A 115343-nucleotide genomic window follows, 5' to 3' on the forward strand; every position below is an offset into this window, starting at 1 on the left:
CCAAGCTTCAATTACTGCTCAACGTAAGCTAACCGTTCCCTTTGTTAAAGAGATCTTAGAACTTTAGTCTTTAGCTTTTGTCTTTTAGTTTCTTTAAGCCTATTCCCAGCTCTTTACCGCGAAACTTGGCGTATTGTAATCCAAACCAAAAAGCACTGAGTACTAATACTAACTCTACTGCTGCCAGCCAGCGCTCAGTGTCTGATACCACTAATAGCGTAGTGCTGTGCAGTACATATAGTAGCAGTACAAAGCAACTCCAAGCGTAGGTATAAGGTTTCCCCGCTAGTATTCCTTTTAGTGGGAACAGTAGGGGAACAACCCAAAAGACCAGCATAATACTAAGGCTAATATCCACAGGCGGTGATAGCCATAAATGCCATAACAATACCCAAGCTAGCAGCAGTAAGTAACTGCTTTTTGCTAGCAGTAATAGCTGGGAAGTAGTGAGTTTAGACAATCTCTAACACCTGCTCAGGTGGGCGACCAATGCGTGCTTGCCCTTGATTGATCACTATTGGCCGCTCAATCAATTTTGGATTAGCGTGCATAGCGGTAATTAACTGAGCCGGAGTGAGTGAAGCATCGGCCAAATTCAATTCTTTGTAGAGTGCTTCTTTGGTACGCATTAGCTGGCGAGGCTCAAGCTGCATCATGTCCAGCATATTAGCGATATCGGCTTCACTTGGAGGTGTTTCAAGATAAAGCACGATTTCTGGATCGATGCCTTTTTCTTGAAGAAGCTGCAGAGTTTGACGGCTTTTTGAGCAGCGAGGATTATGCAGGATTTGAATACTAGACATGTTGGTTCCTTGTATAAATCTTAGTTGAGCGACTCGAGTTCTTGTTCAGCAGCTTTAAATTGTTCAATTCTAGCTTGAATGCGAGCTTGCTCGAGATTGTTTTCTGTTAGGTTATAGGCGCTATGCAGTTCGTCAATGGCGCGGCGATAATCTGAGTGCAATGAAAGATATTCGGCACGTGCAGTATGGCTAGCGGCCATATTCTTGAGGCGTCGCTGGCTGCGGCTGAGCTCGCCCCAAGCCAGAGCGTCGTTAGGACGCTCGCGTAGGTAACGATCCAGCAGTTTTGCGCCTTCTTCAAATTGGCCATTCTCACTAAATGCATGGGCTAAGTTGAGCACAATAACTTGGTTATTGGGGTAGCGAGTCTGCGCTACTTGCAAACGTTTAATCGCTGGTTGGTAGCTTTTCATCGCCAAATCGATGTCTGTTTGGGTATCAATGACAAACAGGTTGTCGGAATGGCGTTTGGCTAGACCATCAACGATTGCTTTTGATTCTTTATATTTGCCCATGCCAAACAGTGCCAGGGCTTTGCCATAGAGAGCGGCATCTTCAATTCGATATTCTTTGCGCTTTATAACTCGGTTGTAGTGCTCTAAGGCTTCTGAAGGAGACAAGGTGCCATGACGGACAATAATCCGTGATTTGGCAAACTGGAACGAAAGGGAAGGCGCAACGTAACGATTAGGGTATTGATTTGCCCGAGCGCGCGCTTCACTAACCCGCGTTTCTGGCAATGGGTGAGTGATTAACATTTGTGGAGGTTTGCTCGCGTAACGGTATTTTTCGGACAGTTTACCAAAAAAGTTACCCATTCCTATTGGGTCATAACCGGCATTGGCCAAGGTGCGAAGGCCAATTCGGTCTGCTTCAAATTCGTTGGCACGGGTGTAGTTAATTGAGTTTTGCACACCTGCCGCCATGGTAGCTTGTAGTGCCGCGATACCTGCAACCGGGTTAGCAAGACCCAACAATAAAGAACCTAACATGCCAGCCATTGATAGATTTTGTGCGGCGGCTTGGTTTTCTATACTACGCGCAATATGGCGTTGAGTAACGTGGGCGATTTCGTGGGCAATGACCGAGGCAAATTCGCTTTCGGTATCGGCATACAAAAACAAACCGGTATGAATTTTTACGTAGCCACCTAAAAAGGCCGCTGCGTTAATCTCGTTATCGGTCACTAAAAAGAAGTTAAATGGGGTGCGTACTAAATCTGCTTTGGCAACCAGCTGGTTGCCTAACTCGGTAACATATTCAGACAACACTGGATCATTGGTCATGCGGCTGCTAGCGCGAATAATTCGCATGTAGGCATTGCCGTAGATAATTTCTTTGTCGATGGATAAAGCCGACGCACCGGCTGTCCCTATTTCAGGCAATTGATTATTAGCAGACATTAGAGGGGCGTAGCCAAAAAGCAGGCCTGCTAGAATAAAATGTGCGAAACGCGTCATTGAAATCCGATAACTTTCCATTTGTATCGCGAGAATACCCCGATTTTGTTTGTTATTCAAAAGCTATAAATTGAGTCCTGATCAATAGCCTGTAATAATGTCATGGTTATTTTATGGTAATTATTACAAATGCTTTGCCTCGATTTACAAAAACACAACTGTCCTTACCCATTATTAGAAAGTAAGCTTTGGCTGAAGCAAGCCAAAGTGGGTGATCAAATTCAGTTGCTGTTAGGGGACAGCGGATCACGTAGTGATATCCCCAAATACTTTCGTCGACTAGGGCATGGCGTAAGTATAGAGCAAAGTGCTCGTGGCTTTTGTGTCACCATAACTGTCCAACCGCTAAAGGATTAAAGCTGTAACTATGTTTAAAGTCTTATCAAATTGGTACCGCCGCATGTTTTCTGACCCAGAGGCGGTTGCCATGGCGCTGGTGTTGGTTATTGGTTTTGTGCTGCTGTATTTCTTTGGCAATTTACTCGCACCATTACTTATTGCTTTAGTACTTGCTTACTTGTTGGATTGGCCGGTGAGTTTTTTAGCCAATCACGGATTTCGCCGGGGCTTAGCTAGTGCCTTAGTACTACTCATATTTTTCCTGATTGCCACATTTACGGTATTACGCATTTTACCCACCGTGTGGGGGCAGGGGATGAACTTACTCAGTGAATACCCGGTGATGCTTAATAGCACTCAGCAATGGCTTGAGTCTTTGCCACAACAATATCCAGAGTTTATCGACGGCGCCTTAGTAGAAAGTGTGGTAGACAATGTTAGAACCCGCTTAATGGGCGTGGGAGAGCAATTGTTGCAGTCTTCACTTTCCTCAATCATTAACTTAGCCACGGTATTGGTATATAGCGTATTAGTGCCGTTAATGGTGTTTTTCATGTTAAGCGACAAGAAAGTATTACTTAGCAGCGTGTCGCGTTTCCTGCCTAATGACCGTCGTTTGCTGACCCAGGTTTGGTCGGAAATGAATGGCCAAGTGATTAACTATATTCGCGGTAAAGCCATTGAGATATTGGTGGTGGGTGGCGCTAGTTACATCGTGTTTGCGATTATGGATTTACGTTACTCGGCGTTACTTGGCGTGTTAGTGGGTTTGTCGGTACTTATTCCCTTTATCGGTGCCTTTGCAGTAACCTTACCGGTTGCTATGGTTGGTTTATTCCAGTGGGGCTTAAGCCCTCAATTTGGTTACCTTATGTTGGCTTACGGCATAATACAAGTGATTGATGGCAATGTATTAGTGCCTATTTTGTTCTCAGAAGCGGTTAACTTACACCCCTTGGCGATTATTGTCGCGGTGCTGGTATTTGGCGGTTTGTGGGGCTTTTGGGGCGTGTTCTTTGCGATTCCGCTCGCCACCTTAGTGAAAGCGGTAATGAATGCGTGGCCGCATCATATAGAAAAGGTTGAGGACAACGAGCCCTCAACCTCTGCGGAATAATTATTGGTTTAAGTAATCGAGCACTACTTGGTGGTGCTCTTTAGTTTTAAACTTATTAAACACATGCTCAATTTGGCCTTGCTCATCAATTAAAAAGCTAATGCGATGAATGCCGTCATATTCTTTGCCCATAAACTTTTTCAAGCCCCATACGCCAAACTGATCAGCGACCGCATGATCTTCATCTGACAGTAAGTCAAAGTTAAGCTGATGTTTTTCGATAAACTTAGGCAGACGTTTTACTGGATCGGGGCTTACACCAAATACTACCGTGTTTGCGTCTTTGAGTTGTTCAATGCTGTCACGTAAGCCGCAAGCTTGAGTAGTACAACCCGGCGTTAAAGCCTTAGGGTAAAAATACACCAATACTTTTTTACCTGCGTAGTCGCTAAGCTTGATACGTTTTTCATCTTGGTTTGGCAAGTCAAATTGCGGAGCAGCTGCTCCGGCCGTCAATGTGTTCATTAAGGGTGTCCTTTATAGTGGTACTTAATTTGACAAAATTTGAAGATCAAACTGTTCGCTGCCTAATTCTTGGCATAGGCGGGCAAACGCTTGCTCTATTTGTTCTGGTTGATGCGTTTGGTTGAGCTTTACGTCGAACTCCGCGTGCAACATCTCAATATTGTTTTTAGTAAATAGATTAGATTTTAAGCTCACCATATTCATTTGGTTGTCGCTAATAAACTGAGTGACTTTGCTAATCACCCCAGTGGCATCGGGCAAGGTCAGTTGCAAAACCGCTGCGTGTGAATAATCGATCAACTCGTGGCGCGAGGTTTTTTTCATTACAGTGAGTAGCTGTAGTTCTTGGGCGGTAGCGGGTAGGCGGGTTTCTATTTGAATCACCGCATTGTGCGAACCCGAAATCAGCATAATTAAGGTGAACTCTGAACCAAATAGCGCCATGCGACTATCTACAATGTTACAGCCACAACTAGATACCAGCTGAGTGAGTTGATTTACGATGCCTGGCCGATTACTGCCAACAGCGGTGACCACAAGATGTTGACTCATATTCCGTTTTACATATTTAGCAAGATTTAGTGTGTCAGGATACTTGCTTAAAGCAGGGAATTCTAGCGCATAGTAATTTAGCAGAAAGCAAAAGGTGAGTTTGTATCAAGCCCTGAATGTTTTCGCCTTGTGTTTATGAAAGTGGCTAAGTAGTATAGCGCCCTTACTCTGGATTGTTTTCGCTGGACGAAACCACTTACCAGTAAATGTTTTTGTTTGTAGATGTAGTGGGATATGCAACTAGTTTCTTTTCCAACGATGAAAATCGTGTTTTTTGGCAGCCTAGTAGCCACTCTAGCAGCGTGCTCTAATAGTGGCGATAAACACCGCCAAGCTGAGCGTGGTTTTGAGTATTTAGATGCTACCCAAGTAGAACCCTTAGTGATCCCAGATGGGATAACACCACCTGAGCAAAGTAGTGAATTTGTTATTCCAACACCGCAAGCTAAAGAAGAAATTTTAGTTGGCTCGGCGGTGGATGTTCGCGCACCTGTGCAAATTATTCCGCTGATTGCCGGTAGCCGTATTGAAGATACCGATGATGGTTTGATTTTTTGGTTTGATATTTTACAAGCACAAACGGCTACCGAAACCACTGCAACAATGATGCAAACCATTAGCGATTACATAAGCTATCGTAATTCGTCGGTTGCTCGCCGCGATGATCAGCAAGCTTTAATCGAATCTAATTGGTTGGTTGATGCTGAAACGGTAGAAGGTAGCTGGTGGATTTTCTCCAGTGATACCGTTATGGAGCAACGCCAAAAGTTTATCTATCAGCTAGAAGTTAAACCTCACGGTCGAACTGCTGGTCTAAAAGTAAGCTTTGTCGATGGTGAAATTTATCGCGATGGTGGAGACTTAGCGATTGATTTAGATGAGTTCGACAAGCAGCGCCTAGCAGTGGTAGAGCTTAATCGCTTAATTGGTTACGTAAGTGACCGACGTGAAGAGCTAGAAGAACAGCTGGCAGCTCAACGTGAAGAAGCGCGCTTAGCTGCCATGAGTGAAGCTGAGAAAGAACAGCTTTATGATGAAACAGTGAACCTAGTATTGGTGAACGACAGTGGCGCTGCTTACTATAAAGCGCGTGCCAACATGGAAAAAACCATGAAGCGTTTGCGTTTAGTATTACCTTTGGCGGGCTTCACCATTACAGACTACATTGCTAACTCTGGCAGTTTGTACCTAACCTACGAGCGCCCACCAGAGCAGGTACTTGAAAACTACGGTTTAAGTACCATGGAGTTCGAAGAGAAAGACTATATCTTTACTGTTGGCTCAAATGGCAATGTTACTCAAATCACCCTAAGTGATAACGAAGGTGTAGTGCTTAAGCCGAGTGAAGTGAAGAGCTTGTATCCTTACCTCGCTATCTTGATGAAGATGGGCTTAGATACTCGCGATAGCTTGTCTCGCTAACAAAAACTGCCGCTTGAGCTAAACTTAAAGGGCCTCTAAATAGAGGTCTTTTTTTTGCCTGTGATTAATAGTGCTAGATGATTCGGCTTGGATACATACCAAGATAAAAACCACCTGCTTAGTTGTTTATTAGCGTGTGTTAAGCGCTTTAGTCATCAACGAAATAGGCCTGTTATTGACGTATTGGCACTTAATTTTGGTTAATCAAAAAGCGTTTTTCACCAAATAAGGTATCTATTATGAAGGTATTGTTGGTAGTTAGTGTGGCCCTTACTCTTGGTGCATGCAGTAATAGCCCGAACAGTAATTCAAATGGCGTTGATACGGTGGCTGAGCCTAGCCATTCTAGCGTGGATAGCGTAGGTGCTAACTCTGCAGAAAGTACTACCACTATCGTTGCCGGAGAAGCGAGCAACTCTAGTGTAGATACTATTGGCGCAAATGAGGCGACTAGCAACACGACAAGGCCGATTATAGACCCAGAAGTAGACGCCATGTTTGGACAGCTCATTCGACAATCTATTGCCAACGGTAATGAAAAGCAGGCTTTAAAGCTTGTAAAAGATGCCGAGCAAGCGGGTTCACTTACAGCCAGAGATGTTTACTTACAGGCTTTAGAAAAACAAAAGGAGCAGCAATAAGGCTTAGGGAGAGTTAACTATTACTAGGTGGCTTAGCGTGGTTTTGAGTCCTGCGACTTTTTTGATTTGGGCAATTTTGTCTTGCTGTTAAATCGATCCATGTGCTTGAGCAACATCAAATTGCCGAGGATAAAACCCAAAACCAGAACAATGATCAGAATAACGTAGCCGATTGCCAAAGTAAGTCTCCAAATCGTGTTATCGCAGATTATTTAAACTAGCTCAGCGAGAGCTAGTTTGGCCAGTTAAACGCTGAGTGCTTGAAGGTTAAGGCTAGAAATAAAGCTTATAAGCGCCACAGCAAGTAACAAGGGGGCTGGCGGGGCGGTTTTCTTTAGTTGGGGGAATAACCACAACAAGGTCGCTAGCAATAACAAGCTGCTCATAACTACAAAATGCTTAACTGTATCGCCTTGTTCCAATAGTGTTTGGTTTAAAATCAGGTAAATACAAACTGCTACAAGGCTACACATTGCCGCCGCGAGCCCGGCAAAAGGCAGTAGCTTATCAAAGCTCGTTAAGCGGTGTTTAGCCTTAACCATTAGCCAATGAGCAATAGCCGACGCGCAAGCAATAAAGCTAAAAATCGCGATGCTATGTTGCAATAACACAACCACACCGGCTAATACCAGTGGCGTCCCCATTAACCACCAATAGTTAAGGTTTAAACTACGTTTGTGTTTAAGCTTGTTGATTTTGTAAGTTAATACCCAACCGATTAAGGCACTAGCGAAGACTAATCCTAGCAACCAAGTAGCTTGTTGGCTTTCAAATCCACTTAATCCCGCCAAGGTAATAAAGCTAACAAGCGTGCTTAATTGGCGTTGAATTCTGCCTGTTTGCCCGGGGCATAGTTCGCCTTTGTGCAGAACCAGCATCAATACCAAAAAGGCCAGTGCAGAGCAGCTAACAAGGCTAACAAACAAGGTGGTGTAAAAGCTGGGCATTAGGTCTCCGGTAAACAGATATTGGTAACGTATTGGCTAAAAATTTGTTCGATGTGTTGTTCAATACAAGCAAAGCCTTCCACTTGTGCGTTACTTAAGTGTTCCAGTACTTGGCTAGCATTGAGCTTACTCATCATGGTTTGGCTGGTGGCTAGGTGGCTTAAGTGCCACGGCTCAAATTCTACGCCGCCCTTAAAACGCAAGTAGGGGTAGAAAAAGCCGAAATCTTTAGCGTATTTACTTAACCATAACGATAAGTTGTGCTGGCAACCTTGCTCCGCATATTCTAGGGGAATAAGCTCTAAACAGCTGCCTTTAGGCAATAACTTGGGGTCGTAAAAGTCGAAATCGGTGCCCCAATGATGGCGACTAGTGCCTGGTAAAGCCGACCAACGCAAAATAGCATGCAGCTTTTGCTCATCACTCAGGGTAGAGATATCCAGCGGCTGGCTATTGGCATCTAGAATCGGTCGCAGGCCATTCCACTTGTTATTCCAGATCGCCAGCTGGCGGTGAAAATCTCGATAACCGCTAAAAATGCTTAAGTTAAATCCAGCCTGTGTAGCTGCTTTGATAAGCTTTTTGAGATCAGATAAAACTAAGCGATGAACCCAAGCAAGCTCGGGGTCATCAATTAGTTCGCTCTTGTCTAGCCCATAAAGGGCTAGAGGCTTGGCAAGTTTACTCATTGCCGCCAAGAACGTTTACTAACAGCTCGTAGTACATATCTGCTAACTGTTCTAAATCGGCCACTTTAACGCACTCATTTACCTTATGAATGGTGGCATTTACTGGACCAAGCTCAACAACTTGAGTTCCCATTTTGGCGATAAAGCGGCCATCAGAAGTTCCTCCAGTAGTAAGTAATTCAGGCGCTTTCTTGGTTACTTTGCTTACCGCATTGCTCACCGCCGATAAGAAGTCGCCTTCTTCGGTTAAGAATGGTTGGCCGTTGTAGGTCCAATCTAATTGGTAGTCTAAGCCGTGGCTATCAAAGATATTGTGCACTCGTTTTACAATGTCACTATCTGTTAGCTCGGTGGAGTAGCGGAAGTTAAATTGAACATCTAATTCACCAGGAATCACATTGGAGGCGCCTGTACCTGAGTGAATATTGGCAATTTGAAAGCTAGTAGGTGGGAAGAATTGATTTCCGTTGTCCCAGTGCATAGCGGCCAATTCGGCGAGCGCCGGTGCTGCATCATGAATTGGGTTTTTAGCTAGGTGAGGGTAGGCTACGTGGCCTTGTACACCTTTTACCCTTATATCTCCGGTTAGTGAGCCGCGGCGACCATTTTTAACCACATCTCCCACAAGGTGAGTAGACGATGGTTCACCCACCAAACACATATCAATTATTTCATTACGTTCCATTAAGGTATCTACCACGCGGGTAGTGCCGTTGATAAATGGGCCTTCTTCATCAGAGGTGATCAAGTAAGAAATAGAGCCAATGTGATTAGGGTAATCAGCCACAAATCGCTCGGTAGCAACGATCATAGCTGCTAATGATCCTTTCATGTCGGCCGCTCCGCGGCCATGTAAAACACCATCAATCACGGTTGGCTCAAAGGGAGGAGTATGCCATTTTTCGGCAGGCCCTGGAGGTACTACATCGGTATGGCCAGCAAAACAAAACAATGGGCCGGTATTACCTTTACGTGCCCACATATTGGTGGTGTCTTCAAATACCATTTCTTCAATATTAAAACCAACAGCGGCTAATCTATGGGCCATTAATTTTTGGCAATCGCAATCTTCCGGAGTAACCGAAGGTCGGCTAATAAGATCTTTTGCTAAGTGTAAAACGGGACTATCTGACATGAATTTATGCTTCCGGAGAAAAGAGTTGTTGATATTGGTCGGCTTTAAAGCCAAGCGTGAATGATTGCTCAACTTGAAGCAATGGGCGCTTAATCATTGCTGGATGCTCGGCTAGCAATTGAATGGCAGAGTCTTTATTCAGTTCAGCTTTTTGCTGGTCGCTTAGCTGGCGATAGGTAGTACCGCGCTTATTCAAAACCGCTTCCCAGCCTAGCTGTTCACACCAATGGCTAATTTGCTCAAGGCTTACCCCATCTTTACGATAGTCGTGGAAGCTAAACTCGATGTTGTGTTCGTTTAACCAACGGCGGGCTTTTTTAATAGTGTCGCAGTTGGGGATCCCGAACATTACTATGTTAGTTGCAGACATGTATGTTCCCTTTTTTATTTTGGCTAAGAATACCAGAGCTGAAGGCAAAGCTCATCGACCAATTAAGCTGGTAGGGGAATTAGTAAGACTTAGGTGTATTTAAGGCAAAAAAAACCACGCTAATTAGCGTGGTTTAATCACTTAGGCAAAGCCCAGTTTATTTAATAATGGTTAGCACCGGCGTTTCGCTAATGGTTACAGAACCTGATTTTTTCACTAACTCTTTAATCTCGTCCATATTAGAGATAACCACTGGCGTTAGTGTTGATTTTGCTTTTTCTTCTAGCACCGCTAGATCAAACTCAATAATCACATCACCTTGTTTCACTTCTTGGCCTTCAGCCGCGATACGAGTGAAACCTTCACCTTTTAGCTCAACGGTATCAATACCGAAGTGAACAAACAGTTCAACGCCGTCGGTTGATTCTAATGAAAACGCGTGGTTAGTTTCAAAAATCTTACCAATGGTACCGTCACATGGCGCTACCATTTTGTTACCGCTTGGCTTAATCGCGATACCATCACCCACGATTTTTTCAGCAAATACTACATCAGGCACTTCTTCAATAGGAACGATTTCACCAGATAGTGGGGCGATAATATCGATCCCGCCTTTGCTTGAACTATCATCTGAAACCATTTTCTTGAATTTGTCGAATAGACCCATTGTGGCGCTCCTAAATTCTTATGTATTGTGCAGTTGTAACTATCTTAACAGACGGAATTTTGTTTAACAAAAGTGTCAACTAACGTTTCAATTTCAGCGGCTGTTGGTAACGCTAAAGCTTGATCGGCTAATTTCTTCACATCAGCATAGTTTGAATTACGGATCAGTTTTTTGATCCTTGGTATAGAAATGGCACTCATTGAAAATTCATCTAAGCCCATTCCCATCAATAACAAGGTGGCAGTTTCATCACCAGCCAACTCACCACACATACCAGTCCACTTACCTTCAGCATGTGAAGCATCAATAACTTGCTTGATCAAAGTAAGAACTGCCGGTGACATTGGGTTATAGAGTGACGAAATAAGCTCATTACCACGATCTACTGCTAGAGTGTACTGAGTTAAGTCGTTGGTTCCAATACTAAAGAAGTCTACTTCTTTAATTAAATGGTGGGCAATAGCCGCTGCTGCCGGTGTTTCAACCATTACGCCAACTTCAACTTCTTCATCAAAGGCGATGTCTTCAGCGCGCAACTCCGCTTTTAGCGTATCTAATACACCGTTTAACTTGCGAATTTCTTCAACCGAAATAATCATCGGGAACATGATGCGCACTTTACCAAAAGCTGAAGCGCGTAATAGAGCGCGAAGTTGAGCATTCATGATTTCTTCACGGTCGAAGAAAATACGAATCGCACGCCAACCCAAGAATGGGTTCATCTCTTTTGGCAAATCTAAATAAGGTAAGTCTTTATCGCCACCAATATCCATAGTACGGATAATCACAGGGTGGCCTTGCATCGCTTCTACTACAGCTTTGTAAGCTTCGAACTGCTCGTCTTCGCTTGGCAGTGAATCGCGATCCATGAACAAAAACTCAGTGCGGTATAAACCCACACCTTCTGAGCCGTTGCGGTGAGCACCGTCGACATCTTTAATGGTGCCGATGTTGGCGCATACTTCAATTTGATGGCCATCTAAAGAAACCGCTGGCAAGTCTTTTAACTTAGCTAACTCAGCTTTTTCGTCTATGTAGCTTTGTTGACGCTGCTTGTAAGTAGCTAGTTGCTCGTCGCTAGGGTTAATAATCACTTCGTTGTTAAGGGCGTCTAGCGCAATGATGTCACCGTTCTTTACTTGTTGGGTAACATCGTTGGTGCCTACTACGGCGGGTAGCTCTAATGAGCGAGCCATAATAGAGGTATGTGAAGTGCGACCGCCGATATCGGTAACAAAACCTAGCACTTTGTCTAAGTTAATTTGCGCCGTTTCTGATGGTGTTAAATCGTTGGCTACTAAAATCACTTCTTCGGTAATGGTACTTAAAGAAACAATTTCTATACCTAGAATGTTTTTAACTAAACGAGAACCTATGTCGCGAAAGTCCGTAGCGCGTTCTTTTAGGTAAGGGTCGTCTAACTCGGCTAGCATCTGCGCGTTTTGCTCAATAATGGTATGAGCTGCGTTGTCTGCGCTAACTAAGTTATCTTTAATGCAGGCTAGAATTTCCTCTTCAAGCTCTTCATCTTCTAACAACATGATATGTCCTTCGAAGATAGCTTCTTTCTCTTCGCCGAAGGTTTTACCTGCCATTATTTTAATTTCTTCCAGCTGTGCAGACGTTTTATTTCGTCCTTCGAAAAAGCGTTGTACTTCGCTTTCTACCTGCGCTGCGTCGATATTAGTTTGGTTAATCACTACTTCTTGTTCTGCAAGTAGCAGTGCTTTACCAATTGAAATTCCTGGAGATGCCAGAATACCTGAAATCATAACCTACACCTATTTAGTTGAACTGATTAACGGACTTATAAAAATGCTGACTTATTCAAGTTCATCCATTAACGCAACTAGCTTTTCTACTGCGGCAGTTTCATCTTCGCCTTCGGCGCGAATTACCACACTAGTACCTTTAGTTAGGCCAAGAGTTTGTAGTTTAAAAAGGCTTTTTGCACTGGCAGATTTGCCATTGCTCTCAACAGTGATATCGCTAGAAAATGCTTTTGCTTCTTTTACAAATTGTGCCGCAGGGCGAGTATGAAGACCATTTTCAGCGGTGATAACAACACTTTTCTCAAACATACAATCATTCCTCAAGTTAAATTATGTCGCCTATAGCTTGATATAAGCTTAGACGCTTATTAGTAAAACGTTTTCGAGAAAAAAATAACGTAAAAACCTCGAGTAAAGTTTAATCTACGTCAAATTTTCCTATTTAGTTGTACAATGTTACTTAATATTACATAGGGGGTTTTAGTATAACTCTATGTAATTTAATAAATAATACTAATTTATCGAAGTGAACAATGTATCTATTTTGATACCTTTCGTTACAAACTGATACATTGTAAAGCGCATTGTTTAGCGATTTGGAGTATAGATTTTGCAGTTTTGTTGCACAAGTCTTAATGGTTAATTTTCTTTGGAAATAAAGTCTTGGTCGCAAAAAAAAGCAACCTATTGCAGGTTGCTTAGTTATTGCTTGGTTTTATTTGCTTATTGAACGTTTTCTTGTTCAGTAAAGATGTTGGCAAATAAAGCACTTGATAGGTAACGCTCACCTGAACTTGGCAATATTACAACAATCGTTTTATCAGCAAATTCTGGTTTTTCAGCGATGCGGTTAGCAGCTACAACAGCGGCACCTGAAGAGATACCCGCTAAAATGCCTTCTTCTTCCATTAAGCGTTGTGCCATAGCAATGGCGTCTTCGTTGCTTACTTGCTCTACAGCGTCAACCATTTCTAAGTCAAGGTTGCCAGGAATGAAACCTGCACCAATACCTTGGATTTTGTGTGGGCCAGGAGTAAGTTCTTCACCTGCTTTAGCTTGAGCAATAATTGGTGAATCTACCGGCTCTACAGCAACAGAAGTGATGTTTTTGCCCTGTTCCAGTTTAATGTAACGGCTAACACCTGTAATAGTACCACCGGTACCTACACCAGCCACAAACACATCAACTTCGCCATCGGTGTCTTCCCAGATCTCTGGGCCAGTGGTTTTTTCGTGGATCTCTGGGTTAGCTGGGTTATCAAATTGACCAAGCAATACGTATCTTTCAGCGTTGCTATCGCGAATTTCTTCCGCTTTAGCGATAGCGCCTTTCATGCCTTTAGCACCTTCAGTTAGTACTAAGTTTGCACCCAATGCTTTAAGCAGTTTACGGCGCTCTAAGCTCATGGTATTTGGCATTGTGAGCGTGATTGGGTAACCACGTGATGAAGCAACAAATGCTAGTGCAATACCGGTATTACCACTGGTAGGTTCAATGATTTCTTTACCTGGGCCAAGCAAACCTTTCTTTTCTGCGTCCCATACTAAGTTTGCGCCGATACGACATTTAACACTGAAGCTAGGGTTACGGCTTTCTACTTTAGCAAGTACGTTACCTTTGCTTACGCGGTTAAGGCGAACTAGTGGTGTACGACCAATAGTCAGGGAATTGTCTTCGTAAATCTTACTCATTGAAACGTCCTTTTTAAGGTTTATAGGCTTGCTACAATCAGTGATTATCAGCACTTAGCAGCATTACTGTGTTACTAGCATAACGCGCTATTTGGGAAGGGGAAGTAACGTTTATTTATAACGTTATGTAATTAAGAGATAAATTGATATGCCATAAAGCTAGGATTTGTAGAAGACTTGTGAATAAACGCAGTCATAGCTGGCTCTAGGTCTATTATTGAAGCTATAAGCATTGTTAGTTTTAAGCTGCAATTGGACTAGATGATGAGGCAACCACAAACTTGCAGTGCCAAAACTGCGAGCTGATTAACTATTATCTTTATCCCATTATTTTGTTTAATAGTTAACATACGGTTGTCTGGTATAACTTTACATTGAAGCACAATAGCGTTTAACAGCTAAAAGGATGAGAGATACAAATGGAAAAGGTTGCGCGTTTAGCAAGTAAGCACTGGCTAATTGCCATGGTGTTGTTTTCTATTTATGGCGTTCAAGTTTGCCCGTTTTTGGAAGCTCAAACGCCTCTTCAATTATTACTCCCTATCATTATTAGCTTTCTTGTCACCTTGTTGGCGAGGCGCTTTGCCTGTTTGGCAATAGAAAAGAAGTCAAAGGAACAGCAAGTAAGCGCCCAGTTCACTCTCGATTTTTCACTGTTTTTAATCATGGCCTTAAGCATCGTTAGTTATAACTTAATGATGTTTGAGCCGCCTTGGGAGTCAAACTTAAAGGTTATTTTAGGTTTGGCTGCTTTGGGCTTTTATGTAGCGGCAGATTTAGCCTTGTTTAAGAAATGGCAAATTGCTCAGGACTTAGAGAGTGCTGGCCAACACTTACAGATTAAGCCGCAGCCTTATTCTGTTAGTCAAAAGTTTTCAGCCTTCGCGGCGGCCAGTGCTTTCGTGTTAGCTGGTATTATCTTTCTGGTGATTAATAAGGATTTAGATTGGTTAGTAAATGTTGGTTCAGAACTCTACCCGATTGAAGTGGCTCAGCGTTATATTGTTATCGAGCTAAGCTTTGTATTGCTGGTGGTATTGGCTTACGTGCTACGGGTAATAAGCAGTTACTCACGCAACCTAAAGCGTTTGCTAGAAAACGAAAATCATAGCTTGGCTAAGGTACAAGCCGGCCAATTAGATACTCAGGTCACCATTAGTAGTAGTGATGAATTTGGCTTGATAGCACAGCGCACTAATTCAATGATAGCTAGTTTGCAACGCAGTACTTTGTCACTTCAGCAAACGCGGGATATCGCCATTCACAGTTTGGCGACACTAGCTGAAACCCGTGACAATGAAACCGGCGCGCATATTCTACGTACGCAGTACTACGTTAAAGCCTTGGCTGAGACACTGCAAAATGAGCAAGGTTTTAGCAATTTATTAAGCCCTCAGATTATTGATTTAATCTATAAGTCAGCCCCCTTACATGACATAGGGAAAGTGGGGATCCCTGACGCCATTTTACTTAAGCCCGGTCAACTTGATGATGAGCAGTGGCAGATCATGCGCCAGCATCCTGAAATAGGTGCCGATGCTTTAGCCGAAGCTGAACGCCAGTTTGGCAGTGAGGATGCGGCCTTCCTGCAATACGCTAAAGAAATCGCTTTATCTCATCACGAGAAATGGGATGGAAGTGGTTACCCCGAAGGGTTAGCTGGAAGTGACATTCCCTTAAGTGCGCGCTTAATGGCCTTGGCAGATGTTTATGATGCGCTCATTTCTAAGAGGGTATACAAACCTGCTTTTTCTCACGACAAAGCTAAGCAGATTATTTTAGAAGGGAAGGGCTCGCATTTTGACCCTGCCGTGGTTGAGGCATTTTGCCGATGTGAGCAGCAATTTGTCGAGATTGCTGCTCAATACAGTGATAAACCAGAGTGTGCAGTTTAGTTGCTGTAAACCACAATGGATACGCGGTAGCGATCTCTTTTCGGGCTGCGCTCTACGGTGTAAACCGAGTAGTGGCTGGCGTTTTGGGTACTGGCCCATTCCACGGCTTCTTTTTCGGCTATGTCTAAATCTAAGTTGCTCAAAAAGGTTTTTTGGGCCACTTTGGTTAAATTCATTTCCTGGGCTTCGCCGTAGTTTATCTTTTGTAGTGAACTGGCTGCTGCCATCACTGAACCCGCACTCAGTAAGCTGACGCTTAGTACTAAGCCCGATAATAGATGTTTGGTTTTCATTACTGCTTCTCCTCGACCAGCTTGTCTCGATAACTATCGACCCAAATTGCTGTGGCACCACATACCGCTACCGGCATGATAATTAAGTTTAATAGGGGTACGGTACTAAAAAATAAAACGATCGCTCCAAATCCACTGTTACGAATGCGATCTTGCTTAAGTTGATCGCGCATAGTAGCAAATGGAATGCGATGATTGTCAAAAGGGTAATCAATGTACTGAATGCACATCATCCAAGCACAGAATAAAAACCACAGTATAGGCGCAATAGTTTGGCCAATGGCAGGGATTAAAAACAGCAGTAATAAGCCCAGCGCTTTGGGTAACCAATACCACAGTTTTTGCAGCTCGCGAGAGAAAATACGTGGTAAATCTTTGATAAGTTCAACTATCGACATGTCGTCGACTTTTTTGCCACTAAGGTGCATTTCTACTTTTTCGGCTAATAAGCCATTAAATGGCGCTGCAATCCAGTTTCCAATAATGCTAAAGGTAAAACCAAACACCATCAAAATAGCGATTATCGCCGTTGGCCAAATTAACCAGCTTAGCCAATCTAGCCAGCTTGGTAAGTAATCAATAATTTGTTGAACCCAAGTGCCTAACTGTTGGTATAAAAAGAAGAATGCCGCACCAAATAACAAGATGTTAGCGATTAGAGGAATCATCACAAAAAGCCGAAGACCAGGTTGAGTAATTAAGCTGAAACCCTGGGCGATGTAAGAAATTCCGCTGCGAGAAGCAAGCGAATGCTGCGTCATTGTTGTGATCCCTCGTTTGTTTATGGACTCATATATTACAAAGCGTTGATAGCTCTGGTAAAGTCTTGCTTAACAATAGCAACAAATTAAGCAAAATCATTTATGCGCTTGAAACAAATCCGCCTCGCCGGGTTTAAATCTTTCGTTGACCGAACCACCATCCCTTTTCCCACCGATATGACAGCCATAGTAGGGCCAAACGGCTGTGGCAAGTCAAACGTGATCGACGCTGTTCGCTGGGTATTAGGCGAGAGCAATGCCCGCCATTTGCGCGGTGGCTCTATGACCGATGTTATTTTTAATGGTTCAACCAAGCGCGCCGCTGTATCTAAAGCTATGGTGGAATTGATTTTCGATAACCAGCAAGGGCGAATTGGCGGTGAGTTTGCTAGTTACGCTGAGATTGCCGTTCGCCGAGAAGTTAGTCGAGATGGTCAAAACAACTATCTGCTAAATGGCGCTAAATGCCGTAAACGCGATATTACCGATTTGTTTTTAGGAACTGGCCTTGGTCCGCGCAGTTACGCGATTATTGAACAAGGCATGATTAGCCGTTTAATCGAGTCGAAACCACAAGAGCTGCGGGTGTTTATCGAAGAAGCAGCTGGCGTGTCTAAGTATAAGGAACGTCGACGCGAGACTGAGCTGCGGATTAAACACACCGATGAAAATATTCTGCGTCTGCGAGATATCGAATCAGAGCTTGCGCAACAAGTCAGTAAGCTTAAAACCCAAGCGCAAGCGGCGAAACGTTATCGCCAGTATCGAGAACGTCATCGTGAACTAAAAGCGCTTATTTGCCTTCAAGAGTTGCGCCAGTTAGACGCGAGCATTGATAAAGGCAATCAGGGGAATGATCAGGCCGAACAGCAACAAAGGCACGAAGAACACCTGATAACTCAAACGGAAAACCAGCTTAGCTTGCTTAACCATCAAATTGCAGAGCAGCAAGAACAGATTCAAAATCTGCAGCAGCAAAGTTACCAACTTAAAACTGAGTTGGCGAAACTTGAGCAGCAACAATTACATACCAAGCAACAACAAAGTCAGTCGCAACAAAGTCGCGACCGCAACTTAACTCAGCAAGCTGAAATTAAGACAAGCTTAGAGGTGCTCAGTGAGCAGTTAGCGTTGGAACAAGAAGCCATCGCAGAACTAGAGTTGCAACAAGAAATGCAGCAGCAAGTGTTGTTAGAGTTAGAACCACAGCTGGAAGATGCCGAGCAACAGCATGCCGATGCTCTAGCTGAGAGTAATGCCTTTTTAGCTGCGAGCCAACAGGCGCGTCATGCTGTGCAGCAGTGCGAAGCCCAATTGCGCCATTGTGAGCAAATGCAGCAGCGCCATAAGCAGCAGATTGCTCAATTAGAGCAAAGCTTAAGTCACTCCGCCGATGGTGATGAATCGGCCTTGCAGCGTTTAACTCAGCAGCTCGACGAAAGCAAACCTAAACAACAAGAGCTTGAGGTGCAGTTGGCACAGGCTGAGTTCTCTAAGCAGCACTTAGCCAACAAACTAGCGGTCTGCCAACAACAATTGCAACAAACTCAACTGCAGCAAACAGCCGAAGAAACCCGCCTGCAAGGTGTAGACAAATTACTTGGGCAGGTTGAGCAAACCGCTCAGCAGCCACTGCTAGATGTTTTGGGCGTGAAGGCTGGATGGGAACAGGCAGCAGATGTGGTTTTAGGTACATGGCTACAAGCGGAGTGGTGTGAGCAACTAGACGCCCAGTTTCCCTTAGCATTAAGCGCCGTTGCGCCTGCGCTAAGTCATCAGCTCGCCCCTCAGTTAGCAACGTTGAGCAGCTTAGCCGAGCAATTAGAGAATGTTGAGCTTGGATACTTATGCGGCCAAGTGCTAGTGGTAGATAATCTTGAGCAAGCGCTGGGCTTGCGAGAGCATCTAAGTCATGAACAATCATTGATTACCGCCAAGGGCGAGTGGGTAGGAAAATACTGGCAGCAGTTGAGCCCACCGAATTACCAACATTCTTTGTTAAGTCTGCAACAAGAGCGCCAACAGCTACACGAGTTATTGGCTCAGTTGGAGGAAAGCTCAGCACAGCTAACGCTTCAACAGCAAGACCTGCAGCAGCAATTTCAGCAACAGGCTGAACAGATAAAAGGGCTAAGCCAAAATTTAGTGACAGTGAAGGCTGAGATTGCCGACTGGCGCAGCCGCTTAGCTTTATTAGAGCAACAGCAAGCCTTTGCCAAGCAACAAGCCGAGCAAATACAGCAGCAAATCGCCGAACTGCAGATTACGCTGGAGCAAGATCAAGAATCGCAGTTATTGCTTGAAGAGCAACTTGAACAGCATCAGGCTGAATTAAACCAGCAAAGCGAAAAGCAACAATATTTGCAACAACAAACTGCACTGGCGACAGATGCTCTAAAGCAGCAACGCTTGAGCTTGCAGCAACAGCAACAAGCTAGTCATCAGCAGCAATTACTATTGCAGCAACAGCAAGCAAAATATCAAGCCCAACTGCAGCAGCAAAGCTATCAGCAGCAAAAGTTGGTAGAGCTTGAACAGCAGTTACAGGCGCAGCCCGAAGAGCACGATGAGCAACTAGCCCTGCTTGGTGAGCAAATTGAACAGCTGCTCGAGCAACACTTAGAATTGGAAGAGCAGCAAGCTGGCGCTAGCGAAGCGCACCACCAAAGTGTTGAACAACAGCAAGCTTTGGCTCAGCAGTTAAAAGATGCGCAGCTACGTTTAAAAGAGTTGATTGAGCAAGGCACGCAACAACGAATTGAGCAGCAAAGTTTGTTAGCGCGTCGAACCGTATTGTTAGAGCAACTAGCGGAGCAAGGTGAAAACTTGAAACACCTTGAGTTATCTCTTCCTGAAGCCAGTTTGGAAGATGACTATGCCGCTGAGCTAAGCCAGGTAGATGCGCGCTTGAAGCGACTAGGCGCGGTGAACTTAGCTGCGGAAGAAGAATTTGAACAGCAGAATGCACGTTATCAAGAGTTAAGCACTCAGCTTGCTGATTTAGAAGCGGCTATTGAAGTGCTACAAACGGCAATCGCCAAAATCGACCGTCAAACCCGTTCTAAATTTAGTGAAACTTTTGCTAAAGTAGACGCAGACTTACAGCAGCTTTTCCCCAAAGTATTTGGTGGCGGAAAAGCATGGCTTGAATTGTCGTCTGATGATTTGCTAGAAACCGGCGTAACCATAATGGCGCGACCTCCGGGTAAAAAGAATGCTAGCATTAGTTTATTGTCGGGCGGAGAAAAAGCGCTTACAGCTTTGGCCTTGGTTTTTGCGATATTTCGCTTAAATCCTGCGCCATTTTGTATGCTTGATGAGGTAGATGCGCCGCTAGATGAAGTAAATGTGGGACGTTTTGCCGATTTAGTGCATAGTATGTCTGATACGGTTCAATTTATATTTATCAGTCACAATAAAGTGACAATGGAAAAGGCCTCGCAACTTGCCGGGGTAACAATGCAGGAGCCAGGTGTATCACGCTTGGTAGCAGTGGATATCGCAGAAGCGATAGCCATGGTGGAATAATAGCTTTAGAGAACAGTTAAATGCAGGAATTACGCATCGTACTTATCGTTGTTGGAATCATTTTAATTATTGCTTTGCTCGCACATGGTTTTTGGAGTAGTCGCAAACAACGACCTGAAAAACTGGTGAGTCCCAAACAATCTTTAGGGGCTCAAGAATCTTCTGCAACACGTGACGACCAAGGTTTTGATGACCTAGGAGTAGGGCAAGCACGAGTGATTGGTGACCCTATTGAAGATGCCATTGCTCAGCAAGGAGCGGCACCTGCTGCGGCTCCAACAGCTAAGCCGCTTGAGACAAAAAACAACCCCGAGTTTGCAGTAGAGCCTAGTGCACCAGCCCAACGAAAAGAGCCAGAATTTAGCTTTTCTGCGGTAGACGAAGCGCCAAGCATTAGCGATAGCCAAGGTTTAGAGGGTTTAGAACCCAAGTCTAACCCAGAGTCTGTGAGTGTTGAACCAGAGCCAAGAGCTTTGTCTAGCGAACCAGAGTTTGCCTTTGATATGGATGAAGCCAAAGAAGAGTTGATAGAGCCTGTGGTTGAGGAACCACAAGAGCCGGTTAAAGATCCTAGTGCACCTGATGACGTGTTTATCTTAAATGTAATGGCGCAAAGTGGCCGTTACTTAAAAGGTGCAGCCCTGTTAGCAAGCTTAAATAAAATTGGTTTGCGCCATGGTGACATGGATATTTTTCATCGCCACTTAGATAACAGCGGCACTGGTCCGGTGATTTTTAGTTTGGCTAACATGGTTAACCCTGGCACTTTTGATATTGATGCCATGGACCAGCTGGAAACCCGTGGCGTGAGCATATTTATGACTGTGCCATGTAAGGGCGAACCAACCAAAAACTTTGCCTTAATGTATAACGCAGCAATGACCTTGGCTAAAGACTTAGACGCGATTATGCTAGATGACCAGCGTAATCCTTTAACCAAGCAGACCGTTAATCACTATGAGCAACGGGTGCGTGAATACGAGCGTAAGCAACTGCTCGTAAACTAATAAATTGTGTGTACTTTTAAGCCTTTCCAATACATGTATTTGGGAAGGCTTTTTTATTTGAAAGGTCTCTCATGGACAAGCCAGAACAACAAATTGAGCAGCTAAGAACTCAACTCGAGCAATATAACTATCAATATTACGTATTGGATGAGCCTTCGGTTCCTGATGCTGAATATGACCGCTTATTTCGAGAATTGCAGAGCTTAGAAAAGCTACATCCAGAACTGCTACGTAGCGACTCGCCTACCCAGCGTGTTAGCGGAACGCCGCTCTCTGCCTTTGACCAAATTCAGCATGAAATGCCAATGTTGTCTTTGGACAATGTATTTAGTGAAGAAGAGCTCAGTGCTTTTAATAAACGCCTGCAAGAGCGCTTAGTAACAACGGATGAGATTAGCTATTGTGTTGAGCCTAAATTAGATGGTTTGGCAGTCAGCATTCTTTATGTGGACGGTGTATTGCAGCAAGCCGCCACACGAGGAGATGGCAGCACTGGTGAAAACGTCACCGAAAACGTGAAAACCATTCGCTCAATTCCACTGCGTTTACGAGGCGACAAGTGGCCAGAAAGGCTAGAAGTGCGCGGCGAAATTTTCATGCCTAAGGCGGGTTTTGAAAAACTTAACCAGCTGGCAATCGAAAAGGGTGAAAAAGGCTTTGCCAACCCACGCAATGCAGCAGCAGGAAGTTTGCGACAGTTAGACTCGCAAATCACTGCTACGCGTCCTTTGGCATTTTATGCCTACTCCTTGGGCGTGGTGAGCGAAAGCTTAAGTCAAAGTCATTATCAGAACTTACAAAGTTTAAAAGACTATGGTTTACCGGTGTGTCCTGAAGTACGCACTGTTAACGGCAGTGAGGCGTGTTTTGCCTATTACCAAGAAATTGGTGAGCGCCGCAATAGCCTCGCCTATGAAATTGACGGCGTTGTTTACAAAGTAGATAGTTTGGAACTGCAGCAACAATTGGGTTTTGTCGCGCGAGCACCTCGCTGGGCAACCGCCCATAAATATCCGGCCCAAGAAGAAATCACCATATTGCGAGATGTTGAATTTCAGGTTGGGCGAACCGGAGCGATAACTCCCGTAGCCCGTTTAGAGCCGGTTTTTGTTGGTGGTGTTACGGTGAGTAATGCCACCTTGCACAACGCTGATGAAATTGAGCGTTTAGCGGTGCGTATTGGCGATTGCGTGATTGTACGCAGAGCTGGTGATGTGATTCCGCAGGTAGCCGGAGTCATCCTTGAGCGTCGCCCAGAAGATGCTAAAAAGATAGTTTTTCCCGAAAGCTGCCCGGTGTGTGATAGCGCCATCGAGCGCATCGAAGGTGAGGCTGTTGCGCGTTGTGTAGCAGGCCTGCGTTGTGGTGCGCAGCGTAAAGAGGCACTAAAACATTTTGTTGCCCGTAAAGCTCTAGATATAGACGGTATTGGTGACAAGTTGGTAGAGCAGTTAGTCGAAGCGGAGTTACTGCAAACCCCCTTAGATTTGTTTCACCTTGCGCAGCAACGAGACGCCTTGTTGAGCTTAGAGCGCATGGGCGAGAAGTCTGTCGATAAGTTGCTTGCCGGTATCGAAGCAGCACGAGAAACCACTTTGGCGCGCTTCATTTATTCCTTAGGGATCCGTGAAGTTGGCGAGGCGACAGCTGGCAACCTTGCTCAACATTTTAAAAGCTTATCCGCAATAGCCGGTGCCAGCCTTGAACAACTGCAAGATGTGCCGGATGTAGGTGAAATTGTTGCTAAGCACCTGCGTTTCTTCTTCACACAAGAGCAAAATGCAGAACTAGCGAATGCGCTGGCCGAACAACTCTCTTGGCCTGCGATAGAAGATAAGGCGGAAGAAGACTTGGCCATGAACGGTAAGGTAATTGTACTTACCGGCACCTTAAGCCAACTTGGTAGAAGCGAAGCGAAACAAGCCCTACAAGCCTTAGGGGCTAAAGTAACCGGTAGCGTTTCTAAGAAAACTGACATTGTGATTGCCGGTGACGCAGCAGGTTCTAAACTGACTAAAGCCCAAGACTTAGGCATAGAAGTGTGGAACGAACAACAATTAGTTGATTTGCTGCAAAGCTAAGTCAATTTCTCCCACTACTATAGAGGCCCGCTAATTTGCTAGCGGGCCTTTTTTGTTGAATAACCACTAGCAAAGCCTTTGATTGTGTTAAATGACTTGCTATGCATGGATTCAGCTACGCTTAATCAACCACCACCTATAAAGTGATCCCTATGAGCCAATTTGATTCTTTGCTCCCACCTCAAATGGCAGAACGCGCCGCCGACGTTGGAGTAAGTAAAGCCACCAAAGATCCGCTTAAAGCCTTTATGCTAGCGCTTACCGCAGGCGCGCATATCGGCATAGCCTTTGTTTTTTATACCACCGTAACCACTGGTGCGGGAGATTTTCCTTGGGGTTTTACCCGTTTAATCGGCGGTATGGCATTTAGCTTAGGCCTGATTTTTGTGATTATTACCGGTGGTGAATTGTTTACCAGCTCTGTATTGACGCTGGTGGCAAGAGCCAGCGGTAAAATCTCATGGAAAAGCTTATGTGTTAACTGGTCATTGGTTTATTTAGGCAATATGGCTGGTGCTTTTGTCTTAGTCTCGCTAATGCTAATGACCAAGCAATATACCTTTGCCGAAGGAGAGGTAGGTATCAATACCATGCGTATTGCCCAGCACAAGCTGCACCATGACTTCTTCCAAGCAGTCGCCTTGGGCATTATGTGTAATGTGTTGGTATGTATCGCAGTGTGGATGACCTTTAGCGCCCGTAGTTTAACTGACAAGGTAATGGTAATGATTCTGCCGGTAGCAATGTTTGTCTCGGCGGGCTTTGAGCACTGTATTGCCAATATGTTCCAAGTACCTATGGCCATTGGCATTAAAAATCTCGCAGGCCCCGAGTTTTGGCAAGCTACTGGCTTAAGCCCAGCTGACTTTGCTGATCTCACTTTTGGTAACTTCTTCATCAACAATTTAATTCCGGTCACTCTCGGTAACATCATTGGCGGAGGGGTATTTGTGGGACTAGGCTATTGGCTTATTTATTTACGAAAGCCCGATTAACCGCGTTTGTTGCATCGTTTGGGTGCGATTGTTGAACACTTAACTAAGCCTGCGACTAGCCAGTATTTACTGCGCTTAACTTAGCCGTAGCTTAGTTTTACTGAGCATTGTGGTAAGGACATAGCGTAAATAGTGATTCCTCTGAATTATTACCTCTTTTGGTGTATATTTTGCTTCGTTAATTCTTGAGTTTAGTTGTTGTACTTGGTGATTTAGGTAGTTTATGTCGGTTCTTTCTCCAAATAGTGTTTTTACTTCGCTTCAGCAAGATGGCCCATTTGCGGTAAGCCGTGATGCCTTTGTGGCGCACCCATTTTCTACTGGCGTTCGCAGCTGGGTAAAACGCTTGCAGCAAGATAGTAATAATGTGTCTAAATACCGGGCACTGCGAAGCCAGATATTTGAGTTTTTGGGCATTGACAGCTTCTCTCAAATCCAGAACTTGATTGATGATGTAAGCTTGCGTAAACAGCGCAGCGAACGAGCATTATCTCTATTGGGCAATATGTTTGGTATTGATGGCAACTTAAACGAAATTGAGAGCCGAGTTGATGAATATGCGCGTACTGCAGATGCGGTCATTCACTCAATTAAGGGAAAAATTCTTTCTCCTTATGCTTCGCATATTGAAAATACCAACGAAATTGAAGTGACCAATAATCCGGTAGAGTTATTGCTGATTATGTTCAATGATGACTACCACAAAAAAGCGCGCTTTGAAGCGCGACGTAAACTGATTTTGATGACCCTGGCTGGCAGCATCGAGCAGCGTGAGCGAGAAACTGAAATCGAAAACAAGTTTTCAGCATTTCTTGAGTTTTTAAACGGCTACGTGTGGAGCAAAGAGCTCAAGATTGGGGAGCTAGACCCGGTTTATTTGCACTCGAAACACCTTAACGACGATTACGCCTGTAGCGAGGTGAAAGTATTAAACCCTCAGCAAGCCAAGCTTATTCAACGTGGCGAGCGTGAAAAACTCACCTTGTTAAAGCGCCGAAGTTTTACTGTGGGCGAGCGTAAAATTCCAATTTACGTTTCTATTCGCAAAAAGCCGCCAGAAGCAAAAGTATTAAAGTTATTACGCAAAAACCAGAAGAATCCCGCGGTGGCGGTAGATGACGAGCTTGGCTTAATGGCGGTTCTAGATTCGGTTAGCGATATTAAAGCCTTTCAAAAGCACCTCACGCGCAGTGCTTCTAGCGCAAATTCCTTAATGGTGCTAGAAGACATTTCCGATACCTTAACCGATAGATCTGAATATCGCGGCAGGGCAGTGGGCTCTAGTGAAAAAACGCCAATGATGAAGTTTTTTGCGCGTTTAGGCGGAATGCGGGTGGAGTTTATTATTCATACCAACCGTACTTGGCTCAATTATATGTATCAACAAGATGTTGCTCACAATGAGTATGAAGTAAAACGAATGTTCGATACCGGGGTCATTGAGCTACTATTCCCTATGGATATTTTCCATTTGAATCACCGAAAGACCCGCGATGAAATGATTCAATTTTTTAGGAAACAAATAGAAGCCTGACAATTTCTAAGTTTCTCTCTACAATAGTCCCTAACCTGAGTAATGAGCTTAACGTTTTAAGTTATATTTATCGATTGTTAGGGAGTTGGTTTGTTATTTAACTCGGAAGCCTTTTTATTTGCATTTTTACCCTTTACATTAGTCGCTTTTTTTTTAGTGTCTAAGTATTTAGGTTATTCTTTTGCTAAATGTTGGTTGATTGTCGCTTCTCTTTTTTTCTATGGTTTTTGGAATCCTAGCTACCTTGCTCTAATTGTTTCCTCTGTTGTGATTAATTTTTACTTATCTCGATGCATCTTGGTATCTAGCGGGTGGATTAGAAAGCTTTGGGCGAGTATAGGTGTTGTCTCCAATTTACTCGTTTTGTCCTATTTTAAATATATGGATTTCATCATTATAAATATTAATGATGTTTTTGGGCTGAATTTCAATCTTATGAATGTTGTCCTGCCATTGGCTATCAGTTTTTTTACTTTTCAGCAAATAAGTTTTTTATTGGATAGTTTTTCGGAAAAGGTTAGTGAGCAATCTTTTCTTAATTATGTGCTCTATGTTACGTTTTTCCCTCAGCTTATCGCTGGTCCAATTGTTCATCACAGTGAAATGATGCCGCAGTTTTCTCAGCATTTTCGAAGAAAAGTAAACTGGAAAAACATCAATATAGGATTGTTACTTTTTTCTATAGGGCTGTTTAAAAAAGTCGTCTTGGCTGATACATTTTCAGTGTGGGCTGATACTGGTTTTGCTCAACCAGAAGCACTGAAAATGATCAGTGCGTGGCAATCTAGCTTAAGCTATACACTGCAGCTCTATTTTGATTTTTCAGGTTATGCAGATATGGCTATAGGCATCGCCTTAATGTTTAATATACAACTACCATTAAACTTTAATTCTCCATATAAGTCATTGACCATAAAGGACTTTTGGAGGAGGTGGCATATGACACTGTCTCGCTGGTTAAGAGATTACCTCTATATTCCCCTTGGGGGGAACCGTAATGGAAGAGCGCTAGCGATTCGAAATGTTATTATTACATTTCTCTTGGGCGGGTTGTGGCATGGAGCTGCTTGGACGTTTGTGGTTTGGGGGGGGCTGCATGGTGTAGCTTTAGCCATTCATAGGATGTGGGAAAGTACAGCGATTAAGATGCCAAAGCTATTCGCCTGGGTATTAACATTTATTTTTATTAACGTTACTTGGGTTTTCTTTAGAGCCAGTGATTTAACAGATGCGTGGTTAGTATTAAAAGCAATGTTTAATATTAATCAACTAGGGAGTGATGTTGAGTTTATTCGATCTGGCCTTTCTCTATCAGGGTCTTTATTGATACTTCCAGCTGGTATTCAATCAATATGGGTTTCATTTTGTATTTTTTTGGGAATGCTTATTGTTGTCAAGTCACCAAATGCTATTGAGGTTTCCAAGAGTTATGAAATAAATGGTGAAAATAAAAAACGGTATTTGGGTTTTTTAACTACTTTTTTGTTAATTGTGTCTGTGTTGACTATATTTTCTGGCCAACAAAGTAGTTTCCTCTATTTTGATTTTTAATGATATGAATGAATTAAAAAGATTTAAATTGACTTTAAGTTTTTTTCTATTTTTGTTGTTAATTCCTCCTTTGATGGGTATAGTTTGGTTTTATTATGTGGAAGGGTTTACATCTTACGAATCACTTAAAAAAGCGACGCGAAATCGAGTTAATGCATTTGGGTTTGCTTGGCTAAAACCTAGTATAAACCGTTTTTTTTACAGGTATCATATTAGTGCTGATCCAGACTCTGTGATCATGGGAACAGAGTCCCCTTGGATGTATTTAGGCGATAATACCAATCAAGTTTATAGCGCAACAGTAAATGGATCTTTTCTTCCGGAGAATGATGTTGCAAGTTGGTCTGCAAGCGTAAAATCAATACAAACACTGGTAGAGAGCTACAACAGCCAGTTTCTCCTTATTCTAGTACCTAATAAACATACTATCTATTCTGAGTACCTAGGGAATTACGTTAAAGGTAATTATGCGACGCAACAGCTCATCGAAGCAGCGATAGATTCTGATGTCCATCTTTTAGATTTACGCCAGTTGATGAAGGATGAAAAAAGTACTGAGTATTGGCTTTATCAAAAAACTGATAGTCACTGGACAAATTATGGTGCTTGGATCGCTTTTAAACACTCCATGGATGAAATGAAGGAAAATGTAAGTAGCTCAGGCGATTGGGTAAACCAGTCAGTTAACGGAGGGGATCTTAGTAAACTATTAGGCCTTGAGCCTTCGTTAATTAAAGATGAAAACTATAACAACGTGGAGATGGACGACCTAGATGCCGTGTGCATAGAGTTGAACTGGGAGTCTTTATCAGAAAGCCGCTGTGAGGAGGGAGAAAAGGTTTTGAGCATTCATCACCATAATTATAAATACACTACCGAAATCGCTCATGCCAAAAGTGCAATCGTATTAGCTGATTCGTTCTTTGAAAGGCAGCAAAATTTATGGGCTCATCATTTTAGTCCATTATATGTTGGCCATTACCATAATAGTGACTTATCTAGATTAGAGAATGAGCTTGAGAGGCTGTCCCCAGACTGGGTGGTTCTTCAAGTTATTGAAAGACAGCTGTTCGATTTAACTAAGTTTTGAGTAGCTTATTTGACGTTGAATTATGTATATTTATAGTTTTTTTAGAAAGCATTTTACTGAAATTGATGTCTAAAAACTACCGTGAGTCTAATTGCACAAAGATAACAACATGCTGGCTTGCAATGGTGTAATGGTGACGCTAGAGTAGCTTTAGAATTTGTTGAGTGGTTAAGTACCATTGAGTTATGTTCGTTTTGGAGTAGTTGTTTGCGCGGTGTTCGCGTTTGTTCTTAGTAGCGTTAGTGCTAGCGCTAGCGCTAGCTTGCTTGTTAGCCCACAAGTAATCGACTCAACTGATCACCAAGTTATGCAAGACTGCCATGTTTATGCTGGCTATTCCCCTGCAAACAAGAGTACTGAGTACAAGCCTATTCAAGCCGCTTCTGGTGGAGCGAGTTGCTGTACAGCTAGTTGTATGGCGCCGCCATTGACGAATACTCTCAATTTGGAACTCGCAGAACTATCTGGCATTGTTTTACCTTTCTCTTCTATGCGCAGCAATGCGCCATATAACACTTCAGACCTTCTTTACCGCCCTCCTATTTTTTAGACCCTCATGTTTAACAACTGGTCAAGAATAATAGTATTGAATAAACCAGCTTGTATTTCAGGTGTGTTTTTACATGGCTACTATCTTGAACCCTAGTTATTAAGGCACTACCTCTTTTCTGTTTGGTAGCGAGAAAAATTAGGTCTTAGTGTGCTAAGGCAAAAGTGGAACAATAATGAACATGTCGTTTTATAAATTAGTGGCAGCGATGCTGCTTACTGCTTATGCAAATGTGGTTTATGCGGAGCCGAATGAAAATGCACTTGGTGAAAATCTGTATTTAACTATTGGCGGTTATGGATGCGCAGCTTGCCATGGAAAATACGCGAATGGGGCGGGGAATGTGGGAGGTGACATTCGTGGTGCCAGCTTAGAGCAGCTTAATCACGCCTTAGAAAATGAACCAACTATGCTGTTGCTAAGCGACGCATTAGCGCCAGAGCAACGAGGGTTGATTGTGCAATACCTAGCCAGCTTAGGTGAAATGCCGCTGGTGGAGTGGAGCATCGGTGAAGATACCGACATTGAAGCTCAGCAGCTTATACCCAACCAGTTGAGCCAGTTGGTTGTTAAAAATGACACCTTAGTTTCTATAGCGGTGGATCTTAGTCCCTTGGCAATAAATCAAACATTACATATAGAGCCTTTAGATACCCAAGCGGTGCAGTTTGTTGCGCCAGCTTTTTCGGTAAGCCTACAAGTTAATGGGCAGGCTCTACAATTACTAGTGAATGAATAAGAGAATAATGATGAAAATACTAAACAAAATACTACTAAGCCTGTTGGTTTGCTTCAGCAGTTCGGTATTGGCTAAAACTAGCATTGAGCTATATAAGTCACCCACTTGTGGTTGTTGTACCGAATGGGCCAAAATTATGGAGCAAAAAGGGTATCAGGTGAATGTGCATCACAAACAACAGTGGAATGTACTAAAACAAAGTTATGACATGCCCCCTCAGCTGCAGTCTTGCCATAGTGCAGTGATTGATGGCTACTTAATCGAAGGGCATGTACCGGAAAGTGACATTGCTCGCTTGTTAAAAGAACGCCCCAAAAACATTAAAGGCTTGGCTGCGCCTGGAATGCCACAGCACTCGCCGGGGATGGCTAAAGAAGGAGCTGCTTATAAAGACTTTAAAGTTATCGCTTTTTCAGAGGACGGCTTAAGTATTTATAAGCAATATTAAGGTTTTGTAGGTGATCTAAACTTAGGCCAGCTCTTTGCTGGCCTTTTCATTGTTAGTTGTCCCGTCCGGAAATAGGTTGACATAAAGAGGAGGGCGTTGCTCTCCTGTTCTTTGTGACTAAGCGATACGTTCGAATTTTTTATTTGGAAGAAAGCAAAAAAGCCTGCAAATAATGCAGGCCTTTCTAATATGGTGGTCGCTACTGGGCTTGAACCAGTGACCCTCGCCTAGCAAAGAGGAGGGCGTTGTTCTCCTGCTCTTTATGGCTAAGCGATAGGTTTGAGCTTTCTGATTGGCGGAAAGCAAAAAGGCCAGCAAATGATGCAGGCCTTTTAAATATGGTGGTCGCTACTGGGCTTGAACCAGTGACCCTCGCCTAGCAAAGAGGAGGGCGTTGTTCTCCCGCTCTTTATGGCTAAGCGATAGGTTTGAGCTTTCTGATTGGCGGAAAGCAAAAAGGCCTGCAAATGATGCAGGCCTTTTTAATATGGTGGTCGCTACTGGGCTTGAACCAGTGACCCTCGCCTTGTAAGGGCGATGCTCTCCCAACTGAGCTAAGCGACCGAATTTTGTCTTACTAGTAAACCGTTCAAAGAACCATTTACTTTAAATATGGTGGTCGCTACTGGCTTAAACCTGCGATTCTCACCATGTAGAGAGTAGGGCGATGCCCTTACCAACCGCTAACACTAATTGTTTAGTGTTTAAATATGGTGGTCGCTACTGGGCTTGAACCAGTGACCCTCGCCTTGTAAGGGCGATGCTCTCCCAACTGAGCTAAGCGACCGAATTTTGTCTTACCAGTAAACCGTTCAAAGAACCATTTACTTTAAATATGGTGGTCGCTACTGGGCTTGAACCAGTGACCCTCGCCTTGTAAGGGCGATGCTCTCCCAACTGAGCTAAGCGACCGAATTTTGTCTTACCAGTAAACCGTTCAAAGAACCATTTACTTTAAATATGGTGGTCGCTACTGGGCTTGAACCAGTGACCCTCGCCTTGTAAGGGCGATGCTCTCCCAACTGAGCTAAGCGACCGAATTTTGTGTTACTAGTAAACCGTTCAAAGAACCATTTACTCTAAATATGGTGGTCGCTACTGGGCTTGAACCAGTGACCCTCGCCTTGTAAGGGCGATGCTCTCCCAACTGAGCTAAGCGACCGTCTTGTGGGGGCGTATTATAGGGTGGTCTGCGTGTGTGTCAACGCAAATTTTAAGGAAACTGACTGCTTGCACAAATTCTCGTCAAAATGCTTATTTAGGCTGCTGTGTTGGCCAAAATGTTAGCGAATTAAGCGTGCTTTGAGTGTGGCTCTTAGCTAGCGAATTTTGTTGGGTGTGGTAAAATCCGCGCCATTCAACTCGGTCAACTATTTAACTAGAGAATAAACATGACAGTTCGTACTCGCGTAGCACCTTCACCAACGGGTGACCCACATGTAGGTACCGCCTATATCGCATTATTTAACTACTGTTTTGCCAAGCAACATGGTGGCGAATTTATTCTACGTATTGAAGATACCGACCAAGCACGTAGTTCGCGTGAATCTGAACAAGCCATCTACGACAGCCTAAGCTGGATAGGTTTGAACTGGGATGAAGGCCCAGATTGTGGCGGAGCCGCTGGCCCATACCGCCAGAGCGAGCGTAGTGACATATACAAGAAATACGCTCAACAGCTTATTGATGAAGGTAAAGCGTTCTACTGTTTTGCTACGTCAGAAGAGCTTGATGAAATGCGTAAGCAGCAAATGGCAGAAGGCCTACAGCCTAAGTACGATGGCCGAGGCTTAAAACTTAGCGCTGAAGAAATTGCTGCTAACCTAGCAGAAGGCAAACCTTACGTAGTGCGTATGAAAATACCTGAGTCTGGTAGCTTTAGCTTTAGCGACTATTTACGTGGTGAAGTTGAGATCCCTTGGGAACAGGTAGATATGCAAGTGCTACTTAAAGCCGATGGTTTACCAACTTACTTCTTGGCTAATGTTGTAGACGACCACCTAATGGGCATTACCCACGTATTCCGTGGAGAAGAATGGTTAAACTCTGCGCCAAAACTGCTGAAGTTATATCAAGATTTGGGTTGGGAAGCGCCAGTGCTTGGCCACATGCCATTGTTGCGTAACCCGGATAAGAGCAAGCTAAGTAAGCGTAAAAACCCAACCAGCGTAAATTACTATCGTAAGATGGGCTTCTTGCCGGAAGCAATGCTTAACTATTTAGGCCGCATGGGTTGGTCTATGCCTGATGAGCGTGAAAAATTCACCTTGGCAGAAATGATTGAGCACTTCGATATGAAGCGTGTATCGCTTGGCGGCCCAGTATTTGATGTAGATAAACTCAAGTGGTTAAACGGTTTGTGGATCCGTGAAGACCTAAGCGATGAGCAGTTAGCTCAACGTTTAGTTGAGTGGGCTTACAACCAAGAAACCTTGATGAGCATTATTCCGCAAGCAAAAGCGCGTTTAGATGTATTAAGTGACTTAGCACCGCTTGCTGGGCACTTTGTATCGGGCATTCCAGAATATGCGCCAGAGCTGCTTACTGCAGGTAAACTTGAAGAAGAGCAAGTTCGTAGTTTGTTGCAGATGTTTATTTGGCAACTAGAAGAGCAGCGCCAATGGGACAAAGACACGGTATTTGAGGTAGCTAAGCAACTATCTGCTCATCTAGATGTTAAAATCCGTGATTTCTTAGAGCCTATTTTTGTGGCTATTACTGGCAAAACCAGTTCTACCTCGGTAGTTGATGCTATGGCTATTCTTGGTTCAGACATGAGCCGAGCACGTTTACGCTTTGCACTAAGCCATATTGGCGTAAGTAAGAAGCAAGCTAAGTCGTTAGATAAAGCATATCGCGCATACAAAGCTAGCTGGTAAACCGCCGTTAATACTTAAAAAGCCAACGCTAAGCGTTGGCTTTTTTTATTTCTTAGCGTAAATAGTTTGTTTATACCAATAACATGCTGCCACAAGCTGCAAGCAGTAAACCTAGTGCCAGCAAGAACTGCAATTGAAGTCTAATACTCATCGTGTTCCTATATTATGCATCAGTAGATAACCCATCTTGCATCAAGCACTGTAGCGATTACCTTGAATTGCTTCACAGTTTGTTTTTTAACCAGGACTTATACATTAAAAACCTTCTTTAGATCTCATTTATATTGCGTTTTAATGCCAATCTTGTAACCAAATTGACACAATGGCATAACATGCTGAAAGCCTAGAATATGGTCAAACTTGCTAAGCCCATTAGTAACATGCTTATTCACAAGTGACTTATTTATAAATAAAGTCTTGAGCATCTAGTATTTGGCTTTTTTTTTGCTATTGTTGTGGTTGCACAAAGCTTGATTGTGGATATTAAGCAATAAGTTATGACCGGGTGAACATGAATAAGTTTGAAGCAAGGAAAGCTTTAGCACTTGGTTAAGTGAAATCAACTAAATTTGGTTTTTAGCATAAACCAATAGTGATCGTTACAAGGAGATTCGATGTCTATTAGTAGTCAGTTAGATCAAGATTCAGGTCAGCTTGTTATTAGTGTGGCCGGTAGGTTTGATTATTCTTTGCACCGTGACTTCAGAGCTTGTTACGAGCACGTATCGGTAGAGGGAATTCAGCTTATTCTTGACTTAAGCAGTGCTGATTATATGGATAGTTCTGCATTAGGTATGATGTTATTGCTCAAAGAACATGCTGAGAAAAGCCAAGCTGAAGCCCTTACTATTCGTAAACCCTCACCGGCAATTTTAAAGATTTTAGAAATAGCCAACTTCGATAAACTACTTAAAATCGAAAATTAGTGTTTGAAGTTGATACGCTAAGTTTTCTTAACAAGGCGGTTAAAGGCACAGCCCTAGTGGTTGACGATACCCGCATAAACCGTTTGTTGTTGGGAAAAATACTCAGTGATATTGGCTATCAGGTGGTATTTGCTGAACATGGCCGAGAAGCGGTAGAGCTGTTTCAGCAGCAAGATATCGATATTGTGTTCATGGATGTATTGATGCCAGTAATGGATGGTTATCAAGCAACCGCCGAAATTAAACGTTTAAGTACTCAAAAATTTACCCCAGTTTTATTTGTTACCGCACAAAATGAAGTGGATGCATTGGTTAAGTGCATTGCCTGCGGTGGTGATGACATTCTATTTAAGCCTGTTCATCAAGCGGTACTCAAAGCCAAAGCGCTTGGCTTTGAACGTACTAGAGCTATTTACAATGAAATAAGCCGACTGCATAACCAGCTTCGAGAGGAAGAAGAGCTAGCCGAGCGGGTATTTAGTAGCGCGGTGGCTAACTCACATTGTGCCGACCAAGAGCTGCTTGTATCGCTAGATAGCGCGTCTACCTTTTCCGGAGATGTTGTTTTTGCAGAGTATCGCCCAAATGGCGATATTCATGTTTTGCTGGGTGACTTTACCGGGCATGGTTTGCGAGCAGCAATAGGTGCAATGCCCGTTGCCGATATTTTTAGAGGCATGACTCGCAAAGGTTATACTGGTGAAGCCATTCTTCGGCAAATTAACCGTCGCCTGCATCGCTTATTACCCACTGGTATGTTTATGGCCGGTATATTTGTAGAGCTTTCGCTTCAGCAAAAATCTTTAACGGTTTGGAATGGCGGCATGCCTGAGCTACTTGTTTACAATACTCAACAACAAAGTATTCGTGAACGCCTAAGATCTGAATCAATTCCACTAGGTATTCAAAACGAAGTAGAACTCAACCTCAAAACGCTACCTTGGTTACCCTATGACCACGTGGTGTTATTAAGTGACGGCGTGACCGAAGCGCTTAGTGTTAGCGGCGAGATGTTTGGCGAACAGCGTTTAATAAATGCAATTGCTGATAAGGCGAGCCATCCCTCTTTTATTGCCAGCATTCAACATGCGCTAGAAGGGTTTTGTGAAGGTGCTGAGCAACTCGATGATATCAGCATGGTAGAAGTACCCGACTTATTAAATAGGCCTAACCAACAGGCAGACGATACTTATAACGCTGGTCCGCTGGCTGCAGGGCAATGGAGTTGGCAACTAGAGTTAGACGCTACCAGTCTTAAAAAATTTACGCCTATCCCCCTGTTAATGACCACCTTGCAAGAGCTGTCGGTACACCAAACCGACCGCAATATCTTATTTACTGTAGTCAGTGAATTGTTTAACAACGCCTTTGAACATGGCGTATTAGGGCTAGATTCGGCGATAAAAACTTCTGCTAGTGGTTTTGAGGAGTATTATCGCCAGCGTAAACGCAGAGCCAAAAAACTTACCGAAGGCTCGGTAAGCATTGCGATTGAGTTTGATGGAAAGCAGACTCGACAATTCACTATTCAAGTTGCTGACAGCGGCAATGGGTTTGAAGCCTCACAAGTTGCTGAAAAAAGTGCTGAACAGCAATACTCGGGTAGAGGCTTGCGTTTGGTAGAGTCTCTTTGTGAAAGCATGACGTTTAATCCGCAAGGCAACTGCGTTGCTGCGGTTTACCGCTGCCAACATTAAACAAAATTCTATAAATGGTCTTGAATTGTTGGCTAATTGAGCAAGTGGCTCGTTTCTTAGTAAAAACGGTTGACACTCTAGTTCCCGCTGCTTAGAATTCTGCTCGCTTTCGGCAGATATTTTATTGAAAGTAGTGTGACTTTGGGGCTATAGCTCAGCTGGGAGAGCGCTTGCATGGCATGCAAGAGGTCCGCGGTTCGATCCCGCGTAGCTCCACCAATTCACACCCTACCGTATATCGGGGCTATAGCTCAGCTGGGAGAGCGCTTGCATGGCATGCAAGAGGTCCGCGGTTCGATCCCGCGTAGCTCCACCAATTTTCTCCTCTACTTGTATTCTGTATTGAACAACTAACACTTAGTTGTGATTTTCTGTTTCTGTCTATTGTGGATTTAAGGCCGTACTTACTACACTCAAAGTCTGAAGTATAATAATGAGTACCGCTTATGTTTATCCGCAATCTTGGTTTAGAATGCTTATTGGCTGCTAGTTTAACTACTTTTACTTCTGCCTCTTTCGCCGAACCACTACCTACTCTAGACCAAGCTGCACAAGCTTTAGCAGCAAGTTATAACCAACAGCAACGCCAGTTCATGCTTGAGTCGGTTAATGCTACCGCCAGCGCTCAAGGAGACTTGGTTCACTACCACCTTACCTTAGCTGAGCAAGGCTCTAGTGCTAAAGACATCGAACTGCTCGCCCAACAAGTAAGGGCCGATATCTGCAAAGTCGACCAGCAGTCTTTGTATCGTGGGGTAAGAGTTAAACTGGTGATAAACAGCAGTAGTGGAGATTCGCTGTATCAAGCCATTCAAAGTGACAACGACTGCTCTCGTTTGCCCTATTAATACTGTCCCTTAGAGATTACTAAAGAACATCATCGCTAAAGCGCTTAATTCTTCTTAACTGAGGAATTGACCGCTTACTTGTTTACTTATCGTCTATCCTCTTGATAAGACGTGTGAATTGAGGAGTGTTAAGTATGTCTTTTACCAATACCATCGAGTCAATGTGTCCGATTGCTCGCGGGCCCGACCATCGAAACTCACCGATCCCAATGGAAGGAAAGTGGGTTAATGCCATTGAAGTTACCGATATCTCGGGTTTATCAAATGGGGTGGGCACTTGTGCACCTCATCAGGGGGCGACCAAGGTTTCGATAAATGTTAAAAACGGCATCATTGAAGAATGCTTAATCGAGACCGTGGGCTGCTCCGGCATGACCCATTCAGCGGCAATGGCATCAGAGATCTTGACCGGGAAAACCTTGTTGGAGGCCCTGAATACCGATTTGGTCTGTGATGCAATTAATGTTGCTATGCGCTCAATTTTTGAAAACCTTGCTTATGGACGCAGTCAAACCGCTTTTTCTGAAGGGGGCCTGCCTGTTGGAGCCGGCTTAGATGATTTAGGTAAGGGTTTACGTTCGCAAGTAGGCACTGCCTATGGCACCAAAGCTAAGGGGGCGCGTTACTTAGAGCTTGCCGAAGGCTACGTTACCCGTATGGCCTTAGACGAAGACAATGAAATTATTGGCTACGAGATAGTACAAATGGGCAAGATGATGAGTGCAATTGCCGATGGGGTAGACGCCAATCAAGCTTTAAATGACAGCAAATCTCATTATGGGCGCTTCGAAGATGGCGTTCAATATGTTGATCCGCGAAAGGTATAGGGAGCAGTATCATGGCAGAATTTGAAGGAAAAGAGCGCCGAATTGAGCGGATTGAGCAAACCTTAGCCCAGTATCAAATTGAATCGTTGGAAGCGGCTCGAGAGCTGTGTCAGTCTCGCGGGTTTGACCCACATGACATTACCTTAACCACTCAACCGATTGCTTTCGAAAATGCCGCTTGGGCTTATGTACTGGGCGGAGCCATTGCAATTAAAAAGCAAGATAAAACCGCTGAGCAAGCTGCTCTCTCGATAGGTGAGGCCTTACAAAGTTTTTGTGTACCTGGCTCGGTAGCCGACCAACGTAAGGTGGGCTTAGGGCATGGCCAACTTGCTTCTCGCTTGCTTTCTACTCAGTCAGACTGTTTTTGCTTTTTGGCAGGCCATGAGTCTTATGCCGCTGCAGAAGGGGCGATTAAAATCTCTGAATATGCCAACCAAGTAAGAAGTAAACCGCTGCGCCTTATTCTTAACGGCCTTGGTAAAGACGCCGCCTATATGATTGCGCGCATGAATGGTTTTACCTACGTGCAAACGCAGTTTGATTATCAAACCGGCGAGCTCAATATCACTCGTGAAAAAGTGTTTGGTAAAGGACACCGAGCCTCTATTCGCTGTTATGGAACCGACGACGTGGTTGAAGGTGTGGCAGTAATGCATCACGAAGGCGTGGATATATCTATTACTGGTAACTCTACCAACGCTGCGCGTTTTCAGCATCCGGTTGCGGGCACCTACAAAAAAGAGCGCTTGTTACTGGGCAAAGAATACTTCTCGGTAGCCTCTGGCGGTGGTACTGGGCGAACCATGCACCCAGATAATGTTGGTGCAGGGCCAGCTTCCTATGGTTTAACCGATACCATGGGTAGAATGCACTGCGATGCCCAATTTGCAGGATCTTCTTCAGTACCAGCGCATGTAGAGATGATGGGCTTAGTCGGCATGGGCAACAACCCTATGGTGGGTGCCAGTGTTGCGGTGAGTGTGGCGGTAGAGCAGTCGCAATAAAAGGCAGGTTCCGCAAAAATTATATTAAAGCCACCTATTTGGGCGGCTTTTTGTTGTTTAGCAACTCAGCTTACAGTTAAGGGTTTTAATTGAAGGCGAGGTGAAGGCTGGTGTTGTAACAAGCTTTGCGCCATTATGGGTTGACATGATTCAAATTGAAGTCAGTTGTCATTCAAGGTTCTGAGTCTTTATAGAATGGGTTTTACTCAAAAGATAAAGCGCATTACCGCTATAGTAAGTTTATGTACTGTAGCTATCGTTTTGCAGTTTAGCGCATTCTTTACTCCAGAGAGAATCATTGGTTTCCCGTTTAATTTTCTTTCTTATAGTGGAAAGTCAGACACTTATACCTTTTTGGGGTCAAGGTTTTCTTACTCGTTTATTTTTTGGGCTTTCATTATTTTTATCTTCATTACAGTTATTCAACAGTTGCTTTCTGACCACGATGCATAACCCTCTAATGATTAAGATCGTGTGAACTGATGACAACAGCGGAAATTATTCCAATTCTTTGATTAAGCTAGGGGGATAGCTCGGAATTGTCCAAAAATGCTTTAGTATCAACATTTACTTAGCTGAATTTGCTCGAACCCTGACAATCAGAGCCAGTGATTTAGCTGCAGCATTTAACCATTAGCAATTAGATTGCTAAAGTGCGCCAAACGTTTTGGTCTGACTTTAGTTCTGTTTCCATAAATTCGAAGAAGGCTTTTACTTTTGCGGAATTTTCCAAATCAATGTGGGTCATCATCCATAATTCTGTTTGATCGTGCTCCACTTTCAAGTCTACTCTTTGCAGTTTCTCTGAAGACTCACCAACAAAACAAGGCAGGTAGGCTAAGCCAATATGCTGCTCGGCGGCCATAAGAAGCGGCTCGAATGAATCTGCTTTAAGCACCACTTGCTCCTCAGGAATGAATGTTGAAATTAAGTGCGAGGCACTGCCTTGGCTCATCTCTAACCAATGCGCAGATCGTAAAGGGTGTTTCCCCTTCAAGCTGGATATGTATTTTGGCGTTCCATAAACGCCAAAAGCCATTTCACACAACTTAATGCCTTTAAGATTTTCTGGCAGAGATTGAGTTGGGCGAATCGCTACATCAGCCTCTAAGTTGGAAAGCTCCAAACGACGAGGTGTTACATTAAGTTCTAACTGGATCCGCGGGTAAAGCCGATGAAATACAGCCAAGTGCTTGGCCAGAACAAAGCGCAATAGCGAGTCGGTAGTTGTTAAGCGTAGCGTCCCTTCCAGCTTCATTTCTTGGCCGAACATTCTTCGCTCTAAGCTTTTAACGGTTGATTCGATAGATAATGCAGAGTCAAGTAACTGGCGACCTTCCACTGTTAATTTATAGCCTGTTGGCAGCTTATGAAAAACCTGCAGCTTATGACGATATTCAAAGGCATTTAGTCGGCGTAATACTGTGCTGTGATTTACACCTAGTGACCTTGCTGCGGCAGATAACGAGCCTTCATTGGCAACGGCTAATACATATTGTAAGTCGGCCCATCTAATGCTGTGCATTTTTGCATATCCAAAGTGCTTATTTGGCGAATTTACCTAAAAATTAGCACAGGTATAGTGATTGGACCAAGCAGCAAAAACTCATTCGGAGAAATACCATGATTAAGAAAAACTCAATACTAACGTTAATTGGCCTTATTGCTATGTTCCAGCTAAGCGCTGTACACGCCGATTCTGATGCGGCGAAGCTGGTTGACTCAGCCAAAACGCTAGAGACAGCTCAGGCATTTTTATGGGCGGCTGGCTCCGGTGATGCGGAGAAGCTTGATTCGCTAATGAGCGATGATTTTGTTTGGCATAACGAAGGTGATTCCAATATTCCTTGGATTGGAAACTGGCAGGGTAAAGAGACAGTGTTTAACAGCTTTCTTCCTAAATTTGGTGCGGGTTTAAAGGTAACTAGTTGGACAACCGACTATAGCTTTGCCAATGGTGAACAAGCGGTGTTTATGGGCACTATGAGTGCGATTGCCAATGAGTCGGGTATTGATACCGGTAAATTTAGTTGGGCAGTTCGTGTTCATGTGGTTAACGGCAAAGTAAAAAGTTGGAACTGGTTTGAAGATAGCTATGCCGTATCTAAGGCTTACCACGCTAAATAATCGATAGCTAGAATTAGCCCAAAAAAAAGGCTTAGCATCGCTGCTAAGCCTTTTGTGATAGTTATATTATGATATTACTTACTCGTAATCAGAGGCATACGTGTCTTCGTAAGAGTGCGAGTAGAACTCAAATAGGTTACCAAATGGGTCTTCTAGGTAAACCATTTGCGCTTGCTTAGAATCATCTTCTGGGTGATAACGGTGAATGTCCATGCGCACTTTACCGCCAAATTCTTCAACACGTTTGATTGCTGATTCAAACTGCTCTTTAGGTAGTTGTAAACAGAAATGGAAGATACCAAGGCGAGAGAAGTCTACCTCGTGACGCTCATCGCGCTCTTTCATTTCAAACAGTTCTACTCCAATACCGTCAGAAGTCACAAGGTGGGCAATATTAAAACCTTTGAAGCCTTCACCAAATACTGCGATACACATGCGACCGATTGCTGATTCGCGCTCTTCAATTACTTTAGTGTTGTCCATTACAATGCGAAGGCCTAGCGCTTTAGTGTAGAACTCTACCGCTTTGTCCATATCGCCTACCATGATACCTACGTGATTCATTTTCATAATTCTTCTCCAAACCTTAATTTGTAAACTGTTGCGTTGTTTTGTTTCGATGGAGAAAGTATATGCAGCTCGGTAAATTTTGTTAAATTATTAAAAGTTATTAATTTAATAACTATTTGTTATCACTCTTGAGGCGGAAGACAAGCTGCGTTGTAGAGTTATTGGGGGCGAATCTAGCCGTGTTTAGCTTAGTTGAATAGTAGCTTTATCGCGGCAAACAAAATTAGCACTCTAATTGCCCAGGCCATTTGTTTTAAGTTGATCTTTTTGAGTATAAGAAAACCCAAGGCGCAACCAACTAGCAGACTAGGCAGAGCACTTAAACTGGTTTTTGCTGTTTCTATGTTGAGCAAGCCAATACTGATTAGCATAGGAACCTTGGCTACGTTAACTAAGCCTGCTACCCAGGCACGGGTGCTTACATAACTGGTTTTACCTAGTTGTTGCTGCATCATGTATAAACTTATTATTGGGCCAGCAGAATTGGCGGTCATACTAATAAAGCCGGCAAATACGCCGCTGCCAGCAGCTACCGCGGGTGTTTTCATACATTGTGAGTTGCTGCGTTCCAAGTAGATACTTAAAACCAGCATACCAAGAATGATAGAGCCAATGGCTAGGGTAAATTCGCCAGGGTCCAAATAGGAGAGCAACAGTGCACCAATCCCACAGCCCAACACCATAAATACCAACAAACGCAGTAGAATTCGCCATGCTATTTTGTGGCGATATACCGCCATGGTGAGAATGTCGGTGAGTAAAAACATTGGGATGAGTATCGCCAGTGCTTGCCCATCGGGATAGGCGATGAGTAACAAGGGCAAGATAAGTGCGCCCATTCCTCCAATAGAGAATTTAGAAATTCCGGTTAATAAAGCAACCAGGTGCAAGATGATGATTGTGCTATCCACTTTACCTCTTTCAATGTAAGCCATTGAGCTTGTGAATGTGCTGCGCAGAATAGCAAATGTCATGAAAGATAAATAATCACTTATTTGGATAATCTTGATTGTATTTATCTATATAGATTAAGCTGTTTGTAAGGGTGTCAATATCGAGAGTGAACATGAATCATGAGCAGCTACGCGCCTTTGTGAGTGTTGCCAAGCTAGGGAGCTTTCGCGCAGCAGCGCAGCACTTAAACAAAACCCAACCTACCTTAAGTGCATCGGTTAAAAGCTTAGAGCAGTACTTTTCTATTACTCTGTTTAATCGCACTAGTTATCGCCCCACACTTACCGCAGAAGGAGAGCGATTTTTAGTTAAAGCCAAAAGTTTGCTTAAACAAGCGAATGAGTTGGAGCTATTAGGCCATGAGCTTGCGCAAGGCGCCGATCCGGAGCTTGCTCTCACCTTAAGCCCAATGTGCTATTTACCACCGCTAGTGAGCAAAATAGAGGCTTTTTCAAAACACTATAGTAAGTTGCAACTTAACTTAGACACTGGCCATTTATCTGGCATTCTAGAAGCTCTGTTAAAGCAACAATCCGATCTAGCCTTGGCACCCAACATAGGTTTAGATGGTCGCTTTGATTTTGTAGAAGTAGGTAAAGTTCACATGATAACTGCAGCTGCACCACACTTGTTTGAGCAGCACGAACAAGTGCTTAAACAAAGCATGTTGCGTAACAAACCACATATTTTATTGGCTGATTCTGGCTCCGAGGCACGTTCAGACAATATTAATGTGATTGCTGGTGGCCAACGCTGGTATGTAAATGACTATCATCTGAAAAAGGAATTGCTGTTAGCAGGCTTAGGTTGGGCAAGAATGCCCGAGCACATTGTGCAGCAAGAGCTAGAGCAGGGCTTATTGGTAAGCTTGAAAGTGGAGCAATTTGCTTATAGTAGCCAAGTACCCATTTATTTAATCAAGTTACGTGAGCGAGCAGATAAAGAGATTGTGCGGGCGTTTTGGCAGCAATTTAGTTGAAGGTGTTGGTGTAACGCCTGCAAACAAAAAGGGAGCTTAAGCTCCCTTTTTGTTGTGTAATTCAAAGTCTCGTTAAAGAACCATCGACAAAAACTGCTGCAGCCTTGGGTGGCTAGGATTGCCAAAGAAGGCTTCAGGAGAGGCTTCAACCAATAACTCGCCGTCTTCCATAAACAATACTCGGTCTGCCACTTCTCGGGCAAAGCCCATTTCGTGGGTCACTACCACCATGGTCATACCGTCGGCAGCTAGGCCTTTCATCACGTCTAATACTTCGCCTACCATTTCTGGATCTAGCGCTGAGGTGGGCTCATCAAACAACATGATGTTTGGCTGCATCGCTAGGGCGCGAGCAATCGCAACACGTTGCTGCTGTCCACCAGAGAGGTGAGAAGGGTAGTTGCCCATTCTATCTGCTAAACCTACTTTAAGTAGCAAGGCTTTGGCTTCATCTTCGGCTTGTTGGGCAGGGCGCTTAGCCACTTTTATTGGCGCTAGCATTACATTGCCTAAGGCTGTTTTGTGTGGGAACAAGTTGAAGTTTTGGAACACCATACCTACTTCTTCACGCAGGCTATTAATGTTGGTGCCTTTGGCGTACATATCGGTGCCATCAATATGAATGGTGCCGCTGCTTACGGTTTCTAGCTGGTTTAAGGTACGTAAAAACGTTGACTTACCCGAGCCAGATGGCCCTACAATCACCACTACTTCGCCACGGTTTACCGTTGCCGATACGTCTTTTAATGCATGACAGCCATTGGGGTAAATTTTGTTAATCTTTTTTGCAACGATCATGTCGTCGCCTTGATAATCTTTAGTCACTGGCAGCTAACCTCTTTTCTAAGCGTTGAATAGCCCAAGACAGGCTGCTGGTAAGTACTAAGTAAAGCAGGGCTACGGTAAACCACACTTCAAAGGGCGCAAAACTGCCACTTACTACTTCTCGTCCGGCTTTGGTTAAATCGGTAATCGAGATCACCGATACCAGTGAAGAATCTTTAATTAGGTTAATAAACTGGCCAGCCATTGGTGGCAAGGTACGTTTAAATGCCTGAGGCAAAATCACATTTATCATGGCTTGTGGGTAGTTCATACCCAGCGAGCGCGCGGCTTCCATTTGGCCTTTAGGAATAGATTGAATACCTGAGCGGATGATCTCCGCTACGTAGGCAGCAGTAAACACCGATAAAGCAATCACACCTGCAGTAAAGCGTTCTAAGTCGAATACGGTGCCAATGAAGAAGTACACAATAAAAATTTGTACCAGCAGTGGTGTGCCGCGAATAATCTCAATATAGGTGATCGACAGTTTACGCAGCGCTGGGTTGTCGGCGATACGCATTAAGCCAATCACTAAGCCAAGCAAAATGGCAAAAACCAATGACCATAATGAAATTTTAATCGTAACAATTAAGCCTTCGGTGAGCGGGCCAATTCGCCACTCTTCAGAGGAGGCCAGTTGGTCGCCTTCAAAAACCAAATCGCCTTCATATACCGAAATGTTTTCAAATTCAGCAAGGTTTACTAATACTTCACCTACATCGGATACCAGCTGCAGTTGCCCAGCGGCGTTACTTTCTATGCTGCCGTCTTGCGGCGCACTAACGCTGGCTGCTTCGTTATTTACGATGTAAGGAACAACACGTTGCCAGTTCCAGTTATAGTCAATTTTTTCGCCCGACAGATAAATGAGTCCGCATAGGCTAAGTAAAATGGCAACAAAAACACCATTCCACAGAATTTTGCTTGCTTGAGTTTGCATCTGAAGCTCTTTTATTAATATTTGGTTTTACTTTACTAAGCACGCTTAAGGCGCGCTTAGTAAAGAAAAGTGGCTGCTAAGGGCAGCCACTTAAGTCTTTCTATTGAACTTGTTTTAACCAAGCGTCGTCTTTAAACCACTTGTCGTAAATGCGGTCGTAGGTGCCGTCACCTTTAATTTGACGCAAGTAACCGTTCAAGAAGTTTAAGAAATCAGGATCGCCTTGGCGAACAGCCCAACCTAGTGGTTCAAAAGTGAACGGTTGATCTAGGTGAGTTAGTTGACCTTGGTTTTCTGCCGCATAAATCGCGTTAAACGGTAAGTCGTAAATGAAGGCATCGGCTTTGCCGTTAGTCACTTCTAGTACCGCTTCAGATTGGGTTTCAAATAGATTTACTTTAGCTTTAGGAATGTAGCGCTTAATTGCACCTTCACCAGTAGTACCTAATTTAGTTACCACAGTGTATTGGTCGCTGTTTAGGTCACGGTAGCTGGTTACTTTGTCTTCTAATTTAGGGCTAAGTAGGATTGATTGGCCAATGACTACGTATGGGTCTGCAAAGTTAACTTGCATATTACGTTGTGGCGTAATGGTCATGCCGCCCATAATTAGGTGACACTTACCAGTAAGTAGGGTAGGAATAATACCGTCCCAAGCGGTGTTTACTGGTACGTATTTAACGCCCATTGCACGCGCCATTTGCTTACCTAAATCAATATCAAAACCAATGAACTGGCCGTTTTTGGCCTTCATTTCAAATGGCATGTAGCCAGCATCAAAACAAGCGCGTAGCTCGCCAGATTCGGTGATTTCTTGTAGCAATGTTTGCTGAGCAAAAGCAGCACTTGATAACAGTGTTACTGCGGCAATCGCAGATTGAATGACACGTTTCATAATGGTCCTTGTTGTGTTTTTAATTCGTTATTTTTATTGAGTTCATATTCTGCACTATCCTTGCAAAACAGCGTGAACCCTTAGTGTTTCAGGGAAGTTATAGCAGAATACACTAGAAAAAAATAGCGGCGGTTTTTTGCATCTTGTTTACAAAATAAACGATGCTTTCAAGTTTAGTTAGCCGCATGGACGTCTAAATGCCCGCAAATTAAGGCTTTAGTCGTGATGCTTGTTTAACTGTTTTATTTGTTATTAATAATAAAAAAATTTTAGGCCACAAAGAAAATCTATGGTTATCAAGGCTAAATGTAGAATATTTAGGCAGTGCTAAATGAGCAGAGCGCTAAAAAATGGGTACTAACTGGTAGCGCTGTTACTTGCAGTTTTAAGCGACAGCCCCCATGCTGAGGTAAGATCTAAACTCTTGTATGGAAACAGGAATGGCCGATAGTTTTTTGTTATTTGAGCCCGACGCCAGCGACATGGTGAGTCAAAAACTCGTTCCACTGTTCGACGATGTAATATTGCCAAAAATGTGGGATGCGAACCAACCGCCCGAGTTTAAAGCCGAAAGCCTGGTTTATTGTTATCTCAGTGATGAAAGCTTAACTGCTGCCATTGCGCTTGCAGTGGAGCAGCAATGGGTTGTTGCGGTATTGCCTCACCCTAAAGCAAACCATGCCCGCCGGGCTTTTAGTTTGGCTAACTCTCCAGAGAAAGCATTGGCCGAGTTTCAGCAAGCCGAAGCCACAAAAATTGATGTACTGCGTTGTAACCAGCGAGTGGTGTTAAATCACTTAGTGGTAGGACATAGCTTTAACCTGCGACCTGGCGGGCACAATGCTTCGTGGCGACAGCGCATTGCCCAGACTTGGCAAAACATACGCAAAATTGGCGAAATTAAACCGCAAAAACTCAGCTTAACCACCAGCAGTGAAACCTGTTTAGAAACCTCTTTGGTGGGTTTAGTGATTATTGAGCATGCTCAAGGTTCTATGCTGTCGAAGCGCATTCTTGTCGATACTCACTGTAACGACGGCATGCTAGAAAGCATGTTGTTAGCGCCGCGCAGTATTATGGAAATGTTTCGCTTTTTGGTCTTGGCGATGTTTGGTCGGGTGGTGAAAAAGCCGCGTTTTCTTAGTTTAATCAAATCTAAATCGATAGAAGTTAAAGCTGAGAATGAGTTGGAGTATTGGCACGATGGGGTAATCGCTAAGGCTGACAGCTTAAGCATTGAATGCGAACACCGAGCACTGAGTATTTTGCCCTCTGCAGACATGCTCTGCCAAGACAGCGCCACTGCAGTAAAAGAGAGCCGCAAAATCGCCAACTTGCCAGAAGGTGAAGCGATAAATGCCATGGCCGCTAAGCCTTTACCGTGGATCGCCCACGCAGCCAAAGAAGAGTTTAAAGATCTGTATCAACTGCTGCGCGACAACGCCACTACCTCGCCAGCCTTTTTAACCCTAATGGTTTTGTCTACGTTATTAGCTACTATTGGCCTTTATGCCAGCTCGGCACCGGTGATAATTGGTGCGATGATCTTAGCGCCGTTAATGGCGCCGATTATTTCGCTTTCTATGGCGCTTACTCGCCAAGATCCCAGTTTAATGACCGCCAGTTTAGGTACTTTGTTTACTGGCTTGTGTGTGGCCTTGGGCTTTGCTGCAGGCGCCAGCTTTATTATTCCAATGGAAGTGATTACACCAGAAATCTCGGCGCGCCTAAGCCCCAATTTGCTTGATTTAGGGGTGGCTATTATCTCCGGCATTGCCGGTGCTTATGCCCATGCGCGAATTGATGCGGCCAAAAGCTTGGCAGGCGTTGCTATTGCTGTGGCCTTGGTGCCGCCTTTAGCGGTAACTGGCATAGGCTTAGGCTGGCTTAATGTTGGTGTAGCATCTGGCGCCTTTTTGCTGTTTTTAACTAACTTAGCCGGCATTGTATTTTCGGCCGCTTTAACGTTTTTAGCCTTAGGTTTTGCTCCGTTCACTCGCGCCAAAAAGGGACTCGGCATCGCATTAGTCGCAGTGACCCTTGTGAGCATTCCACTGGTATTTAGCTTTAACCGCCTATCAGAAGAAGCGCAAATAGTGCAGCGCCTGCAAGGTAAAACCTTTAACCAGGTATTACTGCGAACAGTTCGCGCCCAAAGCACCAAGCCGCTCACTTTACATTTGCAGTTGGTTAGTGAACATTCACTAAACGACCAACAATTAGATGGGCTTAAAGCGCGCATTGAACAAGAGCTTGGGCGTAGCTTCCAGTTAGAAGCTTCAATCATTATTCGGCGTTAATGTCTTTTGTTATTGTTCTGAACATATTCCTAAAGAGGCTATAAGCGATGCAACATATAGCCTCTTTATTACTCCTACTTATAAAGCGCCTAAAGGTTTGTTGGTCAATCTGGTTTTACTATTAATTAGGCCATTGCAATTTACCTCGAACATAAAATTAAAATAAGCCTTGAATTACGGTTATGATATAACGTAACATTTTGTCGGCGGGTTACTTTTAATCAAGTAAAACAAAATGTGAGCAAATTTATGATGCAAATTGATAGCGTTATTCAACATGCCGAGCAACACTGCAAGCAACGAGGTGTTCGCTTAACTACCAAACGCAAACAGGTGTTATCTGGCTTGGTGCAGTCAAACAAAGCGCTCTCTGCTTATGAACTCACCGATTATTGTAAGCAACTATTCGACCAAAGCATTCCTGCCATGTCGGTGTATCGCATCCTTGATTTTCTAGAAACCGAGCACCTTGTGCACAAACTTAGCTTGGCCAATAAATATGTCGCTTGTGCGCATATTTGCTGCAGCCATAGCCATGGGGTACCGCAATTTTTGATATGCGGCAAGTGCAGCAAAGTAAAAGAAATCAGCATCGCTGCTTCAACCATTAACGAGTTAAAACACAATGCCGAGCAGGCTGGTTTTACCTTAGTTAGTCAGCAATTGGAAATGAACTGCCTATGCGAAGACTGTATTCAGCAAGCGGCTTAATTTAATCAACATTTAAAACAAGGAAAGTTAATGAAAGTCACTCAAGCAATCGGCGATAAGTTCGCCATCGGTTTATCACTTGCGTGCGCCATTCATTGTTTGGCATTACCTCTGTTGTTTGTCTTAGTGCCCAGCATGGTTGCGCTACCTTTACACAACGAGGCTTTTCACCTTTGGATGGTAGTAGCGGTTATACCCATTAGTGCTTATGCACTCACCATGGGGTGTAAACAACACAAACGAACCAAAGTGCTGCTATGGGGTGTTGCAGGTTTGGCTCTATTGATTTTGGCAGTCGCCCTTGGTGAAGACCGTATTGGGGAAATTGGCGAAAAATCGCTTACCTTGTTAGGCGCAACGTTAGTAGCTGTTGGCCACTGGATGAATTATCGTTTGTGTCACCAGCATGATCACAACAATTGCGATTGCCCAGAGCATTAAGGCTTTCAGCTTTTTTAACCTGTATTACTTGTTTAGCCCCTTCATTAAACCAAGTCTTAAACTTAAAGGCTTGGTTGAGTTAGTCTAGTAATCAACGTTCTTTCCTCAGTCAAGTAATGCTATAACCAATACTTAGTTTTTGCAGCAATGCTTACCTTTTTTAATTAATTGGAACACAAACCATGAGCAGTAAGCGCCAGCCCATTAGCGCCGTACCAACTAATATCATCACCGGCTTTTTAGGTGTAGGTAAAACCTCCGCTATTTTGCAGCTAATGCGCAATAAACCAGAAAACGAACGCTGGGCGGTGCTCGTGAATGAGTTTGGCGAAATTGGTATAGATGGCGCTTTGTTAAAAGGCCAACATCAGCAGCAACAAGTGTATATTCGCGAAGTACCAGGAGGCTGCATGTGCTGCGCTGCGGGCTTGCCAATGCAAATCGCATTAAATCAGTTGTTAAGTGAATCAACCCCAGACAGGCTACTCATCGAACCTACCGGATTAGGTCATCCAAAAGAAGTGTTACAAGTGCTCTCATCCAAGTATTACCAACAAGTGTTAGCACTAAACAAAACCATAACCTTAGTGGATGCCAGAAACCTTAGTGATGCCCGTTACACTAGCCACGAAACCTTCAACCAACAAATCGCCATAGCCGATACGGTGATAGGCAATAAGTTAGACCTTTATCAAACAGATGAGCAGCAACAGCTACGTGAATATGTTGCTCAACACGGTCGCAAAGTTGCGCAAGTTCTGTTTAGCAAAAAAGGTCAGATGGACATTAGCTGCCTGCAAGGCGCTACGGCGGGTAGCTATGCACCCGATGAACATCATCATCATGGTCACGATAAACCACTTGCCTCCGAGCAAGTTATTCCAGAGAGGGGTTACTTAAAAGCCAGCAACCAAGGCGAAGGGTTTAGCAGTATAGGCTGGCGTTTTGCCCCCAATAAAGTATTCGACCGCAAGAAGCTGTGTTTGCTGCTATTAAGTTTAAAAGTAGAGCGTATAAAAGCCGTATTTATCACTAGCAGCGGCGTATTTGCTTACAACTACACCAGCGATGGCCTAAGCGAAGCTGAGCTAGATGACTGCCTAGAAAGCCGCATAGAAGTGATCGCCGATAAACTTGATGAAAATCTTGAGGCGCGCTTGTTAAAGTGTTTGGTGGAGTGAGGTCACGAAAAAATACGGATATTAGTCCAAATAACTAACCTGAGCTCGGGATAACAAACTAGTTTCTAGCGGCTACTTTTACTTATTTCGGTGTTGAAGCTACTTGCATTAGGCTAGCTATTGGCACGCAGCTTCGCCTTAAACTAAGCAAAACTATCTCGACAGAAACATGAAGCTAGATTAAGTACTGGGTTGCAGAGTTATTGTTACTTCCTTATCCCTAGCCCTAGCCCAGGTTAACTAACATGTGCTGTGGTTGAGGCTTCCTCTATTTGGACTAGTTAAAAAAATTAGGTGTCCTTTTAACTTTATTTTCTTTACTCATTAAGAACAACGCCTCTGGCTTCGAAATTCGCAATGGCTTGCTGTATGTTAACGCCTTTAGTTTCTAAATAAGTAAAAACGTCTTGTTTATAAGGCTTCATGTCATCGGATACCTTTGTAACATGAGCTGACACTGCAACTTCTTGTAAATTCCCCTTGAATCCTTTTTTAAGGAAAAATAAAGTCCAATCAAAACGACCGACATTTATAGTTGATTGAATTACATTTAGCGAACCTTTATTGCCCTCTATATTCCAATTTACATCTGCACCATGATCCAATAACAGATTAAAATACTCTTCTCTAAAATTAGAAATAGCTACCATTAACATCGTTCTTCTAAATGCTCCGCCCAATTTTTCTGGCGCTTCCAAATTAGGGTCTCCACCATATTTCAATAGCACTTCAAGGATCTCTTTCCGATCTCCGCCTGTAGCTAAATACAATGCAGAGAAACCTTGTTCATCTCGGTAACTTGGGTTTGCTCCATTGAGTAGCATATACTCTACAAGCTTATGCGTATCATTTGAATCAGTATAAACCCATAGCAACGGAGTGATTCCATTGAGCCCTATTTCGTTAATACTGGCTCCCTTATGCAACTGCTCATTGGCTTTGTCAAAATTCTTTTCTACAACCGCTTCGATAAACTTGGCGGTTTTCGTTGAAAATACTTCTGATAGTTTCATTTCGTTATTCTTCTCACTGCAACTGCTTATCAAAGCACAATAAAAAAATAAACATATAAAACGATATCTGTTTTTAAACATATTAAAGACCTACATATTTTAATTGAACCGCTACAAATACTGCGGCACCATTTCTCGCCAGTAACGCCCCCGGTGGGCGCGGCCCTGCCATTCAATCATCCGATGATTTAAGCCTTTGTGATTAAGAATATGGCTTAGGGTGTGGTTATTTTGCAGGAAGGGATCTTGATTACCAATAATGAACAGTAAATCGGTATTGGCTAGCTCGGCTAAACGTTGAGGGCAGTTTAGGTTTACTAGGTAATGGGTGGGTGTGTGAAAATAGACGTTGTCGTTGTAAAAGCCTTCAAATAAATCACTGAAAGATTCAACCTGCCAAGTAAGGTCGAAACGGCCCGAAAAAGCTGCCAATTTGTTAAACAAGTGAGGGTGGCGAAATACAATGTTAGCGGCGTGATAAGCACCTAAGGAGCAGCCGTGAGAGATGGTACAAGGGTGGTCATTTTTTTGCGCCATTAAGGGCAGTACTTCGCGCAGAATGTAGTCTTCGTATTGCTGGTGGCGCTGAATACGCCCAGCAGGGTGGGCCCAAAAACAATACATGCTTTCTATATCGATGCTGTCTACACAATATAATTGAAGCTGTCCGGCATTAATTTTGTGAGCGATTGAGTTAACTAGCCCTAGGTTCTCGTATTCATAAAAACGCCCGCCGCGAGTAGGAAATACCAGCACTTTAGCCCCTGCGTGACCGAATACCAACAGCTCCATATCGCGATGCAAATTGGGGCTCCACCAACGATGATATTCTCTATTCATGCTTAGTGAGCTCAGCAAAAAATGTAGCCAATTGTTGATTAACCTGTTGGCGCTGCTGCTGTTGCTCGGGGTAGTCGAAATGGCCTGCTTTTAGCACTGTAAGTTGTTTAGGCTGAGGAGCGTTGTTGTAAGCCGAAAACTGCCCAGGTGGTGCGACAAAAGGATCAAATAAGGCCAAGGCCCAATGGCTAGGGCACCTTAAGTAAGTGGCTGCGGTGGCTGAGTCAAAATAGCGTAATGTACTTAATGCGAGTTTGGGTTGCTGTTGGTAAAAGTCTTGTAATGCTTTGCCGCTGCCGTGGGTAGCCAGCTTTAAACGCAGCGCTACGTTACCAAAAGTGGGAACATGAAAATGAGCACGTTGAATGCGTGGGTCAAAAGCGCTAGCGAATATGCCTAGTCCGCCACCAAAGCTGCTGCCCATTAAACCTATTTTATTGGTAACTTGTGGGAATAGGCGTAACAGGGCGCTAACTCCACACCATAAATCTTGAACACAACCGCCAATAATGTAGCGCTCTTTATCTTGAATGTTGTGCAGTACGTGCCACATGGGGTTGTCTGAAATAGGCGCTTTGGCACTTAAGCCAATGCCCCGTGAGTAGGGCATTAACACTGCTGTATTTTTAAGTGATACTGGGTAGTCTACTTGTTCGATACCACCATAACCATGGGCACTAATGATTGCTTGTTTTACCACACCCGAGTGGGGAAGTAGCAGCCAGCCGCCGCAACGCATTTGCTTAGTAGAGTTGTAATAGCACTTAAAAATGCGCCAGTTGGGAGTGTCTTGGTGGCAATCTTGAATAGCGACGTCGGGCCTAATTTGCAGGGCATGCTGATATTTGTTTTGCCAAAAGCTTTTAAAGCCTCTGGGTCGATCATCTGGATGCAGCGCTTTAAGTTGGCTTAAGGTGTATCCGTAGTCTGGCTCAAACTCAAAATCATGTTTAAGTTTGCTAGGCATATTTCGCTATCTTCATTTAGGTTTATGAAAACTATAACGCTTTTATGTTACAGATTTCTAATGTTAAATATTTTTGTCAGTGTGGTCGAATCAGTTGCTATTAAAAAATGCTAAACAACAGGCTTTAGTCAATATTGCTAAGCGGTATAGAATAATTCTCACTTAGGCATCTCTGATTTAACAAATAAGGATTGATTGTGGTTGAAGACTTTTCTTCTATTTGGCAACGAGCCGCGGAGCGTAAAGGTGGCGATGCTGCGTTACAACATTTACTGACTACCCCTTTAAGCAGTGAGCATTTAGCTGGCATTAGTGATGACCGCTGGTTGTCGGCCATGACTAAAACCATATTCCAGTCTGGCTTTGTGTGGCGAGTGGTAGAAAACAAATGGCCAGATTTTGAGCGGGCCTTTTTCAACTTTGACCCAGAAAAAATGCTGATGCTGGACGACAGCCATATTGAACGTTTATGTAACGATGTCAGCATTATTCGCAATCGCCAAAAAATCATCACCGTGCCACATAACGCCCAGATGATCTTAGACCTTGCCAGCGAGCATGGCAGCTTTGGCAAATTTGTGGCTCAGTGGCCAAGCGACGACATTGTGGGTTTATGGTTATTGCTTAAAAAACAAGGTGCACGCCTAGGTGGTAACTCAGCGTCTTATGCCTTGCGCCGCATGGGCAAAGATACCTTTATCTTGTCTAACGATGTGGTGGCCTATTTAGTTAACCGTGGTGTGGTGAACAAAGCGCCTACCAGTATAAAAGGGCTAAAAGCCGTGCAAGAGGTGTTTAACAGCTGGCAGTTGCAAAGCAGCTTGCCCTTGGCTGCTATTAGCCAAACCGTGGCTTATTCAATTGGTGAAAACTACTTATAAAGCTGTGAGGTAAGCTTACAGACACTTGGTCACGGCCGCTTATATGCTGCAATGAGCATAAGCCTTTGGGGTGGACAGCTTTAACTACGCAACAGTATTTCTTTGAAGGCGTGGTCTAGCTCTTTGTAGCGAAAGTTAAAGCCCTCGTTGCTGAGTCGTTTAGGCAGCACCTTTTGCCCACCAGTGATTAAACTGGCCATTTCACCCATGGCAGTATTTAGCACCCAAGCAGGGGCACGAAACAGGCAAGGGCGTTTTAGTTGCTTGCTGAGTGCCTGACTAAACTGTTGATTAGTGACAGGGTTTGGCGAGGTTAAGTTGTAAGCGCCGTGGCACTGTTGGTTATTAAGTAAAAATATAATTGCATCAACCATGTCGCTAATGTGAATCCAAGACATTTGCTGCTGGCCATTCGCCACAGGGCCTCCCAAGCCTAAGCGAAAAGCTGGTAGCATTTTAGCTAAGGCGCCGCCTTCTATGCCAATAACAACTCCAGTACGTAATACACAAACGCGGGTATCTTCATTCGCCGCTTTTAAGGCGATTTGTTCCCAGGTTTTACAAACCTGATGGGGGAAGGAGTCGTCTTCGATAATACTGGCTTCATCCAAGGTCTGTTGGCCTTGTTCGCCATAATATCCAATGGCGCTGCCACTAATAAAGGTTTCTGGTGGCTGCTCACTTTTCGCAAACAGCTCAACTAGTTGTTCGGTTAAGGCCCAGCGGCTATCGCAGATGCGTTTTTTTTGTTGTTCGGTCCAACGTTTGTTGGCAATGGGCTCGCCAGCTAGGTTAATAACTGCATCATACTCGTTAAGGTTATTTAGATTTTTAAGCGAAGCAATGGCCAGCAAATTATGCCCCAGTTTTTGATAAGCCTTAATCGGGTTGCGTGACAATATCGTCAGTTCATGACTAAATTGTAAATGTTTTACTAAGCGGCTGCCGATGAAGCCAGTTCCACCGGTAAGTAGTATTTTCATAATGTTGAGCAGTCCTTGTCAGGGCTAGCCATGTTACTCTTTGATTTAGTTAACAATAGCAGAGTTTTTGGGGATGGGAAGCAAGATGAAGACGGTTTTGATTACGGGAGTAGGTCGGCGTTTAGGTTTTTTTCTTGCACATCAGTTTGTTGGCTTAGGTTATCGGGTTATCGGTCAATATCGAAGTGAGCGCGCAGAGCTAGACGAGCTAAGAGAGCTAGGTGTAATTCTATTGCAAGCCGATTTTAGCCAACGTGACCAGCTATTAAGCTTTGTTGAACGTTTACCCAGTGAGTGTGAAAGCTTGGATGTATTGATTCACAACGCTTCGCTATTTGTGAGTGATGACCCAAGCCACAGCCCTACGGAGCAAGCCTGTTTTTTTGATGCCATGTATGCGGTGCATATGTTGGCACCAAAGCTGATTAACGAATGCATGTACCCAGCCCTACACAAAGCCAAAGGTTGTGTGGTGGTTATGAGTGATATTTATGCTCAGCAGCCCCATGCTAAATTTCGTTCTTACTGCGCCTCAAAAGCGGGTTTAGCGAATATGCTTAAAGCCTATGCTAGCCACTGGGCACCCGAGGTAAGGGTGAATGGAATAGAGCCTGGGCCAATGTTGTTTTTAGAAGAACATGATCAGCAGCATCGTGAACGAGTTTTGGCGCAAACCCCCTTAGCCAAAGAGGGCGGCATAGAGCCCGTGTGGCAAACCATAGAATTGCTGATTAATAATGAATACTTAACGGGGTGTTCAATTAAAGTGGATGGTGGTAGGTCGCTCACCCAGTGGTAAGCAGCGCTGTGGGCTAAGTTGCAGGTTTATTGCTAGGGCATCAGCGAGTGCTTTAGTTGGCTTTGCAAACAGCTGTTGTTGTAACAAGAGCAAAAATGGGTCTATCTCCAAATAAGCGAGCGCAGCTTGCTGTTCAACCGGCCCAATTAAATCAATGTCTAGGCTTCTGTCTTTAGCGCTTGAGAGCGGATCGTTGCGGTTACGCCCATGCCTTGCTTCAAGCTGATTAAAAAATTGCTTAAGCTGGCTGGGGCTTTGCTTTGATTCAAACCAGCCAAGGGCATTGACAAATTTATGCTCAGTTTGCATGTCCCAAGGCGTGGTTTCGATAAACGAACTAATGGTGAGTGTATGCAAGCGTTCACCTAGTTGACACAGCGCTGCAGGCAGATGCTCAAGTGGCCGAATGTTGCTACCTAGGCTACATAAGTAAAACATCTGGTTACTCCTGTTTAGGTTTCAATTTTATTTAGCCTTTTCGCCAGCGCTTATGCAAGCTAAACTGCTGAGCATAATCAGTTATTTCTAGGAGTGAGTGGTGAATCAACCCACCTCAATGCGCCATGGCTTGGTAACGGCGGCTGCTTTAGTGGTTTTGTTGGCTGGGCTTAAAGCCGCAACACCGGTATTAATTCCGTTTTTAATGTCGATGTTTATTGCCATTATCGCTAGCCCCATCGTTAACTTTTTAACTCGCCTTCGGATCCCTCGGGTGCTGTCGGTGTTCTTGGTATTAATGCTGATAGTGTGTTTAATCATATTGTTAGCGGGCGTTGTAGGCAGTTCTATTAGCGATTTTCGGGCCTCAATTCCCATATACCGAGAACAACTATTGGTGCAACTGGCCGGTTTAACTGAGTTTGCCGCGCGATTTGATATTGAACTGTCGATGAGCGTCGTCACTGATTACTTCGACCCGGGTATCATTTTAGGTTTATTTGCTAATACCTTAACCGGCTTAAGTGGTGCTGCTGCTAATATCTTCATTATATTGTTGGTTACCATTTTTATGTTGCTTGAAGCCGATACTATGCCGCAACGGATGCACGACGCCATCCATAATCCCGGCGTGCGAATGTCTCAGGTGAATAAATTTCTTAAAGCAGTAAATAGCTACATTGCCGTTAAAACCTTAATTAGCTTGTTTACCGCCATTCCCATCACCATTGTGCTGACCTTACTGGATTTAGACTATGCGATCCTGTGGGGGATTTTAGCCTTTTTGCTTAATTACATTCCTAACGTGGGCTCACTAATTGCGGCTATTCCGCCAGTATTACTGGCTTTATTGCAGCTGGGGCCTAGTCAGGCCTTAGCGGTTGCTGGCCTTTATGTATCGGTAAACTTGGTGATGGGCAATGTTGTAGAACCGCGCATTATGGGCAAGGGTTTAGGCCTTTCTTCCTTGGTGGTGGTGCTATCGTTAATCTTTTGGGGGTGGTTGTTTGGCAGTGTAGGCATGTTGTTGTCGGTGCCTTTGACCATGATTATTAAAATTGGTCTGGAATCGAGTAACAGTGGACACTGGTTCTCGCGTATCCTTAGCCACCCTGACGAACTAAAGAAAAAGAGTGAACCTGTAGATGAAGCTTGAGCTGCCCGTCCTTAATCAACAAGCCTTACGCGCGGTGCATGGCCGTGGCCACTGCATAGCAGGGGCTGAGTCATTCAACATCGAATGGCTGCCACCGGTAATGTTGATTGTTGCTTATGCCCCGTTAAGTGATGAGCTAATTAACCAATTAGTGCAGCAGCTAAGTGCAGAGCCTTTGGTAGAAGGTGTATTTTTGCAACAGCGTGACCAAGCCATGGCTCCGGTGAATCACTTATGGGGTTGCGAGCAAACACCTGCTGAGGTATCAGAGCTTGGTTTACGTTATAAGGTTGAAGTAGGCACTCATCAAAACTTTGGCATTTTCTTAGATATGGCCAAAGGGCGTGAGTGGGTGACGCAGCATGCCGAGGCTAAGCAAGTACTTAATCTATTCTCTTATACTTGTGGCTTTGCCGTAGCGGCCATCGCTGGCGGTGCTAAGTCGGTGGTTAACATCGATATGAGTAAAGCCGCGCTAAGTGTTGGCCGCGACAATTTGCGCCTTAATAAGTTGGATGACAAGAAGGCGCGCTTTTTTGGTCATGATTTGTTTAAGTCTTGGGGTAAGCTGCGTAAACATGGTCCATATGAGTTGGTGATTGCTGATCCTCCGTCGATGCAAAAAGGCAGTTTTTTAGTAGAAAAAGACTACCCACGCATCATTCGCCAGCTACCTAGTTTGTTAAGCGAAAACGGCATAGCGATGTTGTGTTTAAATGCGCCTTGGTTAAGCCGAGACTTTTTGTTGGATGCAGTCGCGAGTGAAGCGCCCCAGCTAACGTGGCTTGAAACTCTAGAAAGGCCAGTCACAGTGCAAGAAAAAAGCCTCGATGATGGTTTAAAAGTACTGATATTCCAAAACCAAATCTAACTACAAATATCACAATTTAGCCCTTTATTAGCCTTTACAACCAAGCGTAAACTAACGCTCTGCTAAGCTTGTATTAAGCCTTTGATTCAAAGGTTTAATACAAGGAGCGTATATGGGGTTTCGTTTTTCTCACCTGTTTTCTTCGTTACTTAAAAGTCTTCGCGATATTTCGCCCATCGTTGTTGTTGTGCTGTTTTTTCAATGGGGAGTACTCGATAGTAGTTTGCCCAATGTCTTGAGTATTTTAGCTGGCGCAGTAATGGTAATCGTGGGCTTAAGCTTTTTTGTCATGGGCCTAGAGTTAGGCTTGTTTCCCATAGGTGAAAACCTCGCCCATGCCTTTGCCAATAAAGGCAGTTTACTGGCATTGCTAAGTTTTGCATTTTGTTTGGGCTTTGGCACTACCATTGCCGAACCTGCCTTAGTGGCTGTTGCTAAAGAGGCCGCAGAGGTAGCCGCACAAGCCAAGCATATTGAAAATACCGAAACCAGTATGCAGGAGTATGCCGCCGGTCTGCGTTTAAGTGTAGCCTTTGCCGTTGGCCTAGCGATTGTGATTGGCGTTATTCGCATCATAAAAGGTTGGCCGCTGTATCTAATCATTATTGGTGGCTACATGCTAATAGTGCTGCTAACCATGTTTGCCCCTCAAGAGATAATTGGCATTGCCTATGACTCCGGCGGGGTAACTACCTCAACCATTACCGTTCCGCTGGTGACAGCCTTAGGTGTAGGTTTAGCATCGGCCATTAAAGGCCGTAATCCCTTGCTCGACGGCTTTGGTTTAATTGCGTTGGCCTCGTTAACGCCGATGATGTTTGTCATGCTTTACGGGATTATCTATTGATTAGCGCAAGCCTAATTTTTCTAGAAACCCTATTTGCTACTTTGGGGGATATTTTCCCCATTGTGGTGACCATATTGGTCTTTCAATATTTTGTGATTAAGCGGCCAATTAATCAGCCTAAACAGTTGCTGCTGGGCACGGTATTTGTGGTGTTAGGCATGGTGCTGTTTTTACTGGGTTTGGAGCAAGCCTTGTTTCCGCTAGGGCAGTCTATGGCAGAGCAACTCACCAGCGCAGAGTTTTTGGGACTAGATGAATCTACGGTGTACGTGGTTTCTGAACACTGGACAGCTTATGCCTGGATATACTTGTTTTCAGCGGCAATAGGTTTTAGTACCACCATCGCCGAGCCCTCTCTTTTAGCGGTGGCGATAAAAGCTAATGGCGTGTCGGGTGGGGCGGTATCTATAGGCGGTTTGCGGATCTCTGTAGCGATTGGTGTTGCGCTAGGCTTGGCATTAGGCAGCTACCGGATCGTGGTAGGCGATCCTCTGCATTACTACATTATTGCTGGTTATATTCTAGTGGTTATTCAAACCTTATTTGCGCCTAAAGCAATCATTCCCTTGGCTTATGATAGTGGTGGGGTGACAACGTCTACGGTTACAGTGCCCTTAGTCACCGCGCTAGGTCTAGGCTTAGCTGAATCGGTACCTGGGCGCAGCCCCTTGCTTGACGGTTTTGGCTTAATTGCCTTTGCTAGTTTATTTCCAATCATTTCGGTGCTTGCCTATGCGCAAGTCACCAGTTTCTTAGCAAGTTCTAGTCTGTCAGGAGATGACGATGAAATTTAAATTGATTCTTGCCTTTGTTGATGACCAAAAAACCACCTTGGTGCTCGATTCTGCTCGTGCTGCGGGCGCGACCGGTGCAACGGTAATTAACAACGCGCGAGGTGAAGGAGTGCATCGTAAAAAAACCTTCTTTGGATTGAATTTAGAAGCGCAGCGGGATGTATTGCTATTTGTTGTGGAAAGCCACCTTGCCAAACCTATCTTAAATACCATTAGTGCGGTGGCTGAGTTTGACCAAGAAGAAGGGCAGGGAATTGCTGTATTGCTAGACGTTGAAGAAGCGGTTGGAGTGGCTCATCAAATTCAGGCCTTAATTCACAAAGTACCTACAGATGAAGAGTAAGCGGGTTAAATGTGAATAAATAGTTATGAAGAGCTCAATAATTGTCTGCCTCTGTGTATAACTATTACGTTTTCATTTTTTTATCCACACATTCTGTGGATTAAAGTGTGTATGAAACCACTGTTTCTAAATATCTTATTGTTTTATATGACTTTTTAATGTTGCCTAAAAAAGAAGCGATGCTTTCCGGTAACTTTTTTTTAGTTGCATTCCATAGAAAACTGTTAGCGACAAATTGTTTATAGGCTCTATAACTTTTTAATCTACCTACCTCTTTGACTCGGTACAATTTGCCGCTTGTTAGTGATAAACAAAAAATAGTTGAGAAAGCTGCAATCAAAGCTGTTGCTGATTCGTTACTGCTAAGTAAAGTCATTAATGGAATAGGCAATAAGATGGAACAAAAGCAATTAGACAACGCAGCTTTATGGTTGCGGGTAGGCCTTGGTTTGGTGTTTATTATCGGTGGGTGCTCAAAGCTAAGTTTGTTGTTAGACCCAAGCACAGAAGCGGCAATGGTAGCCAACTATATGGGGACCACTGGTTATATTAATGAGTTATTTCAAGATTATCTGTTTTCTGCTGGATTACTTAGCCCTTGGGCATTTCTAACGACTTTATCTGCTTTTGAGTTATTTTCTGGAGTGGCTTTGGCTGCAGGTTTTTTGGTTCGGCCTTTAGCCTTATTTTACGGGTTTTTGCTATGGACCTTTGTAGTTTCGCTGCCTGTTGATACCGTACCTGGAGCATCGGTTGGCGTAAGCACTTATACTTCACCGGCGATATTTGTGCAGATTAGAGATATTACTCTTTCGGGCATGATGTTTGTGTTGTTTAACCTAGGGGCTGGTGCGCTGAGCATTGATGAACGGCTGCGCTGTAAACGTGGGGCAACCAGCAAGAATTCTCAAGACTGGCAAACGCTAGGTCTGTTGTTACGCTTTTCTTTAGGTATGACTTTTATCGTCGCTGGCTTTTTCTCGGGCTATGCAAAAATCCCTAGTTTTGCTACTCATCAGCTAGTTTTAATGGTTTTGGGTCTAATTTTTATTTTTGCCCATGGTAAAACTCTAAAAATGGGAGCTGTAGCCTGCGTATTAGTGATGATTTGGTTTATGCTTCAGAAGTTCTCTATCGATAAGTCACTGATTAAGAACTTAAATGGAGTTAAACGAGAGTTCGCTTTAGCAGCGGCAGCCATAGTGTTGGTAAAACTGGGTGGAGGAAACCGCTTTAGTTTGCAAGACATGTTGCTAAGAGTGAAATCTTACTACTTGTTTAACCGCGCAGTGAGTAAGTGATAGCTTGTTCGGCGTGAAAGCGCCGTGTTACTTGAATAACAAAGGAATGTCTGCTGGATAGTTAGCAGTAAGATAGCATGCTGAAATTGTTTAAACGTAAAGCCCGACCGGTATTTTCGGACGCGCTGCTTAACCAGTTATATCGCTATAGTTTTTCACTATGTCACAATAGTGAGCAGGCTTATGACCTATTGCAAAGTTGCTGCGAAAAAGTGCTGCAGAAAGATCCTCCGCCTGAACCTCTTAAACCCTTTATGATGCGAGTTATTCGCAACGAGTTCATTGATAACTTTCGCCGTAAAAAGCTGGAGTTGGTGGTGGATGAGGACCAATACATTGATGCCAGTATTGTTGAAGAGAGTCTACAAGACATGGAGTTGCTGCTTATAGACCAGCAACATGTTGGCTTGGTGATGGAGCGTTTGTCTGAAGACGAACGCGAACTTTTATACTTATGGGCGGTAGAAGGTTTTAGTATTCAAGAAATTGCCACCACTAGCGGAGTTGCTCGAGGCACCTTGTTATCACGCGTTTCCCGCTTGAAAAAGCGTTTAAGTGATGAGTTTGGTCACTTGATTGAGGAGGTGTCTTAAGATGAGCTTTAGCGCGCAAGATGGCAGCTTTAAGCAACTTACTCGAGATTACTTTCAAGAGCTGCAGCTTTCTAAGAAGCAAGTTAACAAATTACAGGGTTTAGCCAAAAGCAAGCAAATGGATGCTAGCCAATGGGCTTGGGCCAGTGCGGTCTCTTGTGTGTTGGCGGTGACTATTTATTTGGCCTTCTTTGCCGGCATCAACTACTCCGCTATTTCTAAAGAGATTGCCTATAACCATAACAGCCAAATGCAAATGGAAGTTATGTCCTCATCGATTAATGATATTCAAAAGCATCTTAACCGTTTGGATTTTAAGCTGATTCAATCTCAATTATTAGATAAAGATAAATGGGAGCTAATGGGAGGGCGCTACTGCAGTATTGATGGTCGCATTGCCGCTCAGTTAAAAGTAAGAAACCGTCAAAGCTTGCAAGTACACACCTTTTATCAAGCCAAGTTGCCCGAAGAGTGGCTAAACATTACTAAGCAAAAAGAATTAGAAGTGGATGGTGTTAAGGTAAAAGTTTGGCAAGAAAAGGGCTTACTTATTGGCCTAGCTATTTAGAAAGCTAACAAACTGACCCGTCCTAAGATAGGTTGACGATTTTTAGGCCAGCTCCAGTAGCTGGCCTTTTCTATTGTGCACCTGATTGGGCGTTTCCATATTTAAACTCAGATGCGGCCTCATAGCGTTGTATATCGCTATCGATTCTTTTACAAGTATCTTCATTTCTTTAAGCGTTTTACATCGGTACAGTAAAAACTCCTGCTTCAGTATTCCGTTTATCCTTTCCGCCAACGCATTTTGGTAGCAATCATAACCGTCTGTCATCGATGGTCGAATTTGGTTTATCAACAGTTCATCCTGATAAACTGCCGAGCAGTATTGTGAGCCTCGGTCTGAGTGGTGTACCGCGTTAGCGATATAGCGCTTACCTTTAACCGCCATTTTCAGGGCCTTCACTACGCTGTCAGCTTTCATGTCATCACTCAAGTGATGACCGACTATTTTACGAGAAGCGGCATCGGTCACCAACGACAGATAGTGCACACCTTGGTCTGATTCAAGATAGGTCATGTCGCTAACCAGTACATGCTCTGCATCATGTAATCCTTCCTCTTTCAGCAGGTTAGGATGTTTCTTCATCCAGTGCTTGCTGAATGTCGTTTTGGTGAAGCTTCTCTTTGGTTTAACCAGCAAACCCTCACGTCTCAAATAGGCAAAGAGCCCATCTCGTCCAAGTTTAATGTCGTGCTCAAGGAGTTTAGGCTTTATCAACACGTAGAGCTTGCGTACACCCAATCGCGGCATATATTTACGCCAGTACTGTACCCAGTCTTTGATGACCGATAACGTCGCTCTACGGTTTTCTATTCGGGCGACCGCCTGATAAATAGATTGCCGTGAAATACCCGCCGCGCGACATGCAGCAGCTAGGTTTATTTCGCTGTCGGTTTTCGCTTGCCAGATGTGCCGGATAAGTACTTTTTTCTAAGGCCCGCTCCGTATTCATTGTCCATGATATCGACCATACCATTGAGGATTTGGTTACGTAGCTTCTCTTCGGCTAACTCACGCTCAAGGCGCTTGATTGTTTCGGCTGGCGTTTCTTTTGAATTAGGCATAAGGGGATGCTGAAATGGTTTTGACCAATCAAGCCTACCATGTTTTCTGAGCCAAACCAGTACTGTTGAACGACCCTGAATGCCAAATCGGGCTTGAGCTTGTTTGTAAGTCATTTCGCCTTTTTCGACGCGCTCTACGACACCTAATTTAAAGGCCAAGGTGTAATCTCGTTGTGTGCGCTTACGGCTTGAGTTAATGGGTGTTGTCATAAAGAAGTCCTCTTTATGTCAACCTATTTCCGGACGGGACAACGGACACAAAAAAGCCGATCTTACGATCGGCTTTTTTATTGCTAAGCAAGTAACTTACTTGCTTTGGCCTGCTTGAATTGCAGTTAGTGCGATGGTGTAAACAATGTCGTCTACCAATGCACCACGTGACAAATCGTTCACCGGTTTAGCCATACCTTGCAGCATAGGGCCAATACTGATTAGGTCGGCACTACGTTGTACGGCTTTGTAGGTGGTGTTACCGGTGTTCAAGTCTGGGAAGATAAACACGGTAGCTTTACCTGCTACAGGGCTGTTAGGCGCCTTGCTCTTAGCAACGTTTTCCATGATTGCGGCATCGTACTGAAGTGGACCATCAATGATTAGCTCAGGGCGACGCTCTTTAGCAATTTTGGTGGCTTCACGTACTTTTTCTACATCTGAACCAGAGCCTGAGCTACCGGTAGAGTAAGAAATCATTGCAACACGAGGCTCGATACCAAAGGCAACAGCAGACTCTGCAGATTGAATGGCAATGTCAGCTAGTTGCTCAGCAGTTGGGTCTGGGTTAATCGCACAGTCACCATAAACCAATACTTGGTCAGGTAGCAGCATGAAGAAAATAGAGCTAACCAAGTTGTAACCCGGTGCGGTTTTAATTAGCTGCAACGGTGGGCGAATGGTGTTGGCAGTGGTGTTAACCGCGCCAGATACCAGACCGTCTACTTCTTCGTTGGCTAACATCATAGTACCCAGTACTACGTTGTCTTCTAATTGCTCTTTGGCAACAACTTCGGTAAGGCCTTTGCCTTTGCGTAGCTCTACCATTGGCGCAACGTATTTGCCTTGGATCTCTAGCGGGTTGAAGATCTCTACATTCTCGCCAAGTACCACGCCTTGTTGACTCGCGATACGCTGAATAACCTCTGGGTTACCTAGCAATACTGGACGAGCAATACCGCGTTCAGCACAGATAGCTGCAGCAGCGATAGTGCGTGGTTCTTCGCCTTCTGGCAATACGATACGCTTGTTAGCGTTGCGTGCCATTTCAGTTAGCTGGTAACGGAAAGCCGGTGGAGATAAACGACGGGCGCGGGCTGAAATCGCAGTCAGCGATTCAATCCAATGTTTGTCGATATGACCAGCTACGTAATCTTGTACTAGTTCGATACGTTGAGAGTCATCTACTGGGATTTCAGCATTGAAGCTTTGTAGCGCTAATGAAGTTTGCCAAGTATTTGAATTGATAAGCATAACAGGCAAGCCTGTAGCGAATGCGCCTTCACATAACTTAAGCACTTGTGGCTCTGGTTGGTAACCGCCAGTAAGTAGCAGGGCACCAATCTTAACGCCGTTCATGGCTGCTAGACAGGCTGATACAATTACGTCTGAGCGATCGCCAGAAGTTACCAACAAGCTGCCTGCATTAAAGTGCTCAACCATGTTTGGAATACTGCGCGCACAGAAGGTTACGCGACCTAGTCGGGTATCCATGTCACCTTCATTGATGATGGTGGCATTCAAATGGTTAGCTAAGTCTCGGGCACGTGGTGCAACAAGCGGTGCATTCCAAGGCACACAACCTAAGATACGCAATGGGCTTTTGCCAAACATTTGCAGTACTTCAAGGTTGGTTGAATGATCTGATTTGTTATCGAACATTTCGGTCAGGTCTGGACGAGTAATTTCGTGCTCGTCGATCGGCGCGCCAACTTTGTTAATAATGCAGCCAATAATGCGTTTGTTCTTCAAGCCGCCAAAGTTGTTACAGGCAATTTCCATGCGCTCTTTTAGCTGCTGAGATGTATCGCCACCGGGGTTAGTCACAAACACCATGTCTGCGTCTAGTGCCTTGGCAATACCGTAGTTTACGTTGGTTGCGTAAGGTGACTCTGAGGTAGGCACTAAGCCTTCCACTACTACAATTTCAGCTCCAGAAGTTGCAGAGTTAAAACGCGCCACAATGCCTTCGAGTAAATCGTCGATTTGGTTGGCACTGATAAGGTTTTCTGCGTAAGCCTGAGTGAAAGGCTCTGGGGGAACAATGTTTGAAGCTTGACGGATAATAGCAGTAGAACGTTCGGCACCTTTCTCACGCGTTTTAGGTTGTGCAATAGGTTTAAAAAAGTTTACGTTTACGCCATTACGTTCCATAGCGCGAACCATACCAAGGCTGACGGATGTTACACCAACACCAACGCCAACTGGGATTAACATAATTGTACGAGCCACGGCTGTACCTCTTAAGTTAAGTGATAGAACAAGGCTGAGTATTACTCAGCCTTGATAAGAATCTGCATTAAGCTTGAGTTAATGCCACTGCATCTTGTGCGATTACCATTTCTTCGTTAGTTGGAATAACTAAGATTGGGCGACTTGAGCTAGTGCCAATATTACCTGAATTACCAAAACGTGCATCCAAGTTTGCTTGCTCGTCTAGGCTAAAGCCTAACAGGGCTAGTTTTTCGATGGTTAGTTTGCGCACTAGCGCTGAGTTCTCACCAATACCGCCGGTAAATACTAAGGCGTCTAATTTACCGTCCATTGAGGCAGCGTAAGACATAATGCTTTTCGCTAGGCGGTAGGTGAATACGTTCATGGCGCGAATCGCTGGTTCTTTACCTTCGCCGTAACCTTCTTCGGCGTAACGACAATCACTGCTTGCTTCGGTTAAGCCCATTAAACCAGACTGCTTGTGCAGCATGTTGTTTACTTCTTTTAGGGTGTAACCTTCGCGATCAACAAGGTGGAAGATAATGGCTGGGTCAATGTCGCCACTACGGGTACCCATTACCAAACCTTCTAACGGAGTTAAGCCCATGCTGGTATCAAAGCTCTTACCGTTTTTAACTGCACAAATTGATGCGCCATTACCTAGGTGAGCGGTAATAACGTTGGTTTGATCGATTGGCTGTTCTAGCATTGCGGCAGCTTCACGAGACACGAATAAGTGGCTGGTACCGTGCATGCCGTAACGACGGATGCCTTTCTCGCGGTATAACTTGTAAGGTAGCGCGTACAAGTATGAGCTTTCTGGCATAGTTTGGTGGAACGCTGTGTCAAATACCGCAACGTGCGGGCGTTTAGGGAAACAAGCTTGAGCTGCTCGAATACCAATTAAAGCCGCTGGGTTATGCAAAGGAGCAAGACCTGAACAGGCTTCGATGCCTTCTACAACCGCTTCATCAATGATTGCTGACTTGGTGAACTTCTCGCCACCGTGAACAACACGGTGACCAATAGCAACGATATCGTTTAGGATTTCTGGGTTAGCTTCTAGAATATTTTTTACGATGAATTCGATGGCTTCGCGGTGAGCCGCGTAAGCGCCTAGGCTTGATTCGTTTTTCTCGCCTTGCGCTTTCCATTTAAGGCGCGCATCTTCTAAATTAAAACATTCCGCTAAACCAGAAATAATCTCTTCGCCACTTAACGCATTAAGAACTGCAAATTTAAGTGAAGAGCTACCACAGTTAAGAACGAGTACCAGCTTGTTGCTCATTTATAGACACCTGTTGTTGAATTTGTTCAATTATAGACAGTGAAAGAAAAAACGTCGGGCATTGCGAGACACGTTTTTTGTTTCAGATTTTCAGTCTCAGACTAAGGCAAATTAGATTTGACCTAGTGCCTTGGTCTCAATCAAGCTACACTTAACAAATAAGCTGATTTATATGAAACCGTTTGCCGTGGCAATGATAACCGAAAGCAAATTTTATTCATATATGTCATACTAATAACTAGCTAAAAATGTAAAAAAATTACTAGTTTATTGGTTTAAGTCAATTTTGAGTGTTGAGGTGCCCATGGGCAAATTCTCTGAAATGTTAAATGATGGTCGTGAATACATGAAACGCTGGCCTAATCAGCGTGTACTGGCCCCTATCTTTCCTGAGAATCGCGTAATTTTTGCTACTTCACTGGCGATGAAAACCATGCCTGCGATTGCGGTGGTCACAGTAATGATGCCGTACATGGCTAATTTGACTGAAATATTACCACAATCTGTAATGATGGCGATGGTGATCTTTTTAATGCCTTTGCACGGATTATATTGGCTAGGTAGACGTGCTAACTCACAATTGCCGCCAAGCCTGGCGACTTGGTATCGTGATCTGCATCACAAGTTAGCCGAGGCTGGTGAGACTATTGCCCCCGCTGTTACTCAACCTCGTTACGCAGAATTAGCAGATTTGTTGCGAAAAGCCTTTAAACGTTTTGATAAGAGTTTTGTGTTGGCTGATGATTTTGACGATCAATCTCGCTGATACAATTGTAATACAAATTCAAAGTCCATTTCGAATTTATCACCTAGCTTAAGGTGTTGCTCTAACTCTTTGTTTTTCTTCCAAGCGAAGGGTGTCATCATACATAATGCGTTCATATCTGCTTGGTTCAAATTGCTTGTTTGGGCGATTTTTTGTTGTTCCAATAAATGCCAGCCATCCATTACCTCAGCTTGCTCTGAGTGAGCTTGAAGGTCTTTGTACAACAGAGTGCGTAGTTTAGATAAATGCATTGCCCCAGGAACTACCTTTAGTAAGTAAGCTTTAGCTTTACTGATGCGTAATAGTTCTTGGTTGTCGCTAGGAGCAAATACTCTCACCGTAAAGTCGATACTGTTATCGGCAATGGGCAGGCGATGATTGCTGGCGACAAAAAATTGCGCTTGCTTACAGCGCTTAGCGGCCATGCGAATACCGTCTTTCGCAATATCAATGCCTATCACAGAGTTTGCGCTACTCTGTTGAGTTTGAATTGCTTGGGTGTAGTAACCCTCTCCACAGCCCAGATCAACAACACTTTGGACAGAACACTGGCTGATGACTTGGTTGATAGCGTTTGCCAAAAACTCAAAATGTCCTTGATTGAGAAAGTTTTGCCTTGCTTGCAGCATCGCTTTGCTGTCGCCAGGTTGTTTTGAGTGCTTGTGTTGAACCGCCAGCAGGTTGGTATGACCTTCTTTTGCTTGATCAAAACAATGGCCATTGTCGCAGGACCATTGTTTATCTTGAAGGCTTAAAGAGTGCTGACAAATTGGGCAGATAATCATCTAAGGCTTAATCTCGCAGTGCCATTAATAAATAACTTTATCGTGGTAGAGCTTTAAAATACCGCTTATGGTTTCCATGGTGTCTTTACTAGGTGGTTTGACACCCGCAAGCGGGTAGTCTTCGCCCATGGCAGTCCATTTGTGCTTGCCTAACTCGTGGTAAGGCAGCAGCTCAATTTTTTCTACATTGTCGAAGGGGGCTAAAAACTCACCTAAGTCATGGGCAGACTTTTCATCATCGGTGAAGCCTGGCACAACTACATAGCGGATCCAGGTTTTTTGGCCAACTTTGTGTAAGTAGCGGGCAAAGTCTAGAGTACGTTTATTGCTAACACCTACGAGGTCTTGGTGCACTTCATCATGGATTTGTTTAATGTCGAGCATCACTAAATCAGAGACATCTAATAGCTCATCAATAACATCGGTATGTTTGCGTACATATCCGTTAGTGTCTAAGCAGGTATGAATACCTTGTGCTTGGCATTCTCGGAATAGGTCTCGCACAAATTCAGCTTGCAGTATCGCTTCACCACCGCTGGCGGTTACGCCGCCACCACTGGCATTCATAAAACGTCGATAAGGGGTAAGGTCACTCATTAATTCGGTAACGCTGACTTCTTTGCCACCGTGTAAATCCCATGTATCGCGGTTATGGCAATATTGGCAGCGCATTAAGCAACCCTGCATAAATACAATAAACCTGATCCCTGGTCCATCAACGGTTCCGCAAGACTCAGTAGAATGAATTCGCCCAATCTTTGACATTTGTTTCTCCAAAAAAAAACCTTGCCCAAAATATTGGGCAAGGTTAATTATAACCGTAGTCTCTGCTAAGCAGAACTACTTAACGTTCAATTACATACTTTGTGTGAAAGTACGAGTAATTACGTCTTGTTGTTGCTCTGGTGTTAGCGAGTTAAAGCGTACTGCATAACCCGATACACGGATGGTAAGCTGAGGGTATTTCTCAGGATTTTCCATCGCATCAACCAACATTTCACGGTTCATTACGTTTACGTTTAAGTGTTGACCACCTTCTACGTCAGCGTTGTGGTAGAAGTAACCGTCCATTAAGCCAGCTAAGTTAGACTTCTGGGTATCGTCATCTTTACCTAGTGCATTTGGCACGATAGAGAAGGTGTAAGATATACCGTCTTGTGCGTTAGCAAATGGTAGTTTAGCTACTGATGTTAATGATGCTACTGCACCTTTCTCATCACGACCGTGCATTGGGTTAGCACCAGGAGCGAATGGAGCACCTGCTTTACGACCATCTGGAGTAGTACCCGTTTTCTTACCGTAAACAACGTTAGAAGTAATAGTAAGAACTGACTGAGTAGGAATCGCATCACGGTAAGTTTTAAGCTTACGGATCTTAGTCATGAAGCGGTTTACTAGGTCAACAGCAATATCATCTACTTTGTCATCGTTGTTACCAAATTTAGGGTAATCACCTTCAATTTCAAAGTCGGTAGCAATACCGTCTTCGTCACGAATAGGCTTAACTTTAGCAAATTTGATAGCTGACAATGAGTCAGCAGCAACTGATAGACCAGCAATACCACAAGCCATTGTACGGCGAACGTCACGATCGTGAAGTGCCATTAACGAAGCTTCGTAGCTGTATTTGTCGTGCATGTAGTGAATACAGTTTAATGCGGTCACATATTGCTCAGCTAACCAATCCATAAAGGTGTCTAAGCGACCCATTACGTCGTCAAAGCTTAGAACTTCGTCAGTGATCTTGTCAGATTTAGGACCTACTTGGATCTTAAGCTTCTCATCCATACCACCGTTAATAGCGTAAAGCAGCGTTTTAGCTAAGTTAGCGCGAGCACCGAAGAACTGCATGTGCTTACCAACAACCATTGGTGATACACAACAAGCAATTGCGTAGTCATCGTTGTCGAAGTCAGTACGCATTAGGTCATCGTTTTCGTACTGGATAGATGAAGTATCGATAGACACTTTGGCACAGTATTTCTTGAAGTTAATAGGTAGTTGCTCAGACCATAGAACAGTAATGTTCGGCTCTGGAGAAGGACCCATTGTGTATAGCGTGTTCAAGAAACGGAAAGCTGTACGGCTTACTAGCGTACGGCCGTCAGTACCCATACCACCGATAGACTCAGTTGCCCAGATTGGGTCACCAGAGAACAAATCATCGTATTCAGGCGTACGTAGGAAACGAACCATACGTAGCTTCATTACTAAGTGGTCTACTAATTCTTGCGCTTCGCTTTCTGTTAGTGTGCCAGCAGCGATATCACGCTCAATGTACACGTCTAAGAAAGTAGTAGTACGACCAAACGACATTGCAGCGCCGTTTTGTGATTTAACAGCAGCTAGGTAGCCGAAGTAAGTCCACTGTACAGCTTCTTTTGCGTTTTCTGCTGGGCGAGAAATATCACAGCCGTATTTAGCTGCCATTTCTTTAATTTGAGCTAGTGCACGGTGCTGCTCGCTGATTTCTTCGCGAAGCTGCATAGTAGAAGCTAGGTCAGAACCGTTTACAAAGTCACCTTCTAAAGAACGGTGCTGCTTAACTTTGTCAGCCATCAAGAAGTCGATACCGTAAAGTGCTACGCGACGGTAATCACCAATAATACGACCACGGCCGTAAGCATCTGGCAAACCAGTTAGTACACCTGACTTACGACACTTCATGATAGCGCCAGTGTAAACGTCAAATACACCTTGGTTGTGGGTTTTACGGTAGTCAGTGTAAATCTTGCTTACCATTGGATCTAATTCGCGATCGTAAGCTTTACAAGAACCTTCAATCATACGAATACCGCCGTTAGGGATAATCGCACGCTTTAATGGAGCTTCAGTTTGTAGACCAACAATTTGCTCTAAATCTTGGTTAATGTAGCCAGCATCGTGAGCGGTGATGGTTGAGATTACTGAAGTATCGAAGTCTACCGGCGAGTGAGTGCGGTTTTCTTCTTTAATGCCTTCCATAACTTTGTCCCAAAGCTGATCCGTAGCTTCGGTTGCTCCAGCTAGAAAGCTCTCATCGCCTTCATATGGAGTGTAGTTAGTTTGAATAAAGTCACGAACGTTAACTTCATTTTGCCATTCGCCGGTTTTAAAACCAGTCCAAGCACTAGCAAAAACATCGTTCTTCTCTGCCATTTTTTGTCCCACCTATAAGTTGGTATACAAATGAATATTCTATGGTTTAACAGATAGCTAAAGAGCCGCTATCTAGCTCCCTTGGAACAAGTATAGCGCTTGTTCCAAGAGGTAAAAATTTAAAACTATAACAATGCTGGAATACCGTATTTACCTTCCAACATACCTACCGCCATCATAGCGATAAAACAAATCAACAATACGGTTGCAGGGATAACAATACGGTCTGCGAAAGATAGCTTCTTCGGACGTTCTTTATCGCCGATTAGACCATTGTTATCAAGCAACATAGTCAGTGCCCAAGCCAATACCGGGTTAGTTACTGCTGCAGCAAAGATACAGATACCAGCAGATTGTGAATCTTTGGTGTCTTTAATCATTTGCATGCCAGCTTCTAATAGCGGTAAGAACACGCCTACTAATAAAGCAATCTTCATTACTGGAGGCCATACTGCAACATCCATTGGGAAGCCCAGTATTGCAATGATGATACATAATGAACCAAGTAAAATTGCGCCGCCGGGAATAGGGCGTTTAGCAATAGCAGCAGGGATCATGTAAGTACCCCAGCTAGATGTGATGTTACCACCACCTACAGCAGTACCTACGATTTGACGAACTGAACAGGTTGTCATGGTGTCATCAACATCCATTAATACTTTGTCAGTACCACGTGGGTAGTTTAGCTCTTGGAAAATACGGTGACCTAGGAAGTCTGGTGACCACATGGCTACCGCTAAGATGGCGAACGGCAAAGAAGCAATAAAGTGTTCTGCGTTAGGCAAACCTAGTTGCCAACCTTGTTCAGTAGAACCCCACCAGTAAACTGGGTTTAAGTTAGGAAGGCCCATCTCTGTTTTAAAGGTAAGGTCAAAACCAGCGCCGAAGGCCAAAGCAATTGCAAGGCCCATAACAGCACAGGCTGGAATCGCTAACCAGCGTTTACCAATTTTTGCCAAGAATGCGTACAGTACGATGGTAGCAGCTAATACCACTAAGCCAACGTAACCCATCTCGCCTGCTGCAATACCTGCGTCAACTGATTCTAGCCCTTTAGACCAAGATTGGATGTCTCCAATCATTGACATAGTACCGCCAAAACCAAGGAACACCAGTAGGCCGCCAGCAACACCTTCACTGGTTAAGTTCACCAGCTTAGAGCCGCCTTTAAAGAAGCTAAGTAGTAAACCAAATACACCTAACAAAATTGCTAGGGCAAGTGGGTGAGCACCCGCTAAAGCGATTGCTCCAATCAATGGAATCATTGGGCCGTGGTTACCCGCAAGGTTAGCTCGCGGGTTAAATATTCCCGATGCCAAAACACAGAACAGTAACGCAGGGATTAGCATTTCTACACGCGCTACTTCAATGGCAAACTCAGTACCTAGGTTGATGTGATCCCAACGCTCGGTTAAGCCATCTGCCCAGGCCATCATTACCGCCGAGTACATCGCGATAATACCAATAGTACCGGCAATAGCTGGCACCAAATCTTCCCATTCGAAGCGGAAGTCACGACCTGGCAAATTTAAGCCCCAGCGACGAGGCTTCATGATTTTTAGTTCGTGGTCTAAGTAGTCGGAACGAGTTTCAAACTCAGAAGCCGGGCGGTGCGCTTCTGAATAACTCAGTTCTTCGTCTTGAGACTGGTGGTTGTTACTAGACATAGTTTCCTCAAAAAACAAATATAAAAACCGGTAAACCGCAGATGCTTAACTATGTGTTGTTAAGCCTGAGATCCTTCTCACTCGCGATAATCGTCTCAACGGGACGAACAACATATAAGGATAGTGAGTATAAAGCGTGAAATAACAGTATGCAGCTATAGTTAAAAAGTGTAGTGCTTAACTGCATTAAATAAATATGAAAGAAAAACAAAATTCGGCGATTTGGTAAATCATTGTTAGTAATACTTAGGCCGCTTATTTTGTAGTTCTTAACCACAACATCTACCTGCTACTTTAATTAGCAAAATTGTATCAAAGTAAGCAAGATCTGGAATTTGATCTGGGTCAAAAAAGCCCATAATTTGTGTAATTTTACTACTTATTTATGGCTTAAAGCCGCAGGTAAGCGCAGTTGTGGACTTTATTCTGTAATTTACTTACTAAAATTGTTGACTTAGTAATGAGAGCCGGCTCACTTTATTACCACTAACAATTACGCTGTATTTTACAATTGCGCAACAGTAAATACGGTTCTGGCCGCAAACTACACTAAAAGGCATATTATCGATAAAAACCGAGCTAAAATTCTAAAACTGAAATTAAATTCGTTGCGCAGGCGTTTAATAGCGTATCTATGCATACAGGTTGAATATAAAGATGCTAATAAAATCGCTTAATAGGGTGTTTTGTAATCATAAGAGCGCCAATTGCCCCATAAAATGTTGAGTTTTGTCTTTTGCGATGATACTTTTCGTTGGGTTGAACGTGTAACAAATTATTTAACAATAACTACGCGCCTTAGGAAACAAGGCTGGTTGCTTAGGCAGTCATTAACAAGGTAAACATAAAATATGAGTGATGTGGCTGCACTAGAAGCATCAAATATCCACAAGGTGTTTGGCGATAACGAAGTACTTAAGGGTATTGACCTTACCGCAAACAAAGGCGATGTGATTTCCATCATCGGTTCTTCTGGTTCTGGCAAAAGCACTTTTTTACGCTGCATGAATCTACTAGAGATCCCCACTCAAGGCGATATTGCGCTTCATAGCGAAAAGATTGGCTTCAAGCACTTACGCAATGGTGAGCGTTTACCTTCCGATAATAAGCAAGTAGAACGAATTCGCTCTAAACTCTCGATGGTGTTTCAAGGTTTTAACCTCTGGTCACATATGACTGTATTAGAAAACATCATTGAAGCACCGGTTCATGTATTAGGTATCCCAAAGAAAGAAGCTATTGAGCAAGCGGAGAGCCTGTTAGAGCGTGTTGGTTTGCACGACCGTAAAGATTATTACCCAGCCCACATGTCGGGTGGACAACAGCAACGTGCAGCAATAGCTCGCGCCTTGGCCATGAACCCCGAAGTGATGTTATTTGATGAGCCAACCTCGGCGCTTGACCCTGAATTGGTGGGTGAAGTGCTTAAAGTGATGCGTAGCTTGGCAGAAGAGGGGCGCACGATGTTGGTTGTGACCCACGAAATGGCCTTTGCACGCGACGTATCCAACCAGGTGTTATTCCTACATCAAGGCATAGTGGAAGAACGTGGTTCGCCACAAAAAGTATTCGAAAATCCAGATTCTGAGCGCATGAAGCAATTTCTAGCCCCAAAATACTAAAATTATAACTATGGAAGACAAGCGTTAATTCGCTTAAAGCAAACAACACGGAGTAAAAAATGAAAAAAACATTAATCGCGATGATAGGTGCAGTTGCACTAAGTACTACAGCTGTTGAAGCAAAAGACTGGGAAGTAGTTCGTCTAGCCGTAGACGTACCTTACGAACCATTTGAGTACAAAGCACCTGATGGCTCACTAACTGGTTTCGAAATTGACCTAGGTAACGCGGTTTGTGAAGAAATGAAGGTTAAATGTGAGTGGGTAATTCAAGCATGGGATGGCATCATTCCTGGCCTACTAGCACGTAAGTACGATGCAATTTTCTCTTCAATGTCTATTAACGAAGACCGTGCTAAAAAGGTATTGTTCTCAGAACCTTACTACAACACACCTACCGGTTTCTTTGGCCCTAAAGCCAGTGAGGTTGACCCAGCAAACCCAGATACATTAAAAGGTCTACGTGTTGGTGTTCAGCGCGGTACTATTCAAGATACCTACGCAACCGAAAACTATTCAAAAGTGGCTGATATTAAACGTTACACAACCGGTGATGACTTAGTTGTTGACCTACACGGTGGCCGTTTAGACGTTGTAGTTATCGATTTCCCAGTAGGTGTTAGCACTATCTTAGAAGTTGATAAAGGTTCAGACTTTAAAGCTCTAGGTGATAATGTACAGCTTGGTGAAGGTGTTGGTGTTGCTGCTCGTAAGCGTGATGGTGAACTGATTGAAATGTTCAACAAAGCTCTAGCAACTGTTAAATCTAACGGTACTTACGACAAAATTAACGACAAATACTTCGATTACAGTATTAAAAAGTAAGCCTTGCACTACCATTAACCCGAGCATTGCTCGGGTTAACTTTCTAAGAGACTCATTATGTTAGATCTTCATGGTTACGGCCCTTCAATATTTATGGGGGCGATAGTCACTATCGAAGTTGCCTTCTTATCATTGGCTGTAGCGCTAATTTTAGGCATGTTGGCAGCGGTGGCGCGTTTATCAAAAAATCGTATTGCTAATGGCGTTGCTGTGGTTTACACCACGGTAATTCGCGGTGTGCCCGACTTGGTGTTAATGCTGCTTATTTTCTTTGGCGCTCAAATCATGATGAATGTGTTTTCTGATTGGTTATACGACAACTACGATATCGATTACTACATCAATATTAATGAATTTGTTGCGGGTGTAACCACTATTGGATTTATTTTTGGTGCTTATATGGCGGAAACCTTCCGTGGTGCTTTTCTGGCAGTAGACAATGGCCAGATAGAAGCGGGCAAAGCCTATGGCATGAGCAGCTTACAGGTGTTTCGCCGTATCACTGTACCGCAAATGATGCGTCACGCAATTCCTGGTATTGGTAACAATTGGTTGGTTTTGGTTAAAACCACTGCCTTGGTCTCAGTAATTGGTTTAGCCGACATGGTGCGCCTGGCGAAAGAAGCTGCGGGTGCGGTGCATGAGCCGTTTTTATTCTTCATTCCGGTTGCCTTTGTCTATCTAGCACTTACTAGTGTTTCCGAAATTTTTCTGAAACGATTAGAGATTCGTTTTAGTGCTGGCACGGTGAGGTAAGCGCGTCTTATGTATGAAACTATCGAGAACTTACTCGCCAATAACGACATATTCACACTAACCACGGTGTTAGGGTATTGGGACGGTTTAGTCATGACCGTTCAATTAGTGTTCTTATCGCTAATTCTGGGGTTAATACTAGCTATTCCCTTGGCTATTATGCGGGCCTCAGACAACGTACTAATTAGTCGCAGTGTTTGGATATTTACCTATGTATTTCGTGGTACTCCCTTACTGATTCAGCTTTACATCATTTATTACGGTGTGACTTACATTGAGGGCATTCAAGATTCAATGTTCTGGCCGATAGTTCGCGAAGCATTCTATCCTTGTTTATTGGCCTTTGTATTGAACACTGCTGCATATACAACGGAGATTTTCCGTGGAGCCATCGTTGCTACACCGCGAGGTGAAATTGAAGCGGCTAAAGCTTACGGCATGTCTAACGGTAAAGCGATGCGCCGAATTATTTTGCCTAGCGCACTACGCCGCGCGTTACCTGCTTACAGCAACGAAGTGATCTTTATGTTGCATGCTAGCTCCATTGCTAGTGTGGTAACGATTATTGACCTTACCGGTGCAGCCCGTGACGTATATGCTAAATATTACGCTCCCTTTGAGGCCTTTACTTTCGCCGCACTTATATACTTATCGGTAACCTTTTTGCTGGTGTTTGGCTTCAAACATTGGGAAAAACGTTGGCATCGCCATTTACGGCCGCTAAGTTAAGTTTTATAAAAGGGGCCTTGGCCCCTTTTTTGTTTGGAGTTAAGAAGATAGCTATGCTCACTTTACTTAAAAATGCACAGGTGTACGCACCAGAAGCCTTAGGTTTAATGGATGTTTTAGTGGCTAATGGTCGCATTTTGCAAGTTGCCCCGAATATTGAGCTTAAGGCCAGTCATGGCTTGGTAGATAGCGTTGATTTATCAGGCAACATCTTAGCCCCTGGTTTTGTGGATGCCTTAGTTCACTTTACCGGCGGCGGTGGTGAAGGGGGCTTTGGCTATCGTACAGCTGAGCTTAGTTTTGAAGATGCGGCACCCACAGGGGTTACCACCTTAGTAGGCGCATTGGGTACCGACAGTGTTACTCGTACTCCAGCGCAAGTATTAGGTAAAGCACGAGAGTTAAGCGCCATGGGCTTAAGTTGCTATTGCTATACCGGATCCTATCATCTGCCGGTTAAAACCATCACCGGAAGCATCGAGCAAGACATTGTATTAATTCCTGAGATGATAGGTGTAGGTGAGCTAGCCATTGCTGATCATCGAGCCAGTCAGGCCTCAGTACAGGCTTTTATCGAAGTGGCCGCCGAGGCGCGCGTAGCGGGCTTGTTGGGGGGTAAAAAAGGTATTAGCTTTTTCCACGTTGGTGATGGAAAAGGAAAATTAAATCTACTGCGAGAGATTGTTAAGCAATCTGACTTATCAATCACTCAGCTCTATCCTACCCATTGTAATCGTAATCAGGCCTTGTTTAACGACGCTCTAGCGTTTTTGAGTGAGGGCGGTGCTATCGATTTCACCACTAGCACTATTCCGCAGTTTATCGAAGAAGGCGAGGTAAGCTGCCCTAAAGCGCTTAAAACCATTGTTGATAAGGGCTTAGATTGGCAACGAGTGAGCTTTAGCTCAGATGCTAACGCAAGTTTACCACTGTTTGATGATGCTGGTGAGTTAGTGGGTATGCAAGCGGGAAAACTAGAGAGTTTATATCTGGCTGCTAAAGAAGCTGTTCAGTCTTATCAAGTGCCCTTAGAGATCGCTTTATCGGTGATCACTAGTAATCCGGCGAAGATTTTGGGCTTAAAAAACAAAGGTCAATTAGCGATGGGCTTCGACGCTGATTTAGTGGTACTTGACCAGCAGTCCTTAGATATCAAACAAGTATTTGCTATGGGTAAGAGCATTTGGACTAAGTAGTGTTTTCCAAAGAGACTCTCACTAAGGGCTGCTCGTTTTTAAACCTTGGCTAAGGCATAATAGCGGCACTTAGTTTTTACTAGAAGTAGCCCTATGAGCTTTAAAGGATTCACAACTCAGCTGGTTCACAGTGACCGTTTAGCTGGCGTAGAGGATGGTGCTGTTCACGCACCAATTCATAACTCGGTACCTTATGGATACGCCGCCACCCAAGACTTGGTGGATGTATTTCAAGGCAAGCAAGTTGGCCATGCTTATGCTCGTCAATCAACGCCTACTCTTGATTACTTACAACGCAAAATTGCCATGCTTGATGAGAGTATTGCCAGCCTAGTATTTGGTACCGGTATGGCAGCCATTGGTACGGTGTTTTTAACCTTGCTAAAAGCCGGCGACCATATTGTTGCGAGTCGATTCTTGTTTGGTAACACCAGCAGCATATTTGGCACCTTAAAAGGATATGGCATTGAAGTGACCTTGGTGGATGCTACCAGTAGCGAGGCGGTGGAGCAGGCTTGCCAAGACAACACCAAAATGGTGTTTGTTGAGACCATTGCTAATCCTGCCACTCAGATTGTAGATTTAGCGGGAATTGGCGAACTATGTGAGCAACGAGGTTTGGTTTACGTCGTTGATAATACCTTAACTTCTTCTTACCTCTTTCAGCCTAAATCAGTGGGTGCCAGCTTAATCATTACCTCTTTATCAAAGTATGTTGGCGGCCATGGCAATGCGCTGGGCGGTTCGGTAAGTGATACAGGCTTATTTGATTGGAGCACCTTCCCCAATATCTTTGAAGGCTATCGCAGTGGCGATCCAAGTATGTGGGGAATCAACCAAATTAAGAAAAAAGGCCTAAGAGATTTTGGTGGTGCCTTGAGCTCACAAGCGGCGCATTTATTATCGGTTGGCGCAGAAACCATGGCACTTCGTATGGAGCGTCAATGCGCTAATGCTTTAGCCTTAGCCAAGATGTTAGATGAGCATCCTAAAGTCGCTAAGGTTTATTACCCGGGCTTGGTATCGCATCCTCAGCACCAACGAGCCAGTGAACTGTTTAAGCGCCATGGCGCTTTGGTGAGCTTTGATTTAGTGGATGGCATCAACTGCACAGAGTTCTTGGATAAAACCAATGTCGTGATTAACGCCACCCATTTAGGGGACAATCGCACCTTAGCTTTACCTGTAGCCCAAACTATTTACTTTGAAATGGGCATAGAGGCCCGTCAAGCCTCGGGAATTAGTGAAACAATGATCCGCTGCTCAATTGGTATTGAAGATACTGAAGACTTGCTCAGCGACTTTGAGCAAGCATTAGCTCGTTCCTAGTAAAGAAAATAGATATAAAAAAGCCTTGGTCATGCCAAGGCTTTATACACTTACCTAAAATATCCGATAGGCTTACTTACTATCTACCGACAGTAGTTCCACTTCAAAGATTAGGGCAGAGCCGGCAGGAATTGATGCCACACTCCGATCGCCGTAAGCTAATTGACTCGGGATAAAGAAACGGAATTTCTCGCCCACACTCATATATTGTAAGCCTTCGGTCCAGCCTGCGATAACTTGCCCTAGTGGGAATTGAGCTGGGCGTTGACGTTCTACCGAACTATCAAACACTAAGCCGCTTAACAAAGTTCCATGGTAATGAACGGTTACTGTGCTGTTTGCTGAAGGTTTCTCAGCGCCTTCTACAACATCTTCCAATATTAGGTACTGCAAACCAGATTCTGTGGTTATCACACCGTCTTTTTGAGCGTTTTCGGCGAGAAAGTCGTGGCCTAACTGACGGTTTTGCTTAACCGCTTTGGCGTTATTATTGGCGCGAAGAATAAATAAAATCACAAAAATAGCGAGTAGAGCGAGAACCACAAATTTCAAAGTCGATTCCTTACTAGGATGTTGAGTAAAAGATAAATGTTAATCTAACTTTACGAAAGTGCTAGTTAAAAAGCACTGCTTATCTAAGAAAACTAGCCTGAATAGCGCTAGCGGGTCATTTTCTTTACAAATACCACAACAAATAGCGCAATAATAAAACTACCGCTAAAGGCCTCAATGGCAGCAAACATGCGGGAAAGCCCAACAGGAGTGAAGTCGCCATAACCAAGCGTAGTAAATGTGACCACGCTGTAATATAGGCATTCAAAAAACGCCACCACATTCTGCCCAAGGCTTTGGTTAACACTAAGCGAAACAATATTGCCGTTGAAGTGAATACCGGTAAACGAGTAGATAATTGCGCAGCTTAAAATGATTAGCATTGAGGTGTATACCACGCGAATGGGCAGTTCTCCGTAGCCGCATACCAAATCAACCAACTTGGATATTCCGCGTCGATAAGAGAATTTGGGCATTTGATAACGTCGCATAGTGAGCTCTTTACGCAAAAACACGCCTGCTGTGGTAAACAAGCCTTCCGACTCCGCTGTTTTGCGTAAACAGCGATATACTTCTTCGGCTTGTTGGTAGTAATCGGCCATAGCTTCTTTATCTTGTTGCTGCTCGGCGGCACTACCTAATTGCTCTTGAAGCACTTTTTCGCCAACGCAAAGGCTATCACATTTACATTGGTCCATTTTGGCACCGAGCAGGTTGGTCTTTGTTAGGTCGGCGTGATTTAGGTTAGCCCCCCGTAAATCGGCTTTCATTAAGCTACCGTTTTGCAGGTTGATATTAAAAAGATGGGCCCCTCTTAGGTCACTTCGGTAGAGATCCGCACCAGAGAAATCGTAACCCTGTTTGCTGTTGTAACGCACTAAATCAATACCTTCAAGTTTGGCTTTTTTTAGGCTGATTCCTCGAAGCATACCGCCGTTTTTAGCATGGTTTTCTAGCTTCTCTTTGATCTCTTCGCCACACTTGTCCTCGTCTGGGTCATGCCAAAAACACAAACCGCTTTCTAAAGCTGGTTCCTTGCAGCTGGCGCCAGAACTATCTTGATACAGACATTGACCGCATTTCACCATATTTAACTAACACTCCAGCTATTAATCAAAAGTTTGATTATTAGCCAGTTTCATTCACTGGCTTTAAGCTAAGTGTATTTCAAATGGAAGATTTTGCGAGCGGCCTTAAAAGGTGGGCTTAACAGATCTTAGCCGCTACTTTTTTTTGCTGCTACCTAGTTGCTGAAACTCACTTTTTAAAGTGGAGTAACGTTCGGCGTGGTTGTCGTTTAATTTAAGACCATCGAGCAACTTAATGGTTATTTTACAGTCAGTTAAAAGTTGCCCGCTAAGCCCTTTTTCCGACTGATTAAGTTGTTTTAGAATCGCTTGGATTTTGTTTAGAATTGCGCCGGTGTTACCGGGGGCAACTTGTAAGGCTTTGTCGAAATAGTTAGTGGCTTCGTGAAAACGGTTTTCTTCGTAGGCTTCAATACCCATTTTGTTGTATTCACGAAATTGGCCGAGCTTTAGTTCAAAATCTTCGGCTTTTAATACCTTGTGCGCCGAGGATAGCGACATAGGGTCAATGTTATCGCGCTTTTCTAATTCTTCGGCAAAGGGCATTGCATATTCAAACTCACCTACAGAGTTTAGGGTTAAGAAGGTGTCAGGCAATAGTTCACCACTTACTTTGCTTGGCGCATCTAATAGACCGTCGTGGCTATCAAACAACAATCGCTTGGCTTTGTTTAATTCGCCTTTGGTGGCGTGCACTCGAGCCTGGCTTATCCCTTCAAAGGCATCAAAATTAAAGTCTTCGTCTTTGCCTTCTTCACGTCTAGCATGAAACAACACCGAGTTAACCTCTTGCAGTAGGCGATTTTTTCGATACAAATCATCTTCACTTTGTGCTTCGTCGATTAGGCTGCGCACATAATTGCATAGATGTTGGGGGCCGCGATGGATAGAGCGCCTAGCAAGCTGCAAGATGGTTGAAAAGGTTTCTTTGGCTAGAGTTAAATCACCAGCCTCCATGGCCAACTCGGCAAGTAACTGTTGTCGCTCGATACTGTTTACTGCCAGCTTAGAGGCTTTTAAGACGGTTTCTAAGGCTTTATCTAGGTCGCCTTCGGCTCGGTAAGCGCGTGCTAACCAGTCGTAGCCAGTGAGCAGCAATGGGCTCTCGGCGATAGAACGAGTAAGGGTTTCAATGGCGCTTTTATTGTCTTTAAGCAAAAGATGAACACGACCTAAGGTGGCTTTCGCCCAAGTTTGTTTTCGTTCTTCTAATATGGCTTCTAATGCTTCTTTGGCGGCTTGGTATTCACCTAAGGCTATTTGCGCTTCAACACGTAGATTTCGACAATAATTGCTGTAGCGGCTTTCAGCTTCAATTTGCTTATCACAGAGTTCAATAACTTGCTGATACTGTTTTTTGGCTAATGCTTGGTAAACGTCACGCAGGCTTTGTCGCTTAAGATTGGCACGGGCCAAGCGGTTGTGTAGTTGAAATTGGGAAAAGGGCTTGGTAATAAACTCATCGGGTTCCATTTCTAGAGCACTAAGCACCATGCTTTTGTTATTGTCACCACTAATGATAAAGAATAGGGCGTCTACTTCTAACAATTCGCTAACACGTAGCTCTTCTAATAGTTGGCCGCCATTTTTGCCAGTGCCTAAATTATAATCCACTAGAAGGATATCAAATTTACGCTTTCGGCACGCTCTTACAGCTGCTTCACCAGTATTTGCAAAATAAACGTCGGTCGCACCAAAGTTTTGCAACATCGCCTTAAGCATAACCTGAAAGGCTCGTTGGTCATCAACGATGAGTATTTGCTTGTCGCTGTAATTATATTGCGTTGCCATTACTGAGTGTTCTAATCCTTTTGGCTTATCCTAGCATAAGTTACTAAGCGATAAAGTAGTGTAAGTATAGACAGTTAGCACCTTAGTAGTATCTGCTATTAAACCTTGCAAAAACAGCCAAGCTTGATTTAATATTGAGGTGTTGGTGAGTCTTTTGGTCTCATCAGCGCTGAGTCAAAGCCAAACTTGGAGTGATCCAAGGTCGGAAAGTTACAGGTCTTTAGGGCAACCTTAAGATGGCTGGACCGCCTTAGTTGAGTGGTTAGATTTGCACAATGTATATCTTTCTACTTAGTAAGTTAGTCTATTTACCGTTTATTACTTTCCGTATTTGGTTGGAACGCCAAGCTAAAATTAGCTTGGCGTATTTGTTTCTGCCGCCTCGCCTTGTTATGCATTTGTTTCCAAACGCTGTCGCTTCTAAGATGTTTTGAGCTGTTCTGTTCTTTATTGCTTATCACTTAACTAAATACTTTGCTGTGCGTCGATTAATAGCATTAAGCCAAATTTTAGGTATAAAAAAAGACATCCGAAGATGTCTTTTTTTATCAATATGGTGGAGGGAGGTGGATTCGAACCACCGAAGCTTTCGCGACAGATTTACAATCTGTTCCCTTTGGCCACTCGGGAACCCCTCCTGCTTGTGGAGCGGCATATTACCAGAACTTGGTGAGCTGTAAAGCAAAAAAAACGACATTTTGATTGGCTGATTACTGTTTGCTTATTATCTGTGCATTTAGCCGATATTTGTTAAAGTTTTAGCCAGCTTTTCCGATAGCTATAAAGGTAATGGAGGAGCGATATGTTAGTTGAGCAAATTAGACAAAGTAGCTTATGTGATGAACTGCAGTTGGGCGATACGCTTAACCAAAGTGCCTTGCATGGTGATCAAGCTCGCTTTCATCTTTTACTCAGTATGCTTAGTCAAAACGTGTGTGACCAAGCTCAGTTTTCAATGCAAAAGCAAAACTATGAGCAAGTTCAGCAAGATTTACGTGATAAGTTTCAACTGGCTCAAGCTCGTGCTCTTAAAGCGCTAGATGATGAGTTTCCAGTGCAAGCCAATTGGAGCAAGCACCTGCAAGCTGGAGAGCCTTCGCGAATTCGCTTAGAGCAAGCGCTTGGCGGTTATGCAGCGTGTGCAGAAGACAGTGTTGACGGTTTACCTCACGAGGTAATGAACAACGTGGATTTGTTAAGCCGGATAAAGCACCAAGTGGCTAAGCCTGATCCGCAGCAAGAAATAGATAAAGAAGTGAAGGGGAGTGACATGTACAACTTACTAAGTGGCTTCGATTACTCAAAGCCACTTAGCGTTAAGTACTTTAATTAACGAAACACCACGGTACGGTTTCCGTATACAAACACCTTTTCATCCAGTACTTGTTGCAGTGCTTTACTCAACACCGCTTTTTCTACATCTCGGCCAGCTTTGGCCATTTCTTCGGCGCTGTAAGTATGATCAACATGAATAACGTGTTGTTCTACAATTGGCCCTTCGTCCAAATCATTGTTTACAAAGTGAGCTGTGGCACCAATGATTTTTACGCCTCGGTCGTAAGCTTGTTTATAAGGTTTAGCACCAATAAACGCAGGCAAAAATGAGTGGTGAATGTTTAAGATTTTGTTGTTGAAGGCTTCTACAAAAGCTGGCGTTAGAATACGCATGTACTTGGCGAGTACTACGTAGTCTGGTTGGTACTGTTGCACTACCTCAATAACTTGTTGCTCATGCTCTTCACGGCTTAAATCTACATGGCTAATATGATGGAAAGGAATATCAAACTTTTCCGTCAAGTTGCGCAGGCTATCGTAGTTACCCACTACAGCGGCAATTTCTACATCCATATCACCGTAAACGGCCTTCATTAGTAGATCGCCCAAACAGTGAGCTTCTTTAGTTACCATGATAACGATGCGTTTGCGCCCAGCACTTTCTAAACGGCGAGTACTGCCAGAGGGCAGAGCACCATCTAAATCGGCGAGTAAGGTTTGGTCGTTAAAGTAGCCTTCTAATACCGTACGCATAAAAAAGCGATTGGCATCGTTGTCCACAAACTCGTTGTTTTTGATAATGTTAAGCTGGTGCTTAGCACATATGTTGGTAATGCTTGAGATTAAACCTTTTGCGTCTGGGCATTCGGTTAATAGAATTTTTCTTTCCATTGTGTTTTCGATTTATTCAGTTTTAAAGTTAAGATTTATTACAGCACTGTTTAAACTTTTTGCCGCTTCCGCAGGGGCAAGCTGAATTACGCGCCAAGGCTTTTGGGGCGAATTCTCCATCAGTATAAAACCAACGCTCTTTAACCTTCTTAAAGTTAGAGCGCTCGTGCAAAATTTGTCGTTGACCCTGTTCGCGATAATGGGCTTTAAACTCCACTATGCCTGCCTGGCCATCTTTAAAGTCACAGCTAAAGGTAATTTGTAGCTTTTCCCATTGCCCTAAATCTTCTTTAGTTGAAGGTTGTGGGGCGTTGCCCTGTCGATAGTCTGGATGGTGCGTCTGCCATAAATAATTGGCATCTCCCAGCGTAAACGCGGTGTAGCGAGAACGCATTAACTGCTCACAACTTGTCGCTAAGCAATCACCGTTGATGATGGGCTGACAGCACTGAAGAAAATCGTTGCCGCTACCGCAGGGGCAAACTAACACAGGGAAACCTCAAATTTGACTAAGGGCGAAGTGTAACAAGAAGCTGCCGATAAGGCAGCTGAAACTTGGTGATAGTTTGGCCAAATTGGCCTTATTAATCAGGATTTAACATGTGTTTAACCATAAATGTGGTTAGTTGAGGATCAAACTGTGGGTTATTGGCTAAATCAAGCTTAGCCAAACTTCCTTGCTGGTCACTTTGTTCACTTAAATATACGGCTAAGGCCACAATACGCGCGTAGATATGAATGGCTTCACCACTTAGGCCTAAGGGGCGGCCACTGCCATCCCAGTTTTCCTGGCTTTGATTAGCTACGGTGAGTGCTGCGTCTATTTGCTGCTGCACTGCGGGATCTTTAAGTGCCTCTGGTAGCTCGCAATGTTCGGCAATGCGCTGCCAACTCCCTTGGCTTAACATATTGCAGCTAAGCAGTACGTCGGGTAAGCCGTGGTTAGCCAAGTCATAGAAGCTAGCGGCTTGGTTTAATACTTCACATTGCTGGTCGCTTAGCGAATAAGCCGCAGCAAGTTTAGAGCAATAGCGCTCAACAGTGCTAAGCTGCTCGGTATTATATTGTTTGGTTTGAATGGCTTGATGAATTAACTCCACTAGGCGCAGTTGACCGTGAGCCAGTTGTTTTTGTAGGTGTTGGTTTTCTAGACGCACAGCCGTACTTTGGATCAAATAGCTAAGTGGCTCCAGCTGCAATTGCTGAGTATCGCTCCATCCTTCTAAGTAGAACATCAAGGGTTCGCTATCGGTATTCTGCAAATAAAATACCGCGTTGTTCTCGCCAAAACTATGCTGTTGGTTTTGCTGAGCTTGGTTGAGTAATGACTGAACTCGGCTTGGTAACTCATGCAAGCTGCGAACTTCTTCCAAATAGGCCAGCTTTCCTTCGATGTGCAGAACTTTAAGCTTGGAGCGGTAAACACTCAAGGCCAAGCCACTAAGTGTAAGCTTGGCCTCTTGCTGGGTTAATAAGTCAAGCAGTTCATGAAACACTCCTGCGGCCAAGTTTTGTTCGTTTTTGCAGTTTTCAATATGGCTGGAGGAATTGATAACTGCACGCAGGTTATTACGTTGTGAATGCAGATCGGTAATTTCTTGGTAGGCACGAAGGGAGGCGCACATTAAGGTGTCTAGGTTTACATCGCTTAACTCGGTTTTGTTTTTATAGTCGCTTACATCATAGCGTCGAATCACTTCTCTAATGGGCGCTAAGCCTGGTTGGCCAGTGCGCAAAATTAGTCTTATTTTGTGGTTGTTAAGGCGTTGGCGGATATCATCGATAAGCAGTAAACCAGCGTCATCACTTTCCATAACAACATCTACTAAGGCAATCGCAACATCGCCGTGTTCACTGAGTAATTGATAAGCCTCGGCAGCGTTATAGGCGTCAATAAAGCTGAGTTTTCGATCTTGATAAGAAAAGTTGTTTAACACTAATTTTGTGACCGTATGCATTTCGCTGTCGTCATCAACAATTAGCACCTTCCAGGGAGCTGGCTCTAGGGTTTCGGTAGCGGTATCGTCTTCTTCATCAAACAGGAATAGTTCAGCACTATCATCCATTGCTACTGTCCTCACTCGTTATAAGGCCTTTATCATCAGTATAGGAAATTACTAGCGATTCTTAGGATATTTTTCTTAAAACTGGATATTAAACACGCTAAGCTTAAGCAATTGCACTTATGTTGCTAGGAAATTGATTTTGCATAATAAATTCGTCATTGAAGCGCTAGACCAAGGCTTAGCTGAAGCCTTAATCAATAAGATTGATTTAAAAACTAAGCCACAGGGTTCTCTTGGCCAACTGGAAAGTTTGGCCTGCCAAATAGGGCAAATTCAACAGACCTTAGAACCTGAAATTCGCCAGCCTAAAATGATTGTATTTGCCGCGGACCATGGTATTGCGCTTGAGGGTGTGAGCGCCTTCCCACAAGAAGTGACTGCTCAAATGGTACAAAACTTTGTTAATGGTGGAGCCGCCGTTAATGTATTTTGCCGTCAACATGGTTTGGAATTCGAGATCGTTGATGTTGGCGTAGGCCAGCTTTTGTCTGAGCAAGGGGTACAATTGTGCAAGGTAGCAAACGGCACCAAGAGTTTTTTGAATGCCGATGCAATGAGCAAAGAGCAATGCCTTCAAGCAATCGACGTTGGCGCTGAGCGGGTTGCCCAAGCTGCACGTGAAGGTTCGAATTTGTTGGCTTTTGGCGAGATGGGTATTGCTAACACCGCTAGTGCAGCTGCCATTATGGCGGGCTGCTTGAGTCTGGATGTTAGCGACTGTGTTGGCCGAGGAACAGGTCTAGACGACCAAGGCTTACAGCATAAAACGGCAGTATTACAACAAGCCATGCAATATCATCAAGGCGAATACAGCGCACAGCAATGGCTAGCCAAAGTAGGCGGATTTGAAATTGCAGCCATGGTGGGAGCGATGCTGGAAGCAGCACATCGGCGCATCGCTATTTTGGTAGATGGCTTTATCTGCTCGGCAGCTGCCCTGGTAGCGAGTCAAATAAATCCGCTGGTAAAGCAATACATGATTTTTTGTCATCAAGGCGCAGAGCATGCTCACCAACGTTTACTCGAAGCGTTAGAGGCCAAGCCTTTGTTGGATTTAGCACTGCGCTTGGGTGAGGGAAGTGGTGCTGTCCTGGCATACCCGCTGGTGGAGTCTGCTATGGTGTTCTTAAAAGAAATGGCCTCGTTCGACTCAGCTGGGGTGAGTCGTGAGCGTGATTAATCGCGCCAAACATGAGCTAAACCTAGTGTTTAATGCACTCAGTTTCTTTAGCCGGATCCCGGTTCCGAGAAACGTAAGTTACAGCGGCCAAAGCCTCAGCCAATGTGTGGCGTATTTCCCCTTGGTTGGCTGGATTGTTGGTTTAGTGAGTGCTGGGCTAATCTTGCTATTAATGCCTATATTGGGAGCGCCCTTAGCTATATTGCTCTCTATGGCAGCAAGCTGCTGGCTTACTGGCGCATTTCATGAAGACGGCTTTGCCGATTGTTGTGATGGCTTTGGCGGAGGTTATACGCCAGAGCAAATGCTCAGCATTATGAAAGACTCACGCTTGGGCACCTACGGTGTGCTTGGTTTGTGTAGCATATTGGCGATAAAATTTAGTGCCTTATTGAGTCTTAGTCAGGCGCTAAACCCTACTGATTTGTTGTTGCTGTTGTGGCTAACACATAGCTTAAGCCGCTTTAGCGCAGTAATTATTATCTGGCAACTTGATTACGTTCGTGAGCCTTCTGAGCCGAGCAAAGCCAAAGCAGTTGCTCAATCTATTGGTTCCAAAGAGCTTGTTTTGGCTCTGTGCTGGGTTGCGGTGCCAGCAGCCTTATTAGAGCTAAGAATGCTAGTTTTTTCGTTGTTAAGTTGCTTGCTAGTCACGCTGTTGTGGGCCCGCTACCTAAAGCTCAAACTGGCTGGTTATACGGGGGATACATTAGGAGCTCAGCAGCAGTTAAGTGAAGTAGCTATTTACATCAGTTTGCTGGCAGCCATTAATACAGGCCTGATTCTGTGAATAGAGTGTTATTGGTGCGCCATAGCCAGCCCGATATTGCCAACGATTGCTGTTATGGCCAGCTAGATATGCCAGCAAAACCAGAGCAATTGAAACAGGCCACAGCAAGAATGCAAAAATTATTGGCTGAATACTCTGTATCAGAAGTGTGTGCCAGCCCTTTGCTACGTTGTCGCCAATTGGCAGAAAGCCTTTACGAGCCAGATGATATTGAATATCACAATGCACTGAAAGAAATTAACTTTGGCCAATGGGAAGGTTGCAAGTGGAATGATATTCCTCGTAATCAACTGGATGCTTGGGCAGATAACCTAGAAGGCTATCGCCTTGGTCAATCTGGTGAAACCGTGGCAGAGTTTAGCCAACGTGTACTAGGCTTTTGGCAAAGGCGTTTATCTGCAATTGGCGAAACTAATTCTACCCATGTATGGTTCACTCATGCTGGTGTTATTCGTACCATTGTTGGTTATATTCGGGCCTTGCCAGTGGCAGAGTCGAGCCGAATCGCCCTAAGTTTTGGATCCTTAACTTGTATAACTTTCACCTCTAATGGAGCCGCCATTGAATACCTTAATCGCTAAGCTTTTCGTGTTATTTGTGCCCTTGGCATTTGCTATGGGCCAAGCGCAAGCCAGTGAAGAAAGCACGTCGGCGAATAAACCTAAAGTAAACATTATTGGTAAATGCTGGCAACGTGCTACCAAACCAGAAGTAAATACATGTTTGGAGAACAGCCTCGCTCAGCTTGACCATCAAGTAAGGCAACGCTTGGTAGTTCTGCATAAACAAGCAATGGACCTAGAGTCCATCAGTGAGGGTGCAAAAGGCGCTGTTCAGGCATTAGAAAAAGCCAAAGTGGAGTTTAGTGAGTTTCGTCAGTCTTTGTGCAGTTGGGAAAGCTTAATGATGGCCAGTGGCAGCGGTTCGGGTAGTCAATATTTAAGTTGTGAGATAGAACTAACTCAACATTGGTTGAGCCGTTTGCGCCAGTGGTAACCTTGAGTTTTAGATAGCAAACAGCCCGCTTTAAGCGGGCTGTTTGTTAGAGAACATTGCTTAGTAAATACTATGCATTTATTCTTCAGCGGCGCGTGCTTCTTGGCAGCCTTTAATGGCGGGGGCCAAAATTTCTAAAGCTGTTTGCTCACAAGGGCTTAAGCTAGCGTCTGATTCCGCTATTGGCGTGACTCGCTGTCCCCAACGAATCGCTGCTGCACCCCAAGTTAGGCCAGCACCAAAAGCGGCCAGCAATACGTTATCGCCAGGCTTTATTCGACCTTGTTCTAAGGCTTCGCAAAGAGCTACAGGAACGGTAGCAGCAGACGTATTGCCGTACTTTTCAATATTCACCATGATGTTGTCATAGGGAGCATCAATACGTTTGGCGAGGGCATCGATAATTCGCAAGTTAGCTTGGTGCGGTACAATAAAGTCGACTTCATTGTTGGCGATGTTAGCCTGCTCTAATACGTTACTTGCTGCTTCACCCATGCCTTTTACCGCACGTTTAAAAATTTCAGGCCCTTCGAACTGAAAATTGTAAAGCGTATCTACGCCAGAGAAACGCTTGCGGTTGGTGCCAAAATCTGAAATAAACAGTATTTCACGCTTCTCGCTGTCACAGCCTAGTTTTGCTGCTAAAAAACCTACTTTTTCTGCTTGGTCGTTTGCTTCCAAAATCACTGCGCCAGCACCGTCACCAAATAACACTGCAGTGTCACGCTTAGTCCAATCGAGAAGCTGAGTTAAGCGCTCTGCACCGATTAACAGAATGCGTTTCATCGCTCCGGTTTGAATTAAGGCAGAGGCTGTTTGCATACCGTAAACAAAACCTGAGCAAGCGGCATTCATATCAAATACGGCTGCTTGTTCTGCTTTAAGTAGTTGTTGTACACGGCTGGCACTGCTAGGTACCGATGTGCCAGGGGTGCAGGTACACAAAATAATGGCATCGAGTTGTTCTGCTTTTAGCCCTGCAGCAGCTAAAGCTTGTAAGCCAGCGGTAGCGGCGAGTTCAGCAATATCTACATGAGAAACACAGCGCTCTTTTATGCCTGTTCGGCTACTAATCCACTCATCCGATGTGTCGAGAAAAGTACTTAAATCGTGGTTAGTGAGACGTGCTGGTGGCATACATTTGCCCCAACCGGTAATTTCAGCGTTGTGCATAGCGTGCTTAATACCCTGGCTAATTGAAGTTGCCAAGGATTATGCCTGATGCATGGCAAATTACCAAACGTGAACAAGAATTGGCCTTAAACAGTGAGTTTTTATGGTTAAAGGTCACAATTTAGTTTTAGCTGGTGTTTTATTGAGCTACTTATGCCATAATCAGCCCATATTGATGGACTAGACCTAATAATATGTAGGTCAATTTATGTAACAGGGACGCTCAATTACTCTCTGAATTACGTAAATGGGGTCTGTTATGACTGCGCAACAACACAATTCTGTATTGTCTCCACCTGGTGATGATAATACTCAAATATCTAGTTTTACTGATAATACGCGTTTTTTTGAATTAACCGTTGATTTCTACGCGGATTCACTAAGCCTTTTAGCTTTTGGTGGTGATGTTATTGGTAACCTTCCACCTAAAAAACTGGTAGCTGTAAATGGTCAAATAGATAATGAAGAAGCCTTTTTCAAATCTATGTTTATTTGGACATTTTCTGATATTAGTGAAGTAAAAGCACCTGCCAAACTTAACCCGCAAGATTGGTTATTGCTTGATGCTCAAGAGCAATAATAGTCGACTATTTAAAGGCTAGGCCAACACACATTGAGCCAGCCTTTAACACGCTAAACCTTACACCAGCATTCCACCTGAAGCTTCTATTCGCTGGCCATTTACCCAAGATGCTTGATCGCTGAGTAACATGGAGAGGGCGTCACCAATGTCTTCTGCAATACCCACTCGGCCTAATGCGGTTTGTTCTGCTAGTTGCTGATTAAGTGCAGCGTTATCACGTACAGCTCCGCCGCCAAAGTCGGTTTCTATCGCTCCTGGCGCGAGAGTATTTGCCCTAATTTGCTTGTAGCCTAGTTCTGCTGCCAAATAGCGAGTCATTATCTCTAACCCTCCCTTCATCATGGCATAGGCGCAAAAGCCTGGCATGCTAAAGCGGGTTAATCCGCTAGATATGTTGACTATTCGGCCAGCAGTGTCAATCATCGGCAATAAGGCTTGAGTGAGAAAAAAAGTGCCTTTTAAGTGCACATTCATCAATAGGTCAAACTGCTGCTCGGTGGTATCGGCAAAGCTGCTATGAATGCCAATGCCTGCGTTGTTAATGAGGTAGTTGATTGAATCCCGTTCAAACTGTTGCTGTAAGGTTGACCTAAGTGTACTAATAAAAGTTGGAAAGCTGCTGTTGTCTGCAAGATCTAGTTGAATGGCTGCAGCTTTTACCCCAAATTGGCGAATTTCGTTCAATAGCTGTTCAGCTTTTTCTTGTTGATTATGGTAAGTGAAAACAATATCCACTCCGCTTTTGGCTAAGGCTAAAGCTGCACTGCGCCCTAAGCCTCGGCTCCCGCCAGTCACCAATAGTAGGTTATTCATAAAGTCTCTCCTGTCTGCGTCGAAATCCAAGATAGAGAAAATACTGTTAGTGAAAAACACGCTAAAATAGATATCATTGTTTCTTTTAGGCAAACAATGATCGGTTATGGATAAATTTGAGGCGATGCAACGCTTTGTTGCGGTGGCACAAAGTGGCAGTTTTACTCGAGCAGCTGATTTACTGGATTTACCTAAGTCGAGCATATCCAATGCGGTGCAATCCTTAGAAAAGGCGCTGGTTACTCGCTTACTTCATCGTAGCACTCGCAGCGTTACGCTTACCCAAGACGGAGAGGTTTACCTTCAGCAGTGTAGGTCTATTTTACGGGAGCTGGATGCAGTTGAAAGTCAGTTTCGTCAAGCGGATGAAATACGCGGGGTGCTTCGGGTGGACATGCCCAGCCGATTTGCCAGCACCATCGTGCTGCCTCACTTAGCCGAATGGTTAGAGCGTTACCCACAGGTTAAAATCAAAATAAGCAGTGCCGACTATCAAATAGACCCTGTGAAAGAAGGGGTAGACTGTTTAGTGAGAGTTGGCGAACTAGGCGACAGCCAGTTAATTGCTCGCCCCTTAAGCCAATACAAAATCTACACCTGCGCCAGCCCAGGCTATTTACAGCGTTATGGCGAACCAAAGCAGCTTAGCGAACTGGCCAAGCATTATTTAATCGATTATGCGCCTAAAATGGGCAATAGCGCTGCCGAGTTTGAATACCTTGATCAAGGACATCGCCAAGTATTAGAAATGCCCAGTAGGCTGGCAGTAAATGGCACCGATGCTTATATGGCAGCATGTGAGGCTGGCTTAGGCATTATTCAAGTGCCTGCCTTGGGAGCGGCTTTACAGCTTAAAAGTGGAGCCATACAACGTATTTTGCCTGCCATTGAAGTTCCGCCGATGCCAGTCTCGATACTCTATTCGTCACGTCGACAGTTGCCGCAACGTTTAAGTTTGTTTATGGAATGGCTACAAGATTTGATGAAACGTTTAGAGGCGACCAGTTCGATATAAAAAAGTGAACTGCCTGAAGTTTGTCAGGCAGTCATATAGAGCTTATAGGTAACGATTTCGCAAGTGTTGCTCGAAGTAGCGGGTGTTTAACGTTTCCCCGGTAGCCCGGCTAACCAGCTCATCGGTGTCGTAAATACTGGCTTGTGACCAAATATTTTGTTGTAGCCACGCAAATACTTCATCGTAGTTACCCTTTGCCACCGCTTGCGGTGTATCGGGGTTGGCTTTAACTAATGCGGCGTGAAATTGTGCCGCGTACATTGCGCCTAGTGAGTAAGAAGGGAAGTATCCAATTAACCCTGCTGGCCAATGCACATCTTGCATGCAGCCATCACGATAATTTCCTTTGGTAGACAAACCTAAATACTGTTGCATTTTTTTATCCCACAACTCAGGGATATCTGCCACTTTAATATTTTGGTTGATTAGGTCGCGCTCTAGCTCGTAACGCAACATAACATGGGCAGGATAAGTCAGCTCATCGGCGTCTACTCGAATATAACCCGGCTTAACACTTAAATAGTGCTGCTTTAGTTCTTCAAGTTGCATTGGCTTCTGCTGGCATAAGTGCTGATTAACTAAGGGTAATAGTTGCTCAACAAAGGCTTGGCTGCGGCCTAATTGCATTTCAAAGAATAAACTTTGGCTCTCGTGTATACCCATAGAACGTGCTTGTCCCACCGGTAAATCAAGATAATCTAGCGGAAGGTTTTGTTCATACCTTGCGTGACCTGTTTCGTGCACAATGCCCATTAATGAACGGGTGAAATCTTCATCTTCGTAACGCGTGGTTATACGTACATCACTGGGCACTCCGCCACAGAACGGGTGAGCGCTTACATCCAATCTACCGTGTTTAAAGTTAAACTGTAGTTTTTCCATCACCGCTAAACCTAGCTCTTTCTGCTGCTCGCTAGGGAAGGGGCCGTTAAGGCTTAGCGCTGGCCAGTTGGCTTGTTTTTCGACTACTTGAGTAATCAGCTCCGGTAGCCAAGATTGCAGCTCACCAAATACTTTATCTAAGCGCTGCATTTGCATGCCAGGCTCGTATAAATCAAGCATCGCATCATAAGGGTTTAAGCCGGTTTTATCGGCGCGAATCTGCGCTTCCTCAATGGCCAGTTGCATTACCGCTTGTAAGTTAACTTGGAAGGCTTTCCAATCGTTGGCACCGCGCTGGTCACGCCAGGCATGCTCACAATGCGCAGTGGCCAGTGATTTAGCCTTAACTAAATCAGCAGGAAGGGCGGTTTGGTTGCGCCAGCTGCGGGTCATTTCACGTAGCGCCGCTTGCTGAATGGGGTTCAGGTTTTGCTGCGCGGCTTGTTGCAGCCATTCTTCCATTTCTGGGCGAGTGGATTTTTCATGAATGATAACTGCCAGCTCTGCTAAAGCTTCGGCCCGTGCTTGATTACCGCCATCTGGCATCATAGTGGCTTGATCCCAGCCACAAATTGAATTTAGGTGAGAGAGCTTAGACAAATGTTTAAAGTGCTCACAGAGCTGTTGATAAGCAGTTTGCTTAGTCATAGTGATTCCTAGCTTAGGCTAAACGGCGAGCGTGACGCTCACGGTTATCGAGTTTTTGTAACTCACTTTTTTTAAGTAGTACGTATATGGCGCCAGTGCCGCCGTGCATTGTTTGGGCGCTATGAATGGCCAGCACTGCATCTATTTGTGGTAACCATTGGCTCACGTAGCTTTTTAGTAAGGCGGGTGGATCACTGTTGTGGCCTTTGCCCGGAATGATTAAGGCGCTGCGGATATTGAGTTGTTGGCACTGTTTAATAAAACTAATGATCTCGCTACGGGCTTTTTCTAGGCGAAATTTATGCAAATCCAACTTGGCTTGAATTTCATATTTACCTAAACGTAGTTTTTTAAACACTCCCTGCTGTAAGCCGGACTTTTTGAAAGACACCACATCGTCGGGGTGCAGTAAGGTCACATTCTCTAAAGAAAGGTAATCTTGAGATGTTGCCATGTGTTCAGCAGCGGCCTGTTGCCTTGCTTGTTTTGCGGCTTCGTTAAGGCTATCGCCAGCCGATACCACGGCATCTTGCTTTAAGGGTTTTATTCCAGCCACTTCCTGCTGGAATAGATCAAATTCATCAGACATAAAAGAACTCCTGAACAACGAAGTTCCTTCTTTATAGATGAGAGCAGGCAGCGGTGCAACCGCTGCGTAGGCTTATTTTTGCTGAGGGTCGCTTTGGCGGATTTTTTTCAAGAAATAAAACGTATAAAAGCCCATCAAAGCAATGGTGGTGGCTATCACCGTAATCGACATTAATCCAATGCTATTGCCAAAGAGTAAATCTAACCAAAGTTCCATTGCTAAACCTCCTTTTAAGTAGGAGCATTTAGCATAATTTGCTCAAGTAAAAGTCAAATTGATGTTGGTCAATTTGTCGCCGGATCAACTTCACGGATTGAGTAACCGAGTTTTTTAAGCTCATCGAGCAAACCCTGTTCTCCATATAAGTGCATAGCTCCTACTACCACAAAACTGGTATTGCTTAGGCCGGTAAGTTGTTGCATCCATTTACGGTTGCGTTCAAATAGCAGCTTATCTAATACATATTCGGCGTCGTGTTGAAACATAGGGTCATCGTTAAGTAACGCCAATAGCTTTTGATTTTCGCCGTTATTCCAGTGGCTAACTAGTTGGTTGAACAAACTAGGGACTTGCTCAAAGTCATCTAAGGTTTGCTCTAATAACGGAACTTGAATGCTAGCTAAGCTACTTAAGGCTTCTATTTGATCGGCAAAGCTCTCTAATTGATGTATGGCTAGCTGACTTTGTTGCGCTCGTTGAATAAAGTGCAAATCAAGTCCCAACTCAGGCTCAAAGCCTAGCGCCTGCATTTGTAATTGGCTCAGTACCACCGCTACATACCAGGGCTGCATGGTGTTAAAAATAGAAGGTGAGATCCCAAGCTGTTGGCTACGCAGTTCAAGTTGCTCTAAATAGTCTGGGCTTATTTTATCTGCAAGGTTTTCACCATTAGGCAGCTGGCTAGCGTGCTGTAATAACAGTTGGTCGCTACTTGAAATAGACGATACGTCCATTTCTATCACTAAACGCTCACTGTGTTCATAGGCATCAATAAAGGGTTTAGGCAAGGGATAAAATGCTTCGCTGCCTAGATGAATAGAGCCAAACAAGTAGAGCTGCTGCTGGTCTTTACTGGCTAACCAAAGAGAGGGTTCTGCAGCTATTTGGCTGCTAGAAAACAGCAGCAATAAAGTGCTTAAGCGATTAAGCCAAGGTTTCATAGTTTATCCATGCTTAGGAACAGAAAACTACTTTAGCATGAGTCGCTTAAGTGGTGACAAGAGACTGTTGACCTTTCGAGCTGACTTTTGCAGCAATTTGTGGCTTATTTATACAAGACAGAGGCTTCAAAGTGTAGCTAGCCTACATGAGAGGCTGATAACGTAGTAGAAATAAGCCACAAACCCTGCCCGAAGGGGGCGGCTAAAATTGTTTTATGCTTTGTTAAGGCGCATTTACCTAGAATGCTAGGCTACACAAGCCTTACCGCGCCTAAAACGATTTTTCCTCGAACAAAATTTAACCGCGAAAGTTCAATAGCCCCTAGCTTTAGCCTTTTTTAAGGACGTTATCGAGTAGCGATACTGGCAGTATTCGGCGTAGCCAAGCAAACAAGTGAGTCGGAAAGGTAACATAGTAGCGTGCTTTAGCTTGAGGCTTTTCGAGGGCATGAACTAGCGCCTTATATACAGCGCTGGCGGGCAGGGTAAATTTGCTGCTTGGTCCTTCTTGCTCTAGGCGCTGCAGAGTTTGTTGGTAAGCATGTTGGTGCCGAGTGTTGTTGGCATCAATGTGTTGTTCAAAAGCAGCTTTGGCATTTTTTCGAAACAAGCTGGTTATTGGGCCAGGCTCGATCAATGAGACTTGAATGGGGGTGTCGGCTAATTCTAAACGCAGGGTATCGGTGTAGCCTTCTAGAGCGAACTTACTGGCGTTGTAGGCTCCGCGATATTTCATGGCAACTAAGCCAAGTACCGAACTGTTTTGAATAATCCGCCCGTGTTGCTGCTGGAGCATATGAGCGACTGCTAAACGGCTTAAGTGATGCCAGCCAAATAGATTGGTTTCAAACTGTTGGCGTAGTGCTTGAGTGGGCAGATCTTCCAGTGCGCCGGGTTGGCCATAGGCACCATTGTTAAACAAAGCATCTATTTTACCATTAGCCAAGGTAAGCGCTTGTTGCCAGCCTTGTTCAATAGAACTTTGGTTATCTAAATCCAATACAACACATTGCAAGCCACTTTCTTGTAGTGTTTTCACATCCTCAGCTTTACGGCAAGAGGCGATAACAGTGTAGCCGCGCTGTTGTAACTCTTGAGCGCAATAAAGGCCAATGCCGCTACTACACCCAGTGATTAAAATGCTATTGATTGGTTTGCTCAAGCAATGCTCTGTATTTTCTTTTCGTAGGCTTTATCAACAAGTTGATATTCAATTTGCTGATTAACAAGCTCGTAATCTTGAACAAATTGACAGCCCAGTGCAAATTCATTTCGCTCATTAGGGGTATTTTTTACTTGGCAGGTAAGAATCACTGGCTCATCGCGCTTAGGAAAGCGGGTTTGTAGTTGTAAGTTCTTGTCTTTTAATACACTAATGTTGAACTTGTTGGCGGCGCTTGGCACAAACTTGCAACCACGCTCCGAGATGTCTTTTAATACACCGCGCAATACATGCTTGGAATCAAGGTGTAAAGTTGCTGGCTGATAACACTCATAACGGTCATATTTACGCAGTGGCATAGACATAACGTTTTGTGGGTATTGTAAAATCATCCAGCGTGCCGGTTCATTAATTAGAGCCACAATTTCAGAGCGGAAGGCGATGAGCTTACCGTCCCAGTGAAAGCGAGCATTTACTTCGCAGCCTTCACTAATAAGGTTGATGCCAGTACTTGAGTCGGCACTATTAAGGCGGCAAATAATGTAGCTCTTTTTGTCTACGCCTATCCAGTAGCCCTTATAGTCAGCGGCTTTTTTAAAGCGTGTGGTAATACTTAGACTAATTCCGCAGTTTGGCGGCACTTTGTGAAACTGTACTTGATCCATAAAGGTAAAACTTCAAATCCGTTTGTGCGGTGACTCAGGTTTGACCACTTAAGAATGTGATCAGTTGCGCAGATTCTAGCGGATTAATTATCAAAAAACATCTTGAAAATTCATTGGAGCAAACAAGTTCTATTAGTTTAAAACTCAATAGTAGAAAGGGCTAAATAAAGCTATGTTACATCAACACCTTATATTAGTAGCGGCGCAAAAGGCCTGTTAGCTTACTTGATAAGCAAAGCAGCCTTCGTTGAAAAGAATACTTAGGGAGAAGCTAAAATAGGGGCTATTACTTGATTCAAGCCGCGCTAATGATTTTAAGCTGTGACTAGCGAAGCCTTTGGCAATAGACCCCTATTGCTCGATTTTAAGTACCTCTAAGACTGCCAAAATGACTTATCCGCCTCTCGTAGCGCGTCTGCTCGATTTACACCAATGTCTTTCAATAAGTAATCTGGAAGTTTGGCTAACTCGCGACGGGTTTTGCGGCGTAACAGTAGAGCATCTATTTTTCCAATGATAAGCCTTAGGTTTAGTTTAATTGAAGTTAAACCTTGGCGTTGCGGGTCTGCTTTTGTATGGCTGATAATGTTCATCTCTAAACTCCTTTGCTGCTGACGGTTAAAAAGTACGCTATATTGGGATTCACTGACAAACGACTTAAATTGACTCTTAGTTAAGGAAAACTTAAGTGAGTGAGCGAATGCCGCCCTTGCAAGGGCTTTATTACTTCTACTTGGCTGCAGAAATGGGCAGCTTTAAAGCTGCTGCAGAAAAGCTATTTGTAAGTGCAGCAGCAATGAGCCAGCAAATTCGCCAGTTGGAAGAAAGGATTGATGTGCAGCTGTTTGAGCGCCAGCACCGTAGGGTGGTGCTAACGCCAGAGGGTGAAACTTTGCATCACTATGCTAAGCAAGCATTTAGAAGCCTGCAGGATGGGGTGCGCCAAGTAAGCTTAGACCCTGATCCCAGCAGCATGTCTTTATCGGTGCTGCCGTCTTTTGCTCAGCATTGGTTAGTACCGCGCTTAGGGGAGTTTAGTCAGCTACACCCAAATTTATCGGTAATGCTTATGCCAAAAAACAGCTTGATAGATTTTCGCCAAGACCGGGTGGATTTATGTGTTCGTTATGGATTAGGTGATTACCCTGGTTTGCAGGCCGATAAACTGATGGACGACCACCTATATCCGGTTTGTCATCCTTTGTACTTAAAGCAGCACCCAGAGGTATGTTTAAATGATTTAAGTAAGCACACTCTCATTGACGACGCGAGGCCCGATATGAACTGGCAATATTGGCTAGAGTTGGCTGGTTTTAATTCAAGTGTGCCTAAAGCTAACTTATTGTATCAAGGGGCTCATGTAGTGATTGAAGGGGCCTTAGCGGTGCAGGGGATAGCATTGGTGAGGCACAGCTTAGCCTGGAAGTACATTCAGCAAGGCTTGTTGGTTAAGTTAGGCAATGTAGAAGTGAAACCGCGTTATCGCTATTACTTAGTTGCGCCAAAGCCTTATTTTAAACGAGAGAAAATCACCCAGTTTAGTGATTGGATAAACCAACAAGCACAGCAGTTTTGGCAAGAGAGTGAGTCACAGCGCAGCGTTAGTACAATCGTTGAAGCACCACTAACAAAGGCTGAACTTAAGTGCTGAAAGCAAAAAGCCCTGTGTGTAAACAAGGGCTTTAGTGGACTGAGTTGCTTAGTTGCTCAGTTTTATTTGGTTCTTAGCCGGTTGCTTAGCTAGCATTGGCTTATCTGGCTCAACAATGTCTATTCGGGTGGCTTCTAAGGTGGCCCAGCTTTTACCATTGCGGATAATTTCTGCTTTTACTAAGTGATAATCTAATTCTGGCGCTAACCACAACCAAGTGCTGCGACCTTCGCGTTTTTTCTGCTCCACTTTTAGCGCTTCAAAGGTGCCGAGTATGGTTTCTACGGTTTCTTCGGCGACTACAGTGAAGCGATAGTTATCCACTTCATCAATCACATTGTAGTGATAGTCTAAATCCGTTAGGCCTTTCTTTAAGTCGTTTTGTAACTGCACCGAGAACCCCGCCGCATCCATTAACTGGTGCACGTTGTCTGGCGCTTCAAAATGGTGTCTTTCACCATCTACGTCAACGATTAGGCCGCCTTTACGATCAGGGTGTCCGGTCACGTTAGTGGTGGAGAAAAGGCTACTTTGTTTGAGCACAAAACCTAAGGTTTTTACGTCTTGCTGGTGATAGGTGAAGCGGGAAGTATCATCGTACTTTAAGCCGCCAGCCAAGGCAGTGCCGATGCTTTTTATCTGAAAGGTATCATTACCCAAGTCAATCAGTTGGCGGTAGCCCTTGGCAATTGGGATGCCTTTGAAGTCTGCCCGATATTCAGCCTCAAAGGGTAGAACCTCTGCAAGGCCAGTGCTACTAAATAGCAAAGCTGAAAATGCAATAGCTTTTGAATACGACATAACATTAACCTCAAACATCTTCGACTAATTATAGCTGCCATAGTATGACAAAGCTTAGCGCGAAAATGAAAATAAAAAAAAGGCCCCGTAAACGGAGCCTTAGTATTCAGCGCTTTTTAACGATTAAGCTTTAGCTTTAGTCGCTTTTTTTGCTGGTGCTTTTTTAGCAGCAGCAGCTTCGCGTTCTTCTGCTTCTACGTACGGGCGGCCGTAGTAAGAATCAAGTAGAACTTGCTTAAGCTCAGCGATTAATGGGTAACGTGGGTTAGCACCAGTACACTGGTCATCAAACGCGTCAACCGCTAGCTCGTCAACTTTAGCCAAGAAGTCTGCTTCGTTTACACCAGCAGCTTGAATTGATAATGGAATATCAATTTCAACTTTAAGCTCGTCTAACCAAGTTAACAATGCGTTTAGCTTGTCTTCAGTGTTACCTTCACGGAAACCTAAGTGCTCAGCAACTTCAGCGTAACGAGCACGTGCTTTAGGACGGTCGTACTGAGAGAACGCAGTTTGTTTAGTTGGCGTGTTAGTTGCGTTGTAACGAATAACGTTAGTTAGCAATAATGCGTTAGCTAAACCGTGTGGTACGTGGAACTCAGCACCTAGTTTGTGAGCCATTGAGTGACAAACACCTAGGAAAGAGTTAGCAAACGCGATACCAGCGATAGTAGCAGCATTGTGTACTTTCTCACGAGCTACAGGGTCAGCTTTACCGTTTTTGTAAGAGCTTGGTAAGTATTCTTTAAGCATCTTAAGCGCTTGTAGAGCTTGACCGTCTGAGTATTCGTTCGCTAGAACAGAAACGTAAGCTTCCATAGCGTGAGTAACCGCATCGTAACCACCGAAGGCACATAGTGACTTAGGCATATCCATTACTAGGTTAGCATCAACAACAGCCATGTTAGGCGTTAGTTCGTAATCAGCTAATGGGTACTTCTGGCCAGTCTTATCGTCAGTTACAACAGCAAAAGGTGTTACTTCTGAACCCGTACCTGAAGTAGTAGTAATACATACTAGCTCAGCTTTTGAACCCATTTTAGGGAACTTGTAAATACGTTTACGGATGTCCATAAAGCGCATTGATAGGTCTTCGAAATCAGTTTCTGGGTGCTCGTACATTACCCACATGATTTTCGCAGCGTCCATCGGAGAACCACCACCAACAGCAAGAATTACGTCTGGCTGGTAGTTGTGACAAGCTTGTGCGCCTTTCTCAACAATAGACAGAGTAGGATCGGCTTCTACGTCGTGGAATACTTCCACTTCCATACCTTTGTCTTTAAGGATGGCACGTAGGTCGTCTATGTAACCGTTGTTGAATAGGAAGTTATCAGTAACAACCATTGCACGTTTCTTGCCGTCTAGGTCGTCCATTGCGATTGGTAATGAACCACGACGGAAGTAGATTGACTTAGGTAGTTTATGCCACAACATGTTCTCAGCTCGCTTCGCAACAATTTTCTTATTGATTAGGTGTTTTGGACCCACGTTTTCAGAAATCGCGTTACCACCCCATGAACCACAACCTAGAGTTAGAGAAGGTGCTAGTTCGAAGTTGTAAAGGTCACCAATACCACCGTGTGAAGAAGGGGTATTCACAAGAATACGAGCAGTCTTCATTTTGTCGCCAAAGTAAGCGATACGGTCAGCGTTAGCATCTTGGTCAGTGTAAAGTACAGACGTGTGACCAACACCACCGATGTCTAACACGATGCCAGCTTGGCGAACCGCGTCTTCAAAGTCTTTCGCTTTGAACACACCTAGAGTAGGAGATAGTTTCTCGTGAGCAAACTCGTCATCGTAAGACGCTTCTAAGCCTTCACCGATAAGGATTTTAGTTGCTTTTGGTACTGTTACACCAGCTAGCTCAGCAATTTTGTATGCTGGTTGGCCAACGATTTTCGCGTTAAGCGCACCGTTGATTAGCAATACTTTACGTACTTTATCTGCGTCAGACTTGCTTAGTACTGCTGCACCGTATTTCGCAAAACGTGCCATTACTTCGTCGTACTTAGATTCAACGATGATAGCCGCTTGCTCAGAAGCACAGATAACGCCGTTATCAAAAGTCTTAGACATTAAGATAGAAGATACAGCACGTTTAACATCTGCAGTTTCATCAATAACTACCGGCGTGTTACCAGCACCAACGCCAATTGCAGGCTTACCAGAAGAGTAAGCTGCTTTAACCATGCCTGGACCACCAGTTGCAAGGATAAGAGAAATGTCGTCGTGCTTCATTAATGCGTTAGACAATTCAACAGAAGGAGTATCAATCCAGCCAATGATGTCTTTAGGCGCACCAGCTTTAATTGCAGCGTCTAATACTAATTGAGCCGCAAAGTTGGTTGAGTTCTTGGCACGTGGGTGCGGAGAGAAGATACAACCGTTACGCGTTTTAAGGCTGATTAGCGCTTTAAAGATAGCGGTAGAAGTTGGGTTAGTGGTTGGAACGATTGCACAAACAATGCCTACTGGCTCAGCGATAGTAATAGTACCGCCTTCGTCGTTACGTTCGATAACGCCACAAGTTAAAGTATCTTTGTATTTGTTATAAATGAACTCAGAAGCAAAGTGGTTTTTGATCACTTTATCTTCCATTATGCCCATGCCAGACTCTTCAGCCGCCATACGAGCTAGTTCAATACGTGCTGTAGAAGCAGCGAGTGACGCGGCGCGGAAAATTTTGTCCACTTGTTCTTGGTCGTAAGATGCAAATTCAGCTTGCGCTGCCTTTACTCGAGCAACCATTGCGTTTAACTCATCAATATTACCTACAGGCATCCTGTTCTCCTCATTTAAACTAAAACTAATTAGTAAACCGATACTGTTTTATTTATCCGTAAATCGAGGGCCGTTACAGCCGCTTTAGTGGTTTAGTAATTAACTTTCACCAGCGATTATAATAGCCCTTTAGTGGTACCACTTGATCCAGATCATGTGTTGCTAAGTTACAAATGTAAAAAAATCACTAAATAATTACAGCTTTATTTAGTAATTGGTGTAATTTTTGAACAGTTGTTGTAATTTTTACCATATTCTTTTGTAATACAAAAGGCTTAAAGCTAAAGGTAAGCTGACGATTACTGATCATTATTAACAATTTATTAGAGGTTAGCTTAACCTAGTGGTTTAACAATAAAAATCTATTTGTTTTCGAGAATAATCGCGCTGATCGAGCTGTGAAAGGTAACTTATTATTTGTTGTTTTTTAAATTCGGGTGTAGCATCTGGCGTTGATATGCGTTTTATTAGAATATTGTACTGATTTAATATTCATGTAAAGTGAATGGAAATTTCACAAACGGCCTATTTATAGCCAAATGTGTCAATATGGAGATGAAAATGAAAACTGCTAAAACTTTAGCTGCCAGCCTAGTTAGTGCTGCTATCCTGAGTTCTTTCACCACTGCCTCTTTTGCTGCTGATGTTCCAGCTGGCGTTAAACTTGCCCCTGTACAGGAATTAGTACGTGGTAACGGCACCGAGCCTGCTTCTTTAGACCCTCACAAAACCGAAGGTGTGCCAGAATCCAACGTGATTCGTGAACTACTTGAAGGTTTAGTAAACCAAGACGGCGATGGCAACTTAGTACCTGGCGTAGCAGAATCTTGGGAAACTGAAGATAACCTTACCTTCGTATTTCACCTTCGCAAAGATGCAAAATGGTCTAATGGCGATGCATTAACCGCCCACGATTTTGAATATAGTTTCAAACGCGCGGTTGATCCAAAAACCGCAGCGCCTTATTCGTGGTATCTAGAAATGACCACCATGGTAAATGCTGCAGACATTATCAATGGTAAGAAAGACGCCTCTGAATTAGCAGTTAAAGCTCTTGATGACTACACCTTAGAAATTAAACTAGAGCAAGCCCTGCCATACTTTGTTGCGATGACGTCGCACACAACGCTGAAGCCAGTGCACAAAGCTACTGTTGAAAAGTTTGGCGATAAGTGGACTTTACCAGCGAATTTTGTGGGTAACGGTGCTTACAAAGTAGCTGAATGGGTAGTGAATGAAAAAATCGTTATGGAGCGTAACGAAAACTACTGGGATAACGACAAAACCGTTATCAACAAAGTGACTTACCTACCAATTGAAAACCAAGTTACTGACATGAACCGCTTCCTAGCGGGCGAAATTGACATGACTTACGAAATGGCTAACGAGCACTTTAAGCGCATGCAAAAAGAGCAGCCAGATTCGTTAAAAGTAACGCCTTACTTATGTTCTTACTACTACGGCTTTAACAACAAAAAAGCACCATTTGATGATGTTCGCGTACGTAAAGCGTTGTCTTACGCCATTGACCGTGACGCAGTAGCTAAGTTTATCGTGGGTAAAGGTGAGCTACCTGCTTACAACTTTGCACACCAAAAAGTGGCTGGCCTACAAGTAGATACCCCAGATTACGCTACTTGGTCGCAAAAAGAGCGTAATGCAAAAGCTGCTGAGCTACTAGCCGAAGTAGGTTACGGTAAAGACAAACCGTTAGAGTTTACCTTGTTGTACAACACCAGTGAAAACCACAAGAAGATCGCTATTGCAGTAGCTTCTATGTGGAAGAAAACCCTTGGTGTCAAAGTAAACCTAGAAAACCAAGAATGGAAAACCTTCCTAGATAACCGCCGTAACGGTAACTACGATGTAACCCGTGCCGGCTGGTGTGGTGATTACAACGAAGCCTCAACCTTCCTATCGTTAATGCAGAGCAACAACGGTAATAACGATCAGTTCTACAACAGCCCAGCTTATGATGGCTTTATGAATGCAGCTATGACAGCGGTTGATGATGCTGTTCGTGGCGATAACTACCGCCAAGCAGAGGCACAACTTGCTCAAGACATGCCGCTTGCTCCAATCTACCACTACGTAAATGCGCGTTTGGTTAAGCCAACAGTTGGTGGCTACCCAATGAACAACGCCGAAGACAAAATTTACACTAAAGATCTATACATTATTGCCAAATAGTTGATGGTCTTTTGTAAGGCACCTTATGCTTAAGGTGCCTTATTTTGTTGTTAGCTACGCTAATTCAATTACAGCAATAAACATAAGCTGGAAAATCGAATGATTAAGTTCATCTTAAAACGAATGCTAGAAGCAATACCTACGCTATTGGTATTGATTACTATCACCTTCTTTATGATGCGTTTTGCCCCGGGAAGTCCATTCTCTGGTGAGCGCTCACTTCCGCCTGAAGTCTTAGCCAATATCGAGGCTAAGTACGGTTTGGATAAACCAGTACTGGAGCAATACTTCTCCTACTTAGGCAACTTGGCACAAGGCGATCTTGGGCCATCATTTAAATACAAAGACTACACCGTGAATGAACTTGTGGCGCAAGCCCTGCCGGTGTCAGCAAAAATTGGCTCTATTGCCTTTATCTTTACAGTGTTGATGGGGGTGTCTGTAGGCACGCTAGCAGCACTAAAACAAAACACCTGGATGGACTTTAGCATTATGTCCACGGCAATGGCCGGGGTGGTGATGCCCTCCTTTGTGTTAGCGCCCACCTTGGTTTATATCTTTGCAATTAAGTTGCAATGGTTACCCGCAGGTGGCTGGAATGGGGGGCAGTGGCAATACATCATTCTACCCATGTTAGGTATGTCGTTGCTTTACGTGGCCTCGTTTGCGCGGATTATGCGCGGTAGCATGATTGAAGTATTAAGCTCCAATTTTATCCGCACCGCCAAAGCCAAAGGTTTGCCATATCGCTACATTATTGTCCGCCATGCGCTGCGCCCAGCTTTACTGCCCGTAGTATCTTACATGGGCCCAGCCTTTGTGGGCATTATTACCGGCTCGGTGGTGATTGAGACCATTTTTGGCTTACCAGGTTTTGGTAAGTTGTTTGTGAATGGCGCACTTAACCGCGACTACTCTTTAGTATTGGGTTTAACCATTCTAATCGGTAGTTTTACTATTATTTTCAATGCGATTGTAGACATCTTGTATGCCTTCATCGACCCGAAAATTCGCTACTAAGGAGGCTGCCATGTTAGATAATAAACAGAACAGCGACGCTATTAGCGAATTCGCAGATAAGTTAGAAATTGAAGGTCGCAGCTTGTGGCAAGATGCGCGAATGCGCTTCATGCGTAACCGCGCAGCGATGGTAAGTTTAGGCATATTGGTATTCATCACTTTGCTAGTGATGTTTGGCTCTCATCTTAGTGAGTTTGCCTTTGACGACACTGACTGGGGTGCCATGCACCATGGACCATCTATTGAAAGTGGCCACTATTTTGGCACCGACTCTTTAGGTCGAGATATGTTTGTTCGTACCTTGTTGGGCGGACAAATCTCGTTGCTGGTAGGTGTGATGGGCGCTTTTGTCGCGGTACTTATTGGTACGCTGTATGGCGCTACTTCGGGCTTTTTAGGCGGCACAGTAGACAGAGTAATGATGCGTTTGCTAGAGATCCTCTACGGCATTCCATTCATGTTTTTTGTAATTTTGCTGGTGACCTTTTTTGGCCGCAATATTTTCTTGGTGTTTGTTGCCATTGGCGCAGTGTCTTGGTTAGACATGGCGCGTATTGTTCGTGGTCAAACCTTAAGTCTTAAAAACAAAGAGTTTATTGAAGCGGCCGAAGTGTGTGGGGTATCCAAATGGAAAATTATTACTCGCCATATTGTGCCTAATGTATTAGGTATTGTTGCGGTATATGCCACGCTGCTAGTACCACAAATGATTCTTACAGAATCGTTTCTAAGCTTCTTAGGTTTAGGTGTACAAGAGCCAATGACCTCGTGGGGAGCCTTGTTGCAAGACGGCTCACAAACCATGGAAATTGCCATTTGGCAGCTATTATATCCAGCTGCATTTATGGTGGTCACACTGTTTAGTTTTAACTATGTAGGCGACGGTTTACGTGATGCCTTAGATCCAAAAGATCGCTAAGGCTGGGGCAGAGTAATGAGTTTATTAAATGTGAAAGACCTTCGTGTAGAGTTTTCTACCCCCGAAGGCAGCGTAACCGCAGTGAACGATTTAACTTTTTCACTGGAAGCAGGGCAAACCTTGGGTATTGTTGGTGAATCAGGTTCAGGTAAAAGCCAAACCGCTTTTGCCTTAATGGGCTTACTGGCAAAAAACGGTACTATTAGCGGCGAAGCTTTGTTTAACGGCCAGCAGGTACTTAACTTACCAGAGCAACAGCTAAACGCCATACGCGCCGAGAAAATCTCGATGATTTTCCAAGATCCAATGACTTCGCTAAACCCCTACATGAAAGTCGGTGAGCAGTTAAAAGAGGTATTGCGTTTACACAAGGGCATGAGCAATCGTGAAGCCCATGTTGAAGCCGTGCGTATGCTGGACGCAGTTAAAATGCCAGAAGCTGAAAAGCGCATGGCCATGTATCCGCACGAGTTTTCTGGTGGTATGCGCCAGCGAGTAATGATTGCCATGGCCTTGTTGTGTAAGCCGCAGCTATTAATTGCCGACGAGCCAACCACTGCTTTAGATGTAACCGTGCAAGCGCAAATCATGACTTTGCTTAACGAGCTTAAAAGTGAGTTTAATACCGCTATTATTATGATTACCCACGATCTGGGTGTAGTAGCAGGTATTTGTGACAAAGTATTGGTGATGTACGCAGGCCGCACCATGGAATACGGCACTGCTAAAGATGTATTTTACCAACCAAGTCACCCTTATACCGAAGGCTTGCTCAAAGCTATTCCGCGTTTAGATACCGAAGGCGAAATATTACCTACTATTCCGGGTAATCCTCCTAACTTGCTTAAGCTTCCACAGGGCTGTCCGTTCCAAGAACGTTGCCATAGAGTAAGCGATCACTGTCGCCAGCAAACACCTGAATTAAGCACTTTTGCTAACGAGCGTCAGCGTGCTTGCCACAATGATTTCCACTTAAGCGGAGGCCAGTAAGATGAGTGATAAAGCCTTATTGCTTGATGTGGTGGATTTAAAAGTCTATTTCAAAATTAAGAACAACAAAGGTTTACCTTGGGCGCCTGCAGCTACTTTAAAAGCGGTAGACGGCGTATCACTAAAACTATATCAAGGTGAAACCTTGGGCGTTGTTGGTGAGTCTGGTTGTGGTAAATCTACTTTTGCTCGTGCGGTGATTGGCTTAGTGCCAGCCGAGGCCGGTAAAGTGGTGTGGTTAGGTCAAGACTTAACTAGTTTGCCACACAAAAAACTGCGTGAAAAACGTAAAGAAATTCAGATGATCTTCCAAGATCCGCTGGCGTCTTTGAACCCGCGCATGACAGTAGGCGACATTATCGCCGAGCCCTTACAAACCTTTTACCCCAAACTGAGCAAAGCAGAAGTAAAGCAGCAAGTAAAAGAGATGATGACCAAAGTCGGATTATTGCCTAACGTTATTAACCGTTATCCGCATGAGTTCTCTGGTGGTCAGTGTCAGCGTATTGGTATTGCGCGCGCCTTAATTCTAAAGCCTAAGATGATTATCTGTGATGAGCCAGTATCTGCACTGGATGTATCGATCCAGGCGCAGGTGGTTAACCTACTTAAAGAGCTACAGGCGGAAATGGGCTTAAGCCTTATTTTCATCGCTCACGACCTTTCGGTAGTTAAACACATCTCAGACAGAGTATTGGTAATGTACTTGGGTAACTCGGTTGAATTAGGCACGGCTAAGGCCTTGTTTGATAAACCTACTCACCCATATACCAAAGCCTTAATGTCGGCGGTGCCTATTCCAGATCCAGATTTGGAGCGCAACAAAACCATCGAGTTGTTGGAAGGGGATTTACCTTCTCCCATCAATCCGCCATCGGGCTGTGTATTCCGCACCCGTTGCCCCATTGCCACAGAGCAATGTGCTAACACTAAACCGGGTTTAGTGGGGAGTGATGAGCACTCGGTAAGCTGTTTACATACCTCTGTGTAGTTGCTTTAACTCGTTGATAAAAAGCCAGGCTAGCCCTGGCTTTTTTGTGAGTGGATTTTGTCCCTTAGTCTAGAGCAAGGCGAATCGCCAAAGCCTATTGAGCAGAACTGCTTGATTCGTATAGCCAAACCATCCGATCTAAAAACCACATTTTAGTTAAATAGATGTAGATGACGCCTTGCAATGTGAAGTTTAGGTTTAAGCTCCACAAGCCATAAATCAACACTAATCCACTTAAACACTGTAAGGTATTTAGGATAATTACGGCCTTGGCGTGAGAGCGGGGAATAGGGTGCTGTTTGCGTTTCATTAATATCCGCTCGCCTAAAACCGCTTTGGCTGCCCAGTTGTCGTAATTCTTGGGTTTGGCAAATAAGGTTGGATTGAGCCATAGCCAAACCATAAGCATGGATATTGGAATTAGACAGTACCAGCCTATCCAAACTCGTGACCAAATGCTTAATATAATAAATGGCAGGGTTGCAAACCTGCTCCACACCGACCAAGGGTTGGCATGTTTCAGCCAGCTGTCATCGTTGGCTAAAAATAACTTCGATATGGTTTTATCTAGTTCCAAGAAAACCCCCTCTAATATTCAGCTTGATTAAAACCAGACACCAAAAGCTAAGTCGGCTTTTCGTTACGAGCGAGTAAATCTAAGTATTTAGCAAAGCGCTTTTGTCTGGTTTCGGGCCTTTTAGCACTCAGCAAGCCGTGGGCAATAACATAGCGATTTGACTTAGTTAAGCTGGCAAAAAACTGTTGCGCATTAGGCTCGAGCTCTAGCGCGGCGAGGAAGTCTTTGGGGACTTCCATTTCACTCACCGAATAGGCATTTTTCCACCTTCCATCAGCTTTAGCTGCATCAACATGTAACAAACCGAAGGGAGTCATTCGGCCTTCTTGAATTAAACGCTCGACATGCTGGCGGTTTCTTTTTGACCAGTTGCTACGAGGTTTTCTAGGTGTGATTCTTTGTAAATAACTCTGTTCATCAACAGACTTTTTAATCCCGTCAATCCAGCCCCAACACAAAGACTCAACCACTACATCATCCCAAGTAACACTTGGCGTGCCGGTGTGTTTTTTGAATATGTTTATCCATAGTTCACTTTCTGTGGCGTGATGTTCTTGAAGCCACTTACAGAGTTCCTGTGGCCTTGCAAAGCTGACTACTTTTTTCAAGTTTGGGTCTGGCATCTTATTTGACTCTATGCTGTTAGTGCTGGCGTGTAGAAAGCGTATTTAATCTTAATGATATTTAGCCTGCTGGGTTTCTTAGGGTAACTAAACATCACTAAACCGTTGGTTTAACTCTAAGGCCAGTACTTGTTTCGCTAAGCTTGAATTACTGGCAAAGAGTACGCCTTTTAGGTTCATAAAGCAGCTGGTTGGCTTGTTAAGTTCTAAGGCGTGGCCGTAGCTATCACTTACCCAAACGTCGCAACCTTGGGCTATGCTCGAGCTAGCGGCAAAGTCCCAAATACTACCGCCACCCTGGGCGCGTTTCGCCAGTTTTAAATACAGGGCGTTAGGCTCGTTGATTACAGAGCAAGCGTTTACTACCGCTCCTGCGTCACTTTTTACTTGCAGTTTAGAATAGCCAAGCTGCTTGGCAAGCTGTTCTAACTGCTGTTCAAGTTGCTCAAAATAAGGGAGTTTAAGGCTGCTTCTATCGCAATAAAAGTTTAGCGAGGTGGAGCTTAAGTCACTCATATTGCTGGGTGTTTTTTGCTCAAACGCTAGCTGTTGTTTAAAGCTGTAGTGTTGCTGGGAGTTAGGGTTAAAGTAGCTGTGGTAGAGTGTGTCTTTATAGGGGAGGTAGCATACGCCCAGAAGTGCTTGGCCAGCTTTATTCACTAAGGCTATTGATACCGCACAACCATCGCCGCCTTCGATGAAGGGCAGGGTGCCATCTAAGGGGTCGATTGCCCAAAAAGCTTCACTGCTAAACCGCGGGTGCCGTGTTAAATCGAAGCCTTCGGTGTTTTCTTCGGCGAGAGTCGCTAGTTGATGCAACTGAGTGATTGGCTTAAGCGTGTTTAAAATTATCCTTTCACAGTGTCGGTCTACCTCAGTAACCACCTGTGCACTTAAACTTAAATCTTGAGATTTGTGTTCTACTTTTAGCTGCCCTCTTGGGTAGCTGGCAATGTATTTGCCAGCTTGTTTGGCCGCAGTTATGGCTAAGTCTACAAACTGCTGCATTTGAGTTGTGCTAAAAGGGCAGTTTATCTTGGGCTCAGTCATTATCATTTCCTGCCAATATCTTGAGCGCTAATTGGGTTTGCTGGTGGCTGTAACTATTTAGTTTCCAGTGACCGGGGCTCCAGCCTTGGAGAAAACGTTCAAAGTCAGCCCAAGCAAACGGATATAAGTCACGCCATTGTTGCTCTAGCTTTGCGAAGTTAATATCAGGAATCGCATAGTGTTCAAGGGCTTGTTGTAGCATTTTGAAATAGTCGTTAAGAATGTTTTGTTGCTGCTCAAAGCACTGCTGCTCACTAAGGCAACTACCTATGAATAAGGCCAAGTCTTGGATGCCACAACCCCTACCTACGTATTGAAAATCCACTGCAGCTACCTGGCTTAGTGTTCGATTAAAGCAAAAGTTAGCCAGCTTGGCATCTCCATGAATAAGGCAAAAATAGTCACTTGATTGTAAGTGTTGATCTATCGCCGACGCTGCTTGTTTAAGAGGTGACTCGGCCATAGCGGCGAGCTCGTCGGGGCGAGTGGCTAAATGCCAGTAGCTCCCTTGTGACCAAAGTGAAGAGGCTGAACGTTGCATAAAACGGGCATGAAAATAGGCTAACCATCGGATACAAACTAAAGCTTGCTTGAAGTCTACTTGTTGCCTTACTTCGCTGTAACCTAAGGTATGTAAGTCTTCCAATACAATGCTTTGCTGGTCATCATGCTGGCTTGAATCGATAAGTTGGGGCATATAACAGTGCTGGTCACAATCTCGGGCGAACTGTTGGTACCATGCCAACTCAACTTGGTACGAGTGAACTTTACGTTGGTGTGAGAGAGCGGTATTCCATCCTCGCGGATGTTTCGTTTGCTCTGGAAAAGTTATGTTTTTCACTACCAAGCTTGGGCGAATAGCTTGTTCGAATTTTACTCTAAGTAGTTCGCCATAGCCTCCCCAGAGGGATTGAATAGTCATTACCTCAGAAATGCTGCCAGCTTGATTTAGTTGCTTAAGTTTTGCTTGTTGTCGTTCAGATAAAGACATTAAAATAGTGCTGTTTGGTATGAATGCTCATGGTACGACAAGCGAGTTGACGTATCGAGTTTTTCACTAAGGTTTTTGAGCGAGATAATCTTGCCTAACTGCGTTTTGTTGGTATTTATAGTATAAGAATATTGACCAACTTATCAGATTTTGCCTTATCCCTGTTTATTAACGATTTTTCAGCCATATTATGTGACCATCTTGGCATCGAAATCTAGGCAAATAAATTAGTATACGAGCGGTAAATTTAGCCTAGGAGGGCGATTTCAACCATGCCCCAAATGGACAGTTTTGCTAAGCGTTTGTCGATTGATTGGCAGCGTACCTTAGGGGGAGCAACCAGCTTTAGTTTCTTTCAAAGCTCGGATCCCGACAATTTGGCCCGTTGCACCTCTGATTTTGCAGAACAACAGGGCGCTCCTCTATACATGATAAGCCTTAATAATTTGAGTGCTTACTCCCCCTATAGCTCGCTATTTGCCTTACTTATCCGCCGTTTTGAACAATCCCATTTAAGTGCAGAAGAGCTTGCGGCCAGCGTGACCGACTTTGTTCCGCTGCAGCAAAACTTATGCGCAATGCTTAAAGGCGAACGCTTTGAACGCAGTGAGCTGGTGTTGGTAGATGATCTTTATTTCGAGCAGCAGTCTATTGAAAAAGCGATTATTGCTTTAGTTGCTAAGTTATTTGTAGAGCCCGCTATTGTGGTGGTAAGTGGTTGGCACTTTGCCTCTGCTTCGGCGATTAAAATGTTGCAAGCCTTGGTTTCTAGTGAACTTAGTATTCCAGTTTTAGTGCTGACTTC

Annotated in this window: 113 protein-coding genes, 8 tRNA genes and 1 riboswitch (2 of these 122 running past the window's edge); of the genes, 60 read left to right on the forward strand and 61 right to left on the reverse strand. The window is 44.1% G+C overall.

Annotation, left to right across the window (positions count from 1 at the left end; all coding sequences use genetic code 11):
• Positions 1-67: the 3' portion of a DnaA inactivator Hda gene (gene hda, locus K5609_RS06330; RefSeq protein WP_016403654.1), read on the forward strand. 638 nt of this gene lie to the left of the window's left edge; only the last 67 of its 705 coding nucleotides appear in the window; its start codon lies off the left edge, out of view; the stop codon is at positions 65-67.
• Between the two features lie 3 nt (positions 68-70).
• Here hda and K5609_RS06335 read toward each other — a convergent pair whose 3' ends face one another.
• From K5609_RS06335 to bepA, 3 genes are read right to left on the reverse strand one after another with little or no spacing between them, the layout of a single operon-like run.
• Complete coding sequence (locus K5609_RS06335; RefSeq protein ID WP_221076442.1) at positions 71-460, reverse strand: DUF2069 domain-containing protein; 390 nt, start codon at positions 458-460, stop codon at positions 71-73.
• Entirely contained in the window at positions 453-803 is a 351-nt protein-coding gene (gene arsC / locus K5609_RS06340) for an arsenate reductase (glutaredoxin) (RefSeq protein ID WP_221076443.1), read from the reverse strand. The genes K5609_RS06335 and arsC overlap by 8 nt, the downstream gene beginning before the upstream one ends.
• Positions 804-823: 20 nt before the next feature.
• Entirely contained in the window at positions 824-2263 is a 1440-nt protein-coding gene (gene bepA / locus K5609_RS06345; RefSeq protein ID WP_221076444.1) for a beta-barrel assembly-enhancing protease, read from the reverse strand.
• Between the two features lie 129 nt (positions 2264-2392).
• On the opposite strand from bepA, the gene K5609_RS06350 reads away from it, so the two are divergent.
• The gene (locus K5609_RS06350; protein ID WP_221076445.1) at positions 2393-2620 is read left to right on the forward strand and encodes a sulfurtransferase TusA family protein; all 228 of its coding nucleotides are present in this window, start codon (positions 2393-2395) and stop codon (positions 2618-2620) included.
• A gap of 10 nt (positions 2621-2630) precedes the next feature.
• Positions 2631-3719 carry an AI-2E family transporter gene (locus tag K5609_RS06355; RefSeq protein ID WP_221076446.1) on the forward strand — a complete coding sequence of 363 codons (1089 nt, stop codon included), beginning with the start codon at positions 2631-2633 and terminating at the stop codon, positions 3717-3719.
• Here the strand turns inward: K5609_RS06355 and bcp are convergent, their stop codons facing one another.
• The gene (gene bcp / locus K5609_RS06360) at positions 3720-4184 is read right to left on the reverse strand and encodes a thioredoxin-dependent thiol peroxidase (RefSeq protein WP_016403648.1); all 465 of its coding nucleotides are present in this window, start codon (positions 4182-4184) and stop codon (positions 3720-3722) included.
• A 24-nt stretch (positions 4185-4208) separates the two neighbouring features.
• Entirely contained in the window at positions 4209-4736 is a 528-nt protein-coding gene (locus K5609_RS06365; protein ID WP_221076447.1) for a glycine cleavage system transcriptional repressor, read from the reverse strand.
• Between the two features lie 234 nt (positions 4737-4970).
• Between K5609_RS06365 and bamC the strand changes: the two genes are divergently transcribed.
• Entirely contained in the window at positions 4971-6158 is a 1188-nt protein-coding gene (bamC, locus tag K5609_RS06370; RefSeq protein WP_221076448.1) for an outer membrane protein assembly factor BamC, read from the forward strand.
• Positions 6159-6397: 239 nt separating this feature from the next.
• Positions 6398-6799 carry a hypothetical protein gene (locus K5609_RS06375; protein ID WP_221076449.1) on the forward strand — a complete coding sequence of 134 codons (402 nt, stop codon included), beginning with the start codon at positions 6398-6400 and terminating at the stop codon, positions 6797-6799.
• Between the two features lie 32 nt (positions 6800-6831).
• Here the strand turns inward: K5609_RS06375 and K5609_RS21820 are convergent, their stop codons facing one another.
• The 9 genes from K5609_RS21820 to cysK form a co-directional block, all read right to left on the reverse strand.
• A complete protein-coding gene (locus tag K5609_RS21820; RefSeq protein ID WP_221076450.1) occupies positions 6832-6978 on the reverse strand; it encodes a DUF2897 family protein in 147 nt (48 codons plus the stop codon).
• A gap of 66 nt (positions 6979-7044) precedes the next feature.
• Entirely contained in the window at positions 7045-7746 is a 702-nt protein-coding gene (locus K5609_RS06385) for a hypothetical protein (protein WP_221076451.1), read from the reverse strand.
• Entirely contained in the window at positions 7746-8435 is a 690-nt protein-coding gene (locus tag K5609_RS06390; protein WP_221076452.1) for a M15 family metallopeptidase, read from the reverse strand. The genes K5609_RS06385 and K5609_RS06390 overlap by 1 nt, the downstream gene beginning before the upstream one ends.
• Positions 8428-9570, reverse strand: coding sequence for a succinyl-diaminopimelate desuccinylase (gene dapE / locus K5609_RS06395; protein ID WP_221076453.1), 1143 nt, complete (start codon positions 9568-9570; stop codon positions 8428-8430). The genes K5609_RS06390 and dapE overlap by 8 nt, the downstream gene beginning before the upstream one ends.
• 4 nt (positions 9571-9574) lie before the next feature.
• Positions 9575-9940: an ArsC family reductase gene (locus K5609_RS06400; protein WP_163132348.1), complete on the reverse strand. Its 366-nt coding sequence runs from the start codon at positions 9938-9940 to the stop codon at positions 9575-9577.
• 157 nt (positions 9941-10097) lie between these two features.
• The gene (gene crr, locus K5609_RS06405) at positions 10098-10607 is read right to left on the reverse strand and encodes a PTS glucose transporter subunit IIA (protein ID WP_016403639.1); all 510 of its coding nucleotides are present in this window, start codon (positions 10605-10607) and stop codon (positions 10098-10100) included.
• A gap of 44 nt (positions 10608-10651) precedes the next feature.
• Positions 10652-12379, reverse strand: a complete 1728-nt coding sequence (gene ptsI / locus K5609_RS06410) for a phosphoenolpyruvate-protein phosphotransferase PtsI (RefSeq protein ID WP_221076454.1) — start codon at positions 12377-12379, stop codon at positions 10652-10654.
• Between the two features lie 51 nt (positions 12380-12430).
• The gene (locus K5609_RS06415) at positions 12431-12688 is read right to left on the reverse strand and encodes an HPr family phosphocarrier protein (protein ID WP_016403637.1); all 258 of its coding nucleotides are present in this window, start codon (positions 12686-12688) and stop codon (positions 12431-12433) included.
• Between the two features lie 414 nt (positions 12689-13102).
• Positions 13103-14071: a cysteine synthase A gene (cysK, locus tag K5609_RS06420; protein ID WP_163132352.1), complete on the reverse strand. Its 969-nt coding sequence runs from the start codon at positions 14069-14071 to the stop codon at positions 13103-13105.
• A 419-nt stretch (positions 14072-14490) separates the two neighbouring features.
• On the opposite strand from cysK, the gene K5609_RS06425 reads away from it, so the two are divergent.
• Entirely contained in the window at positions 14491-15966 is a 1476-nt protein-coding gene (locus K5609_RS06425; RefSeq protein ID WP_221076455.1) for an HD-GYP domain-containing protein, read from the forward strand.
• Here the strand turns inward: K5609_RS06425 and K5609_RS06430 are convergent.
• Both K5609_RS06430 and cysZ read right to left on the reverse strand, forming a co-directional pair.
• Positions 15963-16259 carry a hypothetical protein gene (locus K5609_RS06430; RefSeq protein WP_221076456.1) on the reverse strand — a complete coding sequence of 99 codons (297 nt, stop codon included), beginning with the start codon at positions 16257-16259 and terminating at the stop codon, positions 15963-15965. The genes K5609_RS06425 and K5609_RS06430 overlap by 4 nt on opposite strands.
• A complete protein-coding gene (gene cysZ, locus K5609_RS06435) occupies positions 16259-17020 on the reverse strand; it encodes a sulfate transporter CysZ (RefSeq protein ID WP_221076457.1) in 762 nt (253 codons plus the stop codon). The genes K5609_RS06430 and cysZ overlap by 1 nt, the downstream gene beginning before the upstream one ends.
• A 102-nt stretch (positions 17021-17122) precedes the next feature.
• Between cysZ and smc the strand changes: the two genes are divergently transcribed.
• The 9 genes from smc to K5609_RS06480 all read left to right on the forward strand — a co-directional run bounded on the left by smc (position 17123) and on the right by K5609_RS06480 (position 30543).
• Positions 17123-20548, forward strand: a complete 3426-nt coding sequence (gene smc / locus K5609_RS06440; RefSeq protein ID WP_221076458.1) for a chromosome segregation protein SMC — start codon at positions 17123-17125, stop codon at positions 20546-20548.
• Positions 20549-20568: 20 nt separating this feature from the next.
• Positions 20569-21555 carry a cell division protein ZipA gene (gene zipA / locus K5609_RS06445; RefSeq protein ID WP_221076459.1) on the forward strand — a complete coding sequence of 329 codons (987 nt, stop codon included), beginning with the start codon at positions 20569-20571 and terminating at the stop codon, positions 21553-21555.
• A gap of 71 nt (positions 21556-21626) precedes the next feature.
• Positions 21627-23636, forward strand: coding sequence for an NAD-dependent DNA ligase LigA (gene ligA / locus K5609_RS06450; RefSeq protein ID WP_221076460.1), 2010 nt, complete (start codon positions 21627-21629; stop codon positions 23634-23636).
• A gap of 152 nt (positions 23637-23788) precedes the next feature.
• On the forward strand, positions 23789-24631 hold the full coding sequence (gene focA / locus K5609_RS06455; protein ID WP_221076461.1) for a formate transporter FocA: 843 nt from the start codon (positions 23789-23791) through the stop codon (positions 24629-24631).
• 223 nt (positions 24632-24854) lie between these two features.
• Complete coding sequence (locus K5609_RS06460; RefSeq protein WP_016403628.1) at positions 24855-26165, forward strand: hypothetical protein; 1311 nt, start codon at positions 24855-24857, stop codon at positions 26163-26165.
• Positions 26166-26255: 90 nt separating this feature from the next.
• Positions 26256-27716, forward strand: coding sequence for an MBOAT family O-acyltransferase (locus tag K5609_RS06465; protein ID WP_221076462.1), 1461 nt, complete (start codon positions 26256-26258; stop codon positions 27714-27716).
• Positions 27717-27720: 4 nt separating this feature from the next.
• Entirely contained in the window at positions 27721-28806 is a 1086-nt protein-coding gene (locus K5609_RS06470; protein ID WP_221076463.1) for an alginate O-acetyltransferase AlgX-related protein, read from the forward strand.
• Between the two features lie 725 nt (positions 28807-29531).
• Positions 29532-30095: a c-type cytochrome gene (locus K5609_RS06475; RefSeq protein ID WP_221076464.1), complete on the forward strand. Its 564-nt coding sequence runs from the start codon at positions 29532-29534 to the stop codon at positions 30093-30095.
• A gap of 7 nt (positions 30096-30102) precedes the next feature.
• Positions 30103-30543, forward strand: a complete 441-nt coding sequence (locus K5609_RS06480; protein ID WP_246611950.1) for a DUF411 domain-containing protein — start codon at positions 30103-30105, stop codon at positions 30541-30543.
• Positions 30544-31031: 488 nt separating this feature from the next.
• On the opposite strand, the gene K5609_RS06485 is transcribed toward K5609_RS06480, so the two are convergent.
• The 5 genes from K5609_RS06485 to K5609_RS06505 form a co-directional block, all read right to left on the reverse strand.
• Positions 31032-31107: transfer RNA gene (locus K5609_RS06485), tRNA-Val, on the reverse strand.
• A gap of 147 nt (positions 31108-31254) precedes the next feature.
• Positions 31255-31330, reverse strand: a tRNA-Val gene (locus K5609_RS06490).
• Between the two features lie 49 nt (positions 31331-31379).
• Positions 31380-31455, reverse strand: a tRNA-Val gene (locus K5609_RS06495).
• Positions 31456-31504: 49 nt separating this feature from the next.
• A tRNA-Val gene (locus K5609_RS06500) sits at positions 31505-31580 on the reverse strand.
• Between the two features lie 49 nt (positions 31581-31629).
• Positions 31630-31705, reverse strand: a tRNA-Val gene (locus K5609_RS06505).
• A gap of 229 nt (positions 31706-31934) precedes the next feature.
• Between K5609_RS06505 and gltX the strand changes: the two genes are divergently transcribed.
• The 8 genes from gltX to K5609_RS06545 all read left to right on the forward strand — a co-directional run bounded on the left by gltX (position 31935) and on the right by K5609_RS06545 (position 38727).
• A complete protein-coding gene (gltX, locus tag K5609_RS06510; protein WP_221076465.1) occupies positions 31935-33422 on the forward strand; it encodes a glutamate--tRNA ligase in 1488 nt (495 codons plus the stop codon).
• A 614-nt stretch (positions 33423-34036) separates the two neighbouring features.
• Positions 34037-34348, forward strand: a complete 312-nt coding sequence (locus K5609_RS06515; protein ID WP_221076466.1) for an STAS domain-containing protein — start codon at positions 34037-34039, stop codon at positions 34346-34348.
• Complete coding sequence (locus tag K5609_RS06520) at positions 34348-36045, forward strand: fused response regulator/phosphatase (protein ID WP_221076467.1); 1698 nt, start codon at positions 34348-34350, stop codon at positions 36043-36045. The genes K5609_RS06515 and K5609_RS06520 overlap by 1 nt, the downstream gene beginning before the upstream one ends.
• 143 nt (positions 36046-36188) lie before the next feature.
• Positions 36189-36264, forward strand: a tRNA-Ala gene (locus tag K5609_RS06525).
• A gap of 21 nt (positions 36265-36285) precedes the next feature.
• Positions 36286-36361 (forward strand) — tRNA-Ala (locus K5609_RS06530).
• A gap of 130 nt (positions 36362-36491) precedes the next feature.
• Positions 36492-36893: a hypothetical protein gene (locus K5609_RS06535; RefSeq protein ID WP_221076468.1), complete on the forward strand. Its 402-nt coding sequence runs from the start codon at positions 36492-36494 to the stop codon at positions 36891-36893.
• A gap of 134 nt (positions 36894-37027) precedes the next feature.
• The gene (locus K5609_RS06540; RefSeq protein ID WP_221076469.1) at positions 37028-37720 is read left to right on the forward strand and encodes an iron-sulfur cluster assembly scaffold protein; all 693 of its coding nucleotides are present in this window, start codon (positions 37028-37030) and stop codon (positions 37718-37720) included.
• Positions 37721-37731: 11 nt separating this feature from the next.
• A complete protein-coding gene (locus tag K5609_RS06545; RefSeq protein WP_220720741.1) occupies positions 37732-38727 on the forward strand; it encodes a GGGtGRT protein in 996 nt (331 codons plus the stop codon).
• Positions 38728-39367: 640 nt separating this feature from the next.
• On the opposite strand, the gene K5609_RS06550 is transcribed toward K5609_RS06545, so the two are convergent.
• Entirely contained in the window at positions 39368-40252 is an 885-nt protein-coding gene (locus tag K5609_RS06550) for a LysR family transcriptional regulator (protein ID WP_221076470.1), read from the reverse strand.
• A 98-nt stretch (positions 40253-40350) separates the two neighbouring features.
• Between K5609_RS06550 and K5609_RS06555 the strand changes: the two genes are divergently transcribed.
• Positions 40351-40854: a nuclear transport factor 2 family protein gene (locus tag K5609_RS06555; protein WP_221076471.1), complete on the forward strand. Its 504-nt coding sequence runs from the start codon at positions 40351-40353 to the stop codon at positions 40852-40854.
• Between the two features lie 78 nt (positions 40855-40932).
• Here the strand turns inward: K5609_RS06555 and K5609_RS06560 are convergent, their stop codons facing one another.
• Positions 40933-41424, reverse strand: coding sequence for a VOC family protein (locus tag K5609_RS06560; protein WP_221076472.1), 492 nt, complete (start codon positions 41422-41424; stop codon positions 40933-40935).
• A gap of 188 nt (positions 41425-41612) precedes the next feature.
• Positions 41613-42335, reverse strand: a complete 723-nt coding sequence (locus K5609_RS06565; protein WP_221076473.1) for a sulfite exporter TauE/SafE family protein — start codon at positions 42333-42335, stop codon at positions 41613-41615.
• Between the two features lie 155 nt (positions 42336-42490).
• On the opposite strand from K5609_RS06565, the gene K5609_RS06570 reads away from it, so the two are divergent.
• Positions 42491-43357: a LysR family transcriptional regulator gene (locus K5609_RS06570; protein ID WP_221076474.1), complete on the forward strand. Its 867-nt coding sequence runs from the start codon at positions 42491-42493 to the stop codon at positions 43355-43357.
• Positions 43358-43429: 72 nt separating this feature from the next.
• On the opposite strand, the gene K5609_RS06575 is transcribed toward K5609_RS06570, so the two are convergent.
• The 3 genes from K5609_RS06575 to K5609_RS06585 form a co-directional block, all read right to left on the reverse strand.
• A complete protein-coding gene (locus K5609_RS06575; RefSeq protein ID WP_221077212.1) occupies positions 43430-44155 on the reverse strand; it encodes an amino acid ABC transporter ATP-binding protein in 726 nt (241 codons plus the stop codon).
• Positions 44156-44174: 19 nt separating this feature from the next.
• On the reverse strand, positions 44175-45122 hold the full coding sequence (locus K5609_RS06580) for an amino acid ABC transporter permease (protein WP_221076475.1): 948 nt from the start codon (positions 45120-45122) through the stop codon (positions 44175-44177).
• A 100-nt stretch (positions 45123-45222) separates the two neighbouring features.
• Positions 45223-46017 carry a transporter substrate-binding domain-containing protein gene (locus K5609_RS06585; RefSeq protein WP_221076476.1) on the reverse strand — a complete coding sequence of 265 codons (795 nt, stop codon included), beginning with the start codon at positions 46015-46017 and terminating at the stop codon, positions 45223-45225.
• 440 nt (positions 46018-46457) lie between these two features.
• Between K5609_RS06585 and K5609_RS06590 the strand changes: the two genes are divergently transcribed.
• The 4 genes from K5609_RS06590 (at position 46458) to K5609_RS06605 (ending at position 50650) form a co-directional block, all read left to right on the forward strand.
• The gene (locus K5609_RS06590) at positions 46458-48317 is read left to right on the forward strand and encodes a TIGR00341 family protein (RefSeq protein WP_221076477.1); all 1860 of its coding nucleotides are present in this window, start codon (positions 46458-46460) and stop codon (positions 48315-48317) included.
• A 237-nt stretch (positions 48318-48554) separates the two neighbouring features.
• Entirely contained in the window at positions 48555-49028 is a 474-nt protein-coding gene (locus K5609_RS06595) for a Fur family transcriptional regulator (protein ID WP_246611951.1), read from the forward strand.
• A gap of 30 nt (positions 49029-49058) precedes the next feature.
• Positions 49059-49469 carry a MerC domain-containing protein gene (locus tag K5609_RS06600; RefSeq protein WP_221076478.1) on the forward strand — a complete coding sequence of 137 codons (411 nt, stop codon included), beginning with the start codon at positions 49059-49061 and terminating at the stop codon, positions 49467-49469.
• 182 nt (positions 49470-49651) lie between these two features.
• Positions 49652-50650 (forward strand): CobW family GTP-binding protein, encoded by a 999-nt coding sequence (locus tag K5609_RS06605; RefSeq protein ID WP_221076479.1) that lies wholly within the window; start codon positions 49652-49654, stop codon positions 50648-50650.
• Between the two features lie 317 nt (positions 50651-50967).
• On the opposite strand, the gene K5609_RS06610 is transcribed toward K5609_RS06605, so the two are convergent.
• From K5609_RS06610 to K5609_RS06620, 3 genes are all read right to left on the reverse strand, one after another.
• Entirely contained in the window at positions 50968-51663 is a 696-nt protein-coding gene (locus K5609_RS06610; protein WP_221076480.1) for an ankyrin repeat domain-containing protein, read from the reverse strand.
• Between the two features lie 111 nt (positions 51664-51774).
• Positions 51775-52503: an esterase family protein gene (locus tag K5609_RS06615; protein WP_246611952.1), complete on the reverse strand. Its 729-nt coding sequence runs from the start codon at positions 52501-52503 to the stop codon at positions 51775-51777.
• Positions 52496-53470: an acetylxylan esterase gene (locus K5609_RS06620; RefSeq protein ID WP_221076481.1), complete on the reverse strand. Its 975-nt coding sequence runs from the start codon at positions 53468-53470 to the stop codon at positions 52496-52498. The genes K5609_RS06615 and K5609_RS06620 overlap by 8 nt, the downstream gene beginning before the upstream one ends.
• Positions 53471-53667: 197 nt before the next feature.
• Between K5609_RS06620 and K5609_RS06625 the strand changes: the two genes are divergently transcribed.
• Positions 53668-54351 (forward strand): DNA-3-methyladenine glycosylase I, encoded by a 684-nt coding sequence (locus tag K5609_RS06625; protein WP_221076482.1) that lies wholly within the window; start codon positions 53668-53670, stop codon positions 54349-54351.
• Between the two features lie 80 nt (positions 54352-54431).
• Here K5609_RS06625 and K5609_RS06630 read toward each other — a convergent pair whose 3' ends face one another.
• The gene (locus K5609_RS06630) at positions 54432-55334 is read right to left on the reverse strand and encodes a TIGR01777 family oxidoreductase (protein ID WP_221076483.1); all 903 of its coding nucleotides are present in this window, start codon (positions 55332-55334) and stop codon (positions 54432-54434) included.
• Positions 55335-55419: 85 nt separating this feature from the next.
• On the opposite strand from K5609_RS06630, the gene K5609_RS06635 reads away from it, so the two are divergent.
• Positions 55420-56133 (forward strand): SDR family NAD(P)-dependent oxidoreductase, encoded by a 714-nt coding sequence (locus K5609_RS06635; protein ID WP_221076484.1) that lies wholly within the window; start codon positions 55420-55422, stop codon positions 56131-56133.
• Here K5609_RS06635 and K5609_RS06640 read toward each other — a convergent pair.
• Positions 56092-56571, reverse strand: a complete 480-nt coding sequence (locus K5609_RS06640) for a 2-amino-4-hydroxy-6-hydroxymethyldihydropteridine diphosphokinase (RefSeq protein WP_221076485.1) — start codon at positions 56569-56571, stop codon at positions 56092-56094. The genes K5609_RS06635 and K5609_RS06640 overlap by 42 nt on opposite strands.
• Positions 56572-56671: 100 nt before the next feature.
• Here K5609_RS06640 and K5609_RS06645 point away from each other — a divergent pair, with 100 nt between their 5' ends.
• The 8 genes from K5609_RS06645 (at position 56672) to K5609_RS06680 (ending at position 63044) form a co-directional block, all read left to right on the forward strand.
• Positions 56672-57727, forward strand: coding sequence for an AI-2E family transporter (locus tag K5609_RS06645; RefSeq protein WP_221076486.1), 1056 nt, complete (start codon positions 56672-56674; stop codon positions 57725-57727).
• Positions 57717-58598 carry a class I SAM-dependent methyltransferase gene (locus tag K5609_RS06650; RefSeq protein WP_221076487.1) on the forward strand — a complete coding sequence of 294 codons (882 nt, stop codon included), beginning with the start codon at positions 57717-57719 and terminating at the stop codon, positions 58596-58598. The genes K5609_RS06645 and K5609_RS06650 overlap by 11 nt, the downstream gene beginning before the upstream one ends.
• A 112-nt stretch (positions 58599-58710) precedes the next feature.
• Positions 58711-59445 (forward strand): DUF1538 domain-containing protein, encoded by a 735-nt coding sequence (locus K5609_RS06655; RefSeq protein ID WP_221076488.1) that lies wholly within the window; start codon positions 58711-58713, stop codon positions 59443-59445.
• Positions 59442-60239: a DUF1538 domain-containing protein gene (locus K5609_RS06660; RefSeq protein WP_221076489.1), complete on the forward strand. Its 798-nt coding sequence runs from the start codon at positions 59442-59444 to the stop codon at positions 60237-60239. The genes K5609_RS06655 and K5609_RS06660 overlap by 4 nt, the downstream gene beginning before the upstream one ends.
• The gene (locus K5609_RS06665; protein WP_016403688.1) at positions 60229-60582 is read left to right on the forward strand and encodes a P-II family nitrogen regulator; all 354 of its coding nucleotides are present in this window, start codon (positions 60229-60231) and stop codon (positions 60580-60582) included. Before K5609_RS06660 ends, K5609_RS06665 begins: the two co-directional genes overlap by 11 nt.
• Positions 60583-60977: 395 nt before the next feature.
• On the forward strand, positions 60978-61883 hold the full coding sequence (locus tag K5609_RS06670; RefSeq protein ID WP_221076490.1) for a DoxX family protein: 906 nt from the start codon (positions 60978-60980) through the stop codon (positions 61881-61883).
• 77 nt (positions 61884-61960) lie between these two features.
• Positions 61961-62476 carry an RNA polymerase sigma factor gene (locus tag K5609_RS06675; RefSeq protein WP_016403691.1) on the forward strand — a complete coding sequence of 172 codons (516 nt, stop codon included), beginning with the start codon at positions 61961-61963 and terminating at the stop codon, positions 62474-62476.
• 1 nt (position 62477) lies between these two features.
• Positions 62478-63044, forward strand: a complete 567-nt coding sequence (locus K5609_RS06680; RefSeq protein ID WP_016403692.1) for a hypothetical protein — start codon at positions 62478-62480, stop codon at positions 63042-63044.
• Between the two features lie 42 nt (positions 63045-63086).
• On the opposite strand, the gene K5609_RS06685 is transcribed toward K5609_RS06680, so the two are convergent.
• From K5609_RS06685 to K5609_RS06695, 3 genes are all read right to left on the reverse strand, one after another.
• A protein-coding gene (locus tag K5609_RS06685) for an IS3 family transposase (RefSeq protein ID WP_221076491.1) occupies positions 63087-64315 on the reverse strand; the annotation gives its coding sequence in 2 pieces (ribosomal slippage) (positions 63087-63964 and positions 63964-64315; 1230 coding nt in all).
• 96 nt (positions 64316-64411) lie between these two features.
• Entirely contained in the window at positions 64412-66547 is a 2136-nt protein-coding gene (gene pta / locus K5609_RS06690; protein ID WP_221076492.1) for a phosphate acetyltransferase, read from the reverse strand.
• Positions 66548-66614: 67 nt separating this feature from the next.
• Positions 66615-67817, reverse strand: coding sequence for an acetate kinase (locus tag K5609_RS06695; RefSeq protein ID WP_221076493.1), 1203 nt, complete (start codon positions 67815-67817; stop codon positions 66615-66617).
• A gap of 304 nt (positions 67818-68121) precedes the next feature.
• Here K5609_RS06695 and yfbV point away from each other — a divergent pair, with 304 nt between their 5' ends.
• Positions 68122-68583 carry a terminus macrodomain insulation protein YfbV gene (gene yfbV, locus K5609_RS06700; RefSeq protein ID WP_221076494.1) on the forward strand — a complete coding sequence of 154 codons (462 nt, stop codon included), beginning with the start codon at positions 68122-68124 and terminating at the stop codon, positions 68581-68583.
• On the opposite strand, the gene K5609_RS06705 is transcribed toward yfbV, so the two are convergent.
• The 4 genes from K5609_RS06705 to K5609_RS06720 all read right to left on the reverse strand — a co-directional run bounded on the left by K5609_RS06705 (position 68571) and on the right by K5609_RS06720 (position 74173).
• Entirely contained in the window at positions 68571-69368 is a 798-nt protein-coding gene (locus tag K5609_RS06705) for a putative RNA methyltransferase (RefSeq protein ID WP_221076495.1), read from the reverse strand. The genes yfbV and K5609_RS06705 overlap by 13 nt on opposite strands.
• A 24-nt stretch (positions 69369-69392) precedes the next feature.
• Entirely contained in the window at positions 69393-70133 is a 741-nt protein-coding gene (gene pflA, locus K5609_RS06710; RefSeq protein ID WP_221076496.1) for a pyruvate formate lyase 1-activating protein, read from the reverse strand.
• A gap of 90 nt (positions 70134-70223) precedes the next feature.
• Entirely contained in the window at positions 70224-72506 is a 2283-nt protein-coding gene (pflB, locus tag K5609_RS06715) for a formate C-acetyltransferase (RefSeq protein WP_221076497.1), read from the reverse strand.
• Positions 72507-72631: 125 nt separating this feature from the next.
• Complete coding sequence (locus K5609_RS06720; RefSeq protein WP_221076498.1) at positions 72632-74173, reverse strand: DUF3360 family protein; 1542 nt, start codon at positions 74171-74173, stop codon at positions 72632-72634.
• Positions 74174-75024: 851 nt separating this feature from the next.
• Here K5609_RS06720 and K5609_RS06725 point away from each other — a divergent pair.
• The 6 genes from K5609_RS06725 to K5609_RS06750 all read left to right on the forward strand — a co-directional run bounded on the left by K5609_RS06725 (position 75025) and on the right by K5609_RS06750 (position 80629).
• Complete coding sequence (locus K5609_RS06725; RefSeq protein ID WP_221076499.1) at positions 75025-75795, forward strand: ABC transporter ATP-binding protein; 771 nt, start codon at positions 75025-75027, stop codon at positions 75793-75795.
• Positions 75796-75854: 59 nt separating this feature from the next.
• Entirely contained in the window at positions 75855-76619 is a 765-nt protein-coding gene (locus K5609_RS06730) for a transporter substrate-binding domain-containing protein (protein ID WP_221076500.1), read from the forward strand.
• Positions 76620-76676: 57 nt separating this feature from the next.
• Positions 76677-77375, forward strand: coding sequence for an ABC transporter permease (locus K5609_RS06735; RefSeq protein ID WP_163132422.1), 699 nt, complete (start codon positions 76677-76679; stop codon positions 77373-77375).
• A 9-nt stretch (positions 77376-77384) separates the two neighbouring features.
• On the forward strand, positions 77385-78104 hold the full coding sequence (locus K5609_RS06740; RefSeq protein ID WP_221076501.1) for an ABC transporter permease: 720 nt from the start codon (positions 77385-77387) through the stop codon (positions 78102-78104).
• A 53-nt stretch (positions 78105-78157) separates the two neighbouring features.
• Positions 78158-79300: a beta-aspartyl-peptidase gene (iadA, locus tag K5609_RS06745; RefSeq protein WP_221076502.1), complete on the forward strand. Its 1143-nt coding sequence runs from the start codon at positions 78158-78160 to the stop codon at positions 79298-79300.
• A 93-nt stretch (positions 79301-79393) separates the two neighbouring features.
• Positions 79394-80629, forward strand: coding sequence for a cystathionine gamma-synthase family protein (locus K5609_RS06750; RefSeq protein ID WP_221076503.1), 1236 nt, complete (start codon positions 79394-79396; stop codon positions 80627-80629).
• Positions 80630-80701: 72 nt separating this feature from the next.
• On the opposite strand, the gene bamJ is transcribed toward K5609_RS06750, so the two are convergent.
• From bamJ to K5609_RS06770, 4 genes are all read right to left on the reverse strand, one after another.
• The gene (gene bamJ / locus K5609_RS06755) at positions 80702-81181 is read right to left on the reverse strand and encodes a BamJ family beta-barrel-assembly machinery protein (RefSeq protein WP_221076504.1); all 480 of its coding nucleotides are present in this window, start codon (positions 81179-81181) and stop codon (positions 80702-80704) included.
• 107 nt (positions 81182-81288) lie between these two features.
• Positions 81289-82269 carry a pentapeptide repeat-containing protein gene (locus tag K5609_RS06760; protein ID WP_221076505.1) on the reverse strand — a complete coding sequence of 327 codons (981 nt, stop codon included), beginning with the start codon at positions 82267-82269 and terminating at the stop codon, positions 81289-81291.
• Positions 82270-82404: 135 nt separating this feature from the next.
• Positions 82405-84060 carry a response regulator gene (locus K5609_RS06765; protein WP_221076506.1) on the reverse strand — a complete coding sequence of 552 codons (1656 nt, stop codon included), beginning with the start codon at positions 84058-84060 and terminating at the stop codon, positions 82405-82407.
• Positions 84061-84229: 169 nt separating this feature from the next.
• A riboswitch (cyclic di-GMP riboswitch) is annotated at positions 84230-84313 on the forward strand.
• Positions 84314-84614: 301 nt separating this feature from the next.
• A tRNA-Tyr gene (locus K5609_RS06770) sits at positions 84615-84698 on the reverse strand.
• 164 nt (positions 84699-84862) lie between these two features.
• Here K5609_RS06770 and K5609_RS06775 point away from each other — a divergent pair.
• Complete coding sequence (locus K5609_RS06775) at positions 84863-85393, forward strand: VC2046/SO_2500 family protein (RefSeq protein ID WP_221076507.1); 531 nt, start codon at positions 84863-84865, stop codon at positions 85391-85393.
• Here the strand turns inward: K5609_RS06775 and purU are convergent.
• The 3 genes from purU to K5609_RS06790 all read right to left on the reverse strand — a co-directional run bounded on the left by purU (position 85390) and on the right by K5609_RS06790 (position 88292).
• Positions 85390-86226 (reverse strand): formyltetrahydrofolate deformylase, encoded by an 837-nt coding sequence (purU, locus tag K5609_RS06780; protein WP_221076508.1) that lies wholly within the window; start codon positions 86224-86226, stop codon positions 85390-85392. The two genes, K5609_RS06775 and purU, sit on opposite strands and share 4 nt — an antisense overlap.
• Before the next feature lie 28 nt (positions 86227-86254).
• Positions 86255-86716, reverse strand: coding sequence for a YchJ family protein (locus tag K5609_RS06785; RefSeq protein ID WP_221076509.1), 462 nt, complete (start codon positions 86714-86716; stop codon positions 86255-86257).
• A gap of 94 nt (positions 86717-86810) precedes the next feature.
• A complete protein-coding gene (locus K5609_RS06790; RefSeq protein WP_221076510.1) occupies positions 86811-88292 on the reverse strand; it encodes a DUF3369 domain-containing protein in 1482 nt (493 codons plus the stop codon).
• A 139-nt stretch (positions 88293-88431) separates the two neighbouring features.
• On the opposite strand from K5609_RS06790, the gene cobT reads away from it, so the two are divergent.
• The 4 genes from cobT to K5609_RS06810 are packed head-to-tail and all read left to right on the forward strand — an operon-like array spanning position 88432 to position 91258.
• Positions 88432-89472, forward strand: coding sequence for a nicotinate-nucleotide--dimethylbenzimidazole phosphoribosyltransferase (gene cobT / locus K5609_RS06795; RefSeq protein WP_221076511.1), 1041 nt, complete (start codon positions 88432-88434; stop codon positions 89470-89472).
• Positions 89459-90262, forward strand: coding sequence for an adenosylcobinamide-GDP ribazoletransferase (locus K5609_RS06800; protein WP_221076512.1), 804 nt, complete (start codon positions 89459-89461; stop codon positions 90260-90262). The genes cobT and K5609_RS06800 overlap by 14 nt, the downstream gene beginning before the upstream one ends.
• Complete coding sequence (locus K5609_RS06805; RefSeq protein ID WP_221076513.1) at positions 90259-90843, forward strand: histidine phosphatase family protein; 585 nt, start codon at positions 90259-90261, stop codon at positions 90841-90843. The genes K5609_RS06800 and K5609_RS06805 overlap by 4 nt, the downstream gene beginning before the upstream one ends.
• Positions 90824-91258: a lysozyme inhibitor LprI family protein gene (locus K5609_RS06810; RefSeq protein WP_221076514.1), complete on the forward strand. Its 435-nt coding sequence runs from the start codon at positions 90824-90826 to the stop codon at positions 91256-91258. Before K5609_RS06805 ends, K5609_RS06810 begins: the two co-directional genes overlap by 20 nt.
• Before the next feature lie 78 nt (positions 91259-91336).
• Here K5609_RS06810 and K5609_RS06815 read toward each other — a convergent pair whose 3' ends face one another.
• Entirely contained in the window at positions 91337-92431 is a 1095-nt protein-coding gene (locus K5609_RS06815; protein ID WP_221077215.1) for a ketoacyl-ACP synthase III, read from the reverse strand.
• Positions 92432-92690: 259 nt separating this feature from the next.
• On the opposite strand from K5609_RS06815, the gene K5609_RS06820 reads away from it, so the two are divergent.
• On the forward strand, positions 92691-93011 hold the full coding sequence (locus K5609_RS06820) for a hypothetical protein (protein ID WP_221076515.1): 321 nt from the start codon (positions 92691-92693) through the stop codon (positions 93009-93011).
• Between the two features lie 60 nt (positions 93012-93071).
• Here K5609_RS06820 and K5609_RS06825 read toward each other — a convergent pair whose 3' ends face one another.
• The gene (locus K5609_RS06825) at positions 93072-93827 is read right to left on the reverse strand and encodes an SDR family NAD(P)-dependent oxidoreductase (RefSeq protein ID WP_221076516.1); all 756 of its coding nucleotides are present in this window, start codon (positions 93825-93827) and stop codon (positions 93072-93074) included.
• Between the two features lie 106 nt (positions 93828-93933).
• Between K5609_RS06825 and K5609_RS06830 the strand changes: the two genes are divergently transcribed.
• Entirely contained in the window at positions 93934-94842 is a 909-nt protein-coding gene (locus K5609_RS06830) for a LysR family transcriptional regulator (protein WP_221076517.1), read from the forward strand.
• Positions 94843-94884: 42 nt separating this feature from the next.
• On the opposite strand, the gene K5609_RS06835 is transcribed toward K5609_RS06830, so the two are convergent.
• The 7 genes from K5609_RS06835 to K5609_RS06865 all read right to left on the reverse strand — a co-directional run bounded on the left by K5609_RS06835 (position 94885) and on the right by K5609_RS06865 (position 100541).
• Positions 94885-96372, reverse strand: coding sequence for a carboxypeptidase M32 (locus tag K5609_RS06835; protein ID WP_221076518.1), 1488 nt, complete (start codon positions 96370-96372; stop codon positions 94885-94887).
• 13 nt (positions 96373-96385) lie between these two features.
• Positions 96386-96961, reverse strand: coding sequence for a DNA endonuclease SmrA (gene smrA, locus K5609_RS06840; protein ID WP_163132650.1), 576 nt, complete (start codon positions 96959-96961; stop codon positions 96386-96388).
• Between the two features lie 72 nt (positions 96962-97033).
• Positions 97034-97177: a DUF3149 domain-containing protein gene (locus tag K5609_RS06845; RefSeq protein ID WP_221076519.1), complete on the reverse strand. Its 144-nt coding sequence runs from the start codon at positions 97175-97177 to the stop codon at positions 97034-97036.
• A 68-nt stretch (positions 97178-97245) separates the two neighbouring features.
• Positions 97246-98121 (reverse strand): TraB/GumN family protein, encoded by an 876-nt coding sequence (locus tag K5609_RS06850; RefSeq protein WP_221076520.1) that lies wholly within the window; start codon positions 98119-98121, stop codon positions 97246-97248.
• A 328-nt stretch (positions 98122-98449) separates the two neighbouring features.
• Entirely contained in the window at positions 98450-99283 is an 834-nt protein-coding gene (locus K5609_RS06855; protein ID WP_221076521.1) for an SDR family oxidoreductase, read from the reverse strand.
• Positions 99280-99948, reverse strand: a complete 669-nt coding sequence (locus tag K5609_RS06860) for a PilZ domain-containing protein (protein ID WP_221076522.1) — start codon at positions 99946-99948, stop codon at positions 99280-99282. Before K5609_RS06860 ends, K5609_RS06855 begins: the two co-directional genes overlap by 4 nt.
• 374 nt (positions 99949-100322) lie before the next feature.
• Positions 100323-100541, reverse strand: coding sequence for a DUF1127 domain-containing protein (locus K5609_RS06865; protein WP_221076523.1), 219 nt, complete (start codon positions 100539-100541; stop codon positions 100323-100325).
• Positions 100542-100636: 95 nt separating this feature from the next.
• On the opposite strand from K5609_RS06865, the gene K5609_RS06870 reads away from it, so the two are divergent.
• The gene (locus K5609_RS06870) at positions 100637-101599 is read left to right on the forward strand and encodes a LysR substrate-binding domain-containing protein (protein WP_221076524.1); all 963 of its coding nucleotides are present in this window, start codon (positions 100637-100639) and stop codon (positions 101597-101599) included.
• 48 nt (positions 101600-101647) lie between these two features.
• Here K5609_RS06870 and K5609_RS06875 read toward each other — a convergent pair whose 3' ends face one another.
• The gene (locus K5609_RS06875; RefSeq protein WP_221076525.1) at positions 101648-102400 is read right to left on the reverse strand and encodes a DUF3108 domain-containing protein; all 753 of its coding nucleotides are present in this window, start codon (positions 102398-102400) and stop codon (positions 101648-101650) included.
• Between the two features lie 123 nt (positions 102401-102523).
• On the reverse strand, positions 102524-105187 hold the full coding sequence (gene adhE, locus K5609_RS06880; protein ID WP_221076526.1) for a bifunctional acetaldehyde-CoA/alcohol dehydrogenase: 2664 nt from the start codon (positions 105185-105187) through the stop codon (positions 102524-102526).
• Between the two features lie 561 nt (positions 105188-105748).
• Here adhE and K5609_RS06885 point away from each other — a divergent pair.
• The 5 genes from K5609_RS06885 (at position 105749) to oppF (ending at position 111297) form a co-directional block, all read left to right on the forward strand.
• The gene (locus tag K5609_RS06885) at positions 105749-107377 is read left to right on the forward strand and encodes an ABC transporter substrate-binding protein (RefSeq protein ID WP_221076527.1); all 1629 of its coding nucleotides are present in this window, start codon (positions 105749-105751) and stop codon (positions 107375-107377) included.
• Positions 107378-107476: 99 nt separating this feature from the next.
• Positions 107477-108397 carry an oligopeptide ABC transporter permease OppB gene (gene oppB / locus K5609_RS06890; RefSeq protein ID WP_221076528.1) on the forward strand — a complete coding sequence of 307 codons (921 nt, stop codon included), beginning with the start codon at positions 107477-107479 and terminating at the stop codon, positions 108395-108397.
• A gap of 10 nt (positions 108398-108407) precedes the next feature.
• Positions 108408-109316, forward strand: coding sequence for an oligopeptide ABC transporter permease OppC (oppC, locus tag K5609_RS06895; RefSeq protein WP_016402739.1), 909 nt, complete (start codon positions 108408-108410; stop codon positions 109314-109316).
• Between the two features lie 15 nt (positions 109317-109331).
• Entirely contained in the window at positions 109332-110306 is a 975-nt protein-coding gene (gene oppD / locus K5609_RS06900) for an oligopeptide ABC transporter ATP-binding protein OppD (RefSeq protein WP_221076529.1), read from the forward strand.
• A gap of 1 nt (position 110307) precedes the next feature.
• Positions 110308-111297 carry a murein tripeptide/oligopeptide ABC transporter ATP binding protein OppF gene (gene oppF, locus K5609_RS06905; RefSeq protein WP_221076530.1) on the forward strand — a complete coding sequence of 330 codons (990 nt, stop codon included), beginning with the start codon at positions 110308-110310 and terminating at the stop codon, positions 111295-111297.
• A 94-nt stretch (positions 111298-111391) separates the two neighbouring features.
• Here the strand turns inward: oppF and K5609_RS06910 are convergent, their stop codons facing one another.
• From K5609_RS06910 to K5609_RS06925, 4 genes are all read right to left on the reverse strand, one after another.
• A complete protein-coding gene (locus tag K5609_RS06910; RefSeq protein WP_221076531.1) occupies positions 111392-111874 on the reverse strand; it encodes a DUF6653 family protein in 483 nt (160 codons plus the stop codon).
• Between the two features lie 47 nt (positions 111875-111921).
• A complete protein-coding gene (locus K5609_RS06915) occupies positions 111922-112497 on the reverse strand; it encodes a YdeI/OmpD-associated family protein (RefSeq protein WP_221076532.1) in 576 nt (191 codons plus the stop codon).
• An 87-nt stretch (positions 112498-112584) separates the two neighbouring features.
• Positions 112585-113547, reverse strand: coding sequence for an inositol monophosphatase family protein (locus K5609_RS06920; RefSeq protein ID WP_221076533.1), 963 nt, complete (start codon positions 113545-113547; stop codon positions 112585-112587).
• Positions 113540-114538: an oxidoreductase family protein gene (locus tag K5609_RS06925; protein WP_221076534.1), complete on the reverse strand. Its 999-nt coding sequence runs from the start codon at positions 114536-114538 to the stop codon at positions 113540-113542. Before K5609_RS06925 ends, K5609_RS06920 begins: the two co-directional genes overlap by 8 nt.
• 272 nt (positions 114539-114810) lie before the next feature.
• Between K5609_RS06925 and K5609_RS06930 the strand changes: the two genes are divergently transcribed.
• On the forward strand, positions 114811-115343 hold the 5' end (the start) of the coding sequence (locus K5609_RS06930) for a diguanylate cyclase (RefSeq protein WP_221076535.1). Its footprint extends 2668 nt past the window's final position; 533 of the gene's 3201 nt are visible here — the first part of the coding sequence; the start codon lies at positions 114811-114813; its stop codon lies off the right edge, out of view.

Origin of the sequence: Agarivorans aestuarii (genome assembly GCF_019670125.1) — a bacterium.
GTDB classification, from domain to species: domain Bacteria; phylum Pseudomonadota; class Gammaproteobacteria; order Enterobacterales; family Celerinatantimonadaceae; genus Agarivorans; species Agarivorans aestuarii.

Excerpts from the sequence above, each read along its gene's own strand:
- K5609_RS06705 (WP_221076495.1), bottom strand. The coding sequence starts at position 69,368 with ATGATTATCTGCCCAATTTGTCAGCACTCTTTAAGCCTTCAAGATAAA.
- bamC (WP_221076448.1), top strand. The coding sequence starts at position 4,971 with ATGCAACTAGTTTCTTTTCCAACGATGAAAATCGTGTTTTTTGGCAGC.
- K5609_RS06585 (WP_221076476.1), bottom strand. The coding sequence starts at position 46,017 with ATGAAACGTGTCATTCAATCTGCGATTGCCGCAGTAACACTGTTATCA.
- K5609_RS06875 (WP_221076525.1), bottom strand. The coding sequence starts at position 102,400 with ATGTCGTATTCAAAAGCTATTGCATTTTCAGCTTTGCTATTTAGTAGC.
- arsC (WP_221076443.1), bottom strand. The coding sequence starts at position 803 with ATGTCTAGTATTCAAATCCTGCATAATCCTCGCTGCTCAAAAAGCCGT.
- K5609_RS06640 (WP_221076485.1), bottom strand. The coding sequence starts at position 56,571 with ATGTTTTACTTATGTAGCCTAGGTAGCAACATTCGGCCACTTGAGCAT.
- K5609_RS06845 (WP_221076519.1), bottom strand. The coding sequence starts at position 97,177 with ATGGAACTTTGGTTAGATTTACTCTTTGGCAATAGCATTGGATTAATG.
- K5609_RS06460 (WP_016403628.1), top strand. The coding sequence starts at position 24,855 with ATGTCGGTTCTTTCTCCAAATAGTGTTTTTACTTCGCTTCAGCAAGAT.
- dapE (WP_221076453.1), bottom strand. The coding sequence starts at position 9,570 with ATGTCAGATAGTCCCGTTTTACACTTAGCAAAAGATCTTATTAGCCGA.
- K5609_RS06830 (WP_221076517.1), top strand. The coding sequence starts at position 93,934 with ATGGATAAATTTGAGGCGATGCAACGCTTTGTTGCGGTGGCACAAAGT.
- gltX (WP_221076465.1), top strand. The coding sequence starts at position 31,935 with ATGACAGTTCGTACTCGCGTAGCACCTTCACCAACGGGTGACCCACAT.
- pflB (WP_221076497.1), bottom strand. The coding sequence starts at position 72,506 with ATGGCAGAGAAGAACGATGTTTTTGCTAGTGCTTGGACTGGTTTTAAA.
- K5609_RS06865 (WP_221076523.1), bottom strand. The coding sequence starts at position 100,541 with ATGAACATTATCAGCCATACAAAAGCAGACCCGCAACGCCAAGGTTTA.
- K5609_RS06815 (WP_221077215.1), bottom strand. The coding sequence starts at position 92,431 with ATGCACAACGCTGAAATTACCGGTTGGGGCAAATGTATGCCACCAGCA.
- K5609_RS06400 (WP_163132348.1), bottom strand. The coding sequence starts at position 9,940 with ATGTCTGCAACTAACATAGTAATGTTCGGGATCCCCAACTGCGACACT.
- K5609_RS06365 (WP_221076447.1), bottom strand. The coding sequence starts at position 4,736 with ATGAGTCAACATCTTGTGGTCACCGCTGTTGGCAGTAATCGGCCAGGC.
- ligA (WP_221076460.1), top strand. The coding sequence starts at position 21,627 with ATGGACAAGCCAGAACAACAAATTGAGCAGCTAAGAACTCAACTCGAG.
- pflA (WP_221076496.1), bottom strand. The coding sequence starts at position 70,133 with ATGTCAAAGATTGGGCGAATTCATTCTACTGAGTCTTGCGGAACCGTT.
- smrA (WP_163132650.1), bottom strand. The coding sequence starts at position 96,961 with ATGTCTGATGAATTTGATCTATTCCAGCAGGAAGTGGCTGGAATAAAA.
- oppF (WP_221076530.1), top strand. The coding sequence starts at position 110,308 with ATGAGTGATAAAGCCTTATTGCTTGATGTGGTGGATTTAAAAGTCTAT.
- K5609_RS06765 (WP_221076506.1), bottom strand. The coding sequence starts at position 84,060 with ATGGCAACGCAATATAATTACAGCGACAAGCAAATACTCATCGTTGAT.
- K5609_RS06355 (WP_221076446.1), top strand. The coding sequence starts at position 2,631 with ATGTTTAAAGTCTTATCAAATTGGTACCGCCGCATGTTTTCTGACCCA.
- adhE (WP_221076526.1), bottom strand. The coding sequence starts at position 105,187 with ATGCCTGTAGGTAATATTGATGAGTTAAACGCAATGGTTGCTCGAGTA.
- K5609_RS06920 (WP_221076533.1), bottom strand. The coding sequence starts at position 113,547 with ATGACTGAGCCCAAGATAAACTGCCCTTTTAGCACAACTCAAATGCAG.
- K5609_RS06385 (WP_221076451.1), bottom strand. The coding sequence starts at position 7,746 with ATGCCCAGCTTTTACACCACCTTGTTTGTTAGCCTTGTTAGCTGCTCT.
- oppD (WP_221076529.1), top strand. The coding sequence starts at position 109,332 with ATGAGTTTATTAAATGTGAAAGACCTTCGTGTAGAGTTTTCTACCCCC.
- K5609_RS06695 (WP_221076493.1), bottom strand. The coding sequence starts at position 67,817 with ATGAGCAACAAGCTGGTACTCGTTCTTAACTGTGGTAGCTCTTCACTT.
- K5609_RS06470 (WP_221076463.1), top strand. The coding sequence starts at position 27,721 with ATGAATGAATTAAAAAGATTTAAATTGACTTTAAGTTTTTTTCTATTT.
- K5609_RS06620 (WP_221076481.1), bottom strand. The coding sequence starts at position 53,470 with ATGCCTAGCAAACTTAAACATGATTTTGAGTTTGAGCCAGACTACGGA.
- K5609_RS06655 (WP_221076488.1), top strand. The coding sequence starts at position 58,711 with ATGGGGTTTCGTTTTTCTCACCTGTTTTCTTCGTTACTTAAAAGTCTT.
- K5609_RS06790 (WP_221076510.1), bottom strand. The coding sequence starts at position 88,292 with ATGGATGATAGTGCTGAACTATTCCTGTTTGATGAAGAAGACGATACC.
- focA (WP_221076461.1), top strand. The coding sequence starts at position 23,789 with ATGAGCCAATTTGATTCTTTGCTCCCACCTCAAATGGCAGAACGCGCC.
- K5609_RS06740 (WP_221076501.1), top strand. The coding sequence starts at position 77,385 with ATGTATGAAACTATCGAGAACTTACTCGCCAATAACGACATATTCACA.
- K5609_RS06540 (WP_221076469.1), top strand. The coding sequence starts at position 37,028 with ATGTCTTTTACCAATACCATCGAGTCAATGTGTCCGATTGCTCGCGGG.
- K5609_RS06735 (WP_163132422.1), top strand. The coding sequence starts at position 76,677 with ATGTTAGATCTTCATGGTTACGGCCCTTCAATATTTATGGGGGCGATA.
- K5609_RS06570 (WP_221076474.1), top strand. The coding sequence starts at position 42,491 with ATGAATCATGAGCAGCTACGCGCCTTTGTGAGTGTTGCCAAGCTAGGG.
- bcp (WP_016403648.1), bottom strand. The coding sequence starts at position 4,184 with ATGAACACATTGACGGCCGGAGCAGCTGCTCCGCAATTTGACTTGCCA.
- K5609_RS06885 (WP_221076527.1), top strand. The coding sequence starts at position 105,749 with ATGAAAACTGCTAAAACTTTAGCTGCCAGCCTAGTTAGTGCTGCTATC.
- K5609_RS06650 (WP_221076487.1), top strand. The coding sequence starts at position 57,717 with ATGAAGCTTGAGCTGCCCGTCCTTAATCAACAAGCCTTACGCGCGGTG.
- K5609_RS06925 (WP_221076534.1), bottom strand. The coding sequence starts at position 114,538 with ATGTCTTTATCTGAACGACAACAAGCAAAACTTAAGCAACTAAATCAA.
- K5609_RS06475 (WP_221076464.1), top strand. The coding sequence starts at position 29,532 with ATGAACATGTCGTTTTATAAATTAGTGGCAGCGATGCTGCTTACTGCT.
- K5609_RS06675 (WP_016403691.1), top strand. The coding sequence starts at position 61,961 with ATGCTGAAATTGTTTAAACGTAAAGCCCGACCGGTATTTTCGGACGCG.
- K5609_RS06480 (WP_246611950.1), top strand. The coding sequence starts at position 30,103 with ATGATGAAAATACTAAACAAAATACTACTAAGCCTGTTGGTTTGCTTC.
- K5609_RS06850 (WP_221076520.1), bottom strand. The coding sequence starts at position 98,121 with ATGAAACCTTGGCTTAATCGCTTAAGCACTTTATTGCTGCTGTTTTCT.
- cysK (WP_163132352.1), bottom strand. The coding sequence starts at position 14,071 with ATGAGTAAGATTTACGAAGACAATTCCCTGACTATTGGTCGTACACCA.
- K5609_RS06390 (WP_221076452.1), bottom strand. The coding sequence starts at position 8,435 with ATGAGTAAACTTGCCAAGCCTCTAGCCCTTTATGGGCTAGACAAGAGC.
- crr (WP_016403639.1), bottom strand. The coding sequence starts at position 10,607 with ATGGGTCTATTCGACAAATTCAAGAAAATGGTTTCAGATGATAGTTCA.
- K5609_RS06610 (WP_221076480.1), bottom strand. The coding sequence starts at position 51,663 with ATGAAACTATCAGAAGTATTTTCAACGAAAACCGCCAAGTTTATCGAA.
- K5609_RS06680 (WP_016403692.1), top strand. The coding sequence starts at position 62,478 with ATGAGCTTTAGCGCGCAAGATGGCAGCTTTAAGCAACTTACTCGAGAT.
- zipA (WP_221076459.1), top strand. The coding sequence starts at position 20,569 with ATGCAGGAATTACGCATCGTACTTATCGTTGTTGGAATCATTTTAATT.
- K5609_RS06515 (WP_221076466.1), top strand. The coding sequence starts at position 34,037 with ATGTCTATTAGTAGTCAGTTAGATCAAGATTCAGGTCAGCTTGTTATT.
- K5609_RS06580 (WP_221076475.1), bottom strand. The coding sequence starts at position 45,122 with ATGCAAACTCAAGCAAGCAAAATTCTGTGGAATGGTGTTTTTGTTGCC.
- K5609_RS06775 (WP_221076507.1), top strand. The coding sequence starts at position 84,863 with ATGTTAGTTGAGCAAATTAGACAAAGTAGCTTATGTGATGAACTGCAG.
- cysZ (WP_221076457.1), bottom strand. The coding sequence starts at position 17,020 with ATGACGCAGCATTCGCTTGCTTCTCGCAGCGGAATTTCTTACATCGCC.
- K5609_RS06550 (WP_221076470.1), bottom strand. The coding sequence starts at position 40,252 with ATGCACAGCATTAGATGGGCCGACTTACAATATGTATTAGCCGTTGCC.
- K5609_RS06915 (WP_221076532.1), bottom strand. The coding sequence starts at position 112,497 with ATGCCAGACCCAAACTTGAAAAAAGTAGTCAGCTTTGCAAGGCCACAG.
- K5609_RS06730 (WP_221076500.1), top strand. The coding sequence starts at position 75,855 with ATGAAAAAAACATTAATCGCGATGATAGGTGCAGTTGCACTAAGTACT.
- K5609_RS06820 (WP_221076515.1), top strand. The coding sequence starts at position 92,691 with ATGACTGCGCAACAACACAATTCTGTATTGTCTCCACCTGGTGATGAT.
- K5609_RS06725 (WP_221076499.1), top strand. The coding sequence starts at position 75,025 with ATGAGTGATGTGGCTGCACTAGAAGCATCAAATATCCACAAGGTGTTT.
- K5609_RS06630 (WP_221076483.1), bottom strand. The coding sequence starts at position 55,334 with ATGAAAATACTACTTACCGGTGGAACTGGCTTCATCGGCAGCCGCTTA.
- K5609_RS06835 (WP_221076518.1), bottom strand. The coding sequence starts at position 96,372 with ATGACTAAGCAAACTGCTTATCAACAGCTCTGTGAGCACTTTAAACAT.
- K5609_RS06750 (WP_221076503.1), top strand. The coding sequence starts at position 79,394 with ATGAGCTTTAAAGGATTCACAACTCAGCTGGTTCACAGTGACCGTTTA.
- K5609_RS06600 (WP_221076478.1), top strand. The coding sequence starts at position 49,059 with ATGAAAGTCACTCAAGCAATCGGCGATAAGTTCGCCATCGGTTTATCA.
- K5609_RS06535 (WP_221076468.1), top strand. The coding sequence starts at position 36,492 with ATGTTTATCCGCAATCTTGGTTTAGAATGCTTATTGGCTGCTAGTTTA.
- K5609_RS06615 (WP_246611952.1), bottom strand. The coding sequence starts at position 52,503 with ATGAATAGAGAATATCATCGTTGGTGGAGCCCCAATTTGCATCGCGAT.
- ptsI (WP_221076454.1), bottom strand. The coding sequence starts at position 12,379 with ATGATTTCAGGTATTCTGGCATCTCCAGGAATTTCAATTGGTAAAGCA.
- K5609_RS06375 (WP_221076449.1), top strand. The coding sequence starts at position 6,398 with ATGAAGGTATTGTTGGTAGTTAGTGTGGCCCTTACTCTTGGTGCATGC.
- K5609_RS06555 (WP_221076471.1), top strand. The coding sequence starts at position 40,351 with ATGATTAAGAAAAACTCAATACTAACGTTAATTGGCCTTATTGCTATG.
- yfbV (WP_221076494.1), top strand. The coding sequence starts at position 68,122 with ATGGGCAAATTCTCTGAAATGTTAAATGATGGTCGTGAATACATGAAA.
- K5609_RS06670 (WP_221076490.1), top strand. The coding sequence starts at position 60,978 with ATGGAACAAAAGCAATTAGACAACGCAGCTTTATGGTTGCGGGTAGGC.
- K5609_RS06545 (WP_220720741.1), top strand. The coding sequence starts at position 37,732 with ATGGCAGAATTTGAAGGAAAAGAGCGCCGAATTGAGCGGATTGAGCAA.
- purU (WP_221076508.1), bottom strand. The coding sequence starts at position 86,226 with ATGGAAAGAAAAATTCTATTAACCGAATGCCCAGACGCAAAAGGTTTA.
- K5609_RS06860 (WP_221076522.1), bottom strand. The coding sequence starts at position 99,948 with ATGGATCAAGTACAGTTTCACAAAGTGCCGCCAAACTGCGGAATTAGT.
- K5609_RS06590 (WP_221076477.1), top strand. The coding sequence starts at position 46,458 with ATGGCCGATAGTTTTTTGTTATTTGAGCCCGACGCCAGCGACATGGTG.
- K5609_RS06605 (WP_221076479.1), top strand. The coding sequence starts at position 49,652 with ATGAGCAGTAAGCGCCAGCCCATTAGCGCCGTACCAACTAATATCATC.
- bepA (WP_221076444.1), bottom strand. The coding sequence starts at position 2,263 with ATGACGCGTTTCGCACATTTTATTCTAGCAGGCCTGCTTTTTGGCTAC.
- smc (WP_221076458.1), top strand. The coding sequence starts at position 17,123 with ATGCGCTTGAAACAAATCCGCCTCGCCGGGTTTAAATCTTTCGTTGAC.
- K5609_RS06425 (WP_221076455.1), top strand. The coding sequence starts at position 14,491 with ATGGAAAAGGTTGCGCGTTTAGCAAGTAAGCACTGGCTAATTGCCATG.
- K5609_RS06760 (WP_221076505.1), bottom strand. The coding sequence starts at position 82,269 with ATGGTGAAATGCGGTCAATGTCTGTATCAAGATAGTTCTGGCGCCAGC.
- K5609_RS06635 (WP_221076484.1), top strand. The coding sequence starts at position 55,420 with ATGAAGACGGTTTTGATTACGGGAGTAGGTCGGCGTTTAGGTTTTTTT.
- K5609_RS06430 (WP_221076456.1), bottom strand. The coding sequence starts at position 16,259 with ATGAAAACCAAACATCTATTATCGGGCTTAGTACTAAGCGTCAGCTTA.
- K5609_RS06665 (WP_016403688.1), top strand. The coding sequence starts at position 60,229 with ATGAAATTTAAATTGATTCTTGCCTTTGTTGATGACCAAAAAACCACC.
- K5609_RS06415 (WP_016403637.1), bottom strand. The coding sequence starts at position 12,688 with ATGTTTGAGAAAAGTGTTGTTATCACCGCTGAAAATGGTCTTCATACT.
- K5609_RS06350 (WP_221076445.1), top strand. The coding sequence starts at position 2,393 with ATGCTTTGCCTCGATTTACAAAAACACAACTGTCCTTACCCATTATTA.
- oppB (WP_221076528.1), top strand. The coding sequence starts at position 107,477 with ATGATTAAGTTCATCTTAAAACGAATGCTAGAAGCAATACCTACGCTA.
- oppC (WP_016402739.1), top strand. The coding sequence starts at position 108,408 with ATGTTAGATAATAAACAGAACAGCGACGCTATTAGCGAATTCGCAGAT.
- iadA (WP_221076502.1), top strand. The coding sequence starts at position 78,158 with ATGCTCACTTTACTTAAAAATGCACAGGTGTACGCACCAGAAGCCTTA.
- K5609_RS06825 (WP_221076516.1), bottom strand. The coding sequence starts at position 93,827 with ATGAATAACCTACTATTGGTGACTGGCGGGAGCCGAGGCTTAGGGCGC.
- K5609_RS06720 (WP_221076498.1), bottom strand. The coding sequence starts at position 74,173 with ATGTCTAGTAACAACCACCAGTCTCAAGACGAAGAACTGAGTTATTCA.
- K5609_RS06575 (WP_221077212.1), bottom strand. The coding sequence starts at position 44,155 with ATGATCGTTGCAAAAAAGATTAACAAAATTTACCCCAATGGCTGTCAT.
- K5609_RS06560 (WP_221076472.1), bottom strand. The coding sequence starts at position 41,424 with ATGAAAATGAATCACGTAGGTATCATGGTAGGCGATATGGACAAAGCG.